Here is an 84,001-nt window from a genome sequence, read left to right as displayed (position 1 = left end):
CGCTGGATCAGACGTGGGTCCAGGAGGGAACCGCTGCTCGATCCGGACGTAAGCGACGGACATTGGGATGTACCGGCACGGCCCCTCCCGTGCGCGGACGGCTGCGGGCGCGCTGTGGTGATTTCAGCCCCTGGCCCCGGGGAAGATTTCAGCCCCTCCGGCGTTTGAGGAGCGGGGGGCTGGGGCGGAGTCTTAGGTACGGGACGGGTAGGGGCGAAGGAAGGCTTGGCTCGGGCGGGCTAGTCCTGGGGGGCCAGGTGGGCCGGGAAGCCGCCGGTGGCCACCGGGCTCCAGCGGGTGGGGGTGATGCGGATGATCGACTTGGCCTGCTTGCGCATGGCTTCTCGGTACTCGTCCCAGTCGGGGTGCTCACCGGCGATGTTCCGGTAGTACTCGACGAGCGGCTCGACGGAGTCGGGGGAGTCGAGGACCTCGGCGGTGCCGTCGATCTGGACCCAGGGGCCGTTCCACTCGTCGCTGAGGACGATGAGGCTGACCCGTTCGTCCCGCTTGGCGTTACGCGTCTTGGCTCGCTCGGGGTACGTCGAGAGGACGACGCGCCCCGAGTCGTCGACACCGCAGGTGAGCGGGGACCCCTGGGGGCTGCCGTCGGCACGGCGGGTGAGCAGGACGGCCCGGTGCCGGGGGCGCACGAAGTCCAGCAACTCGTCCAGGGAGACAGAGGTGTTCGTCGCGATGTTGGGTGCCATGCGATCAGCCTAGGCCGCGTGCCCCGGAGTCGCCCGCGGGCTGAGCCGGTGGGCGGCACCGGACCCGATCGGAGCAGCTAAAGTGCTGTTCGTCCTGTGCTCGCAGTCAGGAATGTGCTGCGGAGCTCTCCTGCGCATGGCCGTATGGCCGTGCATGCCGAAGAGGTTCGTGGTGGCTGCGTCCGAGTTTTCTGAATTGTCCCGTTGTGCTACGGGTTTTGAGCTGGCCGATTCCTTGATGGTCGCCGCGCAGCAGTTGCACGAGACGGCGAGTCCCCACAACACCCTGCGCACCGCCGTCCGGCTGGCCGTGCACATCCTGCCCGGCGCCGAGCACGCCGGGATCTCCGTCATCGAGCGCAACGCCCACCGGCAGACCCTGGCCTGGACGGACGAGGTCGTCCGTTCCGTCGACGCCCTGACCGGGGACCGTGAGCATCACCCGTACTGGAACCGGCTCTGGACGGCGCCGGTGGCCCGGATCGAGGACAGCTCCTCGGCCGACGGGGACGGGGAGCTCGCGCTGTCGGGCCTCGGGCTGCGATCGGTGCTGTCGTTGCGGCTGCGGGTCGACCAGCGGCGGCTCACCGTCCTGACGGCGTACGCGCGCAAGCCCCGCGCCTTCGACGAGTCGGCCACCCGGATCGGGCGGTTGTTCACCGCGCATGTCAGCATCGCGCTGGACTCGGTGACCATGCGCGAGCAGCTCACCGAGGCGATGCGCACCCGCGATCTGATCGGGCAGGCCACGGGCATCCTCATGGAGCGGCTCGACATCGACGCGTCCGAGGCCTTCGACAGCCTCGTGCGGACCTCCCAGCGGGAGAACATCAAGCTCCGTGACCTGGCCCGGCGGATCGTGGACGCCAGCGAGGGCGAGTAGGCGGGTGAGGCGCGCTCACGCCGCCGGCAGCGCGTCTCCCTGCACCGCCTGGATGTCCAGCTCCACCCTGAGGGTCGTACCGATGGCGGAGATGCCCGCCTGGACGATCTGGTTGTAGTGCATGGCGAAGTCCTCGCGGTGGAGTTCGGCGGTCGCGCGGAACGCGGCGCGGGTGCCGCCCCAGGGGTCGGCGCCGGTGCCGAGGTAGGCGAGGTCGAGGTCGACGGGACGTACGACGCCGTGCAGGGTGAGTTCGCCGTGCACGGTCCAGCGGTCGGGGCCGGCCGGCGTCAGGTCCGTCGAACGGTAGGTGATCCGCGGGTACTTCTCGATGTCCAGGAAGTCCGGCGATTTCAGGTGGGTGTCGCGCATGCCGTTGCCGGTGTCGATGGAGGCGGCCGAGATCGTCGCCTCGACCCGCGACCCGGCCACGTCGTCGGGGGCGATCTCGATGCGGCCCGCGAAGTCCGTGAAGCGGCCGTGCACGCTGGAGATGCCGAGGTGCTGGGCGACCGCGCCGACGGAGGAGTGCGCCGGGTCGATGGTCCACGGTCCCGGCGGGGGCAGCTCGGTGCCGCCCTGGCGGGCCAGTGTCACCTGGCCGACCTCGGCACGCCCCGCTGCCGTGACGATCGCTCCGGCCGCGGCGGGCGCGTACCCGAGAGCGGTCACGATCACCGTGTACGCGCCGGGCTCGAGGCTCGTGGTGTCGTGCACGGTTCCGTCGGTGTCCGCCTCGGCCCGCAGCACCTGCGCGCCGGCCGCGTCGGTCACCGTGACGACCGCGTGCGACACGGCCCATCCGTCCCGGGTACGGATCTTCGCGGTCAGTCCCATGGCAGTAACTCCTTGCGATGAAGCAATGAAAACCGGCCCGTGGGGGCGCACCTCCGCTCAGAGTGCGCGCATCCCCACGGGCCGGGGCTCGGACTACTCGCCGGGGTGGGCGAGTTCGATCTCGTGGTCGTCCACGCCACGGCCGCCGACGGTCAGCGCGGTCGCCACCGGCGGATAGCCCGCCGCGATGACGGTGTACTCGCCGCCGTCCAGGTCGGTGAAGGCGTACGCTCCGTCGCCGCCGGTCCTGGCCGTGCCGACCACGTTGCCTGCCGCGTCCACGAGCGTCACGCGGGCGTCGGACAGGGGGCCGTGCGGCGCCCGTACGACACCCTGGACCTGGGCGCCCGGGTCGAGCTCGACCTCGACCCGGGTGACCCCGGCGCCACCGACCTCGACGGGCAGCGCCCGCGGCCGGTGACCCGCGGCGTTCACCGCGACCGTCACGACGCCGGGCACCAGTTCGGCGAAGGCGAACTCGCCCTGTTCACCGGTGGTTCCGGAGGCCAGCACATCACCGCGGACGTCGGTCACGATCACCATCGCGTCCTTGACCGGGTCACCGCCCTCGGCCGACCGGACGGCACCGCTCAGCCCGCTGGTGCCGCTCAGCAGGATGTCGTACGCGAGCGGCTCGTCGTTCACGACGATCGTCGAGGCCTGCGGCTGGAAGCCGTCGGCGGAGGCGATCAGGACGTAGGAGCCCACACCGGGCGCGTCCACCGCGTAGGAACCGTCGGCCTGTGAGACCGAGCGGCCGAGCTGCCGTCCCGCCGGTGAGATCAGCGTGACCGCGGCCTGCGGCACGGGCGCGCTCTCGGCGCCGCGGACCTGACCGTGCACCGTGATGCCGCCGGACGCGGGCTGCGCGGTGGCCTCCCTCGTCGCGGTGGCGACGGCGGCGAGCCGCTGCGTGCCCTCGGGGGCCGCCTCGGTGGTGGCGAGGGCCGCGGTGGCCGCGGCCTCGACGGCTTCGGCGACGGGAGCCTCGGTGACCGGTTCCCCGGACTTCTCCGCGGCGGCCTGCGCCAGCGCGCCGGACGTCCGCAGCGGGACCTCCTTGATGAACAGCACGATGAGGAAGGCGATCAGCGCCATGCCCGCGGCGATCAGGAAGACGTCCGCGATGCCGTGGCCGTACGCGCTCTCCATCACGGTGCGCAGCGGCGCGGGCAGCTTGTCCATGTCCGGGATGCTGGAGCTGGAGTCCGAACCCGAGCCCAGGGAGGCGTACTTGGGGCCGAGGTCGGTCAGCCCGTCCTTCACGTAGTCGGTGATCCGGTTGGCCATGACCGCGCCGAGCGCGGAGACGCCGATCGCACCACCGAGGGAACGGAAGAACGTCACGGTGGAGCTCGCCGCGCCCAGGTCGGACGGCGCCACCTGGTTCTGCGTGGAGAGCACCAGGTTCTGCATCATCATGCCGATGCCGAGGCCCAGCAGCGCCATGAAGATCGCGATGTGCCAGTAGGTCGTGTCGTAGCGGATGGTGCCGAGGAGGCCGAGGCCCGCGGTGACCAGGAAGCCGCCGCTGACCAGCCAGTACTTCCACCGTCCGGTCTTGGTGATGACCTGGCCGGAGACCGTGGAGGAGACGAACAGGCCGGCGATCATCGGGATCGTCATGACACCGGACATCGTCGGGGACTTGTCCCGCGCCAGTTGGAAGTACTGGCTGAAGAAGACGGTGCCGGTGAACATCGCGACACCCACGAAGAGCGAGGCGAGGGAGGAGAGGGTGATGGTGCGGTTGCGGAACAGCCGCAGCGGGATGATCGGCTCGCTCGCCCTGGACTCGACGAGGACGAACAGCAGTCCGAGGACGATCGCGCCCGCGATCATCGTGTACGTCTGCCACGAGACCCAGTCGTACTTGTCACCGGCGAAGGTGACCCAGAGCAGCAGCAGCGAGACCGCGGCGGAGATGAAGAACGCGCCGCCCCAGTCGACCTTCACGTCCCGCTTCACGACGGGTAGGTGCAGGGTCTTCTGCAGCACGATCAGCGCGATGATCGCGAACGGCACACCGACGTAGAAGCACCAGCGCCAGCCGAGCCAGCTGGTGTCGGTGATGACACCGCCGAGCAGCGGGCCGCCGACGGTTGCGACGGCGAACGTCGCGCCCAGGTAGCCGGAGTAGCGCCCGCGCTCACGCGGGGAGATCATCGCGGCCATCACGATCTGGGCGAGCGCTGACAGACCGCCGACGCCGACTCCCTGCACCACACGGCATGCGATGAGCATGCCGGGGTTCTGGGACAGACCGGCGGCGGCCGATCCCAGTACGTAGATGATGAGGGCTATCTGTACGAGCGCCTTCTTGCTGTACAGGTCGGAGAGCTTGCCCCACAGAGGTGTGGTCGCGGTCATGGCCAGCAGCGAGGCTGTGACGACCCAGGTGTAGGCGGACTGGCCGCCGCCCAGGTCGCCGATGATCTCGGGGAGCGCGTTGGTGACGATCGTCGACGACAGGATCGCGACGAACATGCCGAGCAGCAGCCCGGAGAGCGCCTCCATGATCTGCCGGTGCGTCATCGGAGCGCCGTCGGCGACGCCTCCGTGCTTGGCGTGAGAGCCCCGCACACCGGCTGGTGTGGTCGTTGCCATGCGGTTCCTTTTCTTACGTACTTACGCGGGTGTACGGGTGGTCAGTTCTGATACGTCTGTCGCATACGAGGGAGGGTGCGCGGGCGTCCGCTGCGTGGAGCGGCAGTCGCCGAAGCTCTCGCGCAGCCGGCCCATCAGCTCGATGAGCAGTCCGACCTCGTCGTCGGACCAGTGGCTCAGCCGGTCGGCGAGCAGCCGCGATGTGCGCAGGGAGAGCTCGTCGAGCTGCTCCTGGCCGGCGCCGGTGAGGCGCAGGATGCGTGAGCGCTTGTCGGCCGGGTCGGGGGACCGTTCTATCCAGCCCCGGTCGGCGACGTGCGCGACATGGCGGCTGGTCACCGACATGTCCACGGACAGCAGCTCCGCGAGCCTGCTCATCCGCATCTCGCCGTACCGGCCGAGCAGCGTGAGCACGGCGGCGGAGCCTCCGGGACAGTCGGGCGGCAGGATCCGTCCCATGTCCCTCTTCACGGCACCGATGGCACTGAGCTGACGAGCCAATTCCTCGTACTGCGCCTGCTCGGCCATCGCACCTCCCGTATTCGTTGCTTAGGGCAACCATAAAAGCAGTTGGTTGCCGCAGGCAAACGAGTTCGGTGCTTCAGTGCTAAAAACTTGGCAAAGGCAAGCATTGGCGAATGTAAACGCGCAGGTGGGAGCCGGTGGCCGGCCTCTCGTTCGCCAGGGGGCGCGTTCGACCCGGGTGGGCACGCCACCCGTCAGGTCCGGGTGGGCGTGCCACTCGCGACGTCCGGTTACGGGGCACGGCCGGTGAGAGTGCCCGGCGGCGGGGTCTCGCCAGGTCCGCAGGGTGAGAGGTCAGGGCGGGCGGGGCGACGGGTGAGCGCCGATGTGAAGGCGCCTCGAGGCCGGTGTGACGGCGCGTCGTGAGCCGAGTGAAGGTCCGTCGCGGTCGGCGTGAAGGGGAACCCTGCACTTGGGCAGCCCCCGCGTATTCGCTAGGGTCCTGGCCTATGGCAAACACCCAGGGCCCCGAGGGCAACTACGACCCCGCGGGCAGCACCCAGATGTTCCGTGCGTTCGTCGACGAGGCCCCCCAGGGCCGGCAGCAGCAGGCGGCCGCTCCGGCGGGTCCGCGCGTGGGTCTGATCATCGGCGTCGTGGTCGCCGTCCTGGTCGTCGCCGCGGTGGCCTGGCTCGCGCTCAAGTAGACGAGCGGGGCCGCGCGCCCTACTCCCACCGGACGGATACGTCCCGCGTCTCGACGTGCATGCCCAGCGGCACCCGCCACGCGTCGACGCACACCGTCCAGGTCTTGCTCTTCCTCGCGCCGGCGGCGATCGGCGCGGGAAGGGGCTCGGTCGACCCGATCGTCGCCCAGTCGATCCCGAGCGACCCGATGATGTGCGTCCCGAACGTCACCGTGCCCGAACGCACCGCCGTACCACCGGTATTGCGGAGAGAGACGGTCACCTTCTCGCACCACCGGTGATCGGCGGCCGCGCGCGAGGTGTCGCTCACGCCGAGCACGGCGGGCCCGGCGCTCGCCGTGGCCCCGGGTGCGGGCGGGGCGGAGGAATGACCCGAACTCCCGCCCGTACGGCCGGAGTCGCCGCCGGAGGAGGCGGAGGACCCGCCGCCCGAGGACGACGAGGACCCGCCACCGGCGTCGGTCCCCGCGCCTCCCGGACCACCGTCTTCGGCTCCCGAACCCCCCGCGCCTCCCGGACCACCGGTAGGCGCGTCCGAGCTCTCCGGGTCACCGCCGCCGGCCGGGAGCGAGCCCGGATCGCCGGTCGCCGCCTGCCCGGTGCCGGAACTCCCCTTGTTCCCAGCGGCGTTGAAGCCGTCCGTGATCGCGCCGCGCAGCGGCACCAGGGACACCTCGCCCGAAGGCGCCACCACCGCACCGGACGCCCGTGGAGAGCCACCCGCGGCCCCGACGGCGACATAGCCGCCGCCACTCCCGTCGCCCGCGCACGCGGCCAGTGCTCCGCCCAGACACAGCACGGCCGCCGAGGCACCCACCAGGGCACCTCGGCGACCGCGTATCGACTCGTGACGCATCGCGCCAGTGTGGCTGACGATCCGTCAATTATGAACCCGCGTGGGGCGGTCAGTCGGAGATGAGGCCTTCCCGCAGCTGGGCCAGGGTGCGGGTGAGGAGACGGGAGACGTGCATCTGCGAGATGCCGACCTCCTCGCCGATCTGCGACTGGGTCATGTTCGCGAAGAAGCGGAGCATGATGATCCGGCGCTCGCGGGGCGGCAGCTTGGCGAGCAGCGGCTTGAGCGACTCGCGGTACTCCACGCCCTCCAGGGCGGTGTCCTCGTAGCCGAGGCGGTCCGCGAGGGATCCCTCACCGCCGTCGTCCTCCGGGGCGGGCGAGTCGAGCGACGACGCGGTGTACGCGTTGCCGACGGCGAGGCCGTCGACCACGTCCTCCTCGGACACCCCGAGAACGGCGGCGAGTTCGGCGACCGTCGGCGAACGGTCGAGCTTCTGGGAGAGCTCGTCGCTGGCCTTGGTGAGGGCGAGCCTCAGCTCCTGGAGTCGCCGCGGAACGCGGACCGACCAGGACGTGTCGCGGAAGAACCGCTTGATCTCGCCGACGACCGTCGGCATCGCGAAGGTCGGGAACTCGACGCCGCGTTCGCAGTCGAAGCGGTCGATCGCCTTGATCAGGCCGATCGTGCCGACCTGGACGATGTCCTCCATCGGCTCGTTGCGGGAGCGGAAGCGGGCCGCCGCGTACCGGACGAGCGGGAGGTTGAGCTCGATGAGGGTGTCCCGGACGTAGCCACGCTCCGGGCTGTTCTCGGCGAGTGCGGCGAGCCGCAGGAAGAGGGAGCGGGACAGGGTCCGGGTGTCGATGGCGCCCGAGGACTCGGGGACCAGAACGGCTTCCGGGGCCTCGGCGGCAGGGACATCGTGAAGCGCGGCGTGCGCCTCGGGCGCTGTGTCGCTCTTCGTGAGCGTGAGCACCTTCGAGCTGCCCTGATCTGCGGACATGCCACCCCCTTTGGGTCGCGGACGGTCGCGGCAATCGCTCCCGTCGGAGGAACGCAGCCTCCACCTGAATACCGGAGGCGAGGCCGCGGCAAACGCGCTTCCGGAAGAATGTCACATGTCGGCAACACGCTGTAGTGACATGTCGACATGGAGAGGGTGAATAGGCCCTGGAAAAAGGGGGTCTGACGGTTTTTCAGCGCTGAAACGACAGAAAATGCAAGCTTGAGCGATTCGCTCTTTTCGGTTACGCCTCGATCCTGTTTGCGGATCGAAGACGCGCGAAGCTGCGGGCGAGGAGCCTTGACACGTGCATCTGGGACACTCCCAGCTCGGCGCTGATCTGTGACTGAGTGAGGTTGCTGTAGTAGCGCAGCAGCAGGATCCGCTGCTCCCGTTCGGGCAACTGTACGAGCAGATGCCGTACGAGGTCGCGGTGTTCGACTCCGTCGAGTGCGGGGTCCTCGTAGCCGAGCCGGTCGAGCAGTCCCGGCAGTCCGTCGCCCTCCTGGGCCGCTTCGAGGGAGGTCGCGTGGTACGACCGCCCCGCCTCGATGCAGGAGAGCACCTCCTCCTCGGTGATGCGCAGCCGTTCGGCGATCTCCGCGGTGGTGGGCGAGCGCCCGAAGGCGGTCGTCAGGTCCTCGGTCGCGCTGTTCACCTGCACCCACAGCTCGTGCAGCCGGCGCGGTACGTGGACCGTGCGAACGTTGTCACGGAAGTACCGCTTGATCTCGCCGACGACCGTCGGCATCGCGAAGGTGGGGAACTGCACGCCGCGGTCCGGGTCGAAGCGGTCGATCGCGTTGATCAGGCCGATGGTGCCGACCTGGACCACGTCCTCCATCGGCTCGTTGCGGGAGCGGAAGCGGGCCGCCGCGTACCGGACGAGCGGGAGGTTCGCCTCGATGAGGGCGCCGCGGACCCTGTTGTGCGCGTGGGTGCCCGGCTCCAGCGTCTTGAGTTCGCCGAAGAGCACCTGGGTGAGGGCCCGGGTGTCGGCGCCGCGACGCCGCTCGTGCGTGACCTCCTGGATCGGCGCGGGACCGGGCGCGGGGTCCGACGCGGGGCCGGGTTCCGGGCTGGGTGAGGGGCCGGGGCTGGTCGAGGCACTCGTCGAGGCGCTCGGTGCGGCGTTCGGTGCCGTGGTCTGTGCCGGAGGCGTGGCCGGGGCCGGGGCGGGCGTGAGGGCCGGTGCCTGGGCCGTGGCCGGGGCTTCCTCCTGGGGCGGCGCAGTACTGGCCGACACGGTCAACGCCACCTCTTCATTCGTCAACGATCCGTCAACGTATCCGTCAACTCATCCGTCAAAAGCGGTCATAGCATCACAAGACATGTGCACTGTGTGCAAGCACCGCATAACGCCGTGTTGGAGCCGAGTTGAAGGCGAGTCGGGCCGTAGGGCGGCAAAAACCCCTGACCGGTTGCGTTCAGGGGCTCCGGAAGAGCGTGCGATCAAGAATCGTCAGAACGGGTAGTCGGCGATCACCCAAGTGGCGAACTCCCGCCAGAGCGCGACGCCGGCCTGGTGCGCCGGGTGCTCCAGGTAGCGCTTGAGGGCGTCGGTGTCCTCGACGGCGGAGTTGATCGCGAAGTCGTACGCGATGGGCCGGTCGGTGATGTTCCAGTCGCACTCCCAGAACCGCAGCTCCGGGATCTGCCCGCCGAGCGCGCGGAAGGCGGCGACGCCCTCGACGACGCGGGGCTCGTCGCGCCCGACACCGTCGTTGAGCTTGAAGAGGACCAGATGGCGGATCAAGGGCACTCCCTGGTGGTGCGGTTCTCTACTCGGTCGCGCCCTTGCCCGGCACGCCCGCTCGCTGAGGGGCACGCGGAATCCCTGCCGCGCGGGCCCGTCCGCGGGCTCCGCCGTGCGGGGCCCAGCCTTGCGGGTGTCGGCGCCGGGCGTCAGTTCTGGGCTCCGTCGGCGATCCAGCTCATGAAGTCGCCGACGGCCTGAGCGGCGCTCGATATGCCCTCGAAGCCTATCTGGACGTAATCGGCGGCCTTGGCCGGATCCGTGATGATCACGTAGAGCACGAAGACCACGAGTACATAGATGGCGATCTTCTTCGAATTCACCGCCATCGCGGCCTCCCCTGTGACTGCTGCGCCCGGTGGGCCCCCTGTGCCGGCGGTGAGTGTAACCTTCACGCCCTCTTTAAGGACCAACGGCCCACTGGTCGAGGCCTTTTGCCGGGCCGGAGCGGCGCTCCGGCGGCGCAGGATGGCAGGGAGCCCCGGCGGAATCGGCAGGAGTCCACGGGGCCTGGAGGGACCTCACTGCGGGGTCCTCGCCGCAGACTTCCCCCCGAGACGGCGGCGTGGACTTGACGGTCCTTCCCGTCGGGGGGAGCGGCCGTCCCCCGATGGCGCCGCTTCCCCCGTCCTCCGCGGGAGCGGAGAACCCTTGCGGGTGCGGAAGGCTCCGGCGACCGAGCGGCGCCGGGGCTCTTCCGTGCCCGGAGCCGTACGAAGCCCCCGCCCCCGGAACGCACGAAGGGCCCCGTCTCTCGACGAGGCCCTTCAGAAGCGGTAGCGGAGGGATTTGAACCCTCGGTGACTTGCGCCACACTCGCTTTCGAGGCGAGCTCCTTCGGCCGCTCGGACACGCTACCGAGGGAGACCTTACCCCAAGGTGGGCCATGGTCTGAAATCCGTTTCGGCGGCTCCGGACGTTCCGTGCGGGGCGTGCGCCGGACAGTCGGCAGGTACTCGGCAGGTACCCGGCAGGAGTTCAGCAGGAGCCGGCCGGTGCTCGGTCAGCGGTCGCGGAAGAAGTCGGTGAGCAGTGCGGCGGACTCCTCGGCGAGGACGCCCTCGATCACCTCGGGCCGGTGGTTGAGCCGCCGGTCGCGGACGACGTCCCAGACGGAGCCGGTCGCACCCGCCTTCTCGTCGCGGGCGCCGTACACCACCCGCTCGACACGGGACTGCACGAGCGCGCCCGCGCACATCGTGCAGGGCTCCAGGGTGACGACGAGCGTGCAGCCGGACAGCCGCCACTCACCGAGCCGCTCGGCGGCCCTGCGCAGCGCGAGGACCTCGGCGTGCGCCGTCGGGTCGCCGGTGGCCTCGCGTTCGTTGTGCCCGGCGGCGAGCACGGTCGTACCGTCCGGGGCCAGCACGACGGCACCGACGGGAACGTCCCCGCCCCGAACGGCCAGCCGTGCCTCGTCCAGAGCGAGCCGCATCGGTGCCCGCCATGGATCACGTACGGGATCGGGCGGCCGAGGTACCTGGTGGGGGGTGCTCACCCGGGGAACCTAGCGGAATCCCGCCGGAGCCGACGGCAGGCACCTGCCCCCGGCCTAACGGGCCCGCCCCGCCCCGCACCGTGGCGTACTCGGCCTCCTGCCCCGGGCAGGAGGCCTGGCCCACCTTGCGGGGCCTAGCGCACGGTCTCCAGGACCTCTGCCGCTCCCAGCGCGTCGGCGATCGTGCTGAGCGCGTCGCCTTCGTCCAGGGCCAGCAGTTCCCTCTCGCTCACTCCGAGGTCCGCGAGGATGTAGCGGTCCCCGACGGGGCTGTGAGACACGGCATCGCCGGACACGCTCCCCTGCGCCTCCTCGTCGTCGTCCGCGGAGTCCTCGGGTTCACCGTCCTCCGTACCGTCCAGGTCGAGGGAGTCCAGGTCGGCGTCGTCGTCGCCCGGTTCCCGTCCTAGTAGTTCGTCCGTGAGCAGGATCTCGCCGTACGAACTGCGGGCAGCCGCGGCGGCGTCCGAGACGTAGATACGCGGATCCTCCTCGCCGTCCACGCGGACGACGCCGAACCACGCGTCCTCCTGCTCGATGAGCACGAGCACCGTGTCCTCGTCCGAGACTTCACGGGCCAGGTCGGTCAGATCCGACAGGGTTTCCACATCGTCGAGCTCTGTATCGCTCGCTTGCCACCCGTCTTCGGTGCGCGCGAGCAGTGCGGCGAAGTACACCGTGACTCTCCCACTGGTCATAGGCGTGCCGGTTGGGGTTCCCCCCGGCGGAGGCTGTGGGCGGGGAGTGCTGCTCCGAGCCCCGCCCACTCGGAATCGTGGCAGAAACAGAGCGTTCAGGGGACGTCTTCGGCCTGCTGTGTCTGCTCCTTTGATCGCTAACAGCGGATCGTACGCGGATGGCCGCGCCGCGTACGCACCTCTCGGCCCGACACGGCCACCGCACCGCCCCTCGTGGGACGGGCGCGGCCCGCTTCCACGGCGGCCGGGCGGCCGGTTTCCCACGGGCGAGCCGCCGACCGCGGTCTGGGCGCGTCATCCCCGCACGGCGGGCGTGCCATCGAGTGGCGTGCGGGCGCGTCACTAGTTCACGGCGGGTGTGCCCCCGGTCGTGGTGCGGGCGTGTCACTCACCTACGGCGCGCGGTGTCGCCGGCTTCCTCGTCGGCGTGGCGGCCACGGCGACGCGGGCGCGTCGGCGCGGCGACTTTCACGGGCGGCGGCGTGGCGGCCGCGGTGCACGTGGGACGCCGACTCGGCGTTGGCGTTTCACCTGCTCACCGGGCGTTCCACCACCTCGGCGCGGGTGTGGCCGTGGGCGTGTCACTGGGTTCGGCTGGAGCGTGCCGCGGGTTCGCTTCCGGCGTGTCACTGGGTTCGGCTGGAGCGTGCCGCCGGGTTCGGCTCGGGCGTGCCGGCGGGTTCGGCGTGGGCGTGGCGACGGCCGCGCGTTGACGGTCGCTGTGCTGACGTCGACCGACGTCGGTCACGGTGTCCCACGGCCGGCGATGGGCGCGGTGTGTCGGGTCGGTGGCCGTGACGGGCGGCGGATTACCAGCGGAAGGTGCGCATACGCATGGCGTGGCGCAGCCGGGCGGTCTTGGCGCGACGGGGCTGGACCCGGTCGCGCAGCTCGCGTGCCTCGGCCAGGTCGCGCAGGAACTGGGCCCGTCGCCTCCTGCGTTCGGCGTCACTCTCCGGCCGCTCGGAGGACTCCTCTTCCGGGTTCCGCATTGGCACACCACCCCAGGTCCGTCCCTCCCACCTTCCCTCTGATGAGCGGTTTGATGCCAGCGGACGGGTGATGCCGGGGGACGGGCCTTGACGGGCGGGACGGTGGCGGGCGGCGGGAGCCCGGCTACTGTTGTGGACATGCGTCTCCACGTCGTCGACCACCCCTTGGTCGCCCATAAGCTCACCACCCTGCGCGACCGCCGCACCGACTCCGCGACCTTCCGGCGCCTCGCCGACGAGCTGGTCACCCTGCTCGCCTACGAGGCCACCCGCGACGTCCGCACGGAGCAGGTCGACATCGTGACCCCGGTCTCCCCGACCACGGGCGTCAAGCTCTCCTACCCGCGCCCGCTCGTCGTGCCGATCCTGCGCGCGGGCCTCGGCATGCTCGACGGCATGGTCCGGCTGCTGCCGACCGCCGAGGTGGGCTTCCTGGGCATGGTGCGCGACGAGGAGACGCTTCAGGCCTCCACGTACGCCACCCGTATGCCGGACGACCTCTCCGGTCGCCAGGTGTACGTCCTGGATCCGATGCTGGCCACCGGCGGCACGCTCGTCGCCGCGATCCAGGAGCTGATCAAGCGTGGCGCCGACGACGTCACCGCCGTGGTCCTCCTCGCCGCCCCGGAGGGTGTCGAGCTCATGGAGCGCGATCTGGCGGGCACGCCGGTCACCGTCGTCACGGCCTCGGTCGACGAGCGCCTGAACGAGCACGGCTACATCGTGCCGGGTCTCGGCGACGCCGGAGACCGCATGTACGGGGCCGCCGAGTAACTCCGCGGCGACACCGGAGCCGCTCCGCCGCGATGGCGGAGCAGCCCCGGAATCAGCAGCTCTTCTTCGAGGTGGAGGGCGCGGGCTTGGGCTGAGCCAGGACGGTCAGCGCCTTGTCGGCGTCCTCCTTCTTCGTCAGCGCCTTGAAACCGGTGCCGATGATGAGGTCGACCGTCGTGGCCTGCGCGCGGCCGTCGGTCTTCAGCTCGGCGCCGGAGAGCTGGGTGTTGAGGACGGGGAGCGCGGCCTGGTCGGCGCCCTTGGCGCCGAGCAGTATCCCGGCGCCCGCGACCTTCTTGTCGTACGAGGCCGTCGCGTTGCCCACGTCGCCGATCTTGAAGCCGCGTTTCTTCAGCTCGTCCGCCGTCTCCTTGGCGAGCCCGCCGCGGGGCGTCGCGTTGAGGACGTTCACGGTGATCTGACCGGGCCTGGGCAGGGCGGCCGCGAGCTTGGCGGACGCCGCGGAGGCCTTCGCCGAGGGCGTGACCTTCGAGCCGCAGTCGGCCTTGGCGCCCGCGGCCGTGGCCGTGTCACCACCGCCGGTGAAGACGTCGATGAGCTGCAGGGTCCCCCACCCGATCAGCCCGAGTGCGGTGACGGAGGCGACGACCAGGAACGCGAGCCTGCGACGTCCACGGGGTCGGCGCATCCGCGGGTACTTGTCCCCCGTGATCCGGTACTGGCCACCCATGCCAGGGGGAGTAAGCATGCTCATGGGCGCAGCGTAGTGCGCCGAGACCTCGATGCCTACTAAATGATCATTGCTCGGCGTTCAGTTCAACCCTTTGGGGTCAAGCCGTGGCCATTAGTCCAGTTCAAGGACGCGTGCGTGCAGCACCTGGCGCTGCTGGAGCGCGGCGCGGACGGCGCGGTGCAGGCCGTCCTCCAGGTACAGATCGCCCTGCCACTTGACGACGTGCGCGAAGAGGTCGCCGTAGAAAGTGGAGTCCTCGGCGAGGAGGGTCTCCAGGTCCAGCTGGCCCTTGGTCGTCACGAGCTGATCGAGGCGGACCGGGCGCGGCGCGACGTCCGCCCACTGCCGGGTGCTTTCCCGGCCGTGGTCGGGGTACGGCCGGCCGTTTCCGATGCGCTTGAAGATCACACGGAAAGCCTACCGGTCAAGACCTTCCGGGCGCAGCCATGGCGACGGAGTGCGACGCTGGAAAAGATGCCGTAAATCATCGCAAATCGGGAACAGGGGTCTGAGATGAGTGACAGCGAGACCATGCCCTCGGCTGCCGCTGGGACCGCTTCCGAAGAGGCGGTCCGTGGCTCCGCGCTCCCGCAGGAGGCCCTGAAGATCGCCTCCGGCTACGCCTTCGCGGGTCCCGGCCTCGATCTGGGCGCGCTGCTCTGGGACGGGACGTGCCTGCCCGACGCGCAGATCCGCGTCCCGTTGCCGATGCTCAACCGGCACGGCCTGGTGGCGGGAGCCACCGGCACCGGCAAGACCAAGACACTGCAGCTGATCGCCGAGCAGCTGTCGGCACAGGGCGTGCCGGTCTTCCTCGCCGACGTCAAGGGCGATGTCTCCGGGATCTCGGTGCCGGGCGAGCCCGGGACGAAGGTCCAGGAGCGGGCCCGGGAGGTCGACCAGGAGTGGACGCCCGGCGGCTGTCCGGCGGAGTTCTACGCGCTCGGCGGCCTGGGCCACGGCATTCCCGTACGGGCCACGGTCACCAGCTTCGGACCGGTGCTGCTGTCCAAGGTGCTCCAGCTCAACCGGACCCAGGAGCAGTCGCTCGGCCTGATCTTCCACTACGCCGACCAGAAGGGCCTGGAACTGGTCGACCTCAAGGACCTGCGCGCGGTCGTCGCCTTTCTGACCTCGGACGAGGGCAAGCAGGAACTGAAGGGGATCGGCGGGCTGTCCACCGCCACGGCGGGCGTCATCCTGCGTTCCCTCACGGCGTTCGAGGCGCAGGGCATGAGCCCCTTCTTCGGGGAACCGGAGTTCGACACGAGCGAGCTGACGCGTACGGCGTCGGACGGCCGGGGCGTGGTGTCGGTCCTCGAACTGCCCGCCGTGCAGGACAAACCGCAGCTCTTCTCGACGTTCCTGATGTGGCTGCTCGCCGACCTTTTCCACGACCTCCCGGAGGTCGGCGACGCCGACAAGCCGAAGCTCGTCTTCTTCTTCGACGAGGCCCATCTGCTCTTCAACGACGCGTCGAAGGCCTTCCTCGACTCGATCACGCAGACCGTCCGGCTCATTCGCTCGAAAGGAGTCGGCGTCTTCTTCGTGACGCAGACGCCGAAGGACGTCCCCGGAGATGTCCTCGCCCAGCTCGGCAACCGGGTCCAGCACGCGTTGCGCGCCTTCACGCCGGACGACCAGAAGGCGCTGAAGGCCACGGTGAAGACGTTCCCCGATTCCCCGTACGACCTCGAAGAGGTCCTCACCGGCCTGGGTACCGGCGAGGCCGTCGTCACCGTGCTGAGCGAGAAGGGCGCTCCGACGCCGGTCGCGGCGACCCGGCTGCGGGCGCCGCAGTCCCTGATGGGGCCGGTGGAAGCGGGCGCGCTCGACCAGGCGGTGCGGGCCTCGCCGTTGTACGGGCGGTACGCCCAGGCCGTGGACCGTGAGTCGGCGTACGAGAAGTTGACGGCGGCGCAGGCCGGGGGTGGGGCGGACTCCGGTTCACGGCCGACGCCGTCCTCTCCCGCCTCGCCGTCACCGGGTGGGCGGGGTGCGCCGGAAGCCGCGCGCTCCGGGGGCCGGAGCCGGCCGAAGGAGGACGCCTCCGTCGTCGAGCAGGTCGTCGGCAGCGGGCTGTTCAAGTCCCTGGCCCGGTCGGTGGGGACGCAGATCGGGCGGGAGATCACTCGGTCGATCTTCGGGACGGCGCGGAAGCGGCGCTAGTAGGGAGGGGGTTCGTTCAGGAGGGGGTTCAGCCGGACGGCGGCCGCCCCGGGTGGGGCGGCCGCCCTCCGGCGTCCGCTGTCCGCTGTCTGCTCCAGGTCGTCAGACGCGCGGGTCCTCCGGGGTTGTGCCCGGCCGCTGTTCGTCCGGGCCGGTGCGGGGGACGGGGCGCCGTTCGGGGCGAGGGCCGGACTTGGGGGAGTTGTCGCGTGCGGCTTCTGCGCGCAGGAGGGCGCGCAGCACTGCGTACGGATCGCTGGGCATGGGTGTGTCCTGTCCTTGTGTTCGGCGTTCGCTGGTGAGTGACCGGTGACCGGTGACCGGTGGCCGGTGGCTCGTGGGCCGGTGGCCGGTTCGGCGGAGAAGCCGGGTCTGTCAGCAGCGCAGGACCACGCAGCGGAGCGTGTGCAGGGCGGGGGTGATGGGCGCGGGCATGGCCACGGCGGACGCCGGTGCCGGTACGAGGTCGGGCCGATGCGCCGGGATTCCAGTGGCGGGACGCTGCGCGGCGAGTGCGCGGTGCCCCTGTCGGGGTGGTGGGCGCAGGGCCGTGTCGAGTACGTCGTGCTCCGCGGCGCCCTCGGTGGTGCCGGTGACCGCGGTGGCGGCCGTTGCGGTGAACGCCTCCGGGTGTGAGCCCGTCGCGAGCAGCGCGACGACGAGCACCACGAGGATCCGGAGCCACGGGCTGCCCGTCGGACGGGGGTGCGGGTGGCGCGGAGCGGTGCTCATGAGCGTGATGTCCCCACCGGAGGCGGGTGACCCACCGTGCCGGAGGGGAGATACGCCCTGTTGGCGTACGGCTGGGGCGCGCGTGCGGGGTCCGGTTCCCGGGTGTGGGTGCGGGTGCGGGTGCGGGTGCGCGTGCGGGTCCGGTGGGTGGGTCGGGGCCGTGCCGGTACATCCCAGTCCGTCGCCGCTGGATCAGACGTGGGCTATCTGTGCGAACTGCTGCTCGATCCGAAAGTAAGCGACGGACATGCGGGATGTACCGGCACGGCCCCTCCCGCGCAAGATCCAGCCCCTCCGGCGTTTGAGGAGCGGGGTCTGGGGCGGAGCCCCAGGGGTGGGATGGGTAGGGGCGGAGGGGGCGAAAAGAAGGTTGGGGGCCGGCACCCGTGCCGGGGAGGGTGGGAACGCCGGTTCCCCGGGCCCCGGGTTACTTGCCGGAGGCCTTCGCGGCCTTCATCTCCTGTTTGTGGGCGCGGACCTTGGCGAGGGACTCGGGGCCGGTGATGTCGGCGACCGAGCGGAAGGACTGGGGCTCGCCGTAGGGGCCCGCCGCTTCCCGCCAGCCCTTGGGGCGGACGCCGAGCTGTTTGCCGAGGAGGGCCAGGAAGATCTGGGCCTTCTGGGGACCGAAGCCGGGGAGTTCCTTGAGGCGCCGCAGGAGTTCGTCGCCGGTCCCGGCGTCCTTCCAGACGGCGGTGGCGTCTCCGTCGTAGTGCTCGACGAGGTACTGGCACAGCTGATGGATGCGCTTGCCCATGGAACCGGGATAGCGGTGCACGGCCGGCTTGGCCGAGAGCAGCGCGGCGAACTTCTCCGGGTCGTACGAGGCGATCTCGTTCGCGTCGAGATCGTCCGCCCCCATGCGCTGAGCGATCGTGTACGGCCCCGCGAAGGCCCACTCCATCGGCACCTGCTGGTCCAGCAGCATGCCGACCAGGGCCGCGAGCGGGCTGCGGCCGAGCAGTTCGTCGGCCTCGGGCTGCTGGGCGAGGTGAAGAGTGACGTCCATGGATCGATGATCCCGCGTGCGGGGGCGGGACGCTCGGTCGTGCCGCCCGGGTTCGGCGGGCCGGCGACCCGCACGTACGATCTCAGGGGAGTGAGTTAGGTTAGCCTAACCTGATATGAGTGGGGATGGACCGTGACCGCCGAGATCTACCGTGACACCTGGGGCATCCCGCACCTGCGCGCCGGCAGCGCGAACGAACTCGCCCGCGCCCAGGGCCGGATCACCGCGGTGGACCGGGCCTGGCAGCTGGAGGTCGAACGGCACCGCTTCCAGGGCACCTCGGCCGCGTTCCTCGGCGCGGAGGCCGTCGGCTGGGACCGGTTCGCCCGTCAGGCCCGGCTCGACGACACCGCGCGACGCTGCTTCGAGACCCTGGCGGAACGGGACCCCGAGACCGCCGCGTGGATCGTCTCGTACGTCGACGGGGTCAACGACGGACTGGCCGAAGGGGCCGGTCGCGCGCCCGGGTTCGCGGCGAGCGGGCTCGCTCCGGGGCGCTGGGAGCCCTGGACCCCGCTGGGGGTCTGGCTCGGTACGCACATCCTCTTCGCCGGGTTCCCCGCCAAGTTGTGGCGCGAGGAGGTCGTACGGCGGCTGGGCGCGGACGCGGTCGGGCTGTTCGCCATGGACGGACCGGGCACGGCCGGGAGCAACGGATGGCTCGTGAGCGGCCAACGCACCACCACCGGGCAGGCGTTGATCGCCGGCGACCCGCACCGCTTCATCGAGGACCCCGGCGTCTACCAGCAGATCCGTCTCTCCTGCCCGGAGTTCGACGTCGTCGGCATCGCCGTCCCCGGCGTCCCGGGCATCGCGCACTTCGCCCACGCCGGAACGGTCGCCTGGGCGATCACCAACGCGATGGCCGACTACCAGGACCTCTACCGGGAGCGGCTGCGCCTCGTGGACGCCGGGGACGGGGAAGCCGTCGAGGCCCTCGATCCCGACGGTGTGTGGCGGGCCGCGGCGCGGCACGTGGAGCGGGTGGAGGTGGCCGGCGGTGAATCCGTCGAGGTCGAGGTGATCGAGACGGCACGCGGTCCCGTGGTGATCGGGGGCGTCGGCGCCGAGGAGACCATCAGCCTCCGCTATCCGCCCCGCGTGACGGGTGACCTCGGATTCGGCGCGCTCCTCCCGCTGCTGCGGGCCCGCCGGGTCGCCGACGTGGACCGGGCGTTCGACGCCTGGGCGGAGCCGGTGAACGTCGTGCAGGCCGCCGACACCGAGGGCGGGCTGCTGCACCGCGTCGCGGGCCGGGTCCCGGTCCGCGGCACGGCCAACCGCACTCGGGTGGTGCCCGCCTGGGAGGCCGGGCACGAGTGGACCGGCTGGCACGAGATGCCGTACGGCCCGGTCGAGGACGGCGTCGCCGTGATGGCGAACCAGCGCGGTCCCGCGGCCCCGCTCGGCGTCGAGTTCTCCCCGCCTCACCGAGCCGCCCGCATCCGGCAGTTGCTCGACGCGGGCCACAAGTGGTCGGCGGGGGACATGCCGGCCATCCACATGGACACCCATCTCGCCTCCGCCGCCGCCCTGTTGGACCGGCTGGCCGCACTGGAACTGTCCGGTCCCGCGGCCGAGCTCAGGGACCGGCTCCTGCGCTGGAACCGGCACATGGACGCCGACAGCGGCACGGCGGCGGTGTTCGCGGAGGTGCGGGGCGCGGTCGTACGACGGCTCGCGGCCCACCCGGCCCTCGCCGTCCTGGCCGAGCCGCCCGCCCACCCGGCCGTCTTCCTGCCCTGGCTCGCGCTCGTCCCGCGCGTCGCCTTCGCCCTCGAGAACCTGCTGACGGAACGGGAGTTGTACGGCATCGACCGCGACGAGGCGGTGCGCGCGGCCGTCGAGGAGGTGGCCGCCCGGCCCGCGTCGCGCACCTGGGGCGACACCCATCGTCTCGCCCCCTGGCGGGCGCTCACCGACACCGCGTACGACGAACCGGCCGTGTCCGGCGACAACGACTGTGTCCTGAGCACGTCGTCGGTGCCCGGACTGACCGACCTGAGCGCCCGCGGACCCGCGGCCCGGTACGTCTGGGACCTCGCCGACCGGGACAACAGCCTCTGGGTGGTGCCGTTCGGCGCCGACGGCGTTCCCGGCGCGGCCCACCACCGGGACCAACTCCCCCTGTGGCTCGGGGGAGATCTCGTCCCGGTGACCACCGACTGGAACGCGCTGACCAAGGAGAGCCATGACGACTGAGACGTACGCCGACGCCCGCGAGGCCGTCCACGAGCAGCCGGTCGACGGTTTCGGCACGGTCCGGGTGCTGCCCGTGGACCCGCACGCCGACCTCGACGTCCTGCACGGCTGGGTCACCGAGGAGCGCGCCGCGTACTGGGGCATGACCGGGTTCACGCGGCAACAGGTACTGGAGACCTACCTCCACCTCGACTCGCTCGACACCCACCACGCCTTCCTCGCGGTCAAGGACGGCGTGCCCGCCGCGCTCTTCCAGACGTACGAGCCCGAGGCGGACCGGGTCAGCGAGTGCTACGAGGTCCGGCCCGGCGACATCGGCGTCCACCTGCTGATCGGACCCCCGGCCCCCGGGGGCGGCGAGCGGCCGGGCTGGTCGTCGACACTGCTGGCCGCGTTCCTGGCGTACGCGCTGACGGGCCTCGACCGGCGGCGGGCCGTGGTCGAACCCGACGCCCGCAACGCCAAGGCCATCGCCCGCCTGACCCGGCAGGGCTTCGTCCCGGCCGGGGACATCGTGCTCCCCGAGATCGACCTGCCCGAGGTCCATCTGCCCGAGAAGCCCGCCCTGCTCGCCTTCCTCACGCGGGAGGCCTTCGAGAAGGGTTCGACGGCGCCGAGGTGAGCCGGACGCGGCCCCCGTCCGTACGTAACCGAGACTCTGCACATGCGGATACGGAGACGGCGTGTGAACGGAAGTAGGCAGCGAGACCGGCGGCGGCGCGGCGCCCGTGCCCTGGCCCTGCTGGGCGGTGTGCTGGTGCTGGTGCTCTTCGGCGGCGTGGGCGGCGCGTCCGCCCACGCCGCGCTCACGAGCACCGACCCGCAGGACGGCACTGTGCTGAGGTCGGCGCCCCGCGAGGTGACCCTGACCTTCAGTGAGTCCATCGGACTGCTCGACGACTCCTTCCGCGTGCTCACTCCGGAGAACCGGCGCGTCCACACCGGCGAACCGAGCCACGCGGACGGCCGCTCCGACACCGCCCGCGTCACCCTCCCGCGCGGCCTCGGCACCGGCACGTTCACCGTGGCCTGGCGGGTCGTCTCGGCGGACAGCCACCCCGTCTCCGGCGCCTTCACCTTCTCCATCGGCAAACCCTCCGCGACTCCCCCGCCCCTGCCGTCCACCGGTGGCAATCCCGCCTCCACCGCCCTCTACGACATCGCCCGGTACGCCGCGTACAGCGGTCTCGCGCTGCTCATCGGCGCGGCGACCTTCGTCCTGGCCTGCGGCTTCCCGGGCTCCCTGCGGCGTCTGCTGGTGACCGGCTGGTGGACCCTCCTCGGTTCCACCCTCGCGCTGCTCCTGCTGCGCGGTCCCTACGAGCGCGGGACCGGCCCGGGAGAGGTCTTCGATCCGGCGATCCTGCGCGACACCCTGACGAGCCGGCCCGGGATCGTGCTGGTGGCACGGCTGGCGCTGCTCGCCGCCGCGGCCTTCCTGCCCCTGCGGGCGCCGGCAGGGGACCGGGAGGCCCGCCGCGGTGTCCTCGTCCTCGGCGGACTGTTCTCCCTGGGCCTCGCGGTCACCTGGGCCGCCTCCGAGCACGCCTCCGCCGGGATCCAGGTGCCCGTGGCGATGGTCTCCTCCGTGCTGCACCTGCTCGCCATGGCGGTGTGGCTCGGCGGCCTGACCGCCCTGCTGACGGCTCTCTACCGCCCGTCCGAGGCGATCTCCCCGGCCGTCGTCACCCGCTTCTCCCGGCTAGCCCTCACCTCCGTCGCCGTTCTCGCGGCCACCGGCGTCTACCAGTCCTGGCGCGGCCTCGGCTCCTGGGACGCGCTGACCTCGACGTCGTACGGCAGGCTCCTGGCCGTCAAACTCGGCGCGGTGGCGCTGCTGCTGGTGGGCGCCGCGTACTCGCGACGGTGGACGGCCCGACTGGCGGTGACGGAGGTCTCGGAAACCTCGGTCGCCGTTCCGGCCGAGCGCGTGGCGGTCGCGGTGACGGCCGGGGCACCGGTGGACAAGGACACCGGCGCCGCGGCCACGGCCGTCGGGGACACGGACACGGCCGTCGGCTCGGGCGGCGGGCAGGAAGGCGCGGCCGAGCAGGCGCAGGACGGTGGGGCGGACGGCCGACAGGATGTACGGGGAGACGGGCCGGCGGGTGCCGCGTATCACCGGGGCCTGCGCCGGTCGGTGCTCGCCGAGGTCGCCGTCGGCATCCTGGTGCTGGTCATCACGACGATGCTGACCGGGACCCAGCCGGGCCGCGCGGCCACGGAGACCGCCGCCGCCGTTGCGGCCGCGGACCGGCCGACCTCGTCGACGACCGTCGTGCCCTTCGACGTCGGCACCCCCGGCGGGCACGGCAAGGTCCAGATCGAGCTGTCGCCGGGCCGGGTGGGCGAGAACTCCGTGCAGGCCGTGATCATCGGTCCCGACGGCGGCCTCGCGACCGTCCCCGAACTGCGCCTCACCTTCACCCTGGAATCACAGAAGGTCGGCCCGATCGACGCGGAGATCACCGACAAGGGTGGCTACTGGACCTCCGACGGCCTCACCCTTCCGCTGCCGGGCACCTGGACCATGAAGGTCACGGTCCGCACCACCGACATCGACCAGATCACCGTCTCCAAGAACGTGAAGATCGACTGAGGTGAGTGAGGAGGATCCGACGCCGCCGGGCTCCACCCCGCGGCGTCGGACAGCGTCCAAGGGCCCCACCACGACCGGTGGGGCCCTTGGACGTCCTGCCGACCGTCCGTACGACACGACCCTTCAGGGGCGGTCGTCGGCGTTCGCACGTCGGCTCGGACGGGGTGCGCAGGCGGTCGACCCCGGACGGCCGCCCGGGGTTCTACGGTGTTCCGTCCGCGGGAGGCCGCCGTGCGGCTTTCAGCGCCCGGTCCGGTTGCTCGCGGGCCCTGCGCTGGATCGCTTCGCTGTCGTGCAGCAGCCGCTCGGTCTCCTCGGGGGTGAGCGGAACGGGCTGGGGCCCTTCCTCCGTCAGCAGGCTGTAGAGGTGGCGGCAGGCCGCGTCCTCGTCCGGGAACGCTTCCACCGCCGACGAGAGCGTTGACGGAGCCGTCCACGACCCCCGCCCTGGGCCAGAACGTCGGGGAGGTCACGTACTGCACGCCCTGGCCCGGCTGTTCGAACGCCGCGGCCTGGGGCCCGGCGCACAGGACGGTGTCCTTCACCACCCGGTGCAGGTGGTAGTTGTACGGATACCCGGGATCCGAGGTGTTGAGGTTGGACGGCGGCAGCGCCCGCTGTGCGAACTTCGCTCCCGCCGGCGCCAGGTACCGGCCGAACTCGTCGCCGAAACGGTCCACCAGGTCGCCCGGGTGGAGCGTCACCGGGCCCGCGATGACCTGCCCGGTGTTGTTGTGCTCGAAGCCCTGGTCCGGCGGGTACCGCCAGTCTCCCCGGCCGAAGTCGGCCGTCGGGTTCCACCACTTGTTCAGGAACTCCACGGGAGTGAGCTGGCCGAACCGCTGGTAGCCGCTCAGGATGCCGCCGAGAACGCCGGTCTTCGGCAGGTGCGCCGGGCCGAACCGCCAGTCGCCGTACACGGACGGTGAGTGCGTCGCGTACGCGTACGCTCAGCGGCGCGCGATGCCCGGCCGCTCGAGCTCGGGCCGGAACGCGAAAAAGGTCCTGACCAGTCGTAACCGGTCAGAACCTTCTTCGTATTGCCCGGTGAGAGCAATGGCGGAGGATACGAGATTCGAACTCGTGAGGGGTTGCCCCCAACACGCTTTCCAAGCGTGCGCCCTAGGCCACTAGGCGAATCCTCCGGGGCAAACAATACAAGACGTTGAGGAGTGCTCGCGAACTCGTTCCCGCCCCAGGGATCCTGTACTCTTTGCGGAGCCCCTCACGTGGCGCTATCTGACTGAACTCCCCCAGGGCCGGAAGGCAGCAAGGGTAGGTTGGCTCTGGCGGGTGCGTGGGGGGCGCTTGCGTTTCCGGAAGAACCGCCGGCCCGATCGGGCCCGGATGCCGCCGGGGTCGTGCCCGGGATGCGCTCAGGGCGGTCCTTGTTGTCAGTGGGCGCCTATAACCTCGTAAGCGTGTCGTCTCTCGCGCTGTACCGCCGCTATCGCCCGGAGTCGTTCGCCGAGGTCATCGGGCAGGAGCATGTCACCGACCCGTTGCAGCAGGCGCTGCGGAACAACCGGGTCAATCACGCGTACCTGTTCAGCGGTCCGCGCGGGTGCGGCAAGACCACGAGCGCACGCATCCTGGCCCGCTGTCTGAACTGCGAACAGGGGCCCACGCCGACCCCGTGCGGAGAGTGCCAGTCCTGTCAGGACCTCGCCCGCAACGGTCGGGGTTCCATCGACGTCATCGAGATCGACGCGGCTTCGCACGGTGGTGTGGACGACGCCCGTGACCTGCGGGAAAAGGCCTTCTTCGGGCCCGCGAGCAGCCGGTACAAGATCTACATCATCGACGAGGCCCACATGGTCACGTCGGCCGGATTCAACGCGCTGCTGAAGGTCGTCGAGGAACCCCCGGAGCACCTCAAGTTCATCTTCGCCACGACCGAACCCGAGAAGGTCATCGGGACGATCCGGTCGCGGACCCACCACTACCCGTTCCGGCTGGTGCCGCCCGGGACCCTGCGCGAGTACCTGGGAGAGGTCTGCGGGCAGGAGGGGATTCCCGTAGAGGACGGCGTGCTCCCCCTGGTCGTACGGTCCGGTGCGGGGTCCGTGCGTGACTCCATGTCCGTGATGGACCAGTTGCTCGCGGGCGCGGCCGACGCCGGTGTGACGTACGCCATGGCGACCTCGCTGCTCGGGTACACGGACGGCTCGCTGCTGGACGCCGTCGTCGAGGCGTTCGCGGCCGGGGACGGCGCCGCCGCCTTCGAAGTCGTGGACACCGTCATCGAAAACGGTAACGACCCGCGGCGGTTCGTCGCCGACCTGCTGGAGCGGTTGCGGGACCTGGTGATTCTGGCGGCCGTCCCGGACGCGGCGGAGAAGGGGCTCATCGACGCTCCGGTCGACGTCGTGGAGCGCATGCAGGCCCAGGCCGGGGTCTTCGGCGCCGCCGAGCTGAGCCGCGCCGCCGACCTCGTCAACGACGGGCTGACGGAGATGCGGGGAGCCACCTCGCCGCGCCTCCAGCTCGAACTCATCTGCGCGCGCGTCCTGCTGCCCGCCGCCTACGGGGACGAGCGGTCCGTCATGGCCCGGCTCGACCGCATCGAGCGCGGAGTGAACTTCTCCGGCGGCGGAGCGGCGCCCGCCATGGGCTACGTGCCCGGACCCGAGGCGCACGGCGCGGTGCAGGTCCCGCAGGCCGGACCGCCGGTTCCTCCCGGAGGCGGCCCCGCGGCGGCCCGTGCGGCGGCCCGCGGAGCGGGGCACGAGGGAGCCGGCGCGAGTGCCGGAGCCGTGCCGGGAGCGGCACCCGGGACATCCGCCCCCGTCGCACCGGCGGCACCCGTCGCCCCCGTGGCACCCGCGGCATCCGCGCCCGCTCCGGCCCCGGCGGGTGCGCCCGCACACGCTCCCGTGGCGCCCGAGCAGCCCGCGGCCCCGGCCGGTGCTCCTACGGGGGCCGCGCCCGGTGCCTGGCCCACCGCGACGGCCGCCGGCAGCGGCCGGCGCCCCGGCGGCTGGCCCACGGCGACACCAGCGGGCGGCGGGCAGGCGCCGGCGCAGTCCGCTCCGGCCCCCGCCGCCGCCCCTGCTCCGCCCGCCGCCCCTCCGGGAGCGCCCCAGGCTCCGGCCGCCCCGGCCGGGCCACCGGCCGCGGGTGGCCTCGACCCCCGCACGCTGTGGCCGAACATCCTGGAGGCGGTGAAGAACCGCCGCCGGTTCACCTGGATCCTGCTCAGCCAGAACGCGCAGGTGACGGCGTTCGACGGCACGACCCTGCAGATCGGCTTCGTGAACGCCGGTGCGCGGGACAACTTCGCGAGCAGCGGCAGCGAGGACGTGCTGCGGCAGGCGCTCGCGGAGCAGTTCAATGTGCAGTGGAAGGTCGAGGCGATCGTGGACGCCTCGGGCGGTTCGGCACCGCCGGCCGCTCCGGCCGGCTCCGGGTTCGGCGGCGGAGGCGGTTACGGCGGGGGCGGCGGCGGTTACGGAGGCGGTGGTGCCGGTGGTTACGGCGGGTCTCCGGCCGGTCAGCGTCCCGCGCCCCAGCAGTCTTCGGCTCCGGCCTCGCAGCCCCCGGCCCAGCAGTCCGGCCCGTCCGCGGGCCACACCCAGGGTCGGGGCATGTCCGCGACCGCGTCGACCCAGCCCCCGGCACACGAACCGCCGCCGGTCGCCCCCGAGGACGACACCCCCGAGGACGACGACCCCGACCTGGACGAGTCCGCCCTCTCGGGCCACGACCTGATCGTCCGCGAGCTGGGGGCGACGGTGATGGAGGAGTTCTCCAACGAGTGAGAGAGCGGGCCCGGGACGCCGGTTCCCGACACCCCTGAGCCCCGGGAAGCACCCCGGGTGACGGGTCCCACCGCTTGGCCGGGCCTGTGCGGCGGTGCGGCGGTCCTCGGACCGCGGCTCCCGGAGTCCCGGGAGCCGCATCGAGCGAGACGCCCTTCGCCGGTCCGGGACCTGCCTTCGCCGGTCCGGGACCCGCTCTCGAGACCGGCTCCGCTCCCGAGACCGGCTCCGCTCCCGAGACCGGCTCCGCTCTCGGGATCGGCCTCGCCTTGGGACCGTCTCGCCTTCGGGTCCGGTCCCGCCTTCGGGCCCGGACCCGCGAGTCCAGGAGCAGCCTCGGCTCCCAGAGGTCCCGCCTCCCAGGAGCAGTCTCGGCTCAGAGGGCCCGTCTTCCGGGAGCGACTCTCGGTGACGGTTTCCGGCGCGTCGGGGGCGCCCTGTTTGGAGGATCGCACCAGCTCCGTGGCCCCCTCGCTTCGGAAGCCCCCACAAGGGCACCCCCGCGCGGCGGTTAGGCTGACCCCGTGAAGGTCCTTGTCATCGGTGGCGGCGCCCGCGAACACGCCCTGTGCCGCTCCCTGTCCCTCGACCCCGACGTCACCGCCCTGTACTGCGCTCCCGGGAACGCGGGGATCGCGGAGGTGGCGGAGCTGCACGCGGTCGACGCCCTCGACGGCGCCGCCGTGGCCAAGCTGGCCACGGAGCTCGGCGCCGAACTGGTGATCGTGGGCCCGGAGGCCCCGCTGGTCGCCGGTGTCGCCGACGCCGTGCGCGCGGCGGACATCCCCTGCTTCGGTCCCTCTCGGGAGGCCGCGCAGCTGGAGGGCTCCAAGGCGTTCGCGAAGGACGTGATGGCGGGTGCCGGCGTCCCCACGGCACGCTCGTACGTCTGCGCGACGCCGGAGGAGGTCGAGGAGGCGCTCGACGCGTTCGGAGCGCCGTACGTCGTGAAGGACGACGGACTGGCCGCCGGCAAGGGCGTCGTCGTGACGGACGACCTCGACGCGGCGCGCGCACACGCCAACGCCTGCGACCGCGTCGTCATCGAGGAGTTCCTCGACGGCCCCGAGGTCTCCCTCTTCGCGATCACCGACGGCACGACCGTCGTCCCGCTCCAGCCCGCCCAGGACTTCAAGCGCGCGCTGGACGGCGACGAAGGCCCGAACACCGGCGGCATGGGCGCGTACTCGCCGCTGCCCTGGGCGGACCCGAAGCTCGTCGAGGAGGTCATGGAGACCGTCCTCCAGCCGACCGTCGACGAACTGCGCCGCCGCGGCACACCCTTCTCCGGCCTGCTGTACGCCGGTCTGGCGATCACCAGCCGTGGCGTGCGGGTCATCGAGTTCAACGCCCGCTTCGGCGACCCCGAGACCCAGGTCGTCCTCGCCCGCCTGAAGACCCCGCTCGCCGGTGTCCTGCTGGCGTCAGCGAACGGCACCCTCGTCGATCTCGAACCGCTGCGCTGGAGCGAGAAGGCCGCAGTGACCGTGGTCGTGGCCTCGCACAATTACCCGGACACCCCGCGTACCGGCGACCCGATCACCGGGCTCGACGACGTGGCCGCCGAGGACGCCCCGCACGCGTACGTCCTGCACGCCGGCACCCGGCACGAGGGCGGAGCGGTGGTGAGCGCGGGCGGTCGCGTGCTGTCCGTCACGGCGATCGGATCGGGTCTCACCGAGGCCCGCGAGCGCGCCTACACGGCCGTCGCCCGCATCGGACTCGAGGGCTCGCAGCACCGCACGGACATCGCGGCCAAAGCGGCGGCGGAGGCCTAGCCCCAGGTTCCCCATAGCATCACCGGGCCCCGGATTCCGTACGGAATCCGGGGCTCTGTCGTGAGAGAACCGGCCACTTCCACCTGCGGGTTTCTGTACGGAACCGGGGGCCTGGTCATGGCCCGCCGTCATCCACCTTTCCCCAGAGCCATTCCATCGAGTGACCGATGCCCCAACCGGCTGACGAGGGCCGAGGCCCCAACTAGGGTGCGGCGAAAGCATTCCGGCACTTGGCCCACCGGCATTGCGATGTCGGTGGCGGGTGCCACAGTGGGGGAGTGAGCAACGCCAGGGCATCCGTCGGCACCGGCAGTGGAAAGGCCGGGGCCCGGCGGACAATAGGGGGTGACGTCCGGTCGTGACCGGTATGGGTGTGGAGGTGGGCGCGCAGACCGCGCGCTCCCGGGCTCTCGCTGTGCTGCGCGTCCGCAGCAGGGCGCTGGCCGTCGCCCTGCTGCCCGCGGCCGCGGCCGTCGTGCTGCTCGTCGGTGGCTCCACCGGCCGTATTACCGGCGAGCCCTGGGGGACCGCGCGGTGGATCGTGACGATCGTCGCCGTTGTCGTCCTCCTGGCGGCGGCGGGCATCGCGCTCGTCGTGGCCCGTGCCCGGCCCGCGATGAGCCCCACGGTCCCGGTCTCCGAGTCATCGGCCCCCGATCTCTACCGGATGGTCCGTGACCTGGCCGACCGTCTCGACGTACCGGCCCCCTCGGCGATAGCGCTCACCCCGGACTGCGACAGCTGGCTCGAGGACCGCACCCACCGGGCGCACGGCCGGTCCTCGTCGGGCAGCGGGGACGCGTCGGACCGCCCGGACGACGGGCGGGGCACCCTGGCCGGCGGCCGGGGAGTGCCCGGACTGACGAACCGTGCCCGCCGAGCCCCCGCCACCCCCGTCCTCGTCATCGGTTCCCCCTTCCTGTGGTGGATGCGGGTCGGCGAGCTGCGGGCGGTCCTCGCCCCGGTCGTCGCCGGTACGGGCCCGTCGGCGCACCCGGACATAGCCGCGGCCCGCCGTTTCGTACGGGGCCTGGACGCGGCCGTGGCCGTGGCCTCGGCACCCGGCCGCGGCCCGCTGTCCCGCACGGTCCTGGCCGGTGTGGGCTGGGTGACCCGTCTTCTGCTGCGCAGCTGCCGGGGCCATGCCGCCGAGATGGAGCGGGGTGTGGCGGCCGCGGCGGCCGAGCGCGCACAGGCTGTGGACTACGGCGTGCGGATCGTCGCCCAGGAACAGGTGGGTCTGGCGTACGCGGGCTGGGACCGGCTGCTGACCCGTGTCGCGCTGCCCGCCTGGCGCATGGGCCGCTGGCCCTCGCGGCTGGACGTGGGCGTCGTCGCGGCGCTGACCGAGCTGTCCCGCCGCGACCGCCTGGCCGAGGGCTTCACCTCCCGCCTCGGCGAACGCCCCGCCTGCGACCTGCTCGAGGAGCCCGGCACCGTGGACGAGGCGGCTTCGCTGCTCGCCGCCCGCCTCTTTCACGGCGGCCCCGCCGAGGCCGGCCCCGACTGGGCGCCGGTCGACTGGCAGGACTACCCGGACGAGGTCGTCGACCGTAAGTGGCGTACGGACGCGGCCCGCCTCCACCGTGTCCTGGACGTGCTCGGCGTCCGGCACCCCGCCGACCCCGCGCTGCCCGAGGCGGACGGCCCGACGCTGGCCCGGGTGATGGACCATCTGACCGCACCGACGGAGCACCTGTCCGCACCGGCGGACGACAGGATCGCCGCGGCCCCGGCCCCCGACCCGGATGCCGCCCTCGCCGTGCACCGCACGGAGGCGTACGGGGAGATGGGCATCGCGGAGAGCGACGACCCGGACCTCGCCGTGGGGAACGAACGGTCGGCCGCTCTCGCGACCGGGCTCACCGCGGAACTGGCCCGCGAGGAGGCGTCCGTCCCGGCCCCGCATCCGCCCGCCGGGGGCGCCGAGCAGCAGGGCCCCGACCACGCCCTCTGGGACGACGGGATGCTTCCGCTGTTCCCCCTCCAGCCGCCCCGCACCGGTCGCGAGCTGCTGGCCGACCACGTCACGGCCATGGTCTGCTGCGCCGCGATGGACACCGCCGGGGCGACCCCCGGACTCGACTGGCTGGACGGCCCGTCCCTCCTCGTCGCGGGGGAACGGGCCGCCGACCTCGGCCCCCGGGTCCTCACCCTGATAGAGACCGGTGATCCGGCGCCCCTGCGGGACTGGCTCCGTCACCTCGGCGTCCGCCCGGAGAAGCCGGTCCGCCTGGTCTGACGCCCTTCCGGCGGCCGGTCCCCGCTGTTCGCCGTCGCCTCCGCCCCGGTGGAGGCAGCCGTTCCACTCACGTCAATTCGCGACGAACGGTGACGGACTGCGTGCGTAATGTGATGTGCTGGGACCGATCGCGCACAGCGCAAGGGCTTACCAGTGCGACGGGGGCACCAGGGAGGGGAGCAGGCATGGGATCGGAGCAGATCCGCCGCTGGGAGTCGGGAGCACTCGCGCACGCCGTCACGGACCCCTTCGGCCAGGGTCCCGTTCCCTGGCTCCGCGGCAGTGAGACCTATTTCGACGACACCGGCCATGTCGTCCCCTGGTACCTGGACACCGACGTGGCCCAGCCGCCGCACCCGGCGACCGGCGCCTCCAGGATCCCGGCCCCGCGCACCACCCCCGGCACCCGCGCGCGCTCCGGCACCGGAGGCCCCCGCTCCGCGGACGACGTCCATCGCCAGATCAAGGGCTTCACCACCACGGGTGCCGCCGCTCCCGGCGAGTCCATCGACTTCCATGTCACCGTGGATCCGCCGCAGGAGTTCAGCGTCGACATCTACCGCATCGGCCACTACGGCGGGGACGGCGCCAGCAAGATCACCACGAGCCCGCGTCTCTCCGGGATCGTCCAGCCACCGCCGCTCACGGCCGACCGCACCGTCTCCTGCCACCACTGGTGGCTGTCCTGGCGCCTCCAGATCCCGTCCTACTGGAGCGTCGGCGCCTATGTCGCCGTCCTCACCACCGCCGACGGCTACCGCTCGCACGTCCCTTTCACCGTCCGCAATCACCAGACGGCCGACCTGCTCCTGCTGCTCCCGGACATCACCTGGCAGGCGTACAACCTGTACCCGGAGGACGGCCACACCGGCGCCAGCCTCTACCACGCCTGGGACGAGGACGGCCGTCTGCTCGGTGAGGCCGACGCCGCGACGACCGTCTCCTTCGACCGCCCGTACGCGGGCGCGGGCCTCCCCCTCCATGTGGGCCACGCCTACGACTTCATCCGCTGGGCGGAGCGTTACGGCTACGACCTCGCGTACGCCGACGCCCGCGACCTGCACGCCGGACGCGTCGATCCCACCCGCTACCGCGGCCTGGTCTTCCCGGGCCACGACGAGTACTGGTCGCCGCAGATGCGCCGCACCGCGGAACTCGCCCGCGAACACGGCACCTCGCTCGTCTTCCTCTCCGCCAACACCATGTACTGGCAGGTGGAGTTGGGTCCGTCCCCCTCGGGTGTGGCCGACCGGCTGCTGACCTGCCGGAAGCGCCGGGGTCCCGGCAGGCCCGCCCTGTGGCGCGAGATCGACCGCCCGGAGCAGCAGCTCATCGGCATCCAGTACGCGGGACGCGTCCCCGAGCCGCACCCCCTGATCGTCCGCAACGCCGACCACTGGCTGTGGGAGGCGACCGGCGCGCACGAGGGCGACGAAGTGGCGGGCATGGTCGCCGGTGAGGCGGACCGTTACTTCCCGCGCACCCCACTGCCGGAGCACCAGGGCCGGATCCTTCTCGCGCACTCCCCGTACCCGGACAGCGAGGGCACTGCCCGGCATCAGGAGACCTCGCTCTACCGGGCCCCGTCCGGCGCCCTGGTCTTCGCGTCCGGAACGTTCGCGTGGTCTCCGGCCCTCGATCGCCCCGGCCACGTGGACCCGCGTATCCAGCGAGCGACCGCCAATCTCCTCGACCGCATCTGCAAACACGACTGAAACCCGGCGGGGGAAGTCCGGCCGAGGCGCATCCCACCAGGCCCGCTTCGCGCACACCGAGGCCCGCACATCACGCCCCCTGTCCGAACCCGCTCGTCCCATACGGGAGAATCGAGTCACTTGGACAGAACCACGGGGAGGAACCGTGTCCGGATTCGTCGAAAAGCCCGAGCCCCTCCAGGTGTCGGGTCTGGTACATCTGCACACCGGCAAGGTGCGCGACCTGTACCAGAACGAGGCGGGCGACCTCGTGATGGTCGCCAGCGACCGCATCTCCGCCTACGACTGGGTTCTCCCCACCGAGATCCCCGACAAGGGCCGCACGCTCACCCAGCTCTCCCTGTGGTGGTTCGATCAGCTCTCCGAACTGGCGCCCAACCACGTGCTGAGCACCGAACTCCCACCGGGCGCCCCCGCCGACTGGGCCGGCCGCACCCTGATCTGCAAGTCCCTGCGGATGGCCCCGGTCGAATGCGTCGCCCGCGGCTACCTGACCGGCTCGGGCCTCGTCGAGTACAACGAGTCCCGCACCGTCTGCGGCCTCGCGCTCCCCGAGGGCCTCGTCGACGGCTCGGAACTCCCCGCGCCGATCTTCACCCCCGCCACCAAGGCCGCGGTCGGCGAACACGACGAGAACGTCTCGTACGAGGAGGTCGCCCGTCAGGTCGGCGCCGACACCGCCGCCGAACTGCGCCAGGCGACCCTCGCCGTCTACGGCCGCGCCCGCGACATCGCCCGTGGGCGGGGCATCATCCTCGCGGACACGAAGTTCGAGTTCGGCTACGAGGGGGAGACCCTGGTCCTCGCCGACGAGGTGCTGACCCCCGACTCCTCGCGCTTCTGGCCCGCCGACGTGTGGGAGCCGGGCCACGCGCAGCCGTCCTTCGACAAGCAGTACGTCCGTGACTGGCTGACCTCCGCGGAATCCGGCTGGGACCGCAAGAGCGAGCAGCCGCCGCCCGCCCTGCCCGAGCACGTCGTGGAAGCCACCCGCGCCAAGTACATCGAGGCCTACGAGCGTCTGACGGGCATCAGCTGGTCCTGACCCCACCCCGGGCCCGGCCGACGGCCGGGCCCGGCAACCACCCGGGCCGGACGGTCCGGAGAATCTCCGGCCCCGGCCGGAGCACACGAAGAAGCCCCCGACCTGAGGTCGGGGGCTTCTCTTTCCGGAGCGGACGACCAGGTTCGAACTGGCGACCTCAACCTTGGCAAGGTTGCGCTCTACCAACTGAGCTACGTCCGCATGCGCCGTGGCGCGAGAGCCACTATACCCAACCTCGCTCCCGCGCGAGACGCACCGCGGCGTGACGATTCTCCGCGCCCAGCTTGGACACGGCCGACGACAGGTAGTTCCGTACAGTCCCCTGGGACAGCGCGGCCCGCTCCGCGATCTCCGCCACGGGCGCCCCGTCGGCGGCCAATTCGAGCACCTCGGCCTCGCGCGCGGTCAGCGGCGAGTCCCCGGCGGAGATCGCGTCGGCGGCCAACTCCGGGTCCACATAACGGTTTCCCGCGTGCACTGTACGGATGATCTCCGCAAGCCGCCGCGCACTGACCGTCTTCGGGACGAACCCGCGTACACCCGCCGTAAGCGCCCGCTTCAGATGCCCCGGCCGCCCGTGACTCGTCACGATCAGCACCTGGCAGCCCGGCAGTTCGGCCCGCAGGGATGTGGCCACGCTCACACCGTCCGCCCCGGGCATCTGAAGATCCAGGACGGCGACATCGGGCACGTGCGCCCGCGCCATCGCCAGCGCCTCCGGTCCGGTCGCCGCCTCGGCCACCACGACCAGGTCGTCCTCCAGCCCGAGCAGCGCGGCCAGAGCTCCCCGGATCAGATGCTCGTCGTCGGCGAGCAGCAGCCGCACGGGAGGTGCGGGCGTCGACGCGCCCGGCGACACGGCCGTCATGGGGTGACCTCTTTCATCTGGTGCGGAACGGACGAGAGGGACGGCCGTTCTCCGTCCGGGGCGGGCGACAGAGGTACGTCCGCCGTCAGCCGGAACACTCCACCGCTCGCGCCGGCCCGCAGTACGCCGTCCACCTCCCCCAGCCGCTCCCGCAGTCCCACGAGCCCGGAGCCTCTCCGCTGCCCCGAGCCCCCGTCCGGCCCGGGGACCGGCTCCGTCCCGTCCGGCGCCCCGTCGTTCTCGATGGTGAGGGTCACCCGCTCCTCCGTCACCCGCAGGGCCAGCGCGCAGCTTCTGGCGTCCCCGTGCCGCAGCACATTCGTGGTCGCTTCCCGGACGACCCAGCCGAGCGCCGACTGGACCTGCGCGGGCAGGTCCGTGGCCGTGCCGGTGATCTGGCAGTCGATGCCCGCCGCGGTCAGCACGCCCTGCGCTCCCGCCAGTTCGGTGGCCAGGTCGGCATCGCGGTATCCCCGTACGACCTCACGCACCTCCCGCTGGGACTCCCGGGCTATCCGCTGCACCTCGGTCATCTGGTCCACGGCCTCGGTGCGCCCCCGCCTGGCCAGCTGCACCGCGAGTTCGCTCTTGAGAGCGATCACCGCGAGGTTGCGGCCCATCACGTCGTGCAGATCGCGGCCGAAGCGCAGCCGCTCCTCGGCGACGGCGAGCCGGGCGCGGGTCTCGCGGGCCTCGTCGAGTTCGTAGACGGCGTTGAGCAGCCAGACGGAGAAGGCCGCGGTGAAGGTCAGGAATCCGGCGGTGAGCAGGACCAGAACGGCGGTGATCAGCGCGGCAGGGCCCGCGAAGCCGAGGGGCAGGGAGAGAGCGCCGGCACCCGCGGACGCACCGAGCACGGCACAGGCCATCCGGCGTCTGTCGCGTGTCCCGAGCGCGAGCGTGCCCGTGCCGAACGCCGTGACACCGACGAACAGGGAGGAGGCGACCAGGAACTCGCCGTCGCTCGCCGGGCGCCAGGGCGTGCCGGAGAGGACGACCCCCACGACGGCCACCACGCAGGTGCCCACGGCGAGTGAGAGCAGCGTCCGCCCGAGCTGCTCGCGGGTGCCGCGCGCCCGGTCCAGCGCCCGCGAGGCGGTCACCGCGCAGAGCGCGGAGTGCCCGCACACCAGCAGGAAGAGGGTCCAGGACCGTGCCGTCGACACGTTCCCGAAGATGGGCAGCCCGATCGAGACGGCCTCGATCACGGCGAAGAAGTGGAACGACCACCGTGTGTACGTCTCGACCTTCGCGGGTGTGCTCTTGCCCCGCCACCAGCCGGCCGGCCTGGTCATGCCCACCCCCGCGTCCGTGGTCACCGCCGAGGTTCCCAGCGGAACCACCGTCGTACAGCAAACACCGCGATCACGGTCCAGGCCACCGCGATGACGACGGCGCCCGCGGTGTCGTGGGCGGAGAGGTGCCCGGCCCAGCCGCCGCGGATCAGGGTGATCACCGGGGTGAGGGGCAGCAGTTCGCAGAAGGAGGCCATGCCGTCGGGCAGCATGTCCAGGGGGACGAAGGTCCCGGAGCCGGCCAGCGACACCAGGGTAAGGGGCGTGGCCGCGACCTGGGCGCCCTCGATGCTCCGGCTGAAGCCGGCGGTGACGGCCGCGAGGGCGGGCCAGGTGACGAGCGCCAACAGCAGCCCCAGCAGGACGAGATGGGGTGACCTGGGTGCTCCGACACCGAGCGTCACCTGACAGGCGACGGTCAGGATCATGCACTGGGCGAGGCCGATCGCCACCGAGGGCAGCGCGGCGCCCGCGAGGATCTCCGTGTCCCGCAGTTCACCGGTACGCAGCCGCTTGAGGACGAGTTCTTCTCGGCGGGCCGCGTACACGGTCACCAGGGAGCCGTAGACGGCGAAGAGGAGCGAGAAGCCGATGGCGGAGGGGAGCAGGATCGCGCCGACGGTGAGTCCGGTGCCCTTCAGGTTCATCTGGTCGACGGTCGAGCGGAGCGTGAACGGCAACGTCAGCGGTACGAACAGCGCCGCGGCCAGCGTCGCCTTGGTGCGGCCGAGCAGTGTCAGCTCGGCGCGGGCCAGCGCGATCGTCCGTCCCGCGGTGGTGGTCCCGGCCGTGCCGGTACCGGTCGTGACTGCAGTTCCGGTCATGCCGCTGTCCCCCTGTTCCGCGTGTCCGCGATCGGCCCCGCCGTCCTCGCGCCGGGTGGTCCCGCCGCCGTTGTGCGCTCCGCGTCCCGCGTTCCCGCCTCGCGCGCGATCCGCAGGAACGCCTCCTCCAGGGAGGCCGGGCGCACATCGAGCCCCCGCAGCTCGACCCGCGCCCGCTCGGCCCACACCAGCAGGGCGGTCGCCGTCCGTTGCAGCTCGTTGGTGCGCAGCTTGATCACACGGCCCGCCGTCTCATGACCGCTCACACCGAGTTCGGCCAGCGGGGGCAGGTCGCCGGGGAAGTAGCCGTCGGGCAGTTCGAAGGAGATGCGCGAGGGCTGGGAGGCGGTGACCTCGGCCGGGGTGCCGATGGCCGCGATGTGTCCTTCGTGGAGTATCGCCAGCCGGTCGGCGAGTTCCGCCGCCTCTTCCAGGTAGTGGGTGGTCAGCAGGACCGTGGTCCCGCCGTCGCGCAGCTCGCGCACCAACTCCCAGGTGCTCCGGCGGCCTTCCACGTCGAGGCCGGTCGTCGGCTCGTCGAGGAAGAGGACCTCGGGGCGGCCGAGCAGCGCGAGCGCCAGGTCCAGGCGGCGCTTCTCACCCCCGGACAACTGCTTCACGCGCACGTCGGACCGGTGCGCGAGGCCGACCAGCTCCAGTGCCTGTTCGGCGGGCCGGGCTCCGCTGGTGCACGCCGCCCACATGCGGATCGTCTCCGCGGCTGTCAGCTCGGACGGGAAGCCGCCTTCCTGCAGCATCATGCCGATGCGGGGCCGTACGGCCGCCCGGTCCGTGTAGGGATCGTGCCCGAGGACCCGTACGCGTCCGCCGGCCGGGGGAGCGAGACCCTCGATCAGCTCGACGGTGGATGTCTTTCCCGCGCCGTTGGTACCGAGGAGAGCGAAGAGCTCACCGCGGCCCACGGAGAAGGTGACTCCGCGCACCGCCTCGAAATCTCTTCCGTCGCCCCCGTACACGCGCCGCAGATCAGTGACCTCGATCACGTCATCGTGCTCGTTCGTGTTCATGAAATCAGCGTCCCGGCGGACGGGTTCCGGCAGCAGTGCGCGGTGTCATCACTCCGCATGACAAATGTCAGACGGCACCCTGCGCGAGGGGGCGGCGATACGTGGGAGGACACCGATACGCGTGCGGACATCCGCGCCCCGGACGAAGATCCGGCCTACGCGAACACGAGAAAGACCCCGGTCGACTGACCGGGGCCTTTGCCTGCTGGAGCGGACGACGAGGCTCGAACTCGCGACCTCAACCTTGGCAAGGTTGCGCTCTACCAACTGAGCTACGTCCGCATTGCCTCCGACCGGCTTTCACCGATCGGTGCGAGCACCACCCTACCTGATCCACAACTGTGGTCGGTAAGAGATGCAGAGCGGGTGACAGGAATTGCACACTGCGCCTTCCCCCTGGAAGGGGGATGTTCTGCTACTGAACTACACCCGCAAGACTCCTCGGTTCCGGTCTTTCGACCGTGTCCCTCGGCGTGTTCCAGACTCTAGCTGATCTGCGGGGGGTCAGCGCAAGTCGGTTGTTCCGGGGGTCCGGTGGAGGGGTCTGCGGGCACCCCGCGCGGGGGCGCCGGCTCAGTGCGCCTCGGCGAACGCCTCGTAGACCTTCTTGGGGATCCGGCCGCGCGGCGGCACGTCCATCTTGTTGGAGCGGGCCCAGGCGCGGACCGCGGCCGGGTCTGGCGTCAGCGCGGTGTGCGTGTACGCCTTCCCGGACTTCGACTGCTTGCGGCCGGCCTCGAGGTAGGGCGCGAGCACCTTACGCAGTTTCTTGGCATTGGCTGGATTGAGGTCGATCTCGTACGACTTGCCGTCGAGTCCGAAGGCGATCGTCTCCGCCGCTTCCGAGCCGTCGATGTCGTCAAAGAGAGTGACCACGACACGCTGCGCCACGAATATCGGTCCCTTCGTGCGACACCTCTGCGATCAACGGTCATGACGTGCGTGGACGTCACGGAGTTGTCGGGGAGATGTCGGCTGTCCGGCTGTTATCGAGCAAAGTATCGGCTATTGCCAATTCCTTTGTACAGTGCCCGGCATTGCATTGTGAAGCCCGACTAAATCCTTCCGCGTGTCCGCAGGCAATGGGGTCCTGCCGCTCTTCTGCGGTTTTTCCCAGGATTTTCCGTGCATGCCCCCGCGCCGATGCGGGATCGTGATCGGGGTCACGTAGGATTCTACGAATCTACGCGAGTAGAAATTTTGTACGGGTAGTCTGAAGGGACCTGCTCAGCACCACACACCGGGAGTGCCAGTGGCACGCGTCGTAGTCGACGTCATGCTCAAGCCGGAGATCCTCGACCCCCAGGGCCAGGCGGTGCAGCGTGCACTGCCGCGCCTCGGTTTCGAAGGTGTCTCCGACGTCCGTCAGGGAAAGCGATTCGAACTGGAAGTGGACGGACCGGTGGACGACGCCGCGCTCGCCCGCATCCATGAACTGGCGGAATCCTTCCTCGCCAACACCGTGATCGAGGACTTCACCGTCAAGGTCGAGGAAGTCGCGGAGGCCGGAAAGTGACCGCTCGTATTGGAGTCGTCACCTTTCCGGGCAGCCTCGACGACCGCGACACGCAGCGCGCGATCAAGCTGGCCGGTGCCGAACCCGTCGCTCTCTGGCACAAGGACAAGGACCTCAAGCAGGTCGACGCCGTGGTGCTGCCCGGCGGTTTCTCGTACGGCGACTATCTGCGGGCGGGCGCCATCTCGCGCTTCTCGCCGGTGATGGAGACCGTCATCGAGCAGGCGAAGTCCGGAATGCCGGTTCTCGGCATCTGCAACGGCTTCCAGGTCCTCACCGAGGCGCACCTTCTCCCGGGCGCGATGCTCGGCAACAACCACCTCCACTTCATCTGCCGCGACCAGAAGCTGCGGGTGGAGAACGCGGAGACCGCCTGGACCGCCGACTACGCGTCCGGCCAGGAGATCCACATCCCGCTGAAGAACATGGACGGGCGGTACGTCGCTGACGAGCACACGCTCGACATGCTGGAGGCGGAAGGCCGGGTCGCGTTCCGTTACGTGGACGTCAACCCGAACGGCTCGCTGCGTGACATCGCCGGCATCACGAACGAGGCGGGCAATGTCGTCGGTCTGATGCCGCACCCGGAGCACGCCGTCGAGCCCCTCGTCGGCTCCGGCCGCACCGACGGCCTCCCCTTCTTCACCTCGATCCTCAAGAAGCTGGTCAACGCATGAGCCGCACGCCTCTGGACACGGTCGAGAACGCGGCCGCGACCCCCGATGTCGAGCTGCCCTGGGCCGAACTGGGCCTGAAGAAGGACGAGTACGAGCGCGTCGTCGAGATCCTCGGCCGCCGGCCCACCGGCGCCGAGCTCGCCATGTACTCCGTCATGTGGTCCGAGCACTGCTCCTACAAGTCCTCGAAGGTCCACCTGCGCCAGTTCGGCGAGAAGGCCCCGCAGTCCGACGCGCTGCTCGTCGGCATCGGCGAGAACGCCGGTGTCGTCGACGTCGGCCAGGGCTACGCGGTCACCTTCAAGGTCGAGTCGCACAACCACCCGTCGTACGTCGAGCCCTACCAGGGCGCGGCCACCGGCGTCGGCGGCATCGTGCGCGACATCATCGCCATGGGCGCCCGGCCGGTCGCGGTCGTCGACCCGCTGCGCTTCGGCGCGGCCGACCACCCCGACACCAAGCGCGTCCTCCCGGGCGTCGTCGCGGGCATCGGCGGCTACGGCAACTGTCTGGGCCTGCCCAACATCGGCGGCGAGGTCGTCTTCGACGCCTGCTACCAGGGCAACCCGCTGGTCAACGCCGGTGCCATCGGCGTCATGCGGCACGAGGACATCCACCTCGCGAAGGCGTCGGGCACGGGCAACAAGGTCATCCTGTACGGGGCCCGCACGGGCGGCGACGGCATCGGCGGCGCGTCGATCCTCGCCTCGGAGACCTTCGACGACGCCAAGCCGTCGAAGCGTCCCGCCGTCCAGGTCGGTGACCCCTTCCAGGAGAAGCTCCTCATCGAGTGCACCCTGGAGGCCTTCGCCGAGAAGCTGGTCGTCGGCATCCAGGACCTCGGCGCGGCCGGTCTGTCCTGCGCCACCAGCGAGTTGGCGTCCAACGGCTCCGGCGGCATGCGCGTCACCCTGGACGACGTACCGCTGCGCGACTCCACGCTCTCGCCCGAGGAGATCCTCATGAGCGAGTCGCAGGAACGCATGTGCGCGGTCGTCGAGCCGGCGAAGGTCGACCGCTTCCTGGAGATCTGCGACAAGTGGGACGTCATCGCCACCGTCATCGGTGAGGTCACCGACGGCGACCGCCTGGAGATCTTCTGGCACGGCGGCAAGATCGTCGACGTCGACCCGCGCACGGTCGCGCACGACGGCCCGGTCTACGAGCGCCCCTACGCCCGTCCGTCCTGGCAGGACGCCCTCCAGGCCGACGACGCGGGCAAGCTGCCCCGCCCGACGACGGGCGAGGAGCTGAAGGACCAGGTCCTCCGGCTGGTCTCCTCCCCGAACCAGGCCTCCAAGTCCTGGATCACCTCCCAGTACGACCACTTCGTGCAGGGCAACACGGTGCTGGCGCAGCCCGAGGACTCGGGCATGATCCGCATCGACGAGGAGACCGGGCTCGGCGTCGCCATCGCGACCGACGGCAACGGCCGCTACGCCAAGCTCGACCCGTACGCGGGCGCGCAGCTGGCCCTCGCCGAGGCGTACCGGAACGTCGCCACCACCGGTGCCAAGCCGCTCGCCGTCTCCGACTGTCTGAACTTCGGCTCGCCCGAGGACCCGGCCGTCATGTGGCAGTTCGCCGAGGCGATCCGCGGTCTGGCCGACGCCTGCCAGCAGCTGGGCACCCCGGTGACCGGCGGCAACGTCTCGCTGTACAACCAGACCGGCGAGGTCGCCATCCACCCGACTCCGGTCGTGGCCGTGCTGGGCGTCATCGACGACGTCGCCCGCCGCACCCCGGTCGCCTTCCAGGAAGAGGGCCAGCTCCTCTACCTGCTCGGTGACACCCGCGAGGAGTTCGGCGGTTCGGCCTGGTCGCAGGTCGTGCACGACCACCTCGGCGGTCTGCCGCCGAAGGTCGACCTGGAGCGCGAGCGGCTGCTCGCCGAGATCCTCATCTCGGCCTCCCGCGACGGCATGATCGACTCCGCGCACGACCTGTCCGACGGCGGTCTGGTCCAGGCCGTGGTCGAGTCGGCGCTGCACGGCCGCAAGGGCGCGCGGCTGATCGTGCCCGACGGTCTCGACGCGTTCACCTTCCTCTTCTCGGAGTCGGCGGGCCGCGCGGTCGTCGCCGTCCCGCGTTCGGAGGAGCTCCGCTTCAACGACATGTGCGGTGCCCGGGGCCTGCCCGTCACCCGCATCGGGGTGGTCGACGGCATCGAGTCCGACGCGGCGGTGATCGACGTCCAGGGCGAGTTCGCGCTCTCCCTGGCCGAGCTGCGGACGGCCCACGAGGGGACGATCCCGGCGCTGCTGGCGTAACCCGGTTGTGCGTACGAAGGCCCCGTCCGGGTTTCCGGGCGGGGCCTTCGCCTGTCCCGGGTCGTCCGAACCCGGCCCCCGGACAGGAGACCCCGAGACCCGGAGACGAAAATGCCGACGACCGCCCGTCCCCCGGTTCTAGGGTGAGGATCATGCCCCCGGTCAAGAAGCGCGCCCGCACGTACGACTCCGCCAAGATCCGCACCGCGGTCCTCGCGCAGTTCGGGAACGTACGAGAAGGCGTCCGCGCCCTGAGCGAGGAGCAGTTGGCGCTCCCCACGCACCTCGGCGCGTGGACCGTGCGGGAGCTGGCCGCACACGTCACCATGGCCGTCGAGACCGTGAGCCGGAACCTCGACCGGCCGGAGCCCGCCACCAGGGAACTCGCGCTGCTCGACTGGCCGTTCGCCACCGCCGCGCGGGCCGGGGACATCGCCGACGACAGCCGCGACCTCGCGGAGCGGAATCCGGACCTCGACGCGCTGTACGCCCGTACCGAGCGGCGGATCACCGAGCGTCTGGCCACCGCTCCGGACGGCCGGCTCCTCGCCACGCGCACCGGCGCCATGACCCTCGCCGACTACCTGGTCACCCGGACCGTCGAACTCGTCGTCCACACCGACGACCTGAACCGCGCGGTGCCGGGCCTCGACATCCCGTACGACCGCCAGGCCCTCGCCGCCTGCACCCGCCTGCTCGCCGACGCGATCGCCGTGAAGGCGCCCGGCGCGTCGACGGAGGTCAGGATCCCGCCGTACGCCGTCGTGCAGTGCGTGGAAGGGCCCCGGCACACTCGTGGCACCCCGCCGAACGTCGTCGAGACGGACCCGCTGACCTGGATCCGGCTCGCGACGGGACGTACGGAGTGGAAGGCGGCGCTGGACGACGCGAAGGTCAGTGCCGGCGGCGAGCGCGCCGACCTGGGCGGACTGCTCCCCCTGATGGGCTGACCCTCCCGTACAGGCACCCGTGTCGACCCAGGCACCCGTGGGCGGGCCCGTCGGAGACTCCGGCCCCGACGGGAACCAACACCCCCACCCGTCCCGTCACATCGGCATGGACAAGCAGCGAACGACCCTCAGTGTCCTGACCCTGCTTCCCCTTGCCGTGGCGTGCGGCAGTCAGACGACGGGGAGCGGCTCCGCCCGGACGGACGCGGCACCGGTGACCGGCGTCCACTGGACGGTCGACAGCCTCACCGTGGACGGAAAGACCGCGCGGGCCCCGTCCGGCGCGTATCTGAAGATCGACGAGGACGGTCGCGTCAGCGGCAACCTCGGCTGCAACGGATTCGGCTCGAAGGCCACCGTCAAGGGCGACCGTGTCGAGTTCGGCGAGATCCAGACGACCGACATGGGCTGTGAGAAGGGCCCGATGAGCTTCGAGCGGAGCCTGAGCCGCACGTTCGCGGACGAGAGCGCGTTCACGACGAAGACCGACGGCGACCGGCTGACGCTCACCGCGGACAGCGGCGACAGGGTCAGCCTCACCAAGGAGCGGGACGCGCCCCTGCGCGGGACGAAGTGGACGGTCACGGCACTCGGTGACACGAACGTGGCCCAGTCGCTCCCGAAGGGCGCCGAGGTGTACTTCGTCCTCGGCGAGAACGGGACCTTCGACGGACGCCTCGGCTGCAACCACGCGTCCGCCCAGGCCACCGTGAGCGACGGACATATCACCCTCGGCCCGGTCAGGACCACCCGCATGATGTGCCAAGGCTCACTCATGAGGACCGAGAAGTCGCTGCTGAAGCTCTTCGACGGCAGGGTCGCCTACGACTTGGATCATCGTGGCATCACGCTGACCAGCGAAAACGGCGCTTTCGTCAGTGCGGTGGCCGACGAGTGATCCATTAAGGCGCCGAATCCCCAATTCGGACCAGTGGTCGATCTCGCCTACACTCGGTGCCGTGCCACGTGGTGACGGTCGACTCAATCATGATCTGCTTCCCGGTGAGAAAGGCCCCCAGGACGCTTGTGGCGTCTTCGGTGTCTGGGCTCCGGGCGAAGAGGTCGCCAAGCTCACTTACTTCGGGCTCTACGCCCTCCAGCATCGGGGTCAGGAATCCGCGGGAATCGCGGTCAGCAACGGCTCCCAGATCCTCGTCTTCAAGGACATGGGCCTCGTGTCCCAGGTCTTCGACGAAACCTCGCTCGGTTCGCTCCAGGGTCATATCGCGGTCGGTCACGCCCGCTACTCGACCACCGGTGCCTCCGTGTGGGAGAACGCCCAGCCGACGTTCCGTGCCACCGCGCACGGCTCGATCGCGCTCGGTCACAACGGCAACCTCGTCAACACGGCGCAGCTCGCCGAGATGGTCGCCGAGCTGCCCAAGCAGGAAGGCCGCACCACTCGTGTGGCGGCCACCAACGACACCGACCTGCTCACCGCGCTCCTCGCGGCCCAGGTCGACGACGACGGCAAGCCGCTGACCGTGGAAGAGGCTTCCGCCAAGATCCTCCCGCAGGTCAGAGGCGCCTTCTCGCTCGTCTTCATGGATGAGCACACCCTCTACGCGGCCCGCGACCCGCAGGGCATCCGCCCGCTGGTCCTCGGCCGTCTGGAGCGTGGCTGGGTGGTGGCCTCCGAGTCCGCGGCCCTCGACATCTGCGGCGCCAGCTATGTGCGCGAGATCGAGCCGGGCGAGTTCGTCGCCATCGACGAGAACGGTCTGCGGACCTCGCGATTCGCGGAAGCGAAGCCCAAGGGCTGTGTCTTCGAGTACGTCTATCTGGCCCGCCCCGACACGGACATCGCCGGTCGGAACGTGTACCTCTCGCGCGTCGAGATGGGTCGCAAACTCGCCAAGGAAGCCCCTGTGGAGGCCGACCTGGTGATAGCGACCCCGGAGTCCGGGACGCCCGCCGCGATCGGTTACGCGGAAGCCTCCGGCATCCCGTTCGGTGCCGGCCTGGTCAAGAACGCGTATGTCGGCCGGACCTTCATCCAGCCCTCGCAGACGATCCGCCAGCTCGGCATCCGTCTGAAGCTGAATCCGCTCAAGGAAGTCATCAAGGGCAAGCGCCTGGTCGTCGTCGACGACTCGATCGTGCGCGGCAACACCCAGCGCGCCCTGGTCCGGATGCTTCGCGAGGCGGGTGCGGCGGAGATCCACATCCGGATCTCCTCCCCGCCCGTGAAGTGGCCCTGTTTCTTCGGCATCGACTTCGCGACCCGCGCCGAGCTGATCGCGAACGGCATGACCATCGAGGAGATCGGCACCTCGCTCGGCGCCGACTCCCTCTCGTACATCTCCATCGACGGGATGATCGAGGCCACCACGATCGACAAGCCGAACCTGTGCCGCGCCTGCTTCGACGGCGAGTACCCGATGGAGCTTCCGGACCCCGAACTGCTCGGCAAGCAGCTCCTGGAGACCGAGCTGGCCGCGGGTCCCGCAGCCACGGCCGCGGCTGACGCCATCCGTCGCCCGTAGCGCCGCAGAGCCCCGTTTCACCAACCCGAAAGATCCCAGGCAATGTCTGAGACCAGTGCTTCCGGTGCGTCCTACGCGGCTGCCGGAGTCGACATCGAGGCGGGCGACCGCGCCGTAGAGCTGATGAAGGAGTGGGTGAAGAAGACGCAGCGTCCCGAGGTCCTCGGCGGCCTCGGCGGTTTCGCCGGCCTCTTCGACGCCTCCGCCCTCAAGCGTTTCGAGCGTCCGCTGCTCGCCTCCGCCACGGACGGTGTGGGCACCAAGGTGGACATCGCCCGCCAGCTGGGCGTGTACGACACCATCGGCCACGACCTCGTCGCGATGGTCATGGACGACATCGTGGTGTGCGGCGCCGAGCCGCTCTTCATGACCGACTACATCTGCGTGGGCAAGGTCCACCCGGAGCGTGTGGCGGCCATCGTGAAGGGCATCGCCGAGGGCTGTGTCCTCGCGGGCTGCGCCCTGGTGGGCGGCGAGACGGCCGAGCACCCCGGTCTGCTGGGCCCGGACGACTTCGACGTCGCCGGCGCCGGTACGGGCGTGGTCGAGGCCGACGAGCTGCTCGGCCCGGATCGCATCCGTAAGGGTGACGCGGTGATCGCCATGGCGGCCTCCGGTCTTCACTCGAACGGGTACTCGCTCGTCCGGCACGTCCTCTTCGACCGGGCGAACCTGAGCCTGGACCAGCACATCGAGGAGTTCGGCCGCACGCTCGGCGAGGAGCTCCTGGAGCCGACCAAGATCTACTCGCTGGACTGCCTGACGCTGACGAAGACCACCGCGGTGCACGCGTTCAGCCACATCACAGGCGGCGGTCTGGCGGCCAACCTGGCCCGTGTCGTCCCGGACGGTCTGCACGCCGTGGTGGACCGCGAGACCTGGACCCCGGCACCGGTGTTCGACCTGGTCGGCAGGACGGGCGGCGTCGAGCGCCTGGAGCTGGAGAAGACGCTTAACATGGGCGTCGGCATGATGGCGATCGTGCCCGAGGAGTCGGCCGAGGTCGCCCTCGCCACCCTCGCGGACCGCGGAGTGGACGCCTGGATCGCCGGTGAGATCACCGAGCGCGGGGACCACGCCACGGGCGCGGCGCTCATCGGTGACTACGCGGGCTGAAGCCCCTGAGGCAGCACGAAACCCGGTCCGGTGGTGAAACCCCGGACCGGGTGAGGTGCAGTCGCTACGAGAAATACGCCAGGCGAGATCTACCAGAAACCCACGCCAAGAGATCCGCCACGAAGAAGAGGTCGCGGAAACTGCGAGGGACGCTGTTGCGTCAAGCGCCGCGACGTTGTGACTGGGGACCGGACTGGTCGTCCTCATCCTCGTCGTCGTCGTTGTAGAGATCCGCGTACTGTGCGTACGGGTCGTCTTCCTCGTCGTCGTCCTCGAACGGCTCGCCATTCGGCGGCTGGCTCGAAGTCGAAGCGCCCAGCTCATTGGCCAGACGCGAGAGGTCAGTCCCGCCGCTGCTGTACTTCAGCTGGCGGGCGACCTTCGTCTGCTTGGCCTTTGCCCGGCCGCGCCCCATGGCTCGACCCCCTCGGATACGGGGCTCGACGGCCCCAGAGTCTTGACACGCGTTCATGATCTGGAACGGACTCTCCGTGGAGAGACCGGTCCGTAGGGCTTCCACGGTACCTGAGCCCGCGCCCATACGGTACGTCGCCCGCAGCACGCGCCTTCACCCAGAACCCGCGAGGTGCCCTGTCCTCGCTGGTCAACCGCGATTTTAACCTCTTCTTGGCGTACGACCCGCCGACAGACGTGAGAGTTCTCTCCCAACCGACCGTCGGCGGGTCCCTGACAAGCAGGTATGGCCTCGGAAGTGGCGTCAGTGACGCCGTGCCTCCGCCATCCGCTGTTCGGCGATCCGGTCGGCCGCCGCGGCCGGCGGAATCCCGTCCTGCTTCGCACGTGCGAATATGGCCAGCGTGGTGTCGAAGATCTTCGACGCCTTGGCCTTGCACCGGTCGAAGTCGAAGCCGTGCAGCTCGTCGGCGACCTGGATGACACCGCCCGCGTTCACCACGTAGTCGGGGGCGTACAGGATGCCGCGGTCCGCGAGGTCCTTCTCCACGCCCGGGTGCGCCAGCTGGTTGTTGGCGGCACCGCACACGATCCTGGCGGTGAGCACCGGCACGGAGTCGTCGTTGAGCGCTCCGCCCAGCGCGCACGGCGCGTAGATGTCGAGGCCCTCGGTGCGGATGAGCGCCTCGGTGTCCGCGACGGCGGTCACGCCGGAGGGGTGCCGGTCCAGAATCCGCTGCACCGAGTCGGCCCGTACGTCCGTGATCACGACCTCGGCGCCGTCCGCGCGCAGGTGATCGACCAGGTGGTGGCCCACCTTGCCGACGCCGGCGACGCCGACCTTGCGGCCGCGCAGGGTCGGGTCGCCCCACAGGTGCTGGGCGGAGGCCCGCATGCCCTGGAAGACACCGAACGCGGTCAGGACCGACGAGTCGCCCGCGCCGCCGTTCTCCGGGGAGCGGCCGGTCGTCCAGCGGCACTCGCGCGCCACGACGTCCATGTCGGCGACGTACGTGCCGACGTCGCACGCGGTGACGTACAGGCCGCCGAGCGAGGCGACGAACCGGCCGTACGCGAGGAGCAGCTCCTCGGTCTTGATCTGCTCGGGGTCGCCGATGATGACGGCCTTGCCGCCGCCGTGGTCGAGTCCGGCCATGGCGTTCTTGTACGACATCCCGCGCGCGAGGTTGAGGGCGTCGGCGACGGCCTCCTGCTCGCTCGCGTACGGATAGAAGCGCGTGCCGCCGAGGGCGGGGCCCAGGGCGGTGGAGTGGATGGCGATGACGGCCTTGAGGCCGCTGGCGCGGTCCTGGCAGAGCACGACTTGCTCATGACCCCCCTGGTCCGAACGGAACAGGGTGTGCAGTACATCAGCAGGCGCGCCGGTTACGTCGGTCACTGTGGTGACTCCCAGGTAAAAAACGGCGGTTGGGTGCGGGGCCCGTGCGGATGGCGGGCTCCGTGGGAATGAGACTAGAGCCTGCGCCGATCCGCCTTCGGCGCAGTGTTCAGGATCACCCATGGGCGGGGTACAGCCATGGTTCGATTTGCATAGATTTCTCTTCAGGTTATGAGCGGTTCTCGCTGGTTTTCCCGGTGGTCGACGGGGGAGGGAGCAGGCGTGCCCAAGGTGTCCGCGGTGATCGTCCCGTACGCGTCGTATCTGCGGGTGTACGAGCCACTGGCCGCGTTCCCGGAGTCGGAGCGCGCCCACTGGACGCGCTACGCCCGGCGCACCGAGCGCCCCTCGTACCAGGACGAACTGCGTCGCTCGCTGGCGGACCTGCTGCCCACCCCGCCGGTCCCCGTACCGGTGCACGAGAGCGGCGACGCGTTCGTGGCCGAGATCGACGGGGTGGTGTGCGTCTGCCCCTGGCGCACCCGGCTGCGCGGCTGGCAGGCCCTGGACGAGCTGGGCGAGGAACTTCCGGCGTCCGTCCTCGACACGGTCCTGCCGCCGCTGGTCCGCCGTCAGGCCGCGCTGGACTACGAGCGCTGGCTGGCCCGCAACCCGGACGCCCGCCCGTGGATCCGCACCTCGACCTGGCAGGTGCCGCTGAACTGGTTCGTGCTCGTCACGGACGAGGAGCGGGAGTACGAGAAGGGGACGGGTCCGGGTGGGGCGGCGCCGCTGCTGCGCTACCGGACACCGATGGTGCAGGCGCGCCGGCGCACGGCGCGGGCGCTGAGGACGCTCAGGGACGCGCTGGACGAGGGACCGCTCATCGAGGGCCTGGTCGACGTGGGGCGCTGGCTGGAGGAGTTCCATCCGCGCTCGCTGGTCGAGCTGGACTACGGCGGGCTCGTGCACGTCCTGCCGGCGGGGCATCTGGAGGGCGATCACTCCGCCGCGGATGTCGCCGAGGGCATCGAGGCGCTGCGCACCGGGGACGGGGCGACGGCGGGCGAGGCGTACGGGCGGCTGGTGGAGCGCTGGCGGTCGGTCAGGGACCGGCGTTCGTCGAACTGAGGCGGGGCGCCGGCGAGCGGGCCGGGGCGGGCGCTTTCGCGTTGGTTCGCGTGGGACGGATGTGGCCCCTGGGGCCGTTGTCCAGTGTGATCTGCTTCTCACCGATTCCGGGTCGAACTCGCGTATGGTCCTCACACGCTGAAGAACCCTCACTCCAGGACGTAGGTCCCGATCCGGGCTTATGCGTCAACGGGTGGCAAGCGTGATGGATGGCACTTACCTGGCTCTTGCATCGCTTGCCCCTCCTCGTGCCAAAATAGGACAAGGAGTCCGGGGGAGGACTCCCTCCGCCCACGTTTGGGGGGGAATCTCGGCATTGCACGCTTTGAGGGGTCTGGTGGCTCCTGATCGCCCTGTGACTGATCGTCACAGTGGCGTGACTGTCCGCTATGGCATGGTCCATCGGCTTCCGTCGCTGATGAACACCTGGGAGGGCAATTCCATCGGTTTGGCCGACGCGGCTGGACGGATGGTGTAGTTGTAGTGCCGAGGACAAGCCGTTCGTCCTATAACCGACTCGACTCGCGTCCGCCATTTCGGGCAACGCGGGTCAAGGTGCAGAATTTAGAGGAAAGAACCGAGAAGGTTCGGTTCTCCCGAGGAGGCCGCTCATGACCGCTCGCACCCCTGATGCCGAGCCGCTGCTGACCCCGGCTGAGGTCGCCACGATGTTCCGCGTCGACCCCAAGACGGTCACGCGGTGGGCGAAGGCCGGCAAGCTTACGTCCATCCGCACGCTCGGCGGGCATCGCCGTTACCGCGAGGCTGAGGTCCGCGCACTGCTCGCGGGTATCCCGCAGCAGCGCAGCGAAGCCTGAACCATCGCATAACCGGACAAGTTGACGGGTCCCCCAACCCGTCGAGGCGTCCACACCACAGCTCCAAGCGACGCGGGTTCTGCCCCAACAGAGCTCACGCCCAAGCTTTTTTGCCACATGTACAGGGTGCGTCGTAGATCGCGCTGGACTCCGCCGGGTCCAGCGCGATCTTTTTTGTGCGGTCTCCGTGCCCCGTCGACCGGCCTGTGAGCGGCCTTGTCGGAGTCTGGGGGTGGCTGTCGGATCAGCTGTGGATGCCCTCGTTGAGCAGTGCAATTGCACATATTAAATTGACTGGTTGTAGGAGAGGGGTAAGTTCCGCACTTCTGAAAACATATGCGGTGACTCCCGTCACATGCCACAGTCCTTGTCGCACGCGAGCCGTCTGCGCTAGAGGAGTTGGCGTTGCGTGCCGTCGGATCGCGGCGGTACGCGCACCGGGTGATGTGCGCGCCCGCGGCTCTCGGTCACACCGTGGACGGGCTCTCGTCCTCCGGGGCGCTCTCGGGGTCCTGTTCGTCGTGCGGGGCGGGTTCCATGGCCAGCCGCAGGAGCTGATGACAGATCGGGCAGTGCCGCGTCAGGTGGCGGTACCCGGAGGCGGCCGCCAGATGGGCTCGGAGCAGAGCCCGGGTCTCGTGCCGAGCGGACACCGCCATACGCACCTCCAGGGGGCCGGCAGGGCGAGAGCCCTGGATTCCGGGGTACCTGCGGAATGTGACGCCGTCAAGGGACGGGAACGTGCCGCGGGAGCGCCTCCGGACGCCCCGACGGCCGTACAGCGGTCGGTGCGCGCGAGCGAAGGGCCCCGGCGCCCGAGTCGCTGACGGTTCGAAAGCCGCGGACGTACGGCCGCGAACCGCACCGCGCGCCTGGGAGCGCGAACCCGAAAGCCGGGACGGCGCACGCGGCGGTGAGGACGTACGCGGCGGTGAAGGCGCACAGGGCGTGAGGGCGGCGGTCCGGGAGCAGGCATGCGAAAAGGCCCGGAGCCGAAGCTCCGGGCCTTTCTTCATGCGGTCCTGACGGGATTTGAACCCGCGGCCTCCACCTTGACAGGGTGGCGAGCACTCCAAACTGCTCCACAGGACCAGGTTTCGCAGCGACTTTTCTTGCGCTGTGCTGCGAAAAGAGACTGTACAGGAGGGCGGGCCCGGGGTCGAACTCACCACCCGTGCAGACGTCGTTACGGGGCAGCGGCGTCGATCGCCTTCACGATCCGCTTGTCGGAGACGGGGTACGCCGTGCCCAGCGCGTGGGCGAAATAGCTGACCCGGAGCTCCTCGATCATCCAGCGGATGTCCAGGACCGACGAGGGCACCGGCCGGCCCTGTGGCAGCTGCTCCAGGAGCCAGGCGTACTCGTCCTGCATCTCGTGGACCTTCTCCATGCGCGTGGTGTCCCGCTGGACGCTGGTCGGCATCTGCTGAAGGCGGCGGTCCGCGGCGACCAGATAGCGCATCAGATCCGGCAGGCGCCGCAGTCCGGTCGCCGTGACGAAGCCGGGCTTCACCAGGGCGTCCAGCTGTCCCCGCACGTCCGTGAGGTTCGCGAGCAGGGTCGGGCTCCTGACCGCCTTCAGACGGCGCTCACAGGCCTGCCAGGCGGCGAGCACCTGCTGCACCTGCCCGACCGTGCGCACGGTCGTGTCGACGATCTCGGCACGCACCTTGTCGTACAGCTTCCGGTAGGACTCCTCGTCCCACGCCGGGCCGCCGAAGTCCGCGATGAGCTTGTCCGCGGCGGCCATCGCGCAGTCGTCGAAGAGGGCCTGGACCGAACCGTGCGGGTTCGCGGACAGGGCGAGCTTCTGGGCGTTGGTGAGCTTGTCCGAGGCGAACTTGCCCGGGTTCACCGGGATGTTCCGCAGGATCAGCCGGCGGGTGCCCTTCCACATGGCCTCGGCCTGCTCGGCCTCGGTGTCGAAGAGCCGCACGGAGACGGTGTTCGCCGCCGGGCCGTCGTCGACCAGCGCCGGGTAGGCCTTCACGGGCTGGCCGGCCCGGCGCGTCTCGAAGAGGCGGCTGAGCGAGCCGATCGTCCAGTCGGTCAGTCCCGTGCGTTCCAGGGACTCGCCGCCCTCGCGCTCGGCCGTCGCCGCGGCGGCCTGCGAGATCGCCTGGCGCGCCTTCGGCTTCAACTGGAGCTGCAGGGCCTCCAGGTCCTTGTCCTCGGCGAGGTTGCGGCGCCGCTCGTCGACGATCCGGAAAGTGATCTTCAGATGGTCGGGGAGGCGTGACCAGTCGAAGTCGTCGGCCGTCAGCGGCACTCCGACCATGCGCTTGAGCTCGCGCGCCATCGTCAGCGTCAGCGGCTCCTGGAGCGGTACGGCCCGCTCCAGGAACTTCTGGGCGAAGTTGGGGGCGGGAACGTAGTTCCGCCGGATCGGCTTCGGGAGGGAACGGATCAGCTCCGTCACCACTTCCTCCCGCAGCCCCGGGATCTGCCAGTCGAAACCCTCGTCCGTGACCTGGTTGAGGACCTGGAGCGGGATGTGGACGGTCACGCCGTCCGCGTCCGCACCTGGCTCGAACTGGTAGGTCACCCGGAACTTCAGCCGTCCCTGGAGCCAGGAGTCGGGGTAGTCGTCCTTCGAGACCGCCCCGGCCCGGTCGTTGATGAGCATCGAGCGTTCGAAGTCGAGGAGTTCGGGCTCCTCATGGCGCTTGTGCTTCCACCAGGAGTCGAAATGCGCCCCGGACACGACGTGCTCGGGCACCCGCTGGTCGTAGAAGTCGTACAGCGTCTCGTCGTCGACCAGGATGTCCCGGCGGCGGGCACGGTGCTCCAGCTCCTCGACCTCGGTGAGGAGCTTGCGGTTGTCGGCGAAGAACTTGTGGTGCGTACGCCAGTCGCCCTCGACGAGCGCGTTGCGGATGAACAGCTCGCGGCTGGCCTCCGGGTCGATCCGCCCGTAGTTCACCTTCCGCTGCGCGACGATCGGTACGCCGTACAGCGTGACCTTCTCGTACGCCATCACTGCGGCCTGGTCCTTCTCCCAGTGCGGTTCGCTGTACGTCCGCTTGAGGAGATGACCGGCCAGCGGTTCGACCCACTCCGGCTCGATCCTGGCGTTGACGCGCGCCCAGAGCCGCGAGGTCTCGACGAGTTCGGCGGACATCACGAAACGCGGAGGCTTCTTGAAGAGCGCCGAACCCGGGAAGATCGCGAACTTGGCGCTGCGCGCGCCCAGGTACTCGTTCTTCCCCGTGCTCCTGCCGCTCTCCCCGCCGGTCTCCTTCACGTCCTTCATGCCGACGTGCGAGAGCAGACCGGCGAGCAGCGACACATGGACGCTCTGCTCGGGCGCGTCCTCCTCGTTCAGGTGGATGCCCATCTGCTTGGCGACGGTCCGCAGCTGGCTGTAGATGTCCTGCCACTCGCGGATACGCAGGAAGTTCAGGTACTCCTGCTTGCACATCCGGCGGAACGCGGACGAGCCCCGCTCCTTCTGCTGCTCGCGGACGTAGCGCCACAGGTTGAGGAAGGCGAGGAAGTCGGACGACTCGTCCTTGAAGCGGGCGTGCTGCTGGTCGGCCTGCGCCTGCTTCTCGGACGGCCGCTCGCGCGGGTCCTGGATGGAGAGCGCGGCCGCGATCACCATGACCTCGCGCGCACAGCCGTTCTTCTCGGCCTCCAGGACCATCCGGGCGAGACGGGGGTCGACGGGCAGCTGGGCGAGCTTGCGGCCGGTCGGCGTGAGCCGCTTGCGGACGTCCTTCTCGGTCGGGTCCAGCGCGTTCAGTTCCTGGAGGAGCTGGACGCCGTCGCGGATGTTGCGGTGGTCCGGCGGGTCGATGAACGGGAACTTCTCGATGTCGCCGAGGCCGGCCGCGGTCATCTGGAGGATGACGGAGGCGAGGTTCGTCCGGAGGATCTCGGCGTCGGTGAACTCCGGCCGGGCGAGGAAGTCGTCCTCGGAGTACAGCCGGATGCAGATGCCGTCGGACGTACGGCCGCAGCGGCCCTTGCGCTGATTGGCGCTGGCCTGCGAGACGGGCTCGATGGGCAGCCGCTGCACCTTCGTGCGATGGCTGTACCGGGAGATGCGCGCGGTGCCGGGGTCGATGACGTACTTGATGCCCGGGACGGTCAGGGAGGTCTCGGCGACGTTGGTCGCCAGAACGATCCTGCGCCCGGTGTGCGCCTGGAAGACGCGGTGCTGCTCGGCGTGCGAGAGCCGGGCGTACAGGGGCAGGACCTCCGTGAAGCGGTAGTTCTTCTTCGCCAGCGCGTCGGCCGTGTCGCGGATCTCGCGCTCGCCCGAGAGGAAGACGAGGACGTCGCCCTTGCCCTCGCCCTGGAGTTCCTCGACGGCGTCGCAGATCGCGGTGATCTGGTCGCGGTCGGAGTCCTCGGAGTCCTCTTCCAGGAGCGGTCGGTAGCGCACCTCCACGGGATACGTCCGGCCGCTCACCTCGACGATCGGGGCGTCGCCGAAGTGCCGGGAGAAACGCTCCGGGTCGATGGTCGCGGAGGTGATCACGACCTTGAGATCGGGACGCTTGGGCAGCAGCTGGGCGAGGTAGCCGAGCAGGAAGTCGATGTTGAGGGACCGCTCGTGGGCCTCGTCGATGATGATCGTGTCGTACGCGCGCAGTTCGCGGTCCGTCTGGACCTCCGCGAGCAGGATGCCGTCCGTCATGAGCTTGACGAAGGTGGCGTCCGGATTCACCTGGTCGGTGAAGCGGACCTTCCAGCCGACGGCTTCGCCGAGCGGCGTGTCCAGCTCGTCGGCCACCCGCTCGGCGACCGTACGGGCGGCGATACGACGGGGCTGTGTGTGCCCGATCATGCCGCGGACGCCACGGCCCAGCTCCATGCAGATCTTCGGGATCTGCGTGGTCTTGCCGGACCCGGTCTCACCGGCGACGATCACGACCTGGTGATCACGGATGGCCTCCGCGATCACGTCCTTCTTCTGGCTGACCGGCAGCTGCTCGGGATAGGTGATGGCGGGTACACGGGCGCGGCGTTCGGCCATGCGGACCTCGCCCTTGGCGACCTCCGCCTCGATCTCGGCGAACACGGCGGAGCGGGCCTCGGGCTTGCGGATCTTGCGCGCGCCTTCGAGCCTGCGCCCGAGCCGGTGCGCGTCGCGCAGGGACAGCTCGGTCAGGCGGGCGGCGAGATCGCCGAGGGCGGGGGCGGGGTGCGTAGACATACGCGGTCCAGGATCTCACCTCGGCGAAATGACTGGCGAACGCTTTTGCGCGCTCCCGGCCGTCCGGCCCCGCCCGTGCCGCTTTCCGGACCCGGAGCAGGACGGGCTGCGGCCGGGTTCCCGGGAGCGCCGCCGGCCCCTGGAGCCCTTCCCCGGGGAACTACTCCCGGGGCGGGGATTCGCGGTGCGCCATGGCCCTGGCCGTGTTCGAGACCGCCTTGATGCCCAGGTAGGCCGTGGTGGTGCTGCTCACCGCGGTGAAGGCGGCGGTCAGTACGCCGACGGTCACCGCCTTGTCGCCGTGGAGCTGCCAGACCCCGAAGACCGTGACGCCGACGATCGCGAGGTTGCTCATGATGACCGCCGTCAGCCCGTAGCGGGCGCGGTAGCGCTCCAGCTCCAGTTCGCGCATCGGTTTCGACCTGTCACCGTTCAACACCACTCGTTCCCCCGCCAGAGACACCCGCGTCCGCCGGCCAGAACGTAGCGCCGTGCATGGAACATGCCAAGTCGAGGGCGGGCCGGACGCCCGGGGGCATACGAAAAAGGCCCCGATCCGAAGATCGAGGCCTTTGCTGTGGCTGGGGCCGGGGTCGAACCGGCGACCTATCGCTTTTCAGGCGATCGCTCGTACCAACTGAGCTACCCAGCCACGAGATTTCCGGGGAAACCTCAGCGGTCCTGACGGGATTTGAACCCGCGGCCTCCACCTTGACAGGGTGGCGAGCACTCCAAGCTGCTCCACAGGACCAAGCTGTTGCGTGCGACGTGTAAACAGTGTCTCACACGGTGTTGCGTACCCCCAACGGGATTCGAACCCGTGCTACCGCCTTGAAAGGGCGGCGTCCTAGGCCGCTAGACGATGAGGGCGAGCCAGTACCACTCTGCTTCGTCTTCGCGTTCCCGAAGGGACGTGAGAAGCATGTGACTCCGCTTTCCCCCGAGGGGTTCCGCTTCTCCTTCGCTTCGACAGAAGCGAAGGACGGTCAAGCCCTGACCGGTGCCCTTGGGCACGAACAGACTGTACTACGTGGCCTGGACGCGGACCAAACCAGATAGGGAGGGGGGCTCAGGGCCGGTTCTCCTCGGGGAGATGGCGGCTGATCTCGGCCGTCGTGAGGCCGAGACCCCCCAGCTTGATCTCGTCCCAGGCCTGGAGACGACGGGTGTCCCGGTCGAAGTAGAGGACCGAGGCCTCGATCGGGTCCGGGTACTGGCCCTCGACGGCGCGCAGCCCGCTGCCGCCCGTCGAGCCCTCGACGCGCAGCCGGGTCCCGTACTTCATGACCTCCATGTCCTCGTGGTGCAGATGACCGGACAGCACCAGGGGCACCTCGCCGTCCGTCCCGCGGGCGGCCGACGGTTCGTGGACGACGGCGATGTCGACCGGGGTGCCCGCGGCCCGCTGGTCGCGCAGGGCCGAGGCCAGACGGGCGCCCGCGAGCTCCTCCGCCGCGCCGCCGCCCGGCGTGACCGAGCGGTCCGGGGTGAACTGCGGGTCGCCGATGCCGGCGAAGCGCAGGCCCGCGACCGTGACCGCCCGGCCGTCGTCGAGGACGTGCACGTTCTTCATGCGTCGCAGGTACTTCTGCGTCTCGTCCGAGTCGTGGTTGCCGCGGACCCAGACGTACGGGGCGCCCAGGTCCGGGATCGCGTCCAGGAAGCCGTTCTCGGCCTCCGAGCCGTGGTCCATGGTGTCGCCGGAGTCGACGATCACATCGATGGCGTACTGCTGCACGAGCGAGGCGACGATCTTCCAGCTCGCCGGGTTCAGATGGATGTCGGAGACGTGCAGGACCCGGATCGTGGTCGGGTCGGGCTGGTAGACGGGGAGGGTGGACGTGACGTCGTACAGCTTCGTCACGTTCCGCACCAGGCGCGCCAACTCCTGCTGGTAGACGTCGAATTCGCTGACGATGTTGCGGGCGTCGCCGACCAGGGAGGGCGCGGAGGAGAGCAGCCCGGAGTACTTCGGCTCCAGGACCGACTTGGGGTTCCAGGTGGCGAATGCGGTCGTTCCCGAGGCGGCCAGCAGGGCGAGGGCGAGGCCGCCGGCGGTGAGGGCCCGGCGCGGGCGGCGGTAGACCGCGAGGCCGAGGGCGGTGGCGCCGGCGACCACCGCTATGCAGGAGCGGACGGCCAGGTCGAGGGTGCCGTGCTCGACGTCCTGCGTGACCTCGTCCTGGAGGCCGGAGAGGCGCTCCGGGTGGTCGACGAGGGCCCGGGAGCGTTCCGGGTCGAGCTGGTCCACGTCCACGTCGAGGCGCAGCGGGGCCTCGTGGCTGTGCAGTTCGAGCGCGCCGAGCGGGGAGATGTTGATCTTCGTGCCGCCGGTGAGTGAGGGGCGCAGCGTCATGGTGGTGTTCATGGGGCCGACCGGGACGCGGACGTTGCCCACGACCAGCAGTCCCAGCCAGGCGCCGAGCAGCACCACACACAGAAGCCCGAAGGCGCGGGCGTACGGGTTCGGCCGGGCGGCGAGCTCGAGCACCGGGCGCCCTCGCCGGCCATGGCGGCGGCGGGCGAGGGCGTGCAGCGCCGGGCGGGCGCGGTCGGTCATGCGGCGGACGGCGGCGGTTGCGGCAACGGGGACGCGGACCATTGGTCCCGTATGCCCAAGCGTGGGGCCGGGTATGCGGGCGTCCCGCCGTCATGAAGGGCGGGCGCCCCGCCGCCGTGAAGGGGTGGGCCGGTCAGCCCCAGCCCAGCTCGTGCAGCCGCTCGTCGTCGATGCCGAAGTGGTGGGCGACCTCGTGGATCACGGTCACGGCGACCTCGTGGACCACGTCGTCCGGGGTCTCGCACATTCGCAGCGTGGGGCCCATGTAGATCGAGATGCGGTCGGGGAGCACTCCGGCGTACCACTCGCCGCGGTCGGTGAGCGGGGTGCCTTCGTAGAGGCCCAGCAGTTCGGGGTCGTCGGCTGGAGGCTCGTCCTCGACGAACACGGCGACGTTGTCCATGACCCGGGTCAGCTCGGGCGGGATCTGGTCGAGGGCCTGGCTCACGAGCTCTTCGAAGTTTTCGCGCGTCATCTCCAGCACAAGGCCATTGTCAGGGACGGCACGCTTCCCGCGGAGTCCCGCGGAGGCTCCCAGGGGGCCGGATCGGGCCCGGGTACGACCGGGGGTGACCGGCCGCCTGCCCCACATGGGGTGTCTCATACCATTTTCGGAGTGTTCTTGCCAATGGGCATGAATCGTCCGGACATAGTGCGGGCATGACACCCACCGCTTCCCCGACGCGTTCCCGCACGCGTTCGGGCGTCTGCAGGGCCCTCCTCTGCGCCGCCCTCCTCGCCGTCACGGTCCAGACCACCGCCGCCGCACCGGCGTTCGCCGGAAGCCGCGACGCACGCGACTGCGTGAGGACCGGGAGACCGCTCGACGGCCAGGCCCGCAAGGTCCTGGACATCACCCGCGAGGCCAAGGCCGAGTTCCATCTGAACTCCGTGGAGCTGAAGGTCACCCGGGACGGACGCGAGGTCCTCACCGACGCGCTCGGTGAATCCATGACGGGTGTCCCGGCCCAGCCGGACATGCACTTCCGCGCGGGTTCCGTGGCCTTCTCCTACATCGGCACGGCGCTCCTCCAGCTCGTCGAGGAGGGCAAGGTCCGCCTCGACGACACGGTGGAGCGCTGGCTGCCCGGTCTCCCCAAGGCGAACAAGATCACGCTGCGGATGCTGGCCAGCAACACCACCGGCCTGCACGACTACGTCACCGACCCGGCCTTCCTGGCCGAGCTGGAAGCCCACCCGTTCCGCCACTGGACCCCGCAGCAGCTCCTTGCGTACCCCTACAGCCACAGCTTCTGGTACGAGCCGGGCACCAACTGGAGCTACTCGCACGCCAACTACGTGCTGCTCACCCAGGCGCTGGAGAAGATCACCGGCACGCGGATCGACAAGCTCCTGAAGGAGCGGGTCACGGGCCCGCTGGGTCTCGACAACACCCGGAACAACTTCACGCCCGACATCCCGCGTCCGGTGCTGCACGCCTTCACGTCCGAGCGCGGCCTGTACGAGGAGTCCACCTTCTGGAACCCGTCGTGGACCACCGCGCCCGGCGCGGTCATCACCACCCACATCTGTGACCTGGCCCGTTCGGCGCAGGCGATCGGCAGCGGCGAGCTCCTCTCGCACCGCTCCTACCGCACCCTGCTCAACCCGGGAACGGTCGGTCTCGGCGGCGCGACCGCCACCTGTCCCGCCACGGTGTGTGTGAAGCAGACCGAGAAGGAGCACTTCGGGCTCGGTGTCATCGTGGTCAACGGATGGGTCGTCCAGAACCCGTCGTTCTCGGGCTACGCGGCGATCCAGGCGTATCTCCCGTCCGACCGGCTCGCCATCGCGGTCAGCTCGACCAAGACCGCCGACAGCCCCGAGGGCAACCAGGCCGAAGTGATCGCCAAGCGCATCGCGGCAGCGCTGGCCCCGGAGACCCCGCTGTCCGCCGAGTGACCCGGGGAACCTCCCGCATGACGCTCCGTCATCCATGAAGGACGCGCTCTCCGCAGACCCCCGGGCCCGGTTGGGCCCGGGGGTCGCGTGTCCTCCGGCGGGCGGCGGGAGTTTAACCGGGAGAACTCCCGTTCCTCCCCACGCTCTCGGCTCCTGTCGAGCGGGGGACGCCCCGTTCGGAGGTGGCCGCCCGTGCGCGCCTTGTACGTATCCGTCCGTCTGGCCGCCGCGGTCGTCGCCGTAGCCGCTGCCGCCGGCTGCATGAGCGTCGGCGACGACGGAGGACGGCCCGGGCCCTCGCACTCGGCAGGGCAGCGGGCCGGCGAGGCGCCCGGGGGCGGGCCCGCCGTGGGCGGCGGCGGTGGAGTCGGGTCGCACGGCGCGAAGGGCGGCAAGCGCGGCAAGTCGTCGGCGAAGCCAGGGGAGTCCGCGTCCGGCGACGCGTCTCCGTCGGCGTCGGGGTCCGAGGACGCGAAGCCGTCCGCGAAGGCGACGGAGAAGGGCGGGGGGCCGTCCAAGGACTCGGTGCCGCCCGGCGAACCGAGTCCCACGCGCACGACGGCGGAGCCCACGCCCGAACCCCCGCCCGTCCCCTCGCCGCCTGCGCCCGATCCCGGGTCGGCGGAGCCGTCGTCGTCGGCGCACGAGCAGCAGGCGACGCAGCTGGTGCAGCGGGAGCCGGCACCCGAGGCGGGCGCACCGGTGTAGCGGGCGCGGGGGTCGAGGCGGTGGCGGGCCCGCCGCACGGACCGGGATCGGCCGCAAGGGGCCGGGGTCGGAGCCGGGCCGGTGGGGAATGGGCCGGGAGCTCGCCGGTGTCGGCCGCGAAGGACGGGCCGGGGCCGCCGGCGCGGGTCGGCGCGGAGGGCGCGGCCCGTCGGCGTCGGTCGTCGTGAGTGTGGCGGGGTTCACGCGCTTCGGGGGGCTGGATGTGGCCGGTTCAACAGCGCGGTCGGCCGGGCCGAGGTAGCTTTGTAGAAGCGAGCAGGTGGCGAGGAAACCACCGTGACCTGCTCGTATGGTGCTCGGTTTGCCTTCAGGGGGGCCGGGTGCGTATGGTAGTAGATCGTTTGATCCCATTTGCCCGGCGCCGCCGCAGAGAGCGCCGCGTGGCGCGTACTCTCCCTTGCCGTGGCCGGACCGCATAGAGGCGGTCGTTTGCGACTTCACGGAGTTTGGGCGCGTGCCGAAGAACTCCGGAAGGTTCGCATTTCGCATGTCTGTTTCCAGTACTGATCACGTCGTCGTGCCCGAGAACAACGAGAACAACGACGCGGTCGAGGCCGTTGAGGCCATCGAGATCGTCGAGTCCGTCGAGATCGTCGAGTCCGTCGAGGGCGTCGAGGGCGTCGAGACCGCCCCCGAGATGACCTTCGCTGACCTCGGTCTCCCCGAGGGCGTCGTCCGCAAGCTCGCGCAGAACGGCGTGACCAGCCCCTTCCCGATCCAGGCCGCGACCATCCCGGACGCCCTGGCCGGCAAGGACATCCTCGGCCGTGGCCGCACCGGCTCCGGCAAGACCCTCTCCTTCGGTCTGCCGACCCTGGCGCAGCTCGCCGGCGGTCACACCGAGAAGAAGAAGCCGCGCGCCGTCATCCTCACGCCGACCCGTGAGCTGGCCATGCAGGTCGCCGACGCGCTGCAGCCCTACGGCGACGTCCTCGGCCTGAAGATGAAGGTCGTCTGCGGCGGTACGTCGATGGGCAACCAGATCTACGCCCTGGAGCGCGGCGTCGACGTCCTCGTCGCCACTCCGGGCCGCCTGCGCGACATCATCAACCGCGGCGCCTGCTCGCTCGAGAACACCCAGATCGCCGTCCTCGACGAGGCCGACCAGATGTCGGACCTGGGCTTCCTCCCCGAGGTCACCGAGCTGCTCGACCAGATCCCGGCCGGCGGCCAGCGCATGCTGTTCTCGGCCACGATGGAGAACGAGATCTCCACGCTGGTCAAGCGCTACCTGACCAACCCGGTGACGCACGAGGTCGACAGCGCCCAGGGCAACGTCACGACCATGTCGCACCACATCCTCATCGTGAAGCCCAAGGACAAGGCGCCGGTCACCGCCGCGATCGCCTCCCGCAAGGGCCGCACGATCATCTTCGTCCGCACCCAGCTGGGCGCCGACCGTATCGCCGAGCAGCTGCGCGACGCCGGTGTGAAGGCCGACGCGCTGCACGGCGGCATGACGCAGGGCGCCCGGACCCGGACGCTGGCCGACTTCAAGGACGGTTACGTCAACGCGCTCGTCGCGACCGACGTCGCCGCCCGCGGTATCCACGTCGACGGCATCGACCTGGTCCTGAACGTGGACCCGGCCGGTGACCACAAGGACTACCTGCACCGCTCGGGCCGTACCGCCCGCGCCGGCCGCTCCGGCACCGTCGTGTCGCTGTCCCTGCCGCACCAGCGCCGTCAGATCTTCCGGCTGATGGAGGACGCGGGCGTCGACGCCGCGCGTCACATCATCAACTCGGGTACGGCCTTCGAGCCCGAGGTCGCCGACATCACCGGCGCCCGGTCGATGACCGAGGTCCAGGCCACGTCCGCGGGCGACGCCGCCCAGCAGGCCGAGCGTGAGGTCACCCAGCTCACCAAGGAGCTGGAGCGCGCGCAGCGTCGTGCCGCCGAGCTGCGCGGCGAGGCCGACCGTCTGGTCGCCCGTGCCGCCCGTGAGCGGGGCGAGGACCCGGAGGTGGCCGTCGCGGCTGCCGCCGAGGCCGCCGAGCAGGTCGTCGTCGAGGCCACGGCCGCCGAGGCCGTCGCCGCCGAGCAGGCCGAGCAGCCGCGTCAGCGCCGCGACGAGCGGGGCAACTTCGAGCGTCGTGACAACGACCGTGGTGGTTTCCGTCGTGACGACAACCGTGGTGGTGGCTTCAACCGCGACGACCGTGGCGGCCGTCGTGACGACCGTGGCGGCGACCGTGGTGGTTTCCGTCGTGACGACAACCGTGGCGGTGGCTTCAACCGCGACGACCGTGGCGGCCGTTCTTTCGAGCGTCGTGACGACAACCGCGGCGGTGGCTTCAACCGCGACAACCGCGGTGGCGGCTTCAACCGCGACAACGACCGCGGCGGCTTCCGTCGTGACGACAACCGTGGTGGTGGCTTCAACCGCGATGACCGTGGCGGCCGTTCTTTCGAGCGTCGTGACGACAACCGTGGTGGTGGCTTCAACCGCGATGACCGTGGCGGCCGTTCTTTCGAGCGTCGTGACGACAACCGTGGTGGCGGCTTCAACCGCGATGACCGTGGCGGCCGTTCTTTCGAGCGTCGTGACGAGCGTGCCGGGCACCGGGGCAGCGACCGTCCCTTCAACCGTGACCGTCAGGGCGACCGTCCCGCGGGCGGCAGCTTCCGCTCCGGCCACGACCGCCCGACCGCCCGTCGCGACGACCACCGCACGACGGGCACCGGCACCGGCACCGGTACGTTCCGCCGTGACGAGAAGCCGCGCTGGAAGCGCAACGGCTGACCGCCGCTGACATAGCCAAGTGATGTGGCCTCCACCCGAGTTCGGGGTGGGGGCCACTTCGCTGTCCGCGCGGCAAGGCGCGGAAATCGCTTTCCGCTCCTCGGTGAACTCTCTGTATGATCGGCCGACTTGTGTGTGGGGGAAGCGACGGCTGGGGGCCAGGCCGACGCCTGGGACGGTTCGCCGTGACCGGAAGCCCCGAGTACGGCGAGCGTGACGACTTCACCCCGCGCCTCGCGTCCGACGTGGTGATCGGCTCCTGCGCGACCGACAGCGCGGCTTGTGCCCCGCTGCACGGCACGGCCGACGGCCGGATCGTCTGGCTGGAGCACGGGTCGGACACCTCCGAGCTGCTTCGGGTGAACGGCCCGACCACAGCGGGGCTGTGGCAGCGGAGCGTGCCCGCGGGCGGACGCGTCACCGATGTCTCGGGCCGGTACGTCCTCTACACGGCCGCCGACAAGCAGTACGTGTACGCGATCGGCAACGACGGCACCCCGGCGCTCACCCGCACCCCGGGAGCCGCCGCCCTCTCCGGCGACGTGCTCTGGACGGCGGGATCGACGCCCGGCACCGTCACCGCGTACGACCCCACCGCGAAGAAGACCACCGAGACCCTCATCACCGACGCCGGTTGCACGCCCACCGAGCTCCAGGCCCTGGGCCGCTGGATCTACTGGACCTGCGACGGCAGGGCCGGTGTCTTCGACCGTACGGCGAAGAAGTCCGTGGCCGTGCCCGCCGACGAGGCCAAGCTCGGCGACGGGTACGTCGTCACGCACGACAGGCGGACCGGGAAGCTGACACTCACGGCGGTCGCGGGCGGCAGCGCCGAGAGCCGGGTCATCGGCGATCTGCCCGACAGCGGGGTCTCGCAGCGGGACGTGCGCTGGACGGTCGACGAGTCCGGCGCGAACGCCGCGTACGTGGACGGCCCGCAGCGCGTGCACCTCGTAGCGTCCGGGGTGGCCCAGCAGCCGCTGCGGCTGCTGACGCCGGCCCAGAAGGCTTCCTACGTCGAGCCGACCGAGATCGACACGACACCGGACACCCTCGCCACCCTGCTGCTCTCGAAGCCGTCGTCGAGCTGGCGGCTGACCGTGCGGAACAAGGCCGGCAAGGTCGTGGACACGCGGGACGGCGGCGCCGCGCGCGGGGAGCTGAGCGTCGGCTGGTTCGGCGTCGACAGCACCCTTCCCGGGGACGCGTTCCTGCCGAACGGCTCGTACGACTGGACGCTGTCCGTCACACCGGCGGACGGTGTCGGAGGTCCGCTGGAGGTGGGTGGCACGGTCGGGCTGCGCAAGGGCGCCCCGGCGCGTCACGACCACACCGGCTCCGAAGGACGTGGCCCGGACGGCACCGGCGACCTGCTCACCCTCAACTCGTCGGGCGGGCTGACCTTCCCGGAGGGCGACGGGAAGGGCGCGTTCGCCGGAAAGGTCACCGGCAACGGCTGGTCGACGAAGGCGGTCGCGGTGCCGTTCGGCGATCTGAACGGCGACCGCTGCAACGACGTCCTGGTGCGGACGAGCGACGGGTCCCTGCGTGGCTACAAGCCCGCGTGCGGCACGGCGCCGACCCCCTCGACCTCGTACAAGGCGCTCGGCACCGGCTGGAACGCGTACGACGTCCTGACCTCGCCCGGCGACCCGACCGGTGACCGGCGGACGGATCTGCTCGCGCGGAAGGCCTCGACCGGCGACATCTACCTGTTCACCGCGAAGAGCGACGGAACGCTCGCCGCGGGCAAGAAGATCCGTACGGCGTGGACGGGCTACACGAAGATCGTCGGCGCCGGGGACCTGAACGGTGACGGCATCGGGGACGTGCTCGCGCGGGACAGGGCGGGGACGCTGTACCGCTGCAACGGCACCGGGGCGGGTCTGTTGAAGGACCGGGTGAAGGTGTTCTCCGACTGGGGCGCGTCCTACAACGCGATCGTCGGCGTCGGCGACATCACCGGCGACGGGAAGAACGACCTGGTCGAGCGCGACACCTCGGGGAACGTCTACCCCAATGCCGGTACGGGGACGGGCTCGTTCGGCTCGCGGGTGAAGATCGCCGGCGGCCGGCAGGGCTACAAGGGTCTTTTCTAGCCAACTTGGTCGCCCTCGTGGCGCATGTCATGCCCCCGACGAGGGAATCGCTGGGGGCATGACAGATGACGCCAGAGCGACTGGGCTGTCGGACGAAGAGCGGCTTGCCCAGCTCGGATACACGCAGGTTCTCGCCCGCCGCATGTCGGCGTTCTCCAACTACGCGGTCTCCTTCACGATCATCTCGGTCCTGTCGGGCTGCCTGACGCTCTATCTGTTCGGCATGAACACCGGCGGTCCCGCCGTGATCACCTGGGGCTGGGTCGCGGTCGGACTGATGACGCTGTTCGTCGGACTCGCGATGGCCGAGATCTGTTCGGCCTATCCGACGTCCGCCGGGCTGTACTTCTGGGCGCACCGGCTCGCCCCGGAGCGCAGCGCGGCGGCCTGGGCGTGGTTCACGGGCTGGTTCAACGTCCTCGGCCAGGTGGCGGTGACCGCCGGCATCGACTTCGGCGCCGCGTCCTTCCTCGGCGCCTATCTGAACCTCCAGTTCGACTTCGAGGTGACACCGGGCCGCACGGTCCTGCTGTTCGCCGGAATCCTGATCCTGCACGGCCTCCTGAACACCTTCGGCGTGGGGATCGTCGCCCTCCTCAACAGCATCAGCGTCTGGTGGCACGTCATCGGTGTCGCCGTCATCGTCGGCGCGCTGACCTTCGTGCCGGACCACCACCAGTCGGCCGGCTTCGTGTTCACGAAGTTCGTGAACAACACGGGCTGGGGCAGCGGGGTCTACGTCGTCCTCATCGGACTCCTCATGGCCCAGTACACGTTCACCGGTTACGACGCCTCCGCCCATATGACGGAAGAGACCCACGACGCGTCCACGGCCGGCCCGAAGGGCATCGTGCGGTCCATCTGGACGTCGTGGATCGCCGGATTCGTCCTCCTCCTCGGCTTCACCTTCGCCATCCAGTCGTACGACAAGGAGTTGGGCTCGGCGACCGGCGCGCCCCCGGCGCAGATCCTGCTGGACGCGCTCGGCGCGACGTCCGGGAAGCTCCTGCTGCTGGTCGTGATCGGCGCGCAGCTGTTCTGCGGCATGGCGTCGGTGACGGCCAACAGCCGCATGATCTACGCCTTTTCACGCGACGGCGCGCTGCCGTTCTCGCGGGTGTGGCACACGGTGAACCCGCGCACGCGGACCCCCGTGGCGGCCGTCTGGCTGGCAGCGCTGGGCGCCCTCGTGCTCGGCCTGCCGTATCTCATCAACTACGCGGCCTACGCCGCCGTGACGTCGATCGCGGTGATCGGCCTCTACGTCGCGTACGTCATCCCGACGCTGCTGCGGGTGCGCAAGGGGGACGCCTTCGAGCGCGGGCCCTGGCATCTGGGCCGCTGGTCCCGCCCCGTGGGGGTGATCGCGGTCGGCTGGGTGGCCGTCATCACGGTCCTGTTCATGCTGCCCCAGGTCTCCCCGGTCACGTGGGAGACCTTCAACTACGCCCCGATCGCCGTCCTCGTCGTCCTCGGCTTCGCCGCGGCCTGGTGGACGGCCTCGGCCCGGCACTGGTTCCTCAACCCCGACCACCAGCGCACGATCGCCCGTGAGGCCGCCCGCAAGGGCGCACCCGAACCGGTCGATCCCTGACCTTGTGCGCTTTTGGCGTGGCCGGGTCCCGATACCCGATCGGAGTCCCGGCCACGTCCCGCTATGCTCGGGGATGCATCGGCGCGGGTCGGTGCGCCGTATCGGCATCGTCCGGTGCGGGGACCCTTAGCTCAATTGGCAGAGCAGTGGACTTTTAATCCATTGGTTGTGGGTTCGAGTCCCACAGGGTCTACGACTGCGGGGGAGGGGAAAACCCCCTCTGACCTGCTGGGCAGCGTCCGGTTCGGCTTCGGCCGACTCGGGCGCTGTCTTGTTTTCGGGCCCTTGCGTGCGCGATGCGCGAGGGGATGAGTCCGGGTTTGCGGATCGGCTGGTTCTGTCACGTCGGCGCCATCGGCGGTGCCTCGCTTGCAGGGGTTCAGATTTGAACACGTTCAGTTTTCTGCGTAGGCTCGTCCCAACATGCGCGGGGGAGGCCGATGAAGGTAGTGATCCCTGGGGGAACCGGGCAGGTAGGCGCGATTCTGAACCGCGCGTTGACCGCCGGAGGCCATGACGTCGTGGTCCTGACCAGGCGGCCGGTGCGCGACCGTGAAGTCCTCTGGGACGGCGAGACCCTGGGCCCTTGGGCCGAGGTGATCAACGGCAGCGATGTCGTGGTCAACCTGGCCGGGCGCAGCGTCAGCTGTCGCTATACCGCGGCCAATCTGCAGGCCATGATGGACTCGCGCGTGCGCTCCGCCACGGTCGTGGGCGAGGCGATCGCGGCCGCGGCCCGGCCTCCCAGGGTCTGGCTGCAGATGAGCACGGCCACCGTCTACGCCCACCGCTCCGACGCACCCAACGACGAGGCGACCGGCGTGCTCGGCGGCACCGAACCCGGCGTGCCGGGCCACTGGGCCTACAGCGTCGAGATCGCCAAAGCCTGGGAGCGGGCGCAGGAGCAGGCCGAAACCCCGAACACTCGCAAGGTCGCCCTTCGCTCGGCGATGGTCATGAGCCCCGATCGGGGCGGTGTCTTCGACGTCATGCTGCGGCTGGCGCGGCTCGGCCTCGGCGGCCCCGTCGCGGGCGGCGCGCAGTATGTGTCCTGGATGCACGACCATGATTTCGTGCGCGCGGTCGAGTTCCTGGCCGACCGGGACGACCTCGCAGGGCCGGTGAACCTGGCCGCTCCCGACCCCCTGCCCCAGCGCGTGTTCATGCGCGCGATGCGAGCGGCGTGGGGTGTCCCGGTGGGCCTGCCGGCGACGAGGTGGATGGCGGAGGTCGGCGCGTTCGCACTGCGTTCGGACACCGAACTCCTGTTGAAAAGCCGCCGTGTTGTTCCCGGCCGCCTGCTCGAAGCGGGCTTCGCCTTCGATTACGTCACCTGGCCGGAGGCCGCCGACGATCTCGTGCGGCGAGTGCGCGGCGGCAGGGGCGTCTCCTGAACGGCACCGACAGCATCACGCGGCGGGGCCGGCCACTCCGGCCCGCGAGGCGGGGCGCGGGGGTGTCAGCCCGTCGAGAGGCCCGTGAGCTCGGTCAGTTCCGCCAGCGGGAGCGTGTGCTGGGTCTGGAGGACCTTGGCGCGCAGGTAGCGGACGTTGTGGGCGGTGGTGAAGACGCCCGTCGGGACGCGGTGGGAGACCGTGATGCCGAGTTCGCGGAGCTGTTCGGCCTTGTCGGGGTTGTTGGAGAGCAGGTCGAGGGAGTCGATGCCGAGGGCCCGGAGCATCTGGGCGGCGGCCGTGTAGTCGCGGTCGTCCTCGGGCAGGCCGAGGGCGGCGTTGGCGGCGTAGGTGTCGAGACCCTGGTCCTGGAGGGCGTACGCGTCGAGCTTGTTGTAGAGGCCGATGCCGCGGCCCTCCTGGCGCAGGTACAGCAGGACGCCGCCCCGTTCCGCGATCTGCTCCACCGCCTCGCGCAGCTGCGGTCCGCAGTCGCAGCGGGCGGAGCCGAAGACGTCGCCGGTCAGGCATTCGGAGTGCAGCCGCACCAGCGGGTCCGGGCCGGGCTCGCCGAGGACGACGGCCAGGTGTTCCTTCTCGTCGTCGAGGCCGTGGAAGGTGACGAGTTCCGCGTCGACGGAGTAGCCGTCGCCGAAGCGCAGGGGCACGCGGACGCGGGTGCGCACGGTGGCGGTGGGGTGGTCGCGCATGGGGTCTCTCCGTCCAGCGGGTTCGTACGAGATGGTGCTTCAGATTTGAAGCACTGTCCTGGAGGGAGACACTACATCTGCTTAAAACTTCAAGCAATGGGGTTCAGATCCCCCTCGCGCCCCTCGCGAGGAGCAGGAGCGCCGCCGCCACGGCAGATCTTCCCCGGGTGCCGCGGAATTCCCGCCCTGGATGGCCCGCGTGATGGTCCCGCAGATCTCCTCCAGTTGCCCCACCTGTTCGGGGGTCAGATGGTCGAAGACCGCCGCCCGCACCGTCTCGACGTGCCCCGGCGCGGCCCGCTCCAGGAGGGTCATGCCCTCGTCGGTGAGGACGGCCATGTGCCCGCGTCTGTCGGTGGGGCAGCCCTCCCGGCGCACGGTGCCGTCCTTCTCCAGTCGCGTCACCGCGTACGTCAGACGGCTGCGGGTGATCTTCAGGGCCTCGGCGAGGTCGGTCATCCGCAGCCGCAGGTCCGGCGCCTCGGACAACTTGGCCAGGATGGAGTAGTAAAGGTGGGGCATGCCCGCCTCCGCCTGCAGCCGGCGGTCGATGGTGTCCTCCAGCAGGGAGGTCGCGGAGACGTACGAGCGCCAGGCGCGCTGTTCGGCGGCGGAGAGCCAGCGGGTCGTCATGGACCCAGTCTAGGTATTGTTTAAAACTTGAACCACTGTCCACGTGCGACCGGAGGATGCGTCCCGATGCCCCGTCCCTACGTCCTGTTGTCCGCCGCCGTCTCCCTCGACGGCTTCCTGGACGACACCGGCCCCGAGCGGCTGCTGCTCTCGGGCGCGGCCGACTTCGACCGGGTCGACGAGGTGCGGGCGTCCAGCGACGCGATCCTGGTGGGCGCCGGGACCCTGCGCACGGACAATCCGCGGCTCCTGGTCAACTCCGCCGACCGGCGCGCGGCCCGCGTCGCCGCCGGCCGCCCCGAGTACCCGCTGAAGGTCACCGTCAGCGGCTCCGGAGACCTCGACCCGAAGGCGCAGTTCTGGCACACGGGCGGCGAAAAGGTCGTCTACACGACCGACGAGGGCGCGAGGCGCGCAGCCGCCCAGCTGCACGGCCTCCCCGGCGTCGATGTCGTCCCGACCGGCCCCGAACTCGACTGGCGTGTGCTGCTGGAACACCTCCACGACGTACGGGGTGTGCGCCGCCTCATGGTCGAAGGGGGCGGGCTGGTCCACACCCAGCTCGTGCGGGAGGGCCTCGCCGACGAACTGCAGCTCGCCGTCGCCCCCCTCTTCGTCGGGCAGCCGGACGCACCGCGGCTGTTCGGAACGGGGACGTATCCTCCCGGCCGGCTGCGGCTGGTGGAGACCCGGCCGGTCGGGGACGTCGTGCTCATCCGGTACGTCCCCACCGCGCCCGGCACCGGCGGGCTCGCCTCCGCGGCGGACCGGCGGTGGCTGGAGCTCGCCTGCGAGCTGGCGGCGCTGTGCCCGCCCTCGGAGACCGCGTTCAGCGTGGGCGCCGTGGTGGTCGCGGCCGACGGGACCGAGCTGGCTCGCGGCCACTCCCGCGAGGGCGACGACCCCGTCGTGCACGCCGAGGAGGCCGCCCTCGCCAAAATCGACCCGGCCGATCCGCGGCTGGCCGCCGCCACCGTCTACAGCAGCCTGGAGCCGTGCGCCCGCCGCGCCTCCCGGCCCGCGCCGTGCGCCCGGCTGATCCTCGACGCCGGGGTGCGACGGGTGGTGACCGCCTGGCGTGAGCCCGACACGTTCGTCGCGGACGCCGACGGGAACGGGCTCCTCGCCGCCGCGGGCGCCGACGTCGTCGTCCTCCCCGAGTACGCGGAACGCGCCAAGGCCCCCAACCTGCATCTGCCGGGATAGGGGCCCGCGACCCCGCTGATGGGGTGCGTTTAAACGCGTGTGCTTCGGGTCCCGCGGATGGCGTACACTGGTTTCAACGACGCGGGGTGGAGCAGCTCGGTAGCTCGCTGGGCTCATAACCCAGAGGTCGCAGGTTCAAATCCTGTCCCCGCTACTCAAGGCCAAGGGCCGGAACTCGGATTCACGAGTTCCGGCCCTTGGTGTATGCCCTCCGGCCCGTCCACTTCCGGGGCCGTAGGCCTTCCCGGTTCTCCCTCTCCAGGCCGGTCCCCTTGCGGCAGCCGGTGTCATCCCCCGGTCGGGTCACACGGGTCGCCCGCCACCTTTCCTCCGGGTCTTCTGGACGGGTGGGGCAGCCAGGAGGTGAGCATCGAGCCGGAGAACCGCATGGCCGGGCCGACAGGCCGTCGCCCGGTGTGCCCGGGGGCGCCCGGCCGCCCGATCCGGGGGGAGCGGCTCCCCGCAGGATCTCCTTCGCGCGCGCCTTCGTCCGGAGCCTGCCCGCGCTGCTCGTCGTCGCCGGGATCCTCTACGACGTCCTCACGCCGTCGGACTTCACCGCGGCCCCCCTCTTCACGGCCGCGCCTCTGGTGGCCGCGCCCCTCTATTCGCTGCGCGGCACCGTTCTCACCGGCGCCCTCGCCGTCGGCGCGGTGGTCCTGGTCCACTACCTGCTCGACATCGTCATGAAGGTCGACGCGATCACCGAATCGGTCACCGTGGCGACGGCCGCCGTCCTCGCGGTCCTCATCAACATCCTCGTCCGGCGCAGCGACGAACGGCTCGCCTCCGTCCGGCAGATCGCCGAGTTCGCGCAGCGTGCCGTGCTGCCCGAGCCCGACGCGCGGATCGACGGCCTCGATGTCGCGGCGCGGTACGAGGCGGCGCAGGCGGACGCGTTCATCGGCGGTGACCTGTACGCGGTGCAGGAATCGCCGTACGGCGTGCGGATGGTCGTCGGCGACGTACGGGGGAAGGGGATGGCCGCCGTGGCCGCCGTCGCCGTGGTGATCGGCGCGTTCCGGGAGGCGGCCGAGCAGGAGGCGACCCTGGAGGCGGTCGCACGGCGCCTGGAGCGGGCACTGACGCGTCCGGGCACCCGGCACGAGAGCCCCCACGCTTTCGAGGAGTTCACCACCGCCGTCCTCGCGGAGATCCCGTACGACGAGGACATCGTGCGCATCGTCAACCGCGGCCATCCGCCGCCCCTGCTCCTGCATCCCGACGGCACACTCGTCACGCTCGCCGCCGAGCCCTTCGCCCTGCCCCTCGGGATGAGCGAACTGGGAACCTGGCCCGACCACGCTCTGCCGGCCCCCTTTCCGCGCGGGGCGACGCTGCTCCTGCACACCGACGGTCTGTCCGAGGCCCGTGATCCGTGCGGGGAGTTCTACGATCCGGCCGCGCGGCTGGCCGGACGGGTCTTTCCCGGCCCCGACGCGCTGCTGACCGTCCTCGCCGAGGAGGTGCGCCGGCATACGGGCGGCGCACTGACGGACGACATGGCGCTGCTCGCCGTCCGGCGCGTTTGAGGCGGGCTCGGCGACCGGGTCCCCGCACCGCTCGGACGGCTCGTCGCGCGCGACACGTACGGCCTTCTCGACCGTTGTCACGAGGAGTGATCGGACGGTGCCCCTCCGCATAACGACTGACACACCGTCAAATAAATCCGTGTCGAGGCCGCGTGGTCAACTCGCCCGTTTTTCATCGTCCATGACCCCAAAGTCCTGGCCAAAAGCTGTTAATGATCAGTCGGAACAGCTTGGAATCCGGTGCCTGGGTCTATTAACGTTCGATAACGCAGCGCGGTCGTCCCAGCCGTCACAAGAGATGGCTCCGTGCGCACGTGCCGAATCCTGCAAAGGAACCGGGGAACCACCTACTTGGGGTGAATCGAGCGTATTGCGCCGTGGAAGCACGGTGGTTATACGCGCGTAGGAGACCTTCCTGCTCCGAACCCGTCAGCTAACCCGGTAGGCGACAGGGAAGGAAAGGAGTGCGCCCACGTGGCGTCCAACCGGCCTGCTCAGCCAACCTCGTTCGCGCCGAATGACACTCAGACCTTCGGCTATGCCTCAGGCAAGGACGAGGGAACCTGGGAAGAGTGGAACCCCACCGAGGATTCCGTTCTTCCCGTCCGCGGCCGGCACCGCGTAGGCAAGCAGCGCGGTGGAGGACTCGCCCGCAGCTCCACCGTTCTCGGCGTGGGTGTCATAGCCGCCGTCGGCGCGGGTGGCATGGCCACCGCCGCGCCGGGCAAGGCGCCCGTCTCGATCTCGCTGCCCGACCTGTCGTCGGTCACCGAGTCCGCCAAGGCCCTGATATCGGACGGCGGATCCAGCGCTCCCAAGGGTTCCACCACTCCGCTCACGAGCGCCGGTCTGACCGGCGTCGACACGGCGCAGGGTGCCACGGACGCCGGTGAGGCGCTGCGCGCCCGCATCATGCAGCAGGCCGAGTCGCAGCAGAACCAGGTCGACACCGCCGCCCAGCAGGCCGCCCAGGCCGCCGCCGCGAAGAAGGCCGTCGCGCTCGCCGCCAAGCAGCAGGACGACGCGGAGGCCAAGGCCGCCGCGGTGAAGAAGAAGGCGGAGGACGCGGCCAAGGCGAAGGCGGAGGCCGAGCGTCTCGCCGAGCTCGCCAAGAGCTACTCGCTGCCGACCTCCTCGTACACCCTGACCTCGACCTTCGGCGAGGCCGGCTCCATGTGGTCCTCCGGCTATCACACCGGACTCGACTTCGCGGCGCCCACCGGCACGCTCATCAAGGCGATCCACAGCGGCACCATCACGGAGGCCGGCTGGGCCGGCTCGTACGGCTACCGCACGATCCTCACCCTCGACGACGGTACGGAGCTGTGGTTCTGCCACCAGTCGTCGATCAGCGTCAGCGTGGGCCAGAAGGTCGCCACCGGTGATGTCATCGGGCGCGTGGGTGCGACGGGCAATGTCACCGGGCCGCATCTGCACCTCGAGGTGCACCCCGGCGGTGCCGCCACCGGCATCGACCCGATGGCATGGCTCCACAGCAAGGGCCTCAACCCCTGACCTGTACGGCTTCTGACCTGTACGGGCTTTTGAGCCGTACGCCACCTGAGCCAGCTGAGCCGTACGCGTCCTGACGCGTACGAGCGATCCCTCAGACCTGAGGGTTCGTGATCCGTCTGCTCGCGGCGCGTGCGGCCCCCGGCCGTACGCGCGTCTCTCCCGATCTCCGGCGGTCCTGACGACACCCCCCCCGACGTCAGGGCTGCCGGTTCGGCGTCTGCGGACGCGTGCGCTCACCCGGCCCGCCGGAGTGGGTGCGGAATACATGCATCCGGTGGGGGCGTTGACGTCGGGCATGACTTCTCTTCGCAAGCTCGGTTCGTCCGACCTCGAGGTCTTCCCGCTCTCCCTCGGTGGCAACGTCTTCGGCTGGACGGCCGACGAGACCCGGTCCTTCGCGGTCCTCGACGCCTACGCGGCCGCCGGCGGCAACTTCCTCGACACGGCCGACTCCTACTCGTCATGGGTCGAGGGCAACGAGGGCGGCGAGTCCGAGACCATCATCGGCAAGTGGCTGAAGACCCGCGGCAACCGTGCGGACATCGTGGTCGCCACCAAGGTCAGCCAGCATCCCGCGTACCCGGGGCTGTCCGGCGCCAACATCAAGGCCGCGGCCGACGCGTCGCTGCGCCGCCTGGGCACCGACCACATCGACCTCTACTACACGCACTTCGACAAGCCGGAGGTGCCGGTCGACGAGATCATCGGCGCCCTCGACGAGCTGGTGACGGCTGGCAAGGTGCGGCACATCGCCGCCTCCAACCTCTCGCCCGAGCGGCTTCAGGAGTCCCTGGAGTTCTCCGACCGTGAGGGCCTCGCGCGGTATGTCGCGCTCCAGCCGCAGTACAACCTGGTCTCGCGCGACACCTACGAGGGCGCCCGGCGGGACATCGCCTCCCGGGCGGGCCTGGCCGCCGTCCCGTACTTCGGGCTCGCCGCCGGCTTCCTCACCGGCAAGTACCGCCCGGGCACGACGGTCGACTCGCCCCGTGCAGGGGCCGCGGCCAAGCACCTCGAGACGGAACGCGGGCAGCGGGTCCTCACCGCCCTCGACGAGGTCGCCGAGGCCCATGGCACCGAGGTCGCGACGGTCGCCCTCGCCTGGCTGGCCGCCCAGCCGACGGTCGCCGCGCCGATCGCCTCCGCCCGGACGGTGGAGCAGCTCCCGGCGCTGCTGGGGGTCGCGGACCTGGTCCTGACGGACGACGAACTGACGCGGTTGTCCAAGGCGTCGGCGTAACCACCGGAGGTCCTGGCGCCCGGCACCGCCGGTATCGGCCGGCGATGCCGGGGCGGTGCCGTGTCTACGAGCGGTACGGGTTGTACGCGGGATACGGGACCGGCGGAGCGTACGGCTGCGCTTGCGGGGCGGCGTATCCGTAGCCGTTCGCGTACCCGTGGGCCGGCCAGGGCGGCGGCGCGGGCATCGGTGTCGTCGCGTGGGCCGCGTAGGCGAGGGCCGGGCGGGCGATCTCCCGGCGGCGCCACAGCTCGTCGAGCAATCCGCGCTCCCGTACGACGAAATCGGCGCCCGCGCGGCCGAGGCGTCCCCGGTGGCGCAGGAATGCCAGTGAGGTCGCGTACGCCTCGTACTCCGCCACCGAGCGCGCCGCGGCCTTCCCGAAGTGGTGGCCGGCGTACTCGCGGGCGAGCCGCCGCGCCCGCATCGAGCCGAGCGCCCACGGCTCCGTCGCGCCCAGCCACCCGGCGACGGTGTACGCGGGCAGTTCCGCGCGCACGGTGCGCAGCTCGCGCTGCCGGGTCCAGACGACCAGCCAGGTCAGCAGCCCGAACGCGGGCACCATGAACGCGGCGTACACCCCGAAGAACCCCCACTCGCCGAAGCCCGACGAGCCGTTCCAGATCGCGTGCATGCCCATCGCGAGCAGCAGTCCGGCCAGGGGGAGCAGAACGCGGCGCACATGCTGGCGCTCGGCGGACAGCGCCGCGACGCCGAAGCCGATGCCGGTCAGCACGGTGAACAGCGGATGCGCGAAGGGCGACATCACCACGCGGACGAAGAAGGTCGCGGCGGTGACGGAGGCGAGCCCGCTGTCCCCGCTGAGCTGGTCGGTGCCGAAGGCGGTGCCGAGATAGAGGATGTTCTCGGTGAACGCGAAGCCGGTGGCGGTGACCCCGGCGATCACGACGCCGTCGACGATCCCGGTGAAGTCCCGTCTGCGGAAGAGGAAGACCAGCAGGACGGCCGCCGCCTTCGCCGACTCCTCGACGACGGGCGCTATGACCGTCGCGCCGAGCGTGTCGGCGCTGGACGGATCCGCGGTCGCGATCGCTATCCACCGGGTCGCGAAACTGTTGGCGACGATCGCTATGAGCGCGGCCGCGCAGGCACCCCAGGCGAAGGAGAAGAGCAGGTTGTGCCAGGGGCCCGGCTCGACCCGGTCCAGCCACCGGAAGGCGGCTATGAGCAGCGGCACGGGGAACACGGCCAGTCCGAGGCCGACCAGGAAACCCTCGGTGCCGGTCTGTTCGCGGACGAGGGCGAGGATCACGAGACCGGACATCGCGAGCAGCGTGATCAGCGATCCGTACCGGACCCATCTGCGCTGCCACCAGTGAGGGTGTCTCAGCGCAGGTCCGGCGGGGCCGCCGGGCTGTGTCGGGTACGGAGGATGGATGGCCACGGCATTGACCCTAACGAGGGAGGGCGTGGCCCGCGAGGGTGACCGGAGTCGTCCGGGTGATTCCCGGGAGACACCGGAGCGCCGCGTGCGGGTCAGTCACCCGGGGTGTGCTGGTCTCGATGCTGTACGCGCCGGAACAGGAGGTCGTTCACCACATGACCCTTGTCCAGTCCCTGGCCCTCGAAACGGGTCAGCGGCCGGAACTCCGGACGCGGCGCGAAACCGCCGTCCGGCCGAGTGTTCTCGAAGTCGGGGTGCGCGCTCAGCACTTCGAGCATCTGTTCCGCATACGGTTCCCAGTCCGTCGCACAGTGCACGAGCGCGCCCGGCGCGAGGCGGGTCGCGGCGAGATCGAGGAACTCCGGCTGGATCAGCCGCCGCTTGTGGTGGCGCTTCTTGGGCCACGGGTCGGGGAAGTAGACGCGCAGGCCGTTCAGGGACGCGGGAGGGAGCATCTCGCGGAGCAGGATGATCGCGTCGCCGTTGGCGACCCGGATGTTGGTCAGGCCGCTCCGCTCGGCGAGGTTGAGCAGGTTGCCCTGACCGGGTGTGTGCACGTCCACGGCGAGGATTCCGGTCTCCTGGTCCTCGGCCGCCATCTGCGCGGTGGCCTCACCCATGCCGAAGCCGATCTCCAGCACGACGGGGCCGTCCGTGCCGAACAGCTCCGCCAGGTCGATCGTCCGCCGTCCGTCGATGTCCAGACCCCACTTGGGCCACAGGCGCTGCAGCGCGTCCGCCTGTCCGGTCGTCACCCGGCTCCGCCGCGGCTGGAAACTCCGGATCCGGCGCTCGAAGTGCGAGCCGGCGGGATCGGGCTGCGGACCCTCGGGGAAGCGGGGCTCGCCCTTGGCACGGTGGTGACGCAGCGAGCCGTCCTCGGCGGGGGCGGGCCGGGTCTCTTCGGGGGAGTCAAGGAAGTCAGACACAGTGGAGTCGATTTTACGGGCGCCGCGGAGCGGGGCGGCCCGTCGTCACGCCGGGTGCCGTCGTCGCGCCGGGTGCCGTGGGCGTGGTGGCGGGCCGGTTCCGTGGTGGCGGGCCGGGCCGGTTCAGGCCGCTGTCAGGGCCGCCAGGGCTCGGCGGGCGACCTCGCGGCCGATCGGGAGCGATGCCGTGGCCGCGGGGGACGGCGCGTTCAGGACGTGCACCGTCCGCGGGCCCTCCTTGATCAGGAAGTCGTCGACCAGGGTGCCGTCCCGCAGGACCGCCTGGGCGCGGACCCCGGCGGCGGCGGGGACCAGGTCCTCCGGGGTCACCGCGGGCAGCAGCCGCCGTACCGCCTCCGTGAACGCCGCCTTCGACACCGACCGGCGCAGCTCCCCGGCTCCGTAGCGCCAGTGCCGCCGGGCTATCCGCCAGGAACCCGGCCAGGCCAGGGTCGCGCCCAGCTCCCGAGGCCGGACGACGCCCCACCCGTACCCCTCCCGGGCGAGCGCGGGCACCGCGTTGGGGCCGACGTGGACGCCGCCGTCGATGCCCCGGGTGAGGTGGACACCGAGGAAGGGGAACGCCGGGTCCGGAACCGGGTACACCAGGCCCCGCACCAGCTCCGGCCGCGCGAGCGTGTAGTACTCGCCCCGGAACGGCACGATCCGCATGCCGGGGTCGTCCCCCGTGAGCCGGGCCGTCTCGTCGCAGTGCAGCCCCGCGCAGTTGACGAGGACCCGCCCGCGGACGATCGTCCCGTCCGCCGTGCGTACGGCGACGCCGAGGCCGGGGCGGCGGTCGGCGCGCACGACGTCCGCCCCGTACCGGATCTCCGCCCCGGAGGCATCCCCGAGCCGCCGGGCCACCGCCGCGAAATCGCAGACGCCCGTGGTGCCCACATGGATGGCGGCGAGGCCGCGGACCTCGGGCTCGTGCTCGGTGAGCTGGGCGGGGCCCAGCTCCCTGACCGGAATGCCGTTCTCCCGGCCGCGCTGCACCAGGCTGTGCAGCCGGGGGAGCTCCGACTTCTCCGTCGCGACGATCAGCTTGCCGGTGACGGCGTGCGCGATGTCGTACTCCGCGCAGAACTTGACCATCTCGGCGGCGCCCCGCACCGCGTACCGCGCCTTCAGGGAGCCCGGGCGGTAGTAGATCCCGCTGTGGATCACCCCGCTGTTTCGCCCGGTCTGGTGCAGGGCGGGCCCCTGCTCCTTCTCCAGCACCGTCACTCGGGTGCCCGGCGCCGCGCGCGTGATGGCGTACGCCGTCGACAGGCCGACGATTCCGCCGCCGATCACCAGCACATCGCAGTCGTACGCGCTCCGCATGTGCACCACCTCCCGGCTTCGATAGTGCACTGCGCCACTGACAATGCCCTCAAACCCGAGAGACACGCCCCCGCGCCGCTTCGAACCGCGGGGCCGTCGCGCTCTGTCTACGCCGGAGCCATCAGCAGTGGGCGCGCCCGCTCCCGCAGCTCCACCACGCGCGGTTCGTCTCCGTACGGCTCCAGCCGGTGCAGCAGGTCCTTCACGTACTCGGTGGTGCGCGCGGAGGAGATGCGCCCCGCGACCTCCACCGCTCGTACGCCCTGCTCGCACGCCGCGTCCAGATTGCCCGATTCCAGCTCGGCGACCGCCGACACCACCAGCCGCAGCCCGTGCGACCGTACGAACTCCTCCGTCGGCTTCGACAGCGCCTGTTCGGTGAAGCGGCGCACCTGGCGCGGCGCCTTCAGGTCGCGGTAGCACTCGGCGGCGTCGGCCGCGAAGCGGTCGTACGAGTAGAAGCCGAGCCAGGACGGGTCGTGGTCGCCGTCGCGGGCCCGCTCCAGCCAGCCCTCGGCCGCCTTCAGCGCCGTGCCGGCCGCCTGGGCGTCACCCGCGCGCGCGTGGGCACGTGCCTCGACGAGGCGGAAGAAGCTCATGGTGCGGGCCGTGGCGAGACCGCGGTTGCGCTCCAGAGCGGCCTGGGCGAGGTCGACGCCCTCGTCCCCGAAGCCCCGGTAGGTCGCCTGGAGGGACATGGAAGCCAGGACGTAGCCCCCGAGGGGCACGTCGGCGGCGGCCCGGGCCAGCCGCAGGGCCTGGATGTAGTAGCGCTGCGCGGCCTCCTGCTGCCCCGTGTCGAAGGCCATCCAGCCCGCGAGACGGGTGAGTTCGGCCGACGCGCCGAAGAGCGCTCTGCCGACCTCGTCGGAGTAGGAGCCGAGCAGCAGGGGCGCGGCCTCGACCCGCAGGCACTCGGGCACCATGGACGAGCGCCAGTCGCCACCTCCGTACTTGGAGTCCCAGCGCCTGGCGTCCTCGGCTGCCTCGCGGAGCTTCAGCACATCGCTGTGGCCGACTTTCAGCGGTGCTCCGGAGCCCTCACCGGGGCTCACCTCGCGCGCCACCGAACTGTCGGCCGGGGTTATCAGCCACCGTGAGGCGGGAGTCGCGTACGCGCTCACGGCGAAGGAGCCGGCCAGCGACTGCCAGATGCCACCGCCGCCGGCCCGGCGTCCGGCGAGATCGAGGCGGTACAGCTCCGTCGCCGACCGCACCGCCTGCCCGACGTCACGAGGGAAGGCGAGGCCCACCTCCGGCGCGGGGTCCGCGTCCGCCAGGCCGATCTCGTGGAGCGGCACCGGACGGCCGAGCTTCTGGCCGATGGCGGCCGCGATGAGGTGCGGCGCGGCGCCCTGAGGCACCATGCCCTTCGACACCCAGCGCGCCACCGACGTCTTGTCGTAGCGAAGTGTCAACCCGCGTTGAGCGCCAAGGTCGTTGACGCGACGCGCGAGTCCTGCGTTGCTGATTCCCGCGAGGGCGAGAACGGCGCCGAGTTTTTCGTTCGGCCCGCGTTGCTCCCTGGACATGCGCCACCCCTCGACACAGACGGCTGCCGCGCTGGCATAACCATGCGGCATTCGTAAACCCAGCGTAGTTCGCCCGATCCCCAGCGTTAAGGGGCGTAGGTCCGGTTGGCGGGATTGTGGTCCGTACGACTGTACGGACGGTTGCGGCGTGCTCCCGTTGTGTGGCCGTGCGCCCGTCCGTGCGCTCTTCTCCGGCCATCTGGGGAGCGCTTCCATGGAACGTGCGTGGGTCGGCCCGCTGTACTGGATCCAGTGGGCTGGGGGACACCGCCGCCTACATCCCCGCGGGCGGCGGACCGGTCCGGGAGGCGAACTCCGCCTCCCGGACTGTGCGTTGCCGAAGCGGTGCGCAAGGCCTGTACGGAGCGTGTCCACGCCTGTCCGTCCATCGCCGATTTGGCCGAAAATCGACGGTGGTCTCGGAGGGTGATTAGGGCTCTCACCATGCGAGTTGAGGGCGCGAAGGGCGTCCTGAGGGAGCGTATCGGGGGCGCATTCGCGTCGACCCGGTGGGGGTCGGGTGGTTCGCCAGGGTTCCTCGCAGGGGGTGTCGAGGCGCTGGTCGGGGCGTCGGCCCAGGGGTCGGCCGGGGTGCCCTCGGGGTGTTCGCCGGGCCTGCGGCTGCGGTGGCGGGCGGTGCACGGGGTGTTGGGTGCCACCACGCGGCCCGGTTGACGTCCCCTCGGGGCGCCTCCTCGTGATGTCTCCTCGCGGCCTCGCGTCGTGCCGGATCGAGTGCCGGCGCAGTGGTGATCGCCCCGGTCCGTCAGGTGTTCGGTCGGGGGTCGGCTCAGGGGTCCGGTCCGCTGCCGAGTGGGGTATCGGGTCGAGTGCCGGGCGGAGGGCGCAGGGCGGTCCGGCGGCGGCTCGGGTGGATTACTGAGGGTGCGCGCGGCGGTTCCGGTTGCCTCAACGGGCCCTGCGCGAGGGGCATTTGTCCGTGGTGCGACCGCATCGCGTCGGCGCGGGCTTCCGCATGGGGGCGCACTTCGGGGAGCGCAAGCCGTCGCAGGGACCCTCCCACACGCTTCCTTCGTGGCAGCATGGTGCCGAGTTCGTACGGTGCACTGGTTGTCCACAGCCTGTGGAGGCGACGATGCGATGGTTGGTGGGGTGGAGCAGCACCGTCGCCAAAGCGTCCGGGATCGGCTCGGCGGGCGCCACGGGGAGCAACGGCGAGACCGTGCACCCGGTGGGTTCCCACCTCCTGTGGGGCGACCCCGATCCGCTGTGGGCCGTCGGCGACTGGCGGCCCGACGAGGTGCGCGTGGTGAAGGCCGACGCGCAGAACCGCATCGCCGTCCTGGGTACCTGCGGAGCCTCCGACGAAGAGCTGAGGGTCGGACTGTTCGCCGCGCGCGGAGGCGCACTCCGCCACCTCACCAACTGGTCCGGCAGCTACACCGCGGTCGTCCAGGTCGGCCGCCGGGTGACCGTCTGCGGTGATCTCGCCGGCGCGCGGCCCGTGTTCTACACCCCGTGGGCCGGCGGCACGGCGTACGCGACCGCCGCGCTTCCCCTCGCCGATCTCATCGAGGCCAACCTCGACTTCGGGCACCTGGCCGCGATGCTCGCCGCCCCCGACGTACCGGCCGCGGTGCACGACTCCACCCCGTACGAAGGCGTGCGCCGCATTCCGCCGGGTCACACACTCATCCTGCGCGCCGGGGCCCGCGAGATCGCCGGGTACGAGCCCGTCGCCTCCCTCGCCGTCGCCGCGCCCATCGCCGACCCCGCGGTCGCCGTGGACGCCGTACGGGACGCCCTCGTGGAGGCCGTCCGCGCCCGTCTCTCCGCGCCCCGCCACGTGCCGGGCACCGATGTGGACCCCGGTCCCGTGCCCGGCATGGGACCCGCCGAGCGGCGCGCCGCACGCGGGACGCCGGTGCCGGGCATCGGAGCCGACCTCTCCGGAGGGCCCGCCTCGGGGACCCTCGCGCTGCTCGCCGCCGGCCTTCCCGGGGCGCCCGGCACGGTCCTCGGACACGGCACGGGCGCCGGGGAACGGCTCCTGGCGGTTACCTTCAACGACCTCGCCGTGCGGGGGCGCGAGGCCGAGCTCGAGCGGGCGGGGACGCTGGCCGCGAATCCCCGGCTGCACCACGTCGTCGTCACCGGGGGCGAAGAGACCCTTCCCTACGCCGACTTGGAGGGGCCGCTGACCGACGAGCCGGGGCCGTCCCTGGTGACGGCGGCACGGCACCGCGCGCGGCTCGCCTCCGGCAGTGCGGACCACTTCACGGGCTACGGCGCACGGCAGGTGCTGGACGCCCATCCGGCCCGGCTCGCCGACCTGCTCATGGACCGCAAGCGGCGCCATCTGGTGCGGCCCGTCGCCGCGTTGGCGAAGGCCGACGGCTCGGTGATGGTCCCCGCGCGCGTGTACGGCGCGGCGCGCAAGCTCGCCCGTACGCCGTACCGCGCCGGAGTCGACGTCCTCGCCGACCGGTTGCTGCACCGGCGGTTCGAGGAGCCCGGAGGTGCGGTGGGGGCGTCGCTGGCGGCGCTCAGCTGGGCCAGACCCGGGCCCGCGGCGCGGTGGCTGACCGGGGAGGCGCTGGCTGAAGTATCGGTTCGCCTCCAGGCGGGCGGGGCGCGGTTGAACGTCGGTCCCGGGCAGCGGCCGGGGGACTTCCGCGCGCGTGCCGCGCTGGCCCGCCACGCGGCGGACGTACGCGTCCTCGAGCAGGCCGCCGAGATCCGCTTCCAGCGGCTGCACACGCCGTTCCTGGACAACCAGGTCGTCCGGGCGTGCCGTGAGCTGCCGGAGGCGCTGCGGGTGCAGCCGGGGGCGCGGGCGGCGATTCTGCGTACGGTGCTGGAGGGGGCCGGGGTGGCCGATCTGCCCCCCGGGTGGGGGGCTCCGTCCCACGCGTCCTCCGCGGCGGCCGTCCGTACGGGGTTGCGGGTGGCGGCCGATTCCCTGGTCTCCCTGTTCGACACGCCGTTGCTCGCGCAGGCGGGGCTGGTCGAGGCGCGAGTCGTGCGCAAGGCGCTGCGCGCGGCGGCGGAGGGGGCGCCGTTGCCCCTCGACGGACTGGCCGATCTCGTCTCGCTCGAACTGTGGCTGCGGCGGTTGCTGGCCCGGCGCGGGACGTGCTGGACGGGGACGCCCGCGCGGCAGCGGGCCGTTCCGGCGGGGATCGTGCCGCAGGGGAGGGCGTTGGGGGCGGGGGCGGCGGCTCGGCAGGGCTGAGGTCGCCCTCCGGGGTTCCGGGGTGGCTGCCCGGTGCCCGGGTGCGCTCGCGCTGGCGCCGGGTGCGGGTTCGGTGGGTGGGTCGGGGCCGTGCCGGTACATCCCAGTCCGTCGCCGCTGGATCAGACGTGGGTCCAGGAGGGGGGAACCGCTGCTCGATCCGGACGTAAGCGACGGAC

Annotated in this window: 68 protein-coding genes, 11 tRNA genes, 1 other RNA gene, 1 pseudogene and 1 riboswitch; of the genes and pseudogenes, 35 read left to right on the top strand and 46 right to left on the bottom strand. The window is 70.9% G+C overall.

The genetic code is table 11. The annotated features are described in order from the left end of the window. Positions 1 to 239: 239 nt before the first annotated feature. Positions 240 to 710: a PPOX class F420-dependent oxidoreductase gene (locus ACWD68_RS28000; RefSeq protein WP_451809220.1), complete on the bottom strand. Its 471-nt coding sequence runs from the start codon at positions 708 to 710 to the stop codon at positions 240 to 242. A gap of 154 nt (positions 711 to 864) precedes the next feature. Between ACWD68_RS28000 and ACWD68_RS27995 the strand changes: the two genes are divergently transcribed. Further along, the gene (locus tag ACWD68_RS27995) at positions 865 to 1,593 is read left to right on the top strand and encodes a GAF and ANTAR domain-containing protein (RefSeq protein WP_451809226.1); all 729 of its coding nucleotides are present in this window, start codon (positions 865 to 867) and stop codon (positions 1,591 to 1,593) included. Positions 1,594 to 1,608: 15 nt separating this feature from the next. Here the strand turns inward: ACWD68_RS27995 and ACWD68_RS27990 are convergent, their stop codons facing one another. From ACWD68_RS27990 to ACWD68_RS27980, 3 genes are all read right to left on the bottom strand, one after another. Beyond that, a complete protein-coding gene (locus tag ACWD68_RS27990; RefSeq protein WP_451809219.1) occupies positions 1,609 to 2,430 on the bottom strand; it encodes a YceI family protein in 822 nt (273 codons plus the stop codon). A 93-nt stretch (positions 2,431 to 2,523) separates the two neighbouring features. Next, positions 2,524 to 5,037: an MFS transporter gene (locus tag ACWD68_RS27985; RefSeq protein ID WP_451809218.1), complete on the bottom strand. Its 2,514-nt coding sequence runs from the start codon at positions 5,035 to 5,037 to the stop codon at positions 2,524 to 2,526. A gap of 21 nt (positions 5,038 to 5,058) precedes the next feature. Next, on the bottom strand, positions 5,059 to 5,565 hold the full coding sequence (locus ACWD68_RS27980; RefSeq protein ID WP_451809217.1) for a MarR family winged helix-turn-helix transcriptional regulator: 507 nt from the start codon (positions 5,563 to 5,565) through the stop codon (positions 5,059 to 5,061). Positions 5,566 to 6,011: 446 nt separating this feature from the next. Here ACWD68_RS27980 and ACWD68_RS27975 point away from each other — a divergent pair, with 446 nt between their 5' ends. Continuing rightward, positions 6,012 to 6,209 carry a hypothetical protein gene (locus tag ACWD68_RS27975; RefSeq protein ID WP_451809216.1) on the top strand — a complete coding sequence of 66 codons (198 nt, stop codon included), beginning with the start codon at positions 6,012 to 6,014 and terminating at the stop codon, positions 6,207 to 6,209. 19 nt (positions 6,210 to 6,228) lie between these two features. On the opposite strand, the gene ACWD68_RS27970 is transcribed toward ACWD68_RS27975, so the two are convergent. The 9 genes from ACWD68_RS27970 to ACWD68_RS27930 form a co-directional block, all read right to left on the bottom strand. Beyond that, positions 6,229 to 7,065 carry a hypothetical protein gene (locus ACWD68_RS27970; protein ID WP_451809215.1) on the bottom strand — a complete coding sequence of 279 codons (837 nt, stop codon included), beginning with the start codon at positions 7,063 to 7,065 and terminating at the stop codon, positions 6,229 to 6,231. A gap of 49 nt (positions 7,066 to 7,114) precedes the next feature. Beyond that, positions 7,115 to 8,011: an RNA polymerase sigma factor SigF gene (locus ACWD68_RS27965; protein WP_451809214.1), complete on the bottom strand. Its 897-nt coding sequence runs from the start codon at positions 8,009 to 8,011 to the stop codon at positions 7,115 to 7,117. Positions 8,012 to 8,255: 244 nt separating this feature from the next. Then, the gene (locus tag ACWD68_RS27960; protein WP_451809225.1) at positions 8,256 to 9,263 is read right to left on the bottom strand and encodes an RNA polymerase sigma factor SigF; all 1,008 of its coding nucleotides are present in this window, start codon (positions 9,261 to 9,263) and stop codon (positions 8,256 to 8,258) included. Positions 9,264 to 9,473: 210 nt separating this feature from the next. After that, the gene (locus ACWD68_RS27955; protein WP_451809213.1) at positions 9,474 to 9,767 is read right to left on the bottom strand and encodes a Dabb family protein; all 294 of its coding nucleotides are present in this window, start codon (positions 9,765 to 9,767) and stop codon (positions 9,474 to 9,476) included. 149 nt (positions 9,768 to 9,916) lie between these two features. Then, positions 9,917 to 10,096, bottom strand: a complete 180-nt coding sequence (locus tag ACWD68_RS27950) for a hypothetical protein (RefSeq protein ID WP_451809212.1) — start codon at positions 10,094 to 10,096, stop codon at positions 9,917 to 9,919. Positions 10,097 to 10,541: 445 nt separating this feature from the next. Further along, a tRNA-Ser gene (locus ACWD68_RS27945) sits at positions 10,542 to 10,626 on the bottom strand. Between the two features lie 144 nt (positions 10,627 to 10,770). Then, on the bottom strand, positions 10,771 to 11,202 hold the full coding sequence (gene tadA / locus ACWD68_RS27940) for a tRNA adenosine(34) deaminase TadA (protein ID WP_451809224.1): 432 nt from the start codon (positions 11,200 to 11,202) through the stop codon (positions 10,771 to 10,773). A gap of 197 nt (positions 11,203 to 11,399) precedes the next feature. Continuing rightward, positions 11,400 to 11,942 carry a tRNA adenosine deaminase-associated protein gene (locus ACWD68_RS27935; RefSeq protein WP_451809223.1) on the bottom strand — a complete coding sequence of 181 codons (543 nt, stop codon included), beginning with the start codon at positions 11,940 to 11,942 and terminating at the stop codon, positions 11,400 to 11,402. Between the two features lie 830 nt (positions 11,943 to 12,772). Then, on the bottom strand, positions 12,773 to 12,955 hold the full coding sequence (locus ACWD68_RS27930) for a hypothetical protein (RefSeq protein ID WP_451809211.1): 183 nt from the start codon (positions 12,953 to 12,955) through the stop codon (positions 12,773 to 12,775). 138 nt (positions 12,956 to 13,093) lie between these two features. On the opposite strand from ACWD68_RS27930, the gene upp reads away from it, so the two are divergent. Continuing rightward, positions 13,094 to 13,729 (top strand): uracil phosphoribosyltransferase, encoded by a 636-nt coding sequence (upp, locus tag ACWD68_RS27925; protein ID WP_261703858.1) that lies wholly within the window; start codon positions 13,094 to 13,096, stop codon positions 13,727 to 13,729. Positions 13,730 to 13,781: 52 nt separating this feature from the next. Here upp and ACWD68_RS27920 read toward each other — a convergent pair whose 3' ends face one another. Together ACWD68_RS27920 and ACWD68_RS27915 are read right to left on the bottom strand one after the other, a co-directional pair. Further along, on the bottom strand, positions 13,782 to 14,420 hold the full coding sequence (locus tag ACWD68_RS27920; RefSeq protein ID WP_451809222.1) for a LytR C-terminal domain-containing protein: 639 nt from the start codon (positions 14,418 to 14,420) through the stop codon (positions 13,782 to 13,784). A gap of 114 nt (positions 14,421 to 14,534) precedes the next feature. Then, positions 14,535 to 14,831, bottom strand: coding sequence for a type II toxin-antitoxin system VapB family antitoxin (locus ACWD68_RS27915; RefSeq protein ID WP_003999914.1), 297 nt, complete (start codon positions 14,829 to 14,831; stop codon positions 14,535 to 14,537). A 105-nt stretch (positions 14,832 to 14,936) separates the two neighbouring features. On the opposite strand from ACWD68_RS27915, the gene ACWD68_RS27910 reads away from it, so the two are divergent. Continuing rightward, the gene (locus ACWD68_RS27910; RefSeq protein ID WP_451809210.1) at positions 14,937 to 16,592 is read left to right on the top strand and encodes a helicase HerA-like domain-containing protein; all 1,656 of its coding nucleotides are present in this window, start codon (positions 14,937 to 14,939) and stop codon (positions 16,590 to 16,592) included. 102 nt (positions 16,593 to 16,694) lie between these two features. Here ACWD68_RS27910 and ACWD68_RS27905 read toward each other — a convergent pair whose 3' ends face one another. The 3 genes from ACWD68_RS27905 to ACWD68_RS27895 form a co-directional block, all read right to left on the bottom strand. After that, the gene (locus ACWD68_RS27905; protein ID WP_451809209.1) at positions 16,695 to 16,856 is read right to left on the bottom strand and encodes a hypothetical protein; all 162 of its coding nucleotides are present in this window, start codon (positions 16,854 to 16,856) and stop codon (positions 16,695 to 16,697) included. 111 nt (positions 16,857 to 16,967) lie between these two features. Next, on the bottom strand, positions 16,968 to 17,324 hold the full coding sequence (locus ACWD68_RS27900) for a hypothetical protein (RefSeq protein ID WP_451809208.1): 357 nt from the start codon (positions 17,322 to 17,324) through the stop codon (positions 16,968 to 16,970). A gap of 427 nt (positions 17,325 to 17,751) precedes the next feature. After that, entirely contained in the window at positions 17,752 to 18,333 is a 582-nt protein-coding gene (locus ACWD68_RS27895) for an HhH-GPD-type base excision DNA repair protein (RefSeq protein WP_451809207.1), read from the bottom strand. Between the two features lie 132 nt (positions 18,334 to 18,465). On the opposite strand from ACWD68_RS27895, the gene ACWD68_RS27890 reads away from it, so the two are divergent. From ACWD68_RS27890 to ACWD68_RS27880, 3 genes are read left to right on the top strand one after another with little or no spacing between them, the layout of a single operon-like run. Beyond that, entirely contained in the window at positions 18,466 to 20,535 is a 2,070-nt protein-coding gene (locus ACWD68_RS27890) for a penicillin acylase family protein (RefSeq protein WP_451809206.1), read from the top strand. Beyond that, positions 20,525 to 21,157 carry a GNAT family N-acetyltransferase gene (locus tag ACWD68_RS27885; RefSeq protein WP_451809205.1) on the top strand — a complete coding sequence of 211 codons (633 nt, stop codon included), beginning with the start codon at positions 20,525 to 20,527 and terminating at the stop codon, positions 21,155 to 21,157. Before ACWD68_RS27890 ends, ACWD68_RS27885 begins: the two co-directional genes overlap by 11 nt. Before the next feature lie 42 nt (positions 21,158 to 21,199). Continuing rightward, positions 21,200 to 23,134, top strand: coding sequence for a copper resistance protein CopC (locus ACWD68_RS27880; RefSeq protein WP_451809204.1), 1,935 nt, complete (start codon positions 21,200 to 21,202; stop codon positions 23,132 to 23,134). A 202-nt stretch (positions 23,135 to 23,336) separates the two neighbouring features. On the opposite strand, the gene ACWD68_RS27875 is transcribed toward ACWD68_RS27880, so the two are convergent. The 3 genes and pseudogenes from ACWD68_RS27875 to ACWD68_RS27865 all read right to left on the bottom strand — a co-directional run bounded on the left by ACWD68_RS27875 (position 23,337) and on the right by ACWD68_RS27865 (position 24,279). Beyond that, positions 23,337 to 23,540, bottom strand: a complete 204-nt coding sequence (locus ACWD68_RS27875) for a hypothetical protein (RefSeq protein ID WP_451809227.1) — start codon at positions 23,538 to 23,540, stop codon at positions 23,337 to 23,339. A 70-nt stretch (positions 23,541 to 23,610) separates the two neighbouring features. Further along, positions 23,611 to 23,838 (bottom strand): annotated as a pseudogene (locus tag ACWD68_RS27870) (TNT domain-containing protein); the annotation flags it as partial. A gap of 353 nt (positions 23,839 to 24,191) precedes the next feature. Continuing rightward, a tRNA-Ser gene (locus ACWD68_RS27865) sits at positions 24,192 to 24,279 on the bottom strand. A gap of 71 nt (positions 24,280 to 24,350) precedes the next feature. Between ACWD68_RS27865 and ffs the strand changes: the two genes are divergently transcribed. The 6 genes from ffs (at position 24,351) to ACWD68_RS27835 (ending at position 33,675) form a co-directional block, all read left to right on the top strand. Next, positions 24,351 to 24,449: signal recognition particle sRNA small type (ffs, locus tag ACWD68_RS27860), an RNA gene on the top strand. Positions 24,450 to 24,555: 106 nt separating this feature from the next. After that, positions 24,556 to 26,895 carry a DNA polymerase III subunit gamma and tau gene (locus tag ACWD68_RS27855; RefSeq protein ID WP_451809203.1) on the top strand — a complete coding sequence of 780 codons (2,340 nt, stop codon included), beginning with the start codon at positions 24,556 to 24,558 and terminating at the stop codon, positions 26,893 to 26,895. Between the two features lie 524 nt (positions 26,896 to 27,419). Then, a complete protein-coding gene (purD, locus tag ACWD68_RS27850) occupies positions 27,420 to 28,673 on the top strand; it encodes a phosphoribosylamine--glycine ligase (RefSeq protein ID WP_451809202.1) in 1,254 nt (417 codons plus the stop codon). A 367-nt stretch (positions 28,674 to 29,040) separates the two neighbouring features. Then, entirely contained in the window at positions 29,041 to 30,915 is a 1,875-nt protein-coding gene (locus tag ACWD68_RS27845; RefSeq protein ID WP_451809221.1) for a hypothetical protein, read from the top strand. Positions 30,916 to 31,100: 185 nt separating this feature from the next. Next, positions 31,101 to 32,630, top strand: a complete 1,530-nt coding sequence (locus tag ACWD68_RS27840) for a N,N-dimethylformamidase beta subunit family domain-containing protein (RefSeq protein WP_451809201.1) — start codon at positions 31,101 to 31,103, stop codon at positions 32,628 to 32,630. Between the two features lie 145 nt (positions 32,631 to 32,775). Further along, positions 32,776 to 33,675, top strand: coding sequence for a phosphoribosylaminoimidazolesuccinocarboxamide synthase (locus ACWD68_RS27835; RefSeq protein ID WP_451809200.1), 900 nt, complete (start codon positions 32,776 to 32,778; stop codon positions 33,673 to 33,675). 128 nt (positions 33,676 to 33,803) lie between these two features. Here ACWD68_RS27835 and ACWD68_RS27830 read toward each other — a convergent pair. The 8 genes from ACWD68_RS27830 to ACWD68_RS27795 all read right to left on the bottom strand — a co-directional run bounded on the left by ACWD68_RS27830 (position 33,804) and on the right by ACWD68_RS27795 (position 38,581). Beyond that, positions 33,804 to 33,876 (bottom strand) — tRNA-Gly (locus tag ACWD68_RS27830). A gap of 22 nt (positions 33,877 to 33,898) precedes the next feature. Beyond that, a complete protein-coding gene (locus ACWD68_RS27825; protein WP_451809199.1) occupies positions 33,899 to 34,543 on the bottom strand; it encodes a response regulator in 645 nt (214 codons plus the stop codon). Further along, positions 34,540 to 35,838 (bottom strand): sensor histidine kinase, encoded by a 1,299-nt coding sequence (locus ACWD68_RS27820; protein WP_451809198.1) that lies wholly within the window; start codon positions 35,836 to 35,838, stop codon positions 34,540 to 34,542. Before ACWD68_RS27820 ends, ACWD68_RS27825 begins: the two co-directional genes overlap by 4 nt. Before the next feature lie 20 nt (positions 35,839 to 35,858). Then, positions 35,859 to 36,662 (bottom strand): ABC transporter permease, encoded by an 804-nt coding sequence (locus ACWD68_RS27815; RefSeq protein ID WP_451809197.1) that lies wholly within the window; start codon positions 36,660 to 36,662, stop codon positions 35,859 to 35,861. Beyond that, positions 36,659 to 37,690, bottom strand: a complete 1,032-nt coding sequence (locus ACWD68_RS27810; protein ID WP_451809196.1) for an ABC transporter ATP-binding protein — start codon at positions 37,688 to 37,690, stop codon at positions 36,659 to 36,661. The genes ACWD68_RS27815 and ACWD68_RS27810 overlap by 4 nt, the downstream gene beginning before the upstream one ends. 206 nt (positions 37,691 to 37,896) lie before the next feature. After that, a tRNA-Gly gene (locus ACWD68_RS27805) sits at positions 37,897 to 37,972 on the bottom strand. Between the two features lie 79 nt (positions 37,973 to 38,051). Further along, positions 38,052 to 38,123 (bottom strand) — tRNA-Gly (locus ACWD68_RS27800). Positions 38,124 to 38,263: 140 nt separating this feature from the next. After that, on the bottom strand, positions 38,264 to 38,581 hold the full coding sequence (locus ACWD68_RS27795; RefSeq protein WP_385183000.1) for a histone-like nucleoid-structuring protein Lsr2: 318 nt from the start codon (positions 38,579 to 38,581) through the stop codon (positions 38,264 to 38,266). Positions 38,582 to 38,942: 361 nt separating this feature from the next. Between ACWD68_RS27795 and purS the strand changes: the two genes are divergently transcribed. The 7 genes from purS to purM all read left to right on the top strand — a co-directional run bounded on the left by purS (position 38,943) and on the right by purM (position 46,705). Then, a complete protein-coding gene (gene purS / locus ACWD68_RS27790) occupies positions 38,943 to 39,206 on the top strand; it encodes a phosphoribosylformylglycinamidine synthase subunit PurS (RefSeq protein ID WP_005482678.1) in 264 nt (87 codons plus the stop codon). Next, positions 39,203 to 39,883 carry a phosphoribosylformylglycinamidine synthase subunit PurQ gene (gene purQ / locus ACWD68_RS27785; protein WP_451809195.1) on the top strand — a complete coding sequence of 227 codons (681 nt, stop codon included), beginning with the start codon at positions 39,203 to 39,205 and terminating at the stop codon, positions 39,881 to 39,883. Before purS ends, purQ begins: the two co-directional genes overlap by 4 nt. Beyond that, positions 39,880 to 42,153, top strand: coding sequence for a phosphoribosylformylglycinamidine synthase subunit PurL (gene purL, locus ACWD68_RS27780; protein ID WP_451809194.1), 2,274 nt, complete (start codon positions 39,880 to 39,882; stop codon positions 42,151 to 42,153). The genes purQ and purL overlap by 4 nt, the downstream gene beginning before the upstream one ends. 152 nt (positions 42,154 to 42,305) lie before the next feature. Beyond that, the gene (locus tag ACWD68_RS27775; protein WP_451809193.1) at positions 42,306 to 43,103 is read left to right on the top strand and encodes a sterol carrier family protein; all 798 of its coding nucleotides are present in this window, start codon (positions 42,306 to 42,308) and stop codon (positions 43,101 to 43,103) included. A 106-nt stretch (positions 43,104 to 43,209) separates the two neighbouring features. Continuing rightward, positions 43,210 to 44,001, top strand: a complete 792-nt coding sequence (locus ACWD68_RS27770) for an META domain-containing protein (RefSeq protein ID WP_451809192.1) — start codon at positions 43,210 to 43,212, stop codon at positions 43,999 to 44,001. 61 nt (positions 44,002 to 44,062) lie between these two features. After that, the gene (purF, locus tag ACWD68_RS27765; RefSeq protein ID WP_451809191.1) at positions 44,063 to 45,589 is read left to right on the top strand and encodes an amidophosphoribosyltransferase; all 1,527 of its coding nucleotides are present in this window, start codon (positions 44,063 to 44,065) and stop codon (positions 45,587 to 45,589) included. A 42-nt stretch (positions 45,590 to 45,631) separates the two neighbouring features. After that, positions 45,632 to 46,705 carry a phosphoribosylformylglycinamidine cyclo-ligase gene (gene purM / locus ACWD68_RS27760; protein WP_451809190.1) on the top strand — a complete coding sequence of 358 codons (1,074 nt, stop codon included), beginning with the start codon at positions 45,632 to 45,634 and terminating at the stop codon, positions 46,703 to 46,705. Positions 46,706 to 46,865: 160 nt separating this feature from the next. Here the strand turns inward: purM and ACWD68_RS27755 are convergent, their stop codons facing one another. Together ACWD68_RS27755 and ACWD68_RS27750 are read right to left on the bottom strand one after the other, a co-directional pair. Next, positions 46,866 to 47,120 (bottom strand): DUF3073 domain-containing protein, encoded by a 255-nt coding sequence (locus ACWD68_RS27755; protein WP_037615441.1) that lies wholly within the window; start codon positions 47,118 to 47,120, stop codon positions 46,866 to 46,868. A 303-nt stretch (positions 47,121 to 47,423) separates the two neighbouring features. Continuing rightward, positions 47,424 to 48,518, bottom strand: coding sequence for a Leu/Phe/Val dehydrogenase (locus tag ACWD68_RS27750; protein ID WP_451809189.1), 1,095 nt, complete (start codon positions 48,516 to 48,518; stop codon positions 47,424 to 47,426). Between the two features lie 222 nt (positions 48,519 to 48,740). Between ACWD68_RS27750 and ACWD68_RS27745 the strand changes: the two genes are divergently transcribed. Both ACWD68_RS27745 and bldC read left to right on the top strand, forming a co-directional pair. Then, positions 48,741 to 49,589: a hypothetical protein gene (locus tag ACWD68_RS27745; protein ID WP_451809188.1), complete on the top strand. Its 849-nt coding sequence runs from the start codon at positions 48,741 to 48,743 to the stop codon at positions 49,587 to 49,589. Positions 49,590 to 50,200: 611 nt separating this feature from the next. Next, positions 50,201 to 50,407: a developmental transcriptional regulator BldC gene (bldC, locus tag ACWD68_RS27740; RefSeq protein WP_003949541.1), complete on the top strand. Its 207-nt coding sequence runs from the start codon at positions 50,201 to 50,203 to the stop codon at positions 50,405 to 50,407. Positions 50,408 to 50,874: 467 nt separating this feature from the next. Here bldC and ACWD68_RS27735 read toward each other — a convergent pair whose 3' ends face one another. From ACWD68_RS27735 to ACWD68_RS27695, 9 genes are all read right to left on the bottom strand, one after another. Further along, the gene (locus ACWD68_RS27735) at positions 50,875 to 51,066 is read right to left on the bottom strand and encodes a DUF6274 family protein (RefSeq protein WP_451809187.1); all 192 of its coding nucleotides are present in this window, start codon (positions 51,064 to 51,066) and stop codon (positions 50,875 to 50,877) included. A gap of 358 nt (positions 51,067 to 51,424) precedes the next feature. Beyond that, positions 51,425 to 51,499, bottom strand: a tRNA-Asp gene (locus tag ACWD68_RS27730). 94 nt (positions 51,500 to 51,593) lie between these two features. Continuing rightward, positions 51,594 to 55,571 carry an ATP-dependent RNA helicase HrpA gene (gene hrpA / locus ACWD68_RS27725; RefSeq protein ID WP_451809186.1) on the bottom strand — a complete coding sequence of 1,326 codons (3,978 nt, stop codon included), beginning with the start codon at positions 55,569 to 55,571 and terminating at the stop codon, positions 51,594 to 51,596. 160 nt (positions 55,572 to 55,731) lie between these two features. Beyond that, positions 55,732 to 55,983, bottom strand: a complete 252-nt coding sequence (locus tag ACWD68_RS27720; RefSeq protein WP_451809185.1) for a hypothetical protein — start codon at positions 55,981 to 55,983, stop codon at positions 55,732 to 55,734. Positions 55,984 to 56,149: 166 nt separating this feature from the next. Further along, positions 56,150 to 56,223 (bottom strand) — tRNA-Phe (locus ACWD68_RS27715). A gap of 24 nt (positions 56,224 to 56,247) precedes the next feature. Further along, a tRNA-Asp gene (locus tag ACWD68_RS27710) sits at positions 56,248 to 56,322 on the bottom strand. Between the two features lie 46 nt (positions 56,323 to 56,368). Next, positions 56,369 to 56,441: transfer RNA gene (locus ACWD68_RS27705), tRNA-Glu, on the bottom strand. A gap of 199 nt (positions 56,442 to 56,640) precedes the next feature. Continuing rightward, complete coding sequence (locus ACWD68_RS27700; RefSeq protein WP_451809184.1) at positions 56,641 to 58,173, bottom strand: metallophosphoesterase family protein; 1,533 nt, start codon at positions 58,171 to 58,173, stop codon at positions 56,641 to 56,643. Positions 58,174 to 58,264: 91 nt separating this feature from the next. Further along, complete coding sequence (locus ACWD68_RS27695) at positions 58,265 to 58,615, bottom strand: metallopeptidase family protein (RefSeq protein WP_451809183.1); 351 nt, start codon at positions 58,613 to 58,615, stop codon at positions 58,265 to 58,267. 176 nt (positions 58,616 to 58,791) lie between these two features. On the opposite strand from ACWD68_RS27695, the gene ACWD68_RS27690 reads away from it, so the two are divergent. The 7 genes from ACWD68_RS27690 (at position 58,792) to ACWD68_RS27660 (ending at position 68,595) form a co-directional block, all read left to right on the top strand. Next, complete coding sequence (locus ACWD68_RS27690) at positions 58,792 to 60,033, top strand: serine hydrolase domain-containing protein (RefSeq protein WP_451809182.1); 1,242 nt, start codon at positions 58,792 to 58,794, stop codon at positions 60,031 to 60,033. Between the two features lie 192 nt (positions 60,034 to 60,225). Next, positions 60,226 to 60,741, top strand: a complete 516-nt coding sequence (locus ACWD68_RS27685; RefSeq protein WP_451809181.1) for a hypothetical protein — start codon at positions 60,226 to 60,228, stop codon at positions 60,739 to 60,741. Between the two features lie 508 nt (positions 60,742 to 61,249). Further along, on the top strand, positions 61,250 to 63,508 hold the full coding sequence (locus ACWD68_RS27680) for a DEAD/DEAH box helicase (RefSeq protein WP_451809180.1): 2,259 nt from the start codon (positions 61,250 to 61,252) through the stop codon (positions 63,506 to 63,508). 185 nt (positions 63,509 to 63,693) lie between these two features. Next, on the top strand, positions 63,694 to 65,607 hold the full coding sequence (locus ACWD68_RS27675) for an FG-GAP-like repeat-containing protein (RefSeq protein WP_451809179.1): 1,914 nt from the start codon (positions 63,694 to 63,696) through the stop codon (positions 65,605 to 65,607). Positions 65,608 to 65,665: 58 nt separating this feature from the next. Then, the gene (locus ACWD68_RS27670; protein ID WP_451809178.1) at positions 65,666 to 67,201 is read left to right on the top strand and encodes an amino acid permease; all 1,536 of its coding nucleotides are present in this window, start codon (positions 65,666 to 65,668) and stop codon (positions 67,199 to 67,201) included. 120 nt (positions 67,202 to 67,321) lie between these two features. Beyond that, positions 67,322 to 67,394, top strand: a tRNA-Lys gene (locus ACWD68_RS27665). A 247-nt stretch (positions 67,395 to 67,641) separates the two neighbouring features. After that, positions 67,642 to 68,595: a TIGR01777 family oxidoreductase gene (locus tag ACWD68_RS27660; RefSeq protein WP_451809177.1), complete on the top strand. Its 954-nt coding sequence runs from the start codon at positions 67,642 to 67,644 to the stop codon at positions 68,593 to 68,595. Between the two features lie 65 nt (positions 68,596 to 68,660). Here ACWD68_RS27660 and ACWD68_RS27655 read toward each other — a convergent pair whose 3' ends face one another. Further along, positions 68,661 to 69,305, bottom strand: a complete 645-nt coding sequence (locus ACWD68_RS27655) for a GTP cyclohydrolase II (RefSeq protein WP_451809176.1) — start codon at positions 69,303 to 69,305, stop codon at positions 68,661 to 68,663. A gap of 81 nt (positions 69,306 to 69,386) precedes the next feature. Then, positions 69,387 to 69,938: a MarR family winged helix-turn-helix transcriptional regulator gene (locus tag ACWD68_RS27650; protein WP_451809175.1), complete on the bottom strand. Its 552-nt coding sequence runs from the start codon at positions 69,936 to 69,938 to the stop codon at positions 69,387 to 69,389. Positions 69,939 to 70,004: 66 nt separating this feature from the next. On the opposite strand from ACWD68_RS27650, the gene ACWD68_RS27645 reads away from it, so the two are divergent. From ACWD68_RS27645 to ACWD68_RS27625, 5 genes are all read left to right on the top strand, one after another. Beyond that, positions 70,005 to 71,144 carry a dihydrofolate reductase family protein gene (locus ACWD68_RS27645; RefSeq protein WP_451809174.1) on the top strand — a complete coding sequence of 380 codons (1,140 nt, stop codon included), beginning with the start codon at positions 70,005 to 70,007 and terminating at the stop codon, positions 71,142 to 71,144. An 80-nt stretch (positions 71,145 to 71,224) separates the two neighbouring features. Further along, positions 71,225 to 71,298 (top strand) — tRNA-Met (locus ACWD68_RS27640). Positions 71,299 to 71,560: 262 nt separating this feature from the next. Further along, complete coding sequence (locus ACWD68_RS27635; RefSeq protein ID WP_451809173.1) at positions 71,561 to 72,676, top strand: PP2C family protein-serine/threonine phosphatase; 1,116 nt, start codon at positions 71,561 to 71,563, stop codon at positions 72,674 to 72,676. A gap of 305 nt (positions 72,677 to 72,981) precedes the next feature. After that, positions 72,982 to 73,139, top strand: a riboswitch (cyclic di-AMP (ydaO/yuaA leader). A gap of 11 nt (positions 73,140 to 73,150) precedes the next feature. Further along, entirely contained in the window at positions 73,151 to 74,191 is a 1,041-nt protein-coding gene (locus ACWD68_RS27630; protein ID WP_451809172.1) for a M23 family metallopeptidase, read from the top strand. Between the two features lie 295 nt (positions 74,192 to 74,486). After that, complete coding sequence (locus ACWD68_RS27625; protein WP_451809171.1) at positions 74,487 to 75,431, top strand: aldo/keto reductase; 945 nt, start codon at positions 74,487 to 74,489, stop codon at positions 75,429 to 75,431. 64 nt (positions 75,432 to 75,495) lie between these two features. On the opposite strand, the gene ACWD68_RS27620 is transcribed toward ACWD68_RS27625, so the two are convergent. From ACWD68_RS27620 to ACWD68_RS27605, 4 genes are all read right to left on the bottom strand, one after another. Further along, complete coding sequence (locus ACWD68_RS27620; RefSeq protein WP_451809170.1) at positions 75,496 to 76,836, bottom strand: PrsW family intramembrane metalloprotease; 1,341 nt, start codon at positions 76,834 to 76,836, stop codon at positions 75,496 to 75,498. Positions 76,837 to 76,928: 92 nt separating this feature from the next. Further along, positions 76,929 to 77,765, bottom strand: a complete 837-nt coding sequence (trmB, locus tag ACWD68_RS27615) for a tRNA (guanosine(46)-N7)-methyltransferase TrmB (protein ID WP_451809169.1) — start codon at positions 77,763 to 77,765, stop codon at positions 76,929 to 76,931. A gap of 123 nt (positions 77,766 to 77,888) precedes the next feature. After that, on the bottom strand, positions 77,889 to 79,094 hold the full coding sequence (gene lhgO, locus ACWD68_RS27610; protein WP_451809168.1) for an L-2-hydroxyglutarate oxidase: 1,206 nt from the start codon (positions 79,092 to 79,094) through the stop codon (positions 77,889 to 77,891). A 107-nt stretch (positions 79,095 to 79,201) separates the two neighbouring features. Next, entirely contained in the window at positions 79,202 to 80,626 is a 1,425-nt protein-coding gene (locus tag ACWD68_RS27605; RefSeq protein WP_451809167.1) for an MFS transporter, read from the bottom strand. A gap of 1,096 nt (positions 80,627 to 81,722) precedes the next feature. Between ACWD68_RS27605 and ACWD68_RS27600 the strand changes: the two genes are divergently transcribed. Beyond that, positions 81,723 to 83,822: an asparagine synthase-related protein gene (locus ACWD68_RS27600; protein ID WP_451809166.1), complete on the top strand. Its 2,100-nt coding sequence runs from the start codon at positions 81,723 to 81,725 to the stop codon at positions 83,820 to 83,822. Positions 83,823 to 84,001 lie beyond the last annotated feature (179 nt).

The sequence above is a fragment of the Streptomyces sp. NPDC005141 genome (genome assembly GCF_053599975.1).
This window is presented reverse-complemented; position numbering and strand designations above follow the sequence as displayed.

What these genes read in the sequence shown, in the direction of transcription:
- ACWD68_RS28000 (WP_451809220.1), bottom strand. Translation starts at nt 710, where the DNA reads ATGGCACCCAACATCGCGACGAACACCTCTGTCTCCCTGGACGAGTTG.
- ACWD68_RS27995 (WP_451809226.1), top strand. Translation starts at nt 865, where the DNA reads ATGCCGAAGAGGTTCGTGGTGGCTGCGTCCGAGTTTTCTGAATTGTCC.
- ACWD68_RS27990 (WP_451809219.1), bottom strand. Translation starts at nt 2,430, where the DNA reads ATGGGACTGACCGCGAAGATCCGTACCCGGGACGGATGGGCCGTGTCG.
- ACWD68_RS27985 (WP_451809218.1), bottom strand. Translation starts at nt 5,037, where the DNA reads ATGGCAACGACCACACCAGCCGGTGTGCGGGGCTCTCACGCCAAGCAC.
- ACWD68_RS27980 (WP_451809217.1), bottom strand. Translation starts at nt 5,565, where the DNA reads ATGGCCGAGCAGGCGCAGTACGAGGAATTGGCTCGTCAGCTCAGTGCC.
- ACWD68_RS27975 (WP_451809216.1), top strand. Translation starts at nt 6,012, where the DNA reads ATGGCAAACACCCAGGGCCCCGAGGGCAACTACGACCCCGCGGGCAGC.
- ACWD68_RS27970 (WP_451809215.1), bottom strand. Translation starts at nt 7,065, where the DNA reads ATGCGTCACGAGTCGATACGCGGTCGCCGAGGTGCCCTGGTGGGTGCC.
- ACWD68_RS27965 (WP_451809214.1), bottom strand. Translation starts at nt 8,011, where the DNA reads ATGTCCGCAGATCAGGGCAGCTCGAAGGTGCTCACGCTCACGAAGAGC.
- ACWD68_RS27950 (WP_451809212.1), bottom strand. Translation starts at nt 10,096, where the DNA reads ATGGCGGTGAATTCGAAGAAGATCGCCATCTATGTACTCGTGGTCTTC.
- tadA (WP_451809224.1), bottom strand. Translation starts at nt 11,202, where the DNA reads ATGCGGCTCGCTCTGGACGAGGCACGGCTGGCCGTTCGGGGCGGGGAC.
- ACWD68_RS27930 (WP_451809211.1), bottom strand. Translation starts at nt 12,955, where the DNA reads ATGCGGAACCCGGAAGAGGAGTCCTCCGAGCGGCCGGAGAGTGACGCC.
- upp (WP_261703858.1), top strand. Translation starts at nt 13,094, where the DNA reads ATGCGTCTCCACGTCGTCGACCACCCCTTGGTCGCCCATAAGCTCACC.
- ACWD68_RS27920 (WP_451809222.1), bottom strand. Translation starts at nt 14,420, where the DNA reads ATGGGTGGCCAGTACCGGATCACGGGGGACAAGTACCCGCGGATGCGC.
- ACWD68_RS27910 (WP_451809210.1), top strand. Translation starts at nt 14,937, where the DNA reads ATGAGTGACAGCGAGACCATGCCCTCGGCTGCCGCTGGGACCGCTTCC.
- ACWD68_RS27905 (WP_451809209.1), bottom strand. Translation starts at nt 16,856, where the DNA reads ATGCCCAGCGATCCGTACGCAGTGCTGCGCGCCCTCCTGCGCGCAGAA.
- ACWD68_RS27900 (WP_451809208.1), bottom strand. Translation starts at nt 17,324, where the DNA reads ATGAGCACCGCTCCGCGCCACCCGCACCCCCGTCCGACGGGCAGCCCG.
- ACWD68_RS27895 (WP_451809207.1), bottom strand. Translation starts at nt 18,333, where the DNA reads ATGGACGTCACTCTTCACCTCGCCCAGCAGCCCGAGGCCGACGAACTG.
- ACWD68_RS27885 (WP_451809205.1), top strand. Translation starts at nt 20,525, where the DNA reads ATGACGACTGAGACGTACGCCGACGCCCGCGAGGCCGTCCACGAGCAG.
- ACWD68_RS27880 (WP_451809204.1), top strand. Translation starts at nt 21,200, where the DNA reads ATGCGGATACGGAGACGGCGTGTGAACGGAAGTAGGCAGCGAGACCGG.
- ACWD68_RS27845 (WP_451809221.1), top strand. Translation starts at nt 29,041, where the DNA reads ATGGGTGTGGAGGTGGGCGCGCAGACCGCGCGCTCCCGGGCTCTCGCT.
- ACWD68_RS27840 (WP_451809201.1), top strand. Translation starts at nt 31,101, where the DNA reads ATGGGATCGGAGCAGATCCGCCGCTGGGAGTCGGGAGCACTCGCGCAC.
- ACWD68_RS27825 (WP_451809199.1), bottom strand. Translation starts at nt 34,543, where the DNA reads ATGACGGCCGTGTCGCCGGGCGCGTCGACGCCCGCACCTCCCGTGCGG.
- ACWD68_RS27820 (WP_451809198.1), bottom strand. Translation starts at nt 35,838, where the DNA reads ATGACCAGGCCGGCCGGCTGGTGGCGGGGCAAGAGCACACCCGCGAAG.
- ACWD68_RS27815 (WP_451809197.1), bottom strand. Translation starts at nt 36,662, where the DNA reads ATGACCGGAACTGCAGTCACGACCGGTACCGGCACGGCCGGGACCACC.
- ACWD68_RS27810 (WP_451809196.1), bottom strand. Translation starts at nt 37,690, where the DNA reads ATGAACACGAACGAGCACGATGACGTGATCGAGGTCACTGATCTGCGG.
- purL (WP_451809194.1), top strand. Translation starts at nt 39,880, where the DNA reads ATGAGCCGCACGCCTCTGGACACGGTCGAGAACGCGGCCGCGACCCCC.
- ACWD68_RS27775 (WP_451809193.1), top strand. Translation starts at nt 42,306, where the DNA reads ATGCCCCCGGTCAAGAAGCGCGCCCGCACGTACGACTCCGCCAAGATC.
- ACWD68_RS27770 (WP_451809192.1), top strand. Translation starts at nt 43,210, where the DNA reads ATGGACAAGCAGCGAACGACCCTCAGTGTCCTGACCCTGCTTCCCCTT.
- purM (WP_451809190.1), top strand. Translation starts at nt 45,632, where the DNA reads ATGTCTGAGACCAGTGCTTCCGGTGCGTCCTACGCGGCTGCCGGAGTC.
- ACWD68_RS27755 (WP_037615441.1), bottom strand. Translation starts at nt 47,120, where the DNA reads ATGGGGCGCGGCCGGGCAAAGGCCAAGCAGACGAAGGTCGCCCGCCAG.
- bldC (WP_003949541.1), top strand. Translation starts at nt 50,201, where the DNA reads ATGACCGCTCGCACCCCTGATGCCGAGCCGCTGCTGACCCCGGCTGAG.
- ACWD68_RS27735 (WP_451809187.1), bottom strand. Translation starts at nt 51,066, where the DNA reads ATGGCGGTGTCCGCTCGGCACGAGACCCGGGCTCTGCTCCGAGCCCAT.
- hrpA (WP_451809186.1), bottom strand. Translation starts at nt 55,571, where the DNA reads ATGTCTACGCACCCCGCCCCCGCCCTCGGCGATCTCGCCGCCCGCCTG.
- ACWD68_RS27720 (WP_451809185.1), bottom strand. Translation starts at nt 55,983, where the DNA reads ATGCGCGAACTGGAGCTGGAGCGCTACCGCGCCCGCTACGGGCTGACG.
- ACWD68_RS27700 (WP_451809184.1), bottom strand. Translation starts at nt 58,173, where the DNA reads ATGGTCCGCGTCCCCGTTGCCGCAACCGCCGCCGTCCGCCGCATGACC.
- ACWD68_RS27690 (WP_451809182.1), top strand. Translation starts at nt 58,792, where the DNA reads ATGACACCCACCGCTTCCCCGACGCGTTCCCGCACGCGTTCGGGCGTC.
- ACWD68_RS27680 (WP_451809180.1), top strand. Translation starts at nt 61,250, where the DNA reads ATGTCTGTTTCCAGTACTGATCACGTCGTCGTGCCCGAGAACAACGAG.
- ACWD68_RS27670 (WP_451809178.1), top strand. Translation starts at nt 65,666, where the DNA reads ATGACAGATGACGCCAGAGCGACTGGGCTGTCGGACGAAGAGCGGCTT.
- ACWD68_RS27660 (WP_451809177.1), top strand. Translation starts at nt 67,642, where the DNA reads ATGAAGGTAGTGATCCCTGGGGGAACCGGGCAGGTAGGCGCGATTCTG.
- ACWD68_RS27655 (WP_451809176.1), bottom strand. Translation starts at nt 69,305, where the DNA reads ATGCGCGACCACCCCACCGCCACCGTGCGCACCCGCGTCCGCGTGCCC.
- ACWD68_RS27650 (WP_451809175.1), bottom strand. Translation starts at nt 69,938, where the DNA reads ATGACGACCCGCTGGCTCTCCGCCGCCGAACAGCGCGCCTGGCGCTCG.
- ACWD68_RS27645 (WP_451809174.1), top strand. Translation starts at nt 70,005, where the DNA reads ATGCCCCGTCCCTACGTCCTGTTGTCCGCCGCCGTCTCCCTCGACGGC.
- ACWD68_RS27625 (WP_451809171.1), top strand. Translation starts at nt 74,487, where the DNA reads ATGACTTCTCTTCGCAAGCTCGGTTCGTCCGACCTCGAGGTCTTCCCG.
- lhgO (WP_451809168.1), bottom strand. Translation starts at nt 79,094, where the DNA reads ATGCGGAGCGCGTACGACTGCGATGTGCTGGTGATCGGCGGCGGAATC.
- ACWD68_RS27605 (WP_451809167.1), bottom strand. Translation starts at nt 80,626, where the DNA reads ATGTCCAGGGAGCAACGCGGGCCGAACGAAAAACTCGGCGCCGTTCTC.
- ACWD68_RS27600 (WP_451809166.1), top strand. Translation starts at nt 81,723, where the DNA reads ATGCGATGGTTGGTGGGGTGGAGCAGCACCGTCGCCAAAGCGTCCGGG.